This is a genomic window from Pseudomonas sp. TE50-2, assembly GCF_040813665.1.
GTDB classification, from domain to species: domain Bacteria; phylum Pseudomonadota; class Gammaproteobacteria; order Pseudomonadales; family Pseudomonadaceae; genus Aquipseudomonas; species Aquipseudomonas soli.
Window position 1 is genome coordinate 3801995 of the sequence record NZ_JBFNXN010000001.1, and the last position, 90506, is coordinate 3892500.

The following is a 90506-nucleotide window of genomic DNA, read 5'->3' on the forward strand; positions in this document are numbered from 1 at the left end:
CGCCACGCGCTGGCAGGCGGTCACCGTCAGCGGCGAGGCAATCACGCCGTTCAAGGACGCGACCCACTACAACAACTTCTATGAGTTCGGGCCCGACAAGGGCGACCCGGCGGCCAATGCCGGCAGCCTGAAGACCGAGCCGTGGAGCCTGGTGGTCGATGGCGAAGTGGCCAAGCCCGGGCGTTATGCGCTGGAAGACTTCGTCAAACCGTACCAGCTCGAGGAGCGCATCTATCGCCTGCGCTGCGTGGAAGCCTGGTCGATGGTGATTCCCTGGCTGGGCTTCCCCTTGGCTGAGGTGCTCAAGCAAGTCGAGCCAACCTCCAAGGCGCGCTATATCCGTTTCGAAACCCTGGAAGACCCCAAGCGCATGCCTGGGCAGCGCTCCGGCTTCGCCCTGATCGACTGGCCCTATGTGGAAGGCCTGCGTCTGGATGAGGCGATGAACCCGCTGGCGATCCTGGCGGTGGGCATGTATGGCCGTGAACTGCCCAACCAGAACGGCGCGCCGCTACGTCTGGTGGTGCCCTGGAAGTACGGCTTCAAGAGCATCAAGTCGATCGTGCGCATCAGCCTGGTGGCGGAGCAGCCTGCGACTACCTGGCAGGGGTTGGCGCCGGACGAGTACGGCTTCTACGCCAACGTCAACCCGACGGTCGACCATCCGCGCTGGACCCAGGCCCGGGAGCGGCGCCTGCCCAGCGGGCTGTTCAGCCCCAATGTGCGCGATACGCTGATGTTCAACGGCTATGCCGATGAAGTGGCGTCGCTGTATACCGGCCTCGACCTGCGGAAGAACTATTGATGCGCTATCCGTGGCTGCGTCTGGCGATCTTCGTGATCGGGTGCCTGTTTCCCGTGTGGTGGTTGTATGAGGCAGCCATGGGTTTGCTCGGCCCGGATCCTGGAAAGATCATGGTGGATCGCCTTGGCCTGGGGGCGCTGGTGTTCCTGTTGATCACCCTGAGCATGACACCGCTGCAGCGGTTGACGGGGTGGTCGGGGTGGATCGTGGTACGGCGCCAGCTGGGGCTGTGGTGCTTTGCTTATATAGTGCTGCACCTGACGGCGTACCTGGTGTTCATCCTGGGGCTGGACTGGGGGCAGTTTGGCGTCGAGCTGCGCAAGCGGCCCTACATCATTGTCGGTGCATTGGGTTTTCTTGGCTTGCTGGCGCTGGCGGTCACGTCCAACCGGTATAGCCAGCGCCGCCTTGGGGCGCGATGGAAGAAGCTGCACAGGCTGGTCTATGTGATTCTCGGGCTTGGGTTGCTGCACTTCCTGTGGATCGTGCGCTCAGACCTGAAGGAGTGGGCGGTGTATGCCGCTATCGGGGTGTTCCTGCTGGTGTTGCGTATACCCCCGGTGTGGCGGCGTGTTCCACGGCTGGTGGGGCGGGGGAGGGCGGCCTGAAATCTTTCTTTAATAAAAGGTTGACGCCCTCTCAGATCCCCTTATAATGCGCCCCACTTCCGACGTAGTCGAAACGCAAAACCTCTTGTTAATCAATAAGTTGAGTGTTTCAGGTAGTATCGGAAGTGCTTCGGTCGTCAGATCGGCAGCGGTGAAAAAAGGCAGTTGACAGCAGGTTGTAACGCTGTATGATTCGCCTCCCGCTACGAGAGATCGCAGCGAGTCAAGTGTTTGAAGTGAAACGAAAAACTTCAAAATAAACGCTTGACACGAAATGAGGAGGGCGTAGAATGCGCGCCTCGGTTGAGACGAAAAGCTCTTAACCAAACGCTCTTTAACAAATTGAATCAAGCAATTCGTGTGGGTGCTTGTGAGTATGGACTGATAGTCGCCAAGATTATCAGCATCACAAGTGGCCATGCGAGAAATCACATAGTCATTTGAGATTGCTGAGCCAAGTTTAGGGTTTCTTAAAAACCCAAGCAGTATTGAACTGAAGAGTTTGATCATGGCTCAGATTGAACGCTGGCGGCAGGCCTAACACATGCAAGTCGAGCGGATGACGGGAGCTTGCTCCTTGATTCAGCGGCGGACGGGTGAGTAATGCCTAGGAATCTGCCTGGTAGTGGGGGACAACGTTTCGAAAGGAACGCTAATACCGCATACGTCCTACGGGAGAAAGCAGGGGACCTTCGGGCCTTGCGCTATCAGATGAGCCTAGGTCGGATTAGCTAGTAGGTGAGGTAATGGCTCACCTAGGCGACGATCCGTAACTGGTCTGAGAGGATGATCAGTCACACTGGAACTGAGACACGGTCCAGACTCCTACGGGAGGCAGCAGTGGGGAATATTGGACAATGGGCGAAAGCCTGATCCAGCCATGCCGCGTGTGTGAAGAAGGTCTTCGGATTGTAAAGCACTTTAAGTTGGGAGGAAGGGCAGTAAGTTAATACCTTGCTGTTTTGACGTTACCGACAGAATAAGCACCGGCTAACTCTGTGCCAGCAGCCGCGGTAATACAGAGGGTGCAAGCGTTAATCGGAATTACTGGGCGTAAAGCGCGCGTAGGTGGTTCGTTAAGTTGGATGTGAAAGCCCCGGGCTCAACCTGGGAACTGCATCCAAAACTGGCGAGCTAGAGTATGGTAGAGGGTGGTGGAATTTCCTGTGTAGCGGTGAAATGCGTAGATATAGGAAGGAACACCAGTGGCGAAGGCGACCACCTGGACTGATACTGACACTGAGGTGCGAAAGCGTGGGGAGCAAACAGGATTAGATACCCTGGTAGTCCACGCCGTAAACGATGTCAACTAGCCGTTGGAATCCTTGAGATTTTAGTGGCGCAGCTAACGCATTAAGTTGACCGCCTGGGGAGTACGGCCGCAAGGTTAAAACTCAAATGAATTGACGGGGGCCCGCACAAGCGGTGGAGCATGTGGTTTAATTCGAAGCAACGCGAAGAACCTTACCAGGCCTTGACATGCAGAGAACTTTCCAGAGATGGATTGGTGCCTTCGGGAACTCTGACACAGGTGCTGCATGGCTGTCGTCAGCTCGTGTCGTGAGATGTTGGGTTAAGTCCCGTAACGAGCGCAACCCTTGTCCTTAGTTACCAGCACGTTATGGTGGGCACTCTAAGGAGACTGCCGGTGACAAACCGGAGGAAGGTGGGGATGACGTCAAGTCATCATGGCCCTTACGGCCTGGGCTACACACGTGCTACAATGGTCGGTACAGAGGGTTGCCAAGCCGCGAGGTGGAGCTAATCTCACAAAACCGATCGTAGTCCGGATCGCAGTCTGCAACTCGACTGCGTGAAGTCGGAATCGCTAGTAATCGCAAATCAGAATGTTGCGGTGAATACGTTCCCGGGCCTTGTACACACCGCCCGTCACACCATGGGAGTGGGTTGCACCAGAAGTAGCTAGTCTAACCTTCGGGAGGACGGTTACCACGGTGTGATTCATGACTGGGGTGAAGTCGTAACAAGGTAGCCGTAGGGGAACCTGCGGCTGGATCACCTCCTTAATCGAAGACATCAGCCTGCTGATGAGCTCCCACACGAATTGCTTGATTCATTGTGTAAAGACGATGCTGTAACGCGACCCTGTTATAGGTCTGTAGCTCAGTTGGTTAGAGCGCACCCCTGATAAGGGTGAGGTCGGCAGTTCAAATCTGCCCAGACCTACCAATTACTTGGTGCGGCCATGATGTAGGCTAGAGATACACGGGGCCATAGCTCAGCTGGGAGAGCGCCTGCCTTGCACGCAGGAGGTCAGCGGTTCGATCCCGCTTGGCTCCACCACTCTTTCAGGTTTCGCAGCACTGCTCAGAACTTAGAAATGAACATTCGGTGATGAATGTTGATTTCTGACTTTTGTCAGATCGTTCTTTAAAAATTCGGATATGTGATAGAAATAGACTGAATGCCAGTTTCACTGCTGGTTATTCAGGCTAAGGTAAAATTTGTGAGTTCTGCTCAGTAATGAGCGAAATGCGAATTTTCGGCGAATGTCGTCTTCACAGTATAACCAGATTGCTTGGGGTTATATGGTCAAGTGAAGAAGCGCATACGGTGGATGCCTTGGCAGTCAGAGGCGATGAAAGACGTGGTAGCCTGCGATAAGCTTTGGGGAGTCGGCAAACAGACTGTGATCCAGAGATCTCTGAATGGGGGAACCCAGCCAGCACAAGCTGGTTATCTTGTACTGAATACATAGGTGCAAGAGGCGAACCAGGGGAACTGAAACATCTAAGTACCCTGAGGAAAAGAAATCAACCGAGATTCCCTTAGTAGTGGCGAGCGAACGGGGACCAGCCCTTAAGCTGGTTTGAGATTAGTGGAACGCTCTGGAAAGTGCGGCCATAGTGGGTGATAGCCCCGTACACGAAAATCTCTTGCCAGTGAAATCGAGTAGGACGGAGCACGAGAAACTTTGTCTGAACATGGGGGGACCATCCTCCAAGGCTAAATACTACTGACTGACCGATAGTGAACCAGTACCGTGAGGGAAAGGCGAAAAGAACCCCGGAGAGGGGAGTGAAATAGAACCTGAAACCGTATGCGTACAAGCAGTGGGAGCCTACTTTGTTAGGTGACTGCGTACCTTTTGTATAATGGGTCAGCGACTTATATTCAGTGGCGAGCTTAACCGAATAGGGGAGGCGTAGCGAAAGCGAGTCTTAATAGGGCGCTTTAGTCGCTGGGTATAGACCCGAAACCGGGCGATCTATCCATGGGCAGGTTGAAGGTTAGGTAACACTGACTGGAGGACCGAACCGACTACCGTTGAAAAGTTAGCGGATGACCTGTGGATCGGAGTGAAAGGCTAATCAAGCTCGGAGATAGCTGGTTCTCCTCGAAAGCTATTTAGGTAGCGCCTCATGTATCACTGTAGGGGGTAGAGCACTGTTTCGGCTAGGGGGTCATCCCGACTTACCAAACCGATGCAAACTCCGAATACCTACAAGTGCCGAGCATGGGAGACACACGGCGGGTGCTAACGTCCGTCGTGAAAAGGGAAACAACCCAGACCGTCAGCTAAGGTCCCAAAGTCATGGTTAAGTGGGAAACGATGTGGGAAGGCTTAGACAGCTAGGAGGTTGGCTTAGAAGCAGCCACCCTTTAAAGAAAGCGTAATAGCTCACTAGTCGAGTCGGCCTGCGCGGAAGATGTAACGGGGCTCAAACCATGCACCGAAGCTACGGGTATCATCTTATGATGATGCGGTAGAGGAGCGTTCTGTAAGCCTGTGAAGGTGAGTTGAGAAGCTTGCTGGAGGTATCAGAAGTGCGAATGCTGACATGAGTAACGACAATGCGAGTGAAAAACTCGCACGCCGAAAGACCAAGGTTTCCTGCGCAACGTTAATCGACGCAGGGTTAGTCGGTCCCTAAGGCGAGGCTGAAAAGCGTAGTCGATGGAAAACAGGTTAATATTCCTGTACTTCCAGTTATTGCGATGGAGGGACGGAGAAGGCTAGGCCAGCTTGGCGTTGGTTGTCCAAGTTTAAGGTGGTAGGCTGAGATCTTAGGCAAATCCGGGATCTTAAGGCCGAGAGCTGATGACGAGTGCTCACTAGAGCGCGAAGTGGTTGATGCCATGCTTCCAAGAAAAGCTCCTAAGCTTCAGATAACTGGGAACCGTACCCCAAACCGACACAGGTGGTTAGGTAGAGAATACCAAGGCGCTTGAGAGAACTCGGGTGAAGGAACTAGGCAAAATGGCACCGTAACTTCGGGAGAAGGTGCGCCGGTGAGGGTGAAGCACTTGCTGCGTAAGCCCACGCCGGTCGAAGATACCAGGCCGCTGCGACTGTTTATTAAAAACACAGCACTCTGCAAACACGAAAGTGGACGTATAGGGTGTGACGCCTGCCCGGTGCCGGAAGGTTAATTGATGGGGTTAGCGCAAGCGAAGCTCTTGATCGAAGCCCCGGTAAACGGCGGCCGTAACTATAACGGTCCTAAGGTAGCGAAATTCCTTGTCGGGTAAGTTCCGACCTGCACGAATGGCGTAACGATGGCGGCGCTGTCTCCACCCGAGACTCAGTGAAATTGAAATCGCTGTGAAGATGCAGTGTATCCGCGGCTAGACGGAAAGACCCCGTGAACCTTTACTATAGCTTTGCACTGGACTTTGAGCTTGCTTGTGTAGGATAGGTGGGAGGCTTTGAAGTGGGGACGCCAGTTCTCATGGAGCCATCCTTGAAATACCACCCTGGCAACCTTGAGGTTCTAACTCAGGTCCGTTATCCGGATCGAGGACAGTGTATGGTGGGTAGTTTGACTGGGGCGGTCTCCTCCCAAAGAGTAACGGAGGAGTACGAAGGTGCGCTCAGACCGGTCGGAAATCGGTCGTAGAGTATAAAGGCAAAAGCGCGCTTGACTGCGAGACACACACGTCGAGCAGGTACGAAAGTAGGTCTTAGTGATCCGGTGGTTCTGTATGGAAGGGCCATCGCTCAACGGATAAAAGGTACTCCGGGGATAACAGGCTGATACCGCCCAAGAGTTCATATCGACGGCGGTGTTTGGCACCTCGATGTCGGCTCATCACATCCTGGGGCTGAAGCCGGTCCCAAGGGTATGGCTGTTCGCCATTTAAAGTGGTACGCGAGCTGGGTTTAGAACGTCGTGAGACAGTTCGGTCCCTATCTGCCGTGGACGTTTGAGATTTGAGAGGGGCTGCTCCTAGTACGAGAGGACCGGAGTGGACGAACCTCTGGTGTTCCGGTTGTCACGCCAGTGGCATTGCCGGGTAGCTATGTTCGGAAGAGATAACCGCTGAAAGCATCTAAGCGGGAAACTTGCCTCAAGATGAGATCTCACTGGAGCCTTGAGCTCCCTGAAGGGCCGTCGAAGACTACGACGTTGATAGGTTGGGTGTGTAAGCGCTGTGAGGCGTTGAGCTAACCAATACTAATTGCCCGTGAGGCTTGACCATATAACACCCAAGCAATTTGCGCTGAGGCCAAATTGCGGTGGTGAAGACGAAACGAACCGAAAGTTCGCGACGAACCACAAATATCGCATATCCGAATTGGCTGGCATGTCTGCAAGGACGTACTGGCAACCGAATTTCTTGACGACCATAGAGCATTGGAACCACCTGATCCCATCCCGAACTCAGCAGTGAAACGATGCATCGCCGATGGTAGTGTGGGGTTTCCCCATGTGAGAGTAGGTCATCGTCAAGATTCATTTCGCAAAACCCCTATCTGCGCGAGCAGGTAGGGGTTTTGTCTTTGTGCCCGGGAAATCGGCCAGGCCATATCGACAGCAAGCCAGTTCTCACAGCTACTGCGCGGTCGGTGTGGGAGCCGGCTTGCCGGCGATGCGCCGCGTAAGCGGCGCCCTGAGGCCTACAGCCGCGCAAGCCCGCACCCACACGATTTATACTGCCCCCCATGCAAACGTTACCCTGGACGATCAAATGAATTCCTTTGACGATCTGCTAGCTGAAGCCAGTGCGGCAGATGTAACCGGCTGGGGCTTCGACTGGCTGGCAGGGCGCGCCTCCGAGCAGCGCCCACCTTGGGGCTACGCCCAGCTCCTTGCACAGCGTCTGGACGGCGTACGCGCCGCGCTGGATCTCGATACCGGCGGCGGGGAGGTGCTAGGCGAGGCCCCACGCTTCCCGCCCCTCATGTGCGCAACTGAAGCCTGGCCACCCAACGCCCGCAAGGCGCAAGAGCGCCTGGGGCCACGCGGCGTTGAAGTCATCGAGGTAGCCCCCGGTGCAGCGCTCCCATTTGCCGACGCCTCGTTCGAGCTGGTCACCTCACGCCACCCGGTGAATCCCGACTGGCACGAGATCCATCGCGTCCTCCGGCCTGGTGGCCACTACTTCGCCCAGCACGTAGGCCCTGCCTCGGCTTTCGAGCTGATCGAGCATTTCCTGGGGCCGTTGCCACGTGAACGGCAAATGCGCGATCCGCGGGATGAGGTGGCAGCAGCACAGGCAGCCGGGCTGACGGTGACAGACCTGCGGACAGCCCGCTGCCGCATGCTGTTCCACGATGTGGGCGCAATCGTATGGATTCTTCGCAAATGTGTATGGTGGGTGCCGGACTTCTCTGTGCACAAGTACCGCGCTGAGTTGCTGGCCCTGGATAACCAGATGCGGCAGGGGGAGCCTTTTGTCGCGCATTCAACCCGTCATCTCATTGAAGCGAGGCGTTAAGCGGACGCAGGCCGAGGCAGCCGCTATCGTTCGATAGCGGCCATCAACCCTCACATCCCGTTGGCGAACTCCGGATCCTCCATTTCGACGCGCTCATTCATCCCCCTGAGCGCCCTGGCATATTCGCCCAGTACCTGAAGCGCCCAGTCGGCTCGGCGTCGAATGCGTAGGTCTTGCGTGCTGACGCTTTCCGGGCGATTCATCACGTCCTGCGGATAGCGGAGTCAGAGAGTGCCTGGAGTTCGCGCCAAGCTGGAGCAGTACCTGGAGATGCAGGGTGACAGTCGAACGCAGATCGCTGCACAGCTCGGCTACAGTGACCTGGCGGGCTATGCCCATGCCCGCAAGCGCTGGCGATCACTCTAGGAAATAGCCCAGCCTTGCTCCGCTTCTACAGTGACCGCGTCGGCTAGTGCTCCATGGAAACTGGGGGAGCATCCAGTCGATAAACACCTGGGGCTCGCTCACCGCTTCTTGTGCTCCCCATAGTAATGACTCGCGGAGCTCGCGCGAATCAGCAAGCATCACCACCGATCAGTCATACAGCCACGGCTTCAATTCATTCAGGTTGCCAATGACAACCTGCTGCGCCTCTGGCTTTGGATCGAGGTTCTTTGCGTCTATCTGGTAACGCTGCAGCACATACTTGACCAACGCCTGGCGAGTCGGGATCTCGAGCCGGCCGTCGAGCATGCCGTAGTCACCCTCGATGATGGCCCGCTGCGCCACATCCAGGCGCGGGTCGGGCTGCAGGATCACCACAACCTCGGTGTTCCATGCACCGTCTCCCTCGATGCCATTGCCGTTGCCGTCCAGAAGCTCCGGTTCGCCGCGCATGCGGCTGAGCACGAAATCGCGGTAGGCCGCGTTTTTCTCGCAGTAGGCCCGCACGTGCCAGCGCATCCCGGTGTGCACCAGGGTGTGCGGCTCGATCAGGCGTATCTCGGGCTCGGGATTGGCCAGCGACACGTACTCCACCTCAAGGCGCAGCCCTTCACGGCACGCCCGCAGCAGCGGCCTGAGAATCTCCGGGCGGATGCTGCGATCCGGTACCTGCAGCATCAGGGTATGCGCATAGGCGAGCTTCAACCCCTCGATATGCGGCGCCCGCTCGTTGTTCTGCGCCAACAGATCGAGATAGGCGGTGGCGCTCAGGTCGATGAAGCGCGGCGTGAAATGGCGGGTTGGCACATAGCCCTTGATCCGCTTGTCATATGTCAAGTTTCTTGACGCATGCTCACTGATATAGGTGTTGATGTCTTTCGATGCCTGCTGACGGCTGATGCCAAAGCTCTGCATCAGGTGGCCCGTGGTCAGGCGGCCCTCCCACCAGGCCACGGTTTCGATCAGTCGATAGCGAAGTGCCAGGTCCCAGCGAACCTGAGCGATGGATTGCTTGCGTTTCATAGCCCCTCCATGTGTGCCGATACTTTACCTGTATAGGTCAACACTATAGATCTGTCGTCTAACTATACATATCGTCTGTCTTGCATTGGTCTCACGTGGCCATGATCAGGGAGAGGCAAGATGAGTGTGTATGACTGGTTAACCACAGGAGCTCTGGGGTTGATTGGGGTGATCCTGTTGGTACTGCTGGTGCAGTACATGCGCCTGCGGGAGATCTGGATTGGGCTGAGTCGGTGTCGTGAAATGCTGCGCTGGGCAAAGATCTTCGAAAGCGAGAATCGCGAACTCAAGCGCAGCCTGCGGGCGCAGCAGCGGCTTACCGCGAACCTCAAGGCGCAGATGGACAGGCTGAACATCAGCCCGAATCTCGAGGAGAAACACTGATGCCGATTCGCCCGATGCCCTGCACGTTGAAATGCCAGGCTTGTGGCTGGTGCAAAACCGTGGCCCCTGGCAGCGACGCCTTGTTGCCGGGCGAGTGGTACGCCTGCTGCCCGCGCTGTGGCGGGACCTTGCGCTGCAAGGTCTGGGGCGGGCCGATAGCGCGAACGCTGGCGAAATGGTGGGTGTCGATACGACCCAAGTGAGCTTGACAGGGATAGTGGCAAAATGCGACTTAACAGATCGAATTGGATCCAGCCGATTAGGGAACGATATGAGTAAGGCTCAAGATTTCTCCAAGCTGTACGCTCGCGTAGCCAGCGACATCGCCACTGCGCTGGACGATGTCTCCAAGTTGGATGTGAGCAACGACAAGGGCAATGCTCACCTGGCTAGCGTCAAAGGCAAACTTGGTGAAATGAAGTCGCGCTTCGACGGGGAGATCGCCTACCTGGAAAAGCACGCCGAATGGGAAAACTTCACCATTGCCTTCTTCGGTGAAACCAACGCGGGCAAGAGCACCATCATCGAAAGCCTGCGCATTCTTTTCGAAGAGCAGAAACGCCAGGCACTGATCCAGCGCAATCAGGCGACGGTCAGCGACATCCAGGCGGTGTTCTCGAGCAAGAGTGATGAGCTGATCGAAGAGCTCAGCACCCGGTATGTCAGTTTCTGCGAAGACATTGCCGCGCTCGGCGACGACATCGGTGCGTTGGTCAATCAGACCCAGCGTGATCTGCAGAGCACCCGTCAGCGGCTCGAGGATAGCCAGCAGGACTACAACTACTGCAAAGAGCGGCTGAGCCTGGCCATTAACGACCTCGACGCCACCCGGCATACCTTGCAGGGCACCGAGGGGCGTCTGTCACAAGCTCAACAGAACCTCGCACAGACCCAGGGTGAACTGCAGCAAGTCGGTGTGCAACTGCAAGGCGTGCGCGACGACTTCCAGCGCAGCCAGCAGCAACTAGCCGAGCAGGGCAAACAGTTGCAGGCCACCCAGATGCAATTGAGCGAGTGCCAGCGTCAGGCCGAGGTCGCCCGTGTCTCGCTGGAGCAGCGGGCAAAAATCAAGCTGCTGCTTGGATTGGCAGCCGGCGCGCTGGTGGGGGTCATTGCCGGCGCGCTGGGTTATGCGCAGTTGTTGTAAGCCAGGGGCGTTTGCTCTCACTTCCATACACCGAATGCGGACACACCCATGCGCGAACAACATTCGTTGAGCGAGTTGGTCAGCGACCGGCTGCCCACCCTGCTGAAGCAACAGAAGCAACTCGAACAGATGCAACGCTGCGCCAGTCAGGTCGACGGCGAGATCGTCGGCACCGGTCAGGCCGATTTCACCCAGGACAATGTGATCTACCAGTTCAGCCATCAGGGCAAGCGATTCCAACTGATCGACGTGCCGGGCATCGAAGGTAACGAGTCCAAGTATGAGGCCATGGTGCAGGCCGCCATCGCCAAGGCTCACCTGGTGTTCTATGTGAACGGCACCAACAAGAAGCCCGAAGAAAAGACCGCCCAGAAGATCAAGCATTACCTCAACCGCGATGCGAAGGTGTATGCCATCTGCAACCTGCGCGGCAAGGCCGACTCCTATGAGTTCGACCACGACCGCGAGTCGCTGGAGCGGACGCACAAGGATGCGTTGGCGACCCGCGAACAGACCCGAGAAGTGCTTGAAGGCATTCTTGGCGCCGAACTGGTCAGCGGCTGCCAGAGCCTGCAGGGCTTGCTCGGGTTTACCTCGGTGGCCTTCGACGAGCGCGGCTTGACCAGTATTCACCCCAGCCGTGCCGACCTGCTCAAGTCACAGCGCGCCTACAAGCAGGACTTCATCAGCCAGCAGGCAATGCGCAGCTTCAGCCAGCTGGACAAGCTGCACAAGGTCATCGGCGATGGCTGCGCCAACTTCGAGGTGGACATCGTCGAAAGCAACAAGCGCAAGGTCGTGCGTTTGTTGCAGGACACCGTGAGTGATCTGCGCAAGCAACGCGACGAGCATAAAGTCTTTGCCGAGAAGATCGGGGCTGAGATCAACGAGTGCCAGGGAGTCATTCGTAAGGATTTCAAGGATCTCAAGAACAGTTTCAGCTCCAAGCGCAGTAGCGCAGTGGAACGCTTTTTCAATGATCTGAGTGCGGCGGCGCGCAACGCTGTCGAAGTAAATTTCAAAGACAAGGATGACGTTGAGCGCGCGATTCAACGGCATGCCGCGGATGGGCAGAAGCGCCTGGCACAGGCGCTTGAGCAAATTCAAGAGCAGGCCCTCGAGGAGCTGTCTCAGGCCATAGAGCGGGCGCTCAAGCGCTTGCAGGAAAACGCGGAGCGAGTGAGCTTCGAGCGTCGGCTAAGCGAGGTGGCTGGTAGTTCATTCTCACTTTCCAGTGCAATGGACACTATCAGCTTCAATTTCTCTGATGTGGGCAGCTTCCTGTTCAACATCGGTACTTATGCCTTGAGCGGATTTGGTATCGGTACTGTGTTCCCCGGGATCGGCAATATTCTTGGGGCGATAGTAGGGGGAGCAGTGGGTGTCATCGTCGGCTTCATTAAATATTTCACGGTAGGCCGCGACAAGAAAATCGCCGAAGCACAGGAACAAGTTGCCAAGGCGATCAAAGCCGAGCGTGAAAAGGTGACCAAGACCTTCAACCATGACACTGAAGAAATGCTCGCAAAGATCAAGGAACAGATCGAAGGCTCCGTGCTCAGCCAACTGTCGAGCGAGCGCGACAAGATGGACGAAGTCACCGCCTTGTTCGACGAAAAGATCGCCTCTATCCAGGCGCTGAAAAACCAAGTGGAAGCCAAACCCCATGGAACAATTTAAGCAGTTCAACGCCAGCAAGGCCGAGGTCATCAAGTCGCTCGACAACCTCCAGGCACTGGTGGGGGCGCTTGAGACGCTGGGTCTGGATGTGTCCCAGGACATCGAGAAGATCCGCAAGGCCATCGGTGACGTGCAGTCGGACGCCTTGCGCATAGCACTGCTGGGCGCGTTTTCTGACGGCAAGACCAGCGTCGTGGCCGGCTGGCTCGGCCAGGTCATGAAGGACATGAAGATCGACACCAACGAGTCCTCGGACGCGTTGGCGATCTATCGCCCGGACAACCTGCAGGACCGCTGCGAGATCGTCGACACCCCCGGCTTGTTTGGCGACAAGGAGAAGACCACCGAAAGTGGCGCCCTGGTGCAGTACGGTGATATCACCAAGAACTACATCTCCGAAGCCCATCTGATCTTCTACGTGGTCGACGCCACCAACCCGCTCAAGGAAAGCCACCAGGACATCGTGCGCTGGGTGCTGCGCGACCTCAACAAGTTGAGCTCGACTATCTTCGTCATCAACAAGATGGACGAAGTAGCCGACCTGCGCGACGCCGAAGAGTTCGAGCAGCAAAGCACGATCAAGAAGCACAACCTGCTGGACAAGCTGCAGCGCTTTGTCGATCTCAGCGCGGCTGAGCGCGAGGCGATCAACGTGGTGTGCGTGGCTTCCAATCCCAACAGCCGGGGCCTGGATTTCTGGCTGGCGCAGAAGGATCTGTACGACCAGCGCTCGCGGATCGGTGAACTCAAGCAGGTCACCCAGCATGTGCTCGATCGCAGCGGCCGCGAGACCCTGATCCGCAAGACCGGCATCGACGTAGTGCGCGACGTGCTGGGCAAGAAGATCGCCATGGCGCAGGACGAACTGATCCGCTTCAAGCTGCTGGCCGACAACCAGCGCCGCGATTCGGCGCGCATCCAGGAAGACATCGCCGAGGGCAAGCGCAAGGTACTGGCGACGGTCGGCAACCTCTACGAGGAACTGAACAACCTCGAGACCGACCTGCTCAACAGCATCCGCACCCTGCCGCGCGACCAGGTGCGGCCCTTCCTCGAAGCGCAGATCGGCTTCACCAACGACGATATTGGCGAAAAACTGCGTTTTCGCATCGACCACCTGTTCAGCACCGCGTTCAACCAGTCCTCGAGCATCATGAGCGGCATCAGTGCCAAGATCGAACATCAACTCGACAGCTCTTCGGACTTTGCCGACAGCATCACTGCCTCAGCACTGTCGGCCTCAAGCCGGGCGCTGAGCGCGGTGTCGAAGATCCCCGTCGAGAGCATCAAGAACGGTGTGTTCCTGGCCCGCGAGACCCTCAAGAACCTCACAGGCTATGTCTACAAGTTCAAGCCCTGGGAGGCGACCAAGCTGGCCGCCAACATCAGCCGCTGGGCCGGGCCGATTGGTGCCGGCATCCAGGTGCTGACCGACGTCATCAGCGTCGCCCAGCAGCAGCGGGCGGAGAATGAGCTCAAGCAGTTGCAGGGCGACCTGGCCGAGGTGGTCAAGAGCCACTTTGCCGAGCCGATGAGGTTGCTCAAGGACCCGGAAAAGGTGATGGAGATCTTCGCGCCGCAGATCAAGGCGTTCGAGACCATCCTGGCCGAGCAGGAGGCGAACCTCGAGAACCTGCGCAAGCGCCAGGAACAACTGGCGGAGCTGGAGACGCACCTGAACCAGGCGTTCGACGCGCAGGGCGTGATCGAGGGCGAGTATCGGGTGGTATAACGGTACAGGCCTGGCCGGCCTCAGGGCTGGCCAGGCTGTGCGATGGCGTCAGAGCAAGCCTTCGTTGTTCAGCTTCAGACGCGCATAGAACAGGATCGCGACAGCGGGTATCAGCGCCGAATAGCCCGGTTTTACCGCGCTCTTCAGATTGGTCACCGCGGCCTTGATACGCTCGGTCGGGATCAGGTCGCTTAACGCTGACAGCGCCGAGGCCGAAGCGAGCGCGATTTCCGTGCTGCCGCTCGGCAAGGTCGAATCGCCTTTGCGATACGCAGGCGCGGGTGCCTCGGGCGTCGAGAAGTAAGAAGTCACGGTAAGGCTCGCAGCCAGCGCGTCGACCTGTTCGAAATAGCCTTGCTCGGTCATCGCCTCTAGGTGCTGGACGATATCCTGCCGCGATGCGAGCAGATGCTTTTCGCCGAATGAAGAGTGGAAGCACTTGCTGATCAGCAGCGCCTCCATTTCCACCACCTGGGCACAGTCGCGCAGCTCGTTAACCAGGCCATAGTGCTGCGCCAGCATGAGCAGGATCTGCACGTACTTGAGGCCCCGGCCCCGTGCCAGGTTGACCAGGCAGTGCCCTCCCAGCAGTTGGAGTTCCTGGGCCAACGGGTACAGCGCGGGCTCGGCTTCCAGCTTCGTCCAGCTGCTGCTGCGCAGGTGCTTGGCGACTTGACCGCGAATACGGTCGCTGGTCAGTTCGAGCAGGTCGTAGAGCAGGTGGTCGGTGACGACGGGGTCGGGGTCCTTGATGACCGGCTCAGGCTGATTCGAACGCGGCAGGCCGCCGGTGTAGCCGTGGAAGCGCGATTTGCGCAGTACCTTCTCCAAGTTTTCCCAGTAGTCGGTATGCCCGAAAGACTTCATGTGCACGTTCATGACGTCTTCGAAGTTGTCGATGGGCCGGCGGCCAATGCTGTCTTCCCCGAGATTCAACTGCAGGATGCGATCCTCCTCGGAGTAGGCGTTGTACAGCTTGCACTTGGTGCGTTGCCGGATGGCCTGCGCCTGCTCCGCGGACAGCTCGGCCGCGGCCGCCATCAACAGCACCTCGCCCACTTCGAGCCCTTCGTAATCAGGCTTGTCCAGCAAGTCGAGCAATGCACTGACCACGACCCTGCCGCCAAGCGAATGCCCGACCAGATTGACCTTCGACACGTACGGGTGATGCTTGATCAGATAGCGCTCCAGTTGCCCGAGCAGCTGTTTGCCCATATCGGTGGCGCGGTTGCGGCTCGAGTTGAAGTGCATGGCGCGATCAATCGCCGCGGCCCCAGCGCCGGCCAGCGCGTTGATCCGGGCGAGCGCCGCCACGCCACCGCTGGAGGCACTGTCGAACTGCGCCCAATGGCCGGAGGGCCAGAAGGCGAAGATGTTGATGCAATTGTGCAGGGACGTTGGAATGTACTTGCGCAGTTTGCAGCGGTCTTCCATGTCGTGGCCGGCCGAGTAACCGTGGATGAAGACGTTCGCGACCTCGCCGGAGCGGTGGGGGAGGGTGAGGAATTTGAAGTTGTGTTCCACGCGGTTGGCTCAGTCAATAATTAAATCAGCGAGTTTGTGGTGCTGTTGTGTCGATGTAAACTGCATTGCAGGTGATATGTAGGATTGTCCAGTGTTACTTGAATGGAAAATGCTTTAAGGGTGTTCGCCGTGCTGAGTGCTTTAGGGTGGATGTTTTATTTGTCCAGCGTTAGGGCATGGCATTACTGTCTAGTAGTTTTTTGAACTCAATTTGCAAATCTGCTAAGTTGGCCTCCAGCTCTAATTGTCTCCTGGTTAATTCCTCTAATGGTTCTCTCTGAACGTTCTGCGTGGTGAGATATCTTGCTGAGTTTAAATTGTAGTCATTCTTCTCGATTTCTTCCAGCGTAACAATCTTTGAGATACCTTCTAGATTTTCCCGGGAGTGATAAATATCTATGGCTGGTTTCAGGGCTGAGGTTATTGAGTCGGAAGGGCTGAGGTTATTATGCTTTCTTGCTTCGGTAACATCAATTAGTAGAATAGAGTTGCGCGAAGTGGCTGATTTTCTAAGTACAAGAATGGCTGTCGGAATCGCAGTGTTTTTTAGCAGTCCAGGAGGTAAATAAATGATTGAGTCGATGATGCCAGCTCGAACGATATTTTCTCGAATATCACCCTCTGCTCCCCCCCGAAAAAGCACACCATGAGAGACCAGTACAGCAGCTCTTCCTCCCGGTTTAAGCGATTTAATAATCATCTGTATAAATGCATAATCAGCATTGTTTACAGGGGGGGAGCCAAAGTCAAAATAGCTGAAGGAGTCTTTAGGTGTGTAAGTTCCTACAGTCATGGAGAATGGAGGGTTGGCGAGTACGATGTCGTAAGTAGAGTCCTCGACCGTGCGGAGTGAGTCAGACAGACTAATATCACTGTCGAGAATGCCATGTACAATGCAGTTGATTTTTGCAATTCTTGTGGCGGATATATTTATATCTCGTCCGTAAATTTTGACAGGCTCGCTGTTGTTGTTTTCAAGAGCTTTAGTGTGCGCGGATATTAGGAAGCCACCGGACCCGCAAGTAGGATCATATACGCTCTCTCCGGCGTTTGGCTCGACGATCCCTACCATCATATCGACTACTTCACGAGGTGTGTAGGCTTCGTCGGCCCTCTTTCCTAGTACCTCAGAAAAATTTTGAATAATTTGCTCGAAATGTTGCCCGCCGGAATCAGCTGTTTCAATACTCGACACTAGGTAGTGCAGCTTTAAGCATGCATCTACTAGCGGCTGTGTGAAGTTCTTCTCAAGTCGTGAGAGTAGTGGTTTTATGCTATCTAGGAGACCTAGTTCATTATTGTATGCATGATCAATGGTCTCTGCTGCATGCAATAAATTACCAGCCATGCTAGCTTCGCCATGAATAAGTATAGGCCGTACTAAGTCTGCCCGGCTATCGTGATTGTGCGGTCGAAGGGCGACGAAATAAACGAAAAATACGCTTATGACGAAATCCCGAAGCTCTAGAGTATCTAGCCCAGTGTTGGCTCGAAGTTCTGATATGATGGAGTTTATGTAAGGGCGGTCAGAGTTATTCATGAGTCTTCCCTCAATAGTTTGCTGCAAAAAGCGTCAAGGATTTTTTCGCCATTGTTAGTCAGCGATTGGAGAACTAACTTCTGGGCTTGCCAGTTGTTATAAGATTTTCCTATCCTATCCTGAACTTTCAGGCTGGGCATGGGGATCTGGAGGTTGGCTAGATCTCTTAAGCCAATGTTGGATATTGCAGTGCCAGCTTTTAGGCGTGATATTTGAGTGCGTCCCTCACTCGAGTTGAGGTACCAGCAAATGAACGCAGGATCAACACCGCCGCTAGGTGAACTAAGTATGGCGACTTGGTTCGTTGTGATAACGAGGGTATCATCAGGTAGTGTGATCAGAGCTGCTTCAATTCTATTCCCGCGCAGAGGAATAAGTATGTCACCGGACTCTAAAATATTTTTTGCTTTGCCTGGCTCCAGATCAGCGAAGGGGAGAGTTGAAAAGTCTACGCCTCCCTCACGGATATCCTTGATCTGGACTACTTTGTAGCCGTCGATACGACCAGTGTCCTCTGCCTTACCTCTGAAGGTATGACCTGCACGGACATCCATCAAATCGGATAGTTTTTGGATATTCACTGAAATATTCCCGCTTTTATAGGCTGCCGCAAATGAGATTTTACCTCAATTGAGACGCTGGAGCCTGTGTTAGGTGTGGTGTGCTGGTAGGAGAGACTAAAATCCTGAAATAGCCACAGCCAAGGTAAAATCAGGCAGAGCTTCGCTTTTTTCATGTGTCCCTCCTAGGTGTTAGGTTAGCAGTACCGCCAGTACTGCTTTGTTGTCGCAACTATAGGCACCTCCTTGTGCAGTGTCAACAGTACTAGTGGTACTGCACTCGTGCAGTCGCAGGCTTTAGCTTCATGATGAAAACCCTTGAAACCTGACCGAAGCCTCTGGAGGCCTGATTTTTCGTAGAGTTCTCGCCTTTTAGGTGAAGGATTCTGCCATGTCCAAGCGGTACGAATTTTCCGGCGCAGCATGGGAGATTGATCGCTGATCTTTTCGCCGTACGTCGGCGTACTGGGCGTCCAAGAGTTGACGATCGCCTGCTGCTCAACGGCGTGTTGTGGGTGCTGTGCTCCGGTGCAGCCTGGCGGGACATGCCTGAACGGCTCGGGCCTTGATCGACGGTCTACCGGGGATTTCGAGACTGGTGAAACCAAGGAGCCTTCAACAAGATGCTCAAGCGGTTACACCTCAAGATCAATGCACAGGGCCTGATTGGCTTGAACACCTAGCGCACCGATTCAACAGCGATAAGGGCTAGCCGGGCCTTTGCCGGTGCAGGCAAAAAGGGGCTGAAGAACCAACGGAGCACGCACTTGGACAAAGCAGGGTGCAAGGCAACTTTGACGCATCCTTGATTCAGGATTTCTTGGTCAGCGGGTTTTTATACCCAGCGATATGTCAATTATGTGTACGGATTGTTCATCGCAGCATTTGCAAATGCGGGCGTTCTCGCTAGCTGAGGCGTGCCTAGCGCAGTATCGCCAGCGGGGTATGCCTGGATTGTTTACCTGTGAGCTTGTCCAGTCTTGGCGCTGGAAGCTCAACGGCCTACTGTGCCCGGAAGTTTGTGCAGTAGGTTACATATGACGAAGCAGCTGTTGTGTCTCTGATGCCAAGGCGGTTGAGCGAAGAGCGATCCGCCCCGGTATCATGCAGCCAACTTCGGCCTGCCCTCTGTGGTCGGGCTTTCATTTTTTACCGCGCAACTCATCTGCGTCGAAGCTAGGGAATAGTCCATGTCGGATCAAAAAGGTACCGAACAGGCCGCCAGCAGTCTCGCTGAACAGGCACTCAAGCAGGCTCGCACCCGCTTGGCGCCGAGCGAAGCCGGGGCCGAGCCAGAAGCGGAACCGGTGAAAAAGAAGCGCGGGCGCAAGGCTGCTGTCAGCGCCACCAGCAACACCCTGCAGGATCTGGAAAAGACCCTATGGGCCACCGCCGACAAGCTGCGCGCCAACATGGACGCTGCCGAGTACAAGCACATCGTTCTTGGCCTGATCTTCCTCAAGTACATCTCCGACAGCTTCGCCGGCCGCCGCGCCGAGCTGGAGCGCCGCTTTGCCGATGCTGCCGATGATTACTACCTGGGCAGCGACGATCCCGAATACCTGGCTGGGGAACTGGAAGAGCGCGACTACTATAGAGAAGTCAACGTGTTCTGGGTGCCGGAAGCGGCTCGTTGGGAATCGCTCCGGGCCGCCGCCAAGCAGGTCGACATTGGCAAGCTTATCGATGAGGCGCTAGCCTCCATCGAAGCGGAAAACCCGTCGCTGAAGAACATCCTGGACAAGCGCTATGCCCGCGTCCAGTTGCCGGATGGCAAGCTCGGCGAGTTGGTCGACCTTGTCTCGACCATTGGTTTCGGCGGCGACGCCAACGTCGCCCGCGATCTGCTCGGTCAGGTCTATGAATACTTCCTCGGCCAGTTCGCCAGCGCCGAAGGCAAAAAAGGTGGCCAGTTCTACACCCCGGCGAGCATCGTCAAGACCCTGGTAGCCGTGCTCAACCCGCACCACGGTAAGGTCTACGACCCGTGCTGTGGCTCGGGCGGCATGTTCGTGCAGTCGGAAAAGTTCATCGAGGCCCACGGCGGCAAGCTGGGGGACGTGTCGATCTACGGCCAGGAATCCAACCCGACCACCTGGCGCCTAGCGGCCATGAACCTGGCCATCCGCGGCATCGATTTCAATCTTGGCAAAGAGCCGGGTGATACCTTCGTGCGCAACCAGCACAGCGACCTGCGTGCCGACTTCGTCCTGGCCAACCCGCCGTTCAATGTCAGCGACTGGTGGCATAAGAGCCTCGATGGCGATCCGCGCTGGGTATATGGCACACCGCCCGCCGGCAACGCCAACTACGCCTGGCTGCAGCACATGCTGTTCCACCTCAAGCCCAGCGGCCGCGCCGGTATCGTCCTGGCCAACGGTTCGATGAGCTCCAGCCAGAACACGGAGGGCGACATCCGCAAAGCCATGGTTGAGGCCGATGTGGTCGAGGTGATGGTCGCGCTGCCCGGCCAGTTGTTCTTCAACACGCAGATCCCGGCCTGCCTGTGGTTCCTGGCCAAGCAGAAGAGCAAACGCCCGGGCGAAGTGCTGTTTATCGATGCGCGTAAGCTCGGTACCAATATCAGCCGAGTGCAGATCGAGCTGCTGGACAGCGATATCGAACGCATCGCGCAGACAGTGGCCAACTGGCGTGGCGAGCCGCTGGACGTCGGTGGTGAGATCGCGGAATACGCTGATATTGCTGGATTCTGCCGCAGCGTGACGCTGGCGGAAATCGCCGAACATAGCCATGTGCTGACCCCGGGCCGCTATGTCGGGGCCGAGGCGGTCGAGGACGACGATGAGGCCTTTGCCGAGAAAATGCAGCGCCTGACCGCGCTGCTGGGTGGGCAGATGGCCAAAGGGGCCGAGCTTGACCAGTTGATCCGGCAGCAACTCGGAGGGCTGGGCTATGACTTTTGAGCACAACCGCTTTGGTGATTTATTCTCTGAACCGCAGCGAAATGGACTAACGCGCCCCAAGAAGGTTCGCGGCCAGGGTTTCCCCATGGTCAATATGGGAGAGTTGTTTGCGCACAGTCGAATCAAAGATCTCGAAATGGATCTCGTCCCAGTAAACGAAGAGAAGGAACAGCAGTTTTTCCTAAAAGACGGCGACCTCCTTTTTGCACGGCAATCTTTGGTGGTAGCCGGTGCAGGTCAATGCTCAATTTTTCTTGGAAATAATACTCCAACAGTTTTTGAGTCCCACCTTATTCGCTGTCGTCTAGATCTTAATAAATTCAATCCTAATTTTTATTTTTACTTTTTTCGCTCTCCTAATGGGCGAATGGCGATGGAGACTATAGTCGAACAAGGCGCAGGAGCTTCTGGAATTCGTGGAAGTGATTTGGTCAACCTTCAGGTGCCGACGCCATCGAAAAACTACCAGGATGAGGCATCTAGTTTATTAGTCAAAATAGATGACCGAATCGCTCTGCTACGCGAAACCAACGCGACTCTAGAAGCCATTGCCCAGGCGCTGTTCAAATCCTGGTTTGTCGATTTCGACCCGGTACGGGCCAAGGCCGAAGGGCTTGAGCCAGAAATCATGGACACAGCCACCGCGGCGCTGTTTCCCGACAGTTTCGAAGAGTCAGCGCTGGGACTGGTGCCAAGGGGGTGGCAGATCGGCTCAATACTCGATATCGCAAACCTGTTAAGCGGTGGCACTCCCAAGACAGATCGTGCTGAATTCTGGGGAGGGGCTATTCCATGGGCTAGCGCGAAAGACGTCTCTCAGTCGTCTAATTCGATTCTGACTGGGACTGAGCGCACTATTACGACTCTCGGGGTTCAAAAAAGTGCTACCAAGATGATTCCAGCATTTAGCACGGTGGTTGTGGCGCGAGGCGCCACAACGGGTCGCATGGTTATGTTTGGTACATCAATGGCTATGAACCAGACTTGCTATGCATTGGAATCTAAGGCCGGCACACCAATTTCCCTCTATTTAATCTTAAAGAAAGAGATTGATGCGCTTACACAGAAAGCGCATGGGTCTGTATTCGATACGATTACAACGAGTACTTTTTCCGCGTCAAAAACATTGCTGATCCCGGATGCATTACTGGCTTGTTTTGAGCATGTTGCAGAACCGTTATTTTACCGCATGCTCGCTGGTACTCAACAAGCCCAAACCCTCACCCAGCTCCGCGACACCCTGCTGCCGCGCCTGATCTCCGGCCAGCTGCGCCTGCCGGAAGCCGAGGCGCAGATCGAAGCGGTGTGCGCATGAGCCGTCAGGGACTCCGGCGCTCCCTGAAGGCTATACCGACTGGCTGACTTAGCTGTAAGACGACAAGCCCACCATTGGCCTGCTGCTGTGCAAGCAGCAGAATCGCCTGGTGGCCGAATACGCGCTCACCGGTATCGACAAACCCATCGGCGTCGCCGAATACCAACTCTTGCGCGATTTGCCCGAAACCTTGGGCCGCAACCTCCCTAGCATTGCCGAAATCGAGGCGGAGCTGGCCGGAGAAGGACACAGGAAGTGAAGTGGAATGACCGAAGACCAATTGGAACAGGAAACCCTCGGTTGGCTGGAAGAGGTGGGCTACCGTCATGTGTATGGCCCAACTATAGCCTATGACGGTGAGAACCCGGAGCGTGACAACTACCGTCAGGTGCTCCTAATAGAGCGCTTGCGCAGCGCGATTGCCAAGCTCAACCCCACGGTACCGCTGGCCGTGCGGGAGGATGCTCTCAAGCAGGTGCAAGAGCTGGGCCTGCCGGTTCAGCTGTCGGCCAACCGCTTATTCCACCGCCTGTTGGTCAGTGGCGTGCCGGTGCAGTATCAGAAAGACGGTGAAACCCGTGGCGACTTCGTGCGCCTGATCGACTGGGTCGAGGTGAAGGCCAACGATTGGCTGGCCGTCAACCAGTTCAGTATCCAGGGGCCGAAACATACCCGGCGCCCGGACATCATCCTGTTCGTCAACGGCCTGCCATTGGTGCTGCTGGAACTCAAGAATCCGGTGGATGTGAAGGCCGACCTGGGCAAAGCCTTCGATCAGATCCAGACTTACAAGGAGCAGATCCCGGATCTGTTCCAGTACAACGAAATCCTGGTGATTTCTGACGGTAGCGAAGCGCGGATGGGCTCCCTGTCCGCCGACGCCGAGCGGTTCATGAACTGGCGCACCATTGACGGTCAGGCTCTTGATCCGTTGGGCCAGTTCAACGAACTGGAGACCCTGGTGCGCGGTGCCTTGGCCCCGCCGATGCTGCTTGATTACCTGCGCTACTTCGTACTGTTCGAGGATGACGGCCGGCTGGTGAAGAAGATTGCTGGCTACCACCAGTTTCACGCCGTGCGCGCCGCCATTGGCCAGGTAGTTAGCGCCTCGCGCCCCGGCGGCAGCCACAAAGGCGGAGTGGTCTGGCACACCCAGGGTTCGGGCAAGAGCATCACCATGACCTGCTTCGCCGCCCGGGTGATGCAGGAAGCAGGAATGGAAAACCCAACCATCGTGGTGATTACCGACCGCAACGACCTGGACGGCCAGTTGTTCGGAGTGTTCTCTCTGTCTCAGGATCTACTGCGCGAACAGCCCGTCCAAGTGGAGTCACGCGGTGACTTACGCCGCAAGCTGGCCAATCGGCCGAGCGGCGGTATTGTCTTCGCCACCATCCAGAAATTCATGCCTGGTGTGGACGAAGACACCTTCCCGGTGCTGTCCGAGCGCCCGAACATCGTGGTCATCGCCGACGAGGCGCACCGCACTCAGTACGGATTTGGTGCCGAGCTGAAAACCTCGGAGGTACTGCAGGCCGCCGAGAGCCGAACCCGTTACCAAGTGGGCTATGCCCAGCACCTGCGCGATGCGCTACCGAACGCCACCTTCGTGGCCTTTACTGGCACCCCGGTATCCAGCGAAGACCGCGACACCCGCTCGGTTTTCGGTGAATACATCCACATCTACGATATGCAGCAGGCGACTGAAGACGGTGCGACCGTTGCCATCTACTACGAGTCGCGTCTGGCCAAGCTGTCCTTGAAAGAGAGTGAGCTGCCAGCGATTGACGAGCAGGTCGATGAACTGGCCGAAGATGAGGAGGACGACCAGCAGGCCAAACTGAGAAGTCGTTGGGCCGCCCTGGAGCGAGTGGTTGGTGCAGAACCACGTGTTCGTAGCGTGGCCGCTGACCTGGTCAAGCATTTCGAGGAACGTAATCAGGGCATGGTGAGTGTGGGGCAGATGCCCGGCAAAGCGATGGTGGTGGCCATGAGCCGCGATATCTGTGTGCACCTGTACAACGAAATTGTCGCCTTGCGTCCTGAGTGGCACGACGACGATCCAGAGAAAGGCGCGATCAAGATCATCATGACCGGCAGCGCCTCGGACAAGGCCTTGCTACGGCCGCACATCTATTCCGGCCAGGTCAAAAAACGCTTGGAAAAACGCTTCAAGGATCCCCTAGACCCGCTCAAGTTGGTGATCGTTCGTGATATGTGGCTGACTGGCTTCGATGCGCCGTGCGTTCACACCCTTTACGTGGACAAACCGATGAAGGGTCACAACCTGATGCAGGCCATAGCCCGGGTAAACCGCGTATTCAAGGACAAGCAGGGCGGTTTGGTGGTGGATTACATCGGCATCGCCAATGAGCTGAAAGCTGCACTTAAGGAATACACCGGCAGTAAGGGCAAGGGCCGACCTACCGTGGATGCCCATGAGGCCTATGCAGTGCTGGAGGAGAAGCTCGACGTCCTGCGTAGCCTGCTGCATGGCTTCGACTACAGCGATTTTCTCTCCGGCGGGCACAAGCTGCTGGCTGGCGCCGCCAACCATGTGTTGGGCCTGAAAGACGGCAAGAAGCGGTTTGCCGACAACGCACTGGCCATGAGCAAAGCTTTCACCCTGTGCTGCACCTTGGATGAAGCCAAGGCCGTTCGCGAGGAAGTGGCGTTCTTCCAGGCGATCAAGGTGATCCTAATCAAGCGTGAAGTCAGTCAGCAGAAAAAGACAGACGAAGAACGTGAATTGGCCATCCGCCAGATTATCGGCAATGCGGTGGCCTCCGGTGAGGTGGTAGATATCTTCGAGGCAGTGGGCCTGGACAAGCCCAATATCGGCCTGCTCGATGATGCGTTTCTTGCCGAGGTGCGCAACCTGCCGGAGAAGAACCTAGCGGTCGAACTATTGGAGCGCTTGCTTGAAGGTGAAATCAAAAGTCGTTACAGCACTAACCTGACGCAGGAGAAAAAATTCTCTGAACTGTTGGCCAATGTGATCAAACGTTACCAAAACCGCTCAATTGAAACCGCTCAGGTCATTGAAGAATTAATCGAGATGGCCAAGAAGTTCGCTGCCGCTAGTCTGCGTGGCAATGCCTTGGGGCTCAACGATGACGAACTGGCGTTCTACGATGCCTTGGCCAAGAACGAGGCCTCGGTACGCGAGCTGGGCGATGAGATCCTGGCCAAAATCGCCCTCGAGCTGACCGCCAGCCTGCGGGCTAACGTCAGCGTTGATTGGAACAGCCGCGAAAGCGTACGGGCCAAACTACGCATTCTGGTGCGGCGGATCCTGCGTAAGTACAAATATCCGCCTGATCAGGAGGAAGGGGCTACGCAGCTGATCCTAAATCAAGCCGAAACGCTCTGTGAGGCGTGGTTTTAGTTCAGGACCCATTAGTGCCACATCGGTCGCCTCAGGGTGCTTAGTGGTCTTTTAGGAAATTTCCTTCCACGCTAGCGGTTGCGAACAGATCCGCCTTAAGGCTACAGTCCCCAAGTCGCAGCAAAATCCGCGACCAGGTGTAGGAACCTGCTGGTAAACTTGGCGCACGCACTAGGCGCCCCATTGCAACGGCTGGCGCCTTTTTTGCGCTCGCTGTGATGTCATGGCGGCTGTGTGTGGGCAGGCTTCGGCCTGGCCGGGTTCCAAGTTTCCCGGTATTCCTACCCCATGCACAGCTGCCACCCAATCCCGTAGGAAGGACCGTGGTAGCTCCAAATCGCAAACTTGGAGTCTCATGCATGCTTACTCGCATTCTGAGCAGGATCCCCGCATCCGCTCTCCGCCGCCCAACCCCTGCGGCCACCCCATCCCCAATGTTTTACCCGATCGACAGCCAATCCCTCGCCGAACGCGCCAAGCGGGAGGTGTCCCATGGCTGACCGTGAACGCCTGTCTACCCTCCAAAGCTACGTCTGGACGCTCGAGCTGCTAGGCGAGGCGCTGGTCCAGCATGACGAGGTGCTGGAGTGCGAGCACAACCCGCAACTGAGCTTCCGCAACACAGCGGGCATTCACCAGGCGATCCGAATCATCAGCCGGCTGGCCAGCGAGCAGTTCGCCAAGCTGGAGGCGATGAAGGAGGAGGGGAAAGGTGATGGCGTGCTGCCGCCGAGGCACTGAATCCCAGGCATAAAAAAAGACGCCCTAGGGCGTCTTCTTCTTCGGATTTGGTGGAGCCGGGGGGATTTGAACCCCCGTCCGCCAGTACTCCGCTGTCGGTACTACATGCTTAGCCGTGTCTACTGATTTAATCCGCAGCCGCCCGACGGGCAGGGTGCTTTGGATGAGTTGGGTAAGTTTTAGTCGCTTCGCCCCCAACGTGCTGCACGACGATCCTGTTCTGTATGACAATCATTTCGGGTTTACAGGCATCCCCTGATGATTGCTGGAGCCGAAGCTACCAGGAGAGCGGGCTCAGCTGCTTACGCAGCGAGAGCGTAGCCCTCGTAGTTTTCGTCATTGGCAACTATAGAAAGTTGCAACAGTGGATTTACGAGTTCTGTTACCAACTCGGCATGCACCTAGAGTTTCGCTACCGGCGTCGAATCCTAATCGGCCCCACACTCAGCTCTAGCTGAACGTGCCTTTCAGCACGCAAGGGCGAGTATACGCGCTTACGCGGGCGACGTCGACAGAAGGTTCGGCCGCCCGCGTGCGCGCAGGGCCTAGGTGCCGCTGCCACCGGCCGAGCCGCTGCCTTTCTCAGTCTTTTCCAGACGCTCGAGCACTTTGCTGGTGATGGCGATGCATTCCTTGGTATCGCCTTTCGCCTGGGCGGCCTTGGCCTCGTCCACGTGCTCGGTGATGGCCTTGTCCAGGCCTTCGGAGGTGGCGCCGGCGGTAGCCATGCTGTCGTCGATCTTCTGCAGGTTCATGGCGCACAAATCGTCGGCGGCGAATACAGGCGAGGCCAGCAGGGTGGCGGCCGCGAACAGGGCGGATAGCGCAGTACCTTTCATGGGAGTCTCCTCGTGAGGCCTCGGGAAGGTGGGCCTGATTGGTGGACTGCGTGGGTTTGGGCGGGGTTCCATTGGGTTGTCGCCCCCTGCATCGCGGGGCAAGCCCGCTCCCACGTGTACGGATCACCCACGCCTTGCGCTTGCGGGGTTTTGGCACGCGCAAATAAAAAGCCCCGGCACGGGGCCGGGGCTCTTTCATCACGCTAACGCGATCACTCCTGGTTGGCCAGTTTGTGCTCGAGGTAGTGGATGTTGACGCCGCCTTTGCAGAAACCTTCATCACGCACCAGGTCGCGGTGCAGCGGGATGTTGGTCTTGATGCCGTCGACGACGATCTCGTCCAGGGCATTGCGCATGCGCGCCATGGCTTCGTCGCGGTCCTTGCCGTAGGTGATCAGCTTGCCGATCAACGAATCGTAGTTCGGCGGAACCGAGTAGCCGCTGTACAGGTGCGAATCGACGCGTACGCCGTTGCCGCCCGGGGCGTGGAAGTGCTTCACCTTGCCTGGGCTCGGGATGAACTTCTTCGGGTCTTCGGCGTTGATCCGGCACTCCAGCGAGTGGCCGCGGATCACTACGTCTTCCTGGCGGAACGACAGCTTGTTGCCAGCGGCGATGCTGAGCATCTCCTTGACGATGTCGATACCGGTGACCATTTCCGAAACCGGGTGCTCCACCTGAACACGGGTGTTCATTTCGATGAAGTAGAAACGGCCGTTCTCGTACAGGAACTCGAAGGTACCGGCACCGCGGTAGCCGATCTCGATGCACGCGTCGACGCAACGCTTGAAGACTTCCTGGCGGGCCTTCTCGTCGATGCCCGGGGCCGGGGCTTCTTCCAGCACCTTCTGGTGACGGCGCTGCAGCGAGCAGTCACGGTCGCCCAGGTGCACGGCATTGCCCTGGCCGTCGGACAGGACCTGCACTTCCACGTGGCGTGGGTTGGTCAGGAACTTCTCCAGGTAGACCATCGGGTTGCCGAACGCGGCACCGGCTTCGGTGCGGGTCAGCTTGGCCGATTCGATCAGGTCTTCTTCCTTGTGCACCACACGCATGCCGCGACCACCACCGCCACCGGCGGCCTTGATGATCACCGGGTAACCCACCTCGCGGGCGATCGCCAGCGCGGTTTCCGGGTCTTCCGGCAGCGGGCCGTCGGAGCCCGGTACGGTCGGCACGCCCGACTTGATCATCGCGTCCTTGGCCGACACCTTGTCGCCCATCAGGCGGATGGTGTCGGCTTTCGGGCCGATGAAGATGTAGCCGGAGTTTTCCACCTGCTCGGCGAAATCGGCGTTTTCCGCAAGGAAGCCGTAGCCCGGGTGGATGGCGGTAGCGCCTGTCACTTCGGCGGCGGCGATGATCGCCGGGATGTGCAGGTAGGATTCCTTGGACGATGCAGGGCCGATGCAGACCGATTCGTCTGCCAGGCCCAGGTGCATCAGTTCACGGTCGGCCGTGGAGTGCACGGCGACGGTCTTGATGCCCAGCTCTTTGCAGGCACGCAGGATCCGCAGGGCAATTTCCCCGCGGTTGGCGATCAGAACTTTTTCGAGCTTCCCAGACATCGTTGGCTCTCCGCGAATCAAACGATGGTGAACAGCGGCTGGTCGAACTCAACCGGCTGGCCGTCTTCTACCAGGATGGCGTCGATCACACCGCCGATATCGGATTCGATGTGGTTCATCATCTTCATGGCTTCGACGATGCACAGGGTGTCGCCTTTCTTCACGGCCTGGCCGACTTCTGCGTAGTTCGGCGAAGTTGGCGAAGGCTTGCGGTAGAAGGTGCCGACCATCGGCGAACGCACCACGGTGCCTTTCAGGGCAGGTGCGGCGGCAGCGGTTTCAGCGGCCGGGGCGGCAGCGGCGGCAACCGGGGCAGCGGCAGGCGCGGCAGCCATTGGCGCGGGTGCGTAGAACTGCTGGGCGGCCGGGGTCTTGCTGTGACGGCTGATGCGAACGGACTCTTCGCCTTCCTTGATCTCCAGTTCGTCGATGCCGGACTCTTCCAGCAGTTCGATCAGCTTTTTGACTTTACGGATATCCATTAATCAGCAACTCCCAAGGTTCGGTCGGGGACGTATTTTTAAAACGTGTCGAAAACGTTTCTTCATGAGCCTCGGCCCGAAGGGGCCAAGGCCTTGTGTCATCAGGGCTGTGCGTTGGCAGCCAGGTGTTCCAGCGCGGATTCCAGGGCCAACCGGTAACCGGTGGCTCCGAGGCCGCAGATCACCCCTACGGCAACATCCGAAAAGTAGGAGTGGTGACGGAACGGCTCGCGTTTGTGCACGTTGGAAAGGTGCACTTCGATGAATGGGATGCTCACCGCGAGCAATGCGTCACGTAATGCGACGCTGGTGTGGGTGAAAGCGGCCGGATTGATCAGGATGAAGTCCACGCCTTCGTTGCGCGCGGCATGGATGCGGTCGATCAATTCGTACTCGGCATTGCTCTGCAGGTATTGCAGATGGTGGCCGGCGGCGCGGGCGCGCTGCTCCAGGTCCTGATTGATCTGGGCCAGGGTGGCGGCGCCGTAGTGCCCCGGTTCGCGGGTCCCGAGCAGGTTCAGGTTGGGGCCGTGCAGCACCAATAGGGTTGCCATCTGCGATTCCTTGGTTTTGTAGGGCAATTCGACATAGCGCGGCGACTATGCCGCAACAGGCGCTGAGTGTCCAGTTCCCGGCAATAGCCAGCACGATGTCCGAGATTCACGCAAAGTATGTGACCGGATGATTAACTTTGGTCACTCGCCAGCGGATTTTTCAGAGGCTGCGGGAAGTTATAGACCGAGTTGGCCGCGCACGCGCGCCACAACCTGGGCAAAATCGCCGGCGTTTATCTCGCCAATCACCCGATCGCTGGTCATTTCGCTGCCGTTCGCCGCAAAGAACATCAACGCGGGCGGGCCGAACAGGCGGTAGCGGTCGAGCAGGGCGCGTTGTTCGGCATTGCTTTCGGTGATGTCGAAGCGCAGCAGGCGGAAGGCGCCGAGTTGCGCCTCGACCTGCGGCGCGTTGAGCACCTCGTGCTCGATTACTTTGCAGCTGATGCACCAGTCGGCGTACCAGTCGAGCAGCACTGGCTGGCCGGCAGCCTTTGCCTCGGCCAGGGCCGCATCGAGGGCGGCGGGGCTGGTGAGGGTTTGCCAAGCGTCGGCCTTGGCCGCTGCGGGGCTGCCGGCCACGGTAGGTGGCGGCAGCGGGCGCAGTGGGTCGCCCTGGCCGCTCAGGGCGCCATACCAGCAGGCCAGGGCGTAGACCAGCAGCGCCAGGCCGAGCAATTGCGCCAGGCGCTGGCGCGCGGTTTTCACCACGAATTCCAGGGCGCCGAGGAACAGCGCCACGCCGGCGGCCAGCAGGCCGATCAGCAGCAGGGTGACGGGCCCCGGCAGCACACGGCTGAGCAGGCCGATGGCCAGGCCCAGCAGCAGTACGCCAATGGCGTTTTTCACCGTGTTCATCCACGGGCCGCTCTTCGGCAGCCAAGCTGCGCCACCGGTGGCCACCAGCAGCAGCGGGGCACCCATGCCCAGGCCCAGGGCGAACAGTTTCAGCGCGCCACCCACCGCATCGCCGCTGGCGCTGATGTACAGCAGCGCACCGGCCAACGGCGCCGATACGCAAGGTGAAACCAGCAAGCTCGACAGCACGCCCAGCACCGCCGCACCCAGCAGCGAACCGCCGCGAGTGTGGTTGGCGACCTTCTCCAGGCGGTTGCCCAGGGCCTGGGGCAGCTTGATTTCGAACAGCCCGAACATGGCCAGGGCGAACAGCACGAAGAACGCGGCGAACGGCACCAGCACCCAGGCCGACTGCAGGCGCGCCTGCAGGTTCAGGCCGGCGCCGAACAGGCCCATCAGGGCGCCGAGCACGGCGAAGCTCGCCGCCATCGGCAGCACGTAGGCCAGCGACAGCGACAGCCCGCGCAGGCCGCCGACCTGGCCGCGCAGCACCACTCCGGAGAGGATCGGCAGCATCGGCAGCACGCACGGGGTGAAGGTCAGGCCGACACCGGCGAGGAAGAACAGCAGCAGCGACTTCCAGGTCCAGCCCTGCTCGGCGCTTGCCAGCAGCGGGGCGCCTTCGCCTTCGATGCTCAGCCGTTCGGTTTCCGGCGGATAGCACAGGCCCTTGTCGGCGCAGCCCTGGTAACCCACCAGCAGGGTGAAGGCACGCGGGTCGTTGCGCGGCAGTTCGATGTGGAGCACGCCGTGGTACACCTCGACATCGCCGAAGAACTCGTCGTGCTTGGCCTCGCCCTGGGGGATGTTCGGTGCGCCGAGCTTGATGTCCGCAGGCTCGGTGCGGAACTGGAAGCGGTGGCGGTAGAGGTAGTAGCCGTCGGTGGCGATGAAGCGCAGCTTGACGGTCTGGGCGTCGGCCTCGATCAGGCTGAGCTTGAAGGCTTCGTGCACCGGTAGGAAGTCGGCGCTGTTGGACGCGGCGCCGAGGGTGGCGCTGGGGCGGTTGTCGAGCAGGCCGCTGGCGAACGCAGGGCTGGCCAGCAGCAGGAACAACAGGAAAAACAGGCGGCGCATGGCGGACTCGCGAGGTGGAACGTGGCGGGCATGATAGCGGACTTGGCGAGGCTATGGGCCATCGCGGGGCAAGCCCCGCGATGCTTTCAGAGCCGGAACGCCCGCACCGCCGTGTTCAACTCACCGCCCAGCTTGAGCAACTGCTCGCCCTGCTCACGCCCTTCGCCAATACGCTGCAGGTTGTCCTCGCCCAGCTCGTGGATCCTCTCGCTGTGATCACGAATCTCGCTCACCGCCCCGGTCTGCTGCGCGGTCACATCGGCGATGCGCACCGCCGTGTCGGAAATGGTGCGGATGGCGCTGACGATCGCGTCCAGCGCGCCATCGGCCGACTGTGCCTGGTTGGCCGTGGCCTCGGCGTGCTCCAGCTGGGTGCGCATGCCGTCCACCGAATCGCGGGCGGCTTGCTGCAGGCGGTCGATCAGCGCCTGGATCTCGCCGGTGGCGCCAGTGGTGCGCTGCGCCAGCGAGCGCACTTCGTCGGCCACCACGGCGAAGCCACGGCCCATCTCGCCGGCCCGGGCCGCTTCGATGGCGGCGTTGAGCGCCAGCAGGTTGGTCTGCTCGGCAATCGCGCGGATCACCGTGAGCACGCCACCGATGGTCGCCGACTCTTCCGCCAGTTGCTCGATCATCCGGGCGTTGCCCTGCACCTCGTCGACCAGCGCGCGCAGGCCGGACAGGCTCTGGCCGATCACCGTCTGGCCCTGCTCCACGGCACGGCCGGCATCGCGGCTGGCCTCGGCGGCGGAGCTGGCATCGCCGGCCACCTGCTGGATGGTCGCCTCCAGCTCGCCCAGGGCGTCGCGGATCTGCGCGGTGTCGCCGGCCTGGCGTTCGGCGCCGTCGTGCAGGGCGCTGCTCATGCCGGCCAGGGCATGGCTGCTGCCGGCCACCTGTTCGGCGTTGTGACGGATAGTACCGACCAGCTCCACCAGGTACTGGCGCAGGCGGTTCAGCGATTCCTGGATATCGTGCAGCTCGCGGTTGGTGCGGCCCAGGGCGATGGGTTGGGCGAAGTCGCCCTCGGCCCAGCGCGACAGTGCCGGCGCCAGGCTGGTGAGGGTGCGTGCCAGGCGGCGCTGCAGGGTATCGATGAGCAGGGCGATCAGCAGGATCAGGCCGATCATCAGGCCCTGGATCAGCCGTACCTCGCCAGCGATGGTGGCGTGCAGGCCGCGTACCTCGGGCTCGAGGCCGGCGATGGCCTGCTGCACCGCCTCCAGGCGCTCACCGGTGCTGGCGGCCAGGGTGGCGCGGCGCTCGATCTGCTCGCGGGTACGTTGCAGTTCGGCAGGGTAGCGGCCGAGCAGGCTGTGCAGCTCGCGCTTCAGGCCCACGGCGACGTCTTCCTGCTCGGCGCTGGCTTGCGACTCCAGGCCCATCATCGCGGCGAAGTCATCGGCATTGGATTCGGCGGCGCGGGTCACCCCCAGCAGTGGCAGGCCATCGATGGCCTGGGCCTGGGCGGCGATCTGTTGCAGTTCGCGGTCCACTTCGTCGGCCAGTTCGGCGCGGCCGCTGCTGACCAGCTTGTCGCGGGCCAGGGACAGGCGGCCCAGGTGCAGCGAGGCTTCCAGCAGCGGCGTCAGGTAACGACTGGCGTCGGCACTGCCGCTGTCACGGGCATAGCCGGCCAGTTGCTCGAGGTTCGCCCCCAGCTCCCGTTCGGCTTGCAGCAGCAAGGCCTGGGGATCGCCGGCCAGCTTGCCGGCGGCGAGCAGCTCGTTGGCGGTGAAGCCCTGCAGGCTGTCGAGGCTCGGGCGCAGCTTGGCCGACAGGGGCTCAGGCCAGTCGGCCAGGGCTGCCTGCAATTGCGTGTTGGCCTCCATGGCCGCCGCGTGACGCAGGGCGTCGCCGCTGCCCAGGTAGGCCTGGATGTTGCGCGCGGCATCGTTCTGGAACTGCTGGGACAGGCCCAGGTAGCGCTCCATCAGTTGATAGGGACGTTCCAGGGCGCGTTGCGACCACCACAGGGTCGCGCCCAGGGCAATACACACGGTCACCAGCAACAGGGTGTTGAAATTGGTCAGCCACTTCAGGCGCATAGCCGCGAACTTCCTGCGGAGGGGGAGTGGAGAAGTCGGGCCTGAAGTTATTGCGATTTTGTGACGAGGTGATGACGACGGCGGGTTGGCGCCATAAAAAAGTGGCACAGTGCCGGTATTGGTGCCTGGTCCATCGCGGGCTTGCCTAAGGCTCGACCCGCACCACGCAGTTGCGCCCGGCGTGCTTGGCGCGGTACAGCGCCTCGTCCGCGGCGCTGGCCATGGTCAGCGCGTCGAGCTGCTCGTCCAGCTGCACCACCCCGGCGCTGAAGGTGCATTGCAGGTCGTGGGGCTGGGCCGGGTAATGGATCTCGGCAAAGCGTCGACGGATTTCATCGAGCACCTTGTGCGCCGCTTCCAGTCCGGTATTGGGCATGACGATGGCGAACTCTTCGCCACCGTAGCGGCCGATGAAGTCGGTCTTGCGCAGGCGTTGCTTGAGGAACAGCGCCAGGCTCTTGATCACCCGGTCGCCCATGGGGTGGCCGTGGCGGTCGTTGATCTTCTTGAAGTGATCGATGTCGAGCATGGCGAAGCTCAGGGGCTGCACCTCGCGGCGGGCGCGGAAGCTGCAATCCTCGAGCAGTTGCAGGATGTGGGTGTGGTTGTACAGCCCGGTGAGGCTGTCGCGCACCATCCGCGCCTTGAGGTGGCGGGCGCGCGCGGCGCGGTTGCGCACGGTGGTCACCAGGTGCCGCGAGCGGATCGGCTTGGTCAGGAAGTCGTCGCCGCCCTCGCTCATGGCGTCGAGCTGCTTGTCCAGGTCGTCCTCGGCCGACAGGTAGATGATCGGCACGCTGACGTAGCGGTCGTTGTGGCGGATCACCTTGGCCAGCTCCGGGCCGGTGCACGCGGGCATGTACATGTCGAGGATGATCAGGTCGGGCTGGAAGTCGGCCAGCTCGCTCATGGTGCGGATCGGCTCGGTGAGGGTGCGGGTGATGATCCCGGCGCTGTTGAGCGTTCGCTCGGTGTGCAGGGCCTGGGCCCGGGAGTCGTCGATCACCAGCACGCGGAACGGGTCGTACTGGGTGGCGCTGGTCAGCAGCTCGAGCTTTTCCAGCAGGCTGGAGGCGTCCAGGGTGCCGGTGAGGAACTCCTGGCCGCCGGCGCGTACCGCGGCCAGGCGGGTCGGGGTGTCGGTTTCATGCAGGCTGAAGAACAGCAGCGGCACCGGTTGTTCCAGGCCTTGCTGGGCCTGGGCCGCCAGTTGCAGGCCGATGCCGGCGCCGGTGAAGTCGACGTCCATGACGATCGCCGACGGCAGGCGCTCGCTCATCGACGCCTGGAACGCCTCGGCGCTGCACAGCGCCTGCACGCTGAGGCCGAAGAACTCCAGTTGCTGGGCCAGGCGTTCGGCACGGTCGTGGTCCTGCAGCACGATGTACACCGGTTTGCGCAGCGGCGGCAGGGGCACGTTGTCGAGCTGGTCGCCCTTGCGCAGGCCGGTGCGCGACAGGCGCTGCATCAGGCGATTGAGTTCGCTGATCAGTTCCGAGTTCAGGCGCGCGCTGTTGGCTTCGATGGCGCGCAGGGTCTGGCCGATGGCCGTGGACAGGCTGCCATGCTCGGGCTGCTCGAAGCGTTCGGCATAGCGCTGCAGGCGCAGGTTGGCCTCGCACAGTTCGCCCAGGTCGCCGCTGGACCACTCGCCACGCTGCAGGCGCTGCCAGATCTCGAGGATCTGCCGGGCCTGGTGGATCACCCGCTGGGCAAAATGCTGCTTGAGGCGTTCGTGGCTCGGCTCGGCTGGCTGGGTCATGTCCTGACTACTTATGAGTGGGAGGGCGCAGGTTCAATGATGGCTCTATGCTAGCACTGCTTTTCCGACAAGCGAGTGCCTCGGGTCAACAAAGTGTTAAGGGACGGTAATTCAGTTGCTGACCTGTTGGTCGCTTATACGAATGGCGGCGTCTGCTTTATAGTGCTGCCACCTGGGTTTGTCGTGGCACCCTGGCCGAGGCCTGTGGTCCAAACCCTGAACCGTTCGTGACTGATTAAGGACAATGCCATGCTGGATTGGAAAAACCGCGAGGCCAAGGCCGAGCCCCGCGAGCGGGTCGAAACCCGCGGCGCCGCTACCCGTAGCTATGTTGGCGGCCTGTGGAGCCGTGCCCTGGGCACCCTGATCGGCCTCTACCTGCTGGTGTGCATCGGCCTGGGCTGGTACTGGAGCCAGGAGCCCGAGCTGTTCCCGGTGCAGCAGAACGCCCAGGCCGCCGCCGAGCGCAACGGCCAGCAGATGGTGGTCGGCTACACCACCATCGAAACCCTCAAGACCGTCGCCGGCACCCTGCTCGACAAGCCGGGTGGCTACATCTCCAACGACCGTTTCCCGCCAGGGCTGTGGATGGACAACATGCCGAGCTGGGAATACGGCGTGCTGGTCCAGGTGCGTGACCTGTCCCGCGCCCTGCGCAAGGACTTCGCCCGCTCGCAGTCGCAATCGACCGAGGACGCCGACCTGGCCAAGGCCGAGCCGCGCTTCAACTTCGACAACAAGAGCTGGATCTTGCCGTCCAGCGAGTCGGAGTTCGAAGAGGGCATCAAGTCGCTGAACCGCTACCAGGTGCGCCTGGCCAAGGGCGACCAGGGCGCGATCTTCTACACCCGCGCCGACAACCTGAACAACTGGCTGGGCGACGTCGCCACCCGCCTGGGCTCGCTGTCGCAGCGCCTGTCGGCCAGCGTTGGCCGGGTCAAGCTCAACAACACCCTGAAGACCGAGTCCGTGGCCCCGGGCCAGGCGCCACAGGTCGACGAGGAAGTGGTCGAGACCCCTTGGCTGCAGATCGACAACGTGTTCTATGAAGCCCGTGGCCAGGCCTGGGCGCTGTCGCACCTGCTGCGCGCCATCGAGGTCGACTTCGCCGACGTGCTGGCGAAGAAGAACGCCACGGTCAGCGTGCGGCAGATCATCCGCGAGCTGGAAGCCTCGCAGGAAGCGCTGTGGAGCCCGATGGTGCTCAACGGCAGCGGCTTCGGCATGTGGGCCAACCACTCGCTGGTGATGGCCAACTACATCTCCCGGGCCAACGCCGCGGTCATCGACCTGCGCCAACTGCTGTCTCAGGGCTGAGATGCCGGTCAATCCTGCCGAGGTCGCGCACCGCGCGGCCTCCGACGCCGAGCTGGTGGCCTGGGTCGATGAGCATGACCAACTGCTCGGCGCCCTGCCACGGGCCGAACTGCGCGAGCGCGGCCTGATCGGGCGCTGCACCTTCATCCTGCTGTTCAACAGCGCGGGCGACTTGTGCGTGCACCGGCGAACCCTGAGCAAGGCGCTGTATCCCGGTTACTGGGATGTGGCGGCGGGGGGGATGGTCGGGGTGCAGGAGTCCTATGCCGAATCGGCGGCCCGGGAGTTGGCGGAGGAACTGGGGGTGAGCGGCGTCGAGCTGCGCTTCCACGAGACGTTCTACTTCGAGCAGCCGGGCAACCGCCTGTGGGGCGCGGTGTTTTCCGCGGTGTGGGACGGGGCGTTGCGCCTGCAGCCCGAGGAAGTCAGCGAGGCGCGGTTCATCAGTGTCGAGCAGGCCCTGGCGGAAAGTGCAACACTGCCGTATTGCCCGGACTCGCTGGTGGCGTTGCAGCGCTATCAGGCCGCCCTGCGATGAAGTCGCAAAACTTTCGTAAAATGGCGCAATCCTGTACTTAGCAACAGGCGGATTTATCGTTACACTGCGCGCCCTTTTCGGGCTGCCGCACAACCTTGCGGCAGTAGCGCCGCCCCTGCCAGAGTGGGGCATCGCGGTCGGCTCCCGCCGACCAGTTTTTTGTCCTCGGCACAGAGGAACAAAAGTGGCCAAGAAAGCTTCTTCCTTTTCCGCCCTGGGCGGTCTCGTCTTTTCCACCGATGCCGGTCGGCACTGTCCCGACTGCAGCAAACCGGTGGACGACTGTATCTGCAAGCAGCAGGTCATCCCCGAGGGGGATGGCATCGCCCGCGTGCGCCGTGAAAGCAAAGGCCGTGGTGGCAAGACCGTGACCACCATCACGGGCGTCCCCCTGGCCCTGGAACCGCTCAAGGAGCTGGCCAGCACGCTCAAGCGTCGCTGCGGCACCGGCGGCGCGCTCAAGGACGGGGTCATTGAAATCCAGGGCGATCACGTCGAGCTGTTGCTCGCCGAACTGATCAAGCAGGGTTTCAAGGCGAAGAAATCCGGCGGCTGAGTGCAGCCGCGCGATTTTTTGCCCAGCGCTTTCTAAACTCGTTCCCGTGGGCAGGGTCTATGCCTGACACGGAAGAATCGTCATTTTCAGTATTTACACTGCCAGCGCCCCGAGGTGGGGCAGTGTTTCGACTTTTCATACAGGGGACTTGAATGTCCGTACGACGCACACGCAAAGACGATGGTAGCCAGTGGACCGTGGCCGACAGCCGCAGTGTTTATGGCATCCGCCATTGGGGCGCAGGTTATTTCGCCATCAATGACGCCGGGCGCGTCGAAGTGCGCCCCAACGGCCCGGACAGCGCGCCGATCGACCTCTTCGAACAGGTCCAGGAACTGCGCCAGAGCGGCCTGTCGCTGCCGCTGCTGGTGCGTTTCCCCGACATCCTGCAAGACCGCGTGCGCCAGCTGACCGGCGCCTTCGACGCCAACATCGCGCGCCTTGAGTACCAGAGCCAGTACACCGCCCTGTACCCGATCAAGGTCAACCAGCAGGAAGCGGTGGTCGAGAACATCATCGCCACCCAGAACGTCTCCATCGGCCTGGAAGCCGGCTCCAAGCCCGAGCTGCTGGCGGTGCTGGCGCTGGCGCCGAAGGGCGGCACCATCGTCTGCAACGGCTACAAGGACCGCGAGTTCATCCGCCTGGCGCTGATGGGCCAGAAGCTCGGCCACAACGTGTTCATCGTGATCGAGAAAGAGTCCGAGGTCGCCCTGGTGATCGAGGAGGCCGCGGAGCTTAAGGTCAAGCCACAGGTCGGCCTGCGCGTGCGCCTGTCGTCGCTGGCGTCGAGCAAGTGGGCCGACACCGGTGGCGAGAAATCCAAGTTCGGCCTGTCCGCCGCGCAGCTGATCTCGGTGGTGCAGCGTTTCCGTGACGCCGGGCTCGACCAGGGCATCCGCCTGCTGCACTTCCACATGGGCTCGCAGATTGCCAACCTGGCCGACTACCAGCACGGTTTCAAGGAAGCCATCCGCTACTACGGCGAATTGCGCGCCCTGGGCCTGCCGGTCGATCACATCGATGTCGGTGGCGGCCTGGGCGTCGACTACGACGGCACCCACTCGCGCAATGCCAGTTCGATCAACTACGACATGGACGACTACGCCGGCGTGGTGGTCGGGATGCTCAAGGAGTTCTGCGACGCGCAGGGCCTGCCGCACCCGCACATCTTCTCCGAGAGCGGCCGCTCGCTCACCGCGCACCACGCCATGCTGGTGATCCAGGTGACCGACGTCGAGAGCCACAACGACGAAGTGCCGACCATCGAAAACAAGGAAAGCCTGCCCGAGACCGTGCAGTGGCTGGCCGACCTGCTCGGCCCGACCGATATCGAGATGGTTACCGAGACCTACTGGCGCGCCACCCACTACATGGGCGACGTGGCCGCGCAGTACGCCGACGGCAAGCTGACCCTGGCCGAGAAAGCCCTGGCCGAGCAGTGCTACTTCGCCGTGTGCCGTCGCCTGCACAACTCGCTCAAGGCCCGTCAGCGCTCGCACCGCCAGGTGCTGGACGAACTCAACGACAAGCTCGCCGACAAGTACATCTGCAACTTCTCGGTGTTCCAGAGCCTGCCCGACACCTGGGCCATCGGCCAGGTACTGCCGATCATCCCGCTGCACCGCCTGGACGAAGAGCCGCTGCGCCGCGCCGTGCTGCAGGACCTGACCTGCGACTCCGACGGCAAGATCAACCAGTACGTCGACGAGCAGAGCATCGAGACCAGCATGCCGGTGCACGCGGTCAAGGAAGGCGAGGACTACCTGCTCGGCGTGTTCCTGGTCGGCGCCTACCAGGAGATCCTCGGCGACATGCACAACCTGTTCGGTGACACCGACTCGGTGAACATCTACCAGAACGCCGATGGCAGCGTGTACCACGCCGGTATCGAGACCCACGACACCATCGAGGACATGCTGCGCTACGTGCACCTGTCGCCGGAGGAGTTGATGACCCACTACCGCGACAAGGTCGCCAGCGCCAGGATCACCGCCCGCGAGCGTACCCAGTACCTCGACGCGCTGCGCCTGGGGCTGACCCGCTCCTCGTACTTGTCGTCCTGATCGTGCCCGGGTCGCCATGCGGCCCTTTGGCACAGGTGCCGCCACGGGTGATCACCTGTGGCGGCAGCCTTCAGGCGCTGCTGCCCAAGCGCTCGACAAGCAAAGCGGCGTAGCCAGGCAACGCACTGAAATCCCGCGAGCACAGCAACAAGCTGCGTTTCGCCCAGGCCTCCTGCAAGGCGACCCAGCGCAGCGGCAAGCTGTGCTCCCAGCGGCGCACCGAGGTCAACGGGACCACCGCCACCCCCGCGCCACCTCCGACCATCCTGATCACCCCATCGAATCCTTCGGCGCGAACACGCACCTGCATCCGTTTGCCGAGGCGCAGGGCCTGTTCCTCCAGATGCAGCGCCAGGGCGCTATCGGCACCCAGCCCCACATACCCATGGCCAAGGCTGGTGTTGAAGTCTGCCCGGTCGCTGGCCGCTAGCGGGTGCTCACGCGGCATCACCAGCACCAGCGGATCGTCGCGAAACGGTCGTGTCTGCAGGGTTGCGCAGGGCGCGGCATTCGAGACGATGCCCAGGTCCGCCATGCCCTGGCTGATCGCCTGGACGATATGCAGGCTGGGCAGCTCCTGGATATCCACGCTCACCCCCGGATGATCGGCCAGGTAGCTGGCCAGCAGCTCTGGCAGGTACTCGGTCAGCGCCGCGGTGTTGCACAGCAGGCGCACCTGGCCTTGCAGGCCGTGGGCGTATTGCCCGAGGTCGAACTGCAGGCGCTCGACCTGCTGCGCGATCAGCCGCGCATGCTGCAGCAAGGCCTGGCCGGCGGGCGTGGGCAGCACGCCGCGGCGGTTGCGTTCGAGCAGGGGAATGCCCAGCGAGGCTTCCATGGCGCGAATGCGCGCACTGGCGGCCGGTAGCGAGAGGTGGCTGCGCCGGGCGCCGGCGGTGATGTTGCCGCTTTCAAGGGTGTGCTGGAACAGCTTGAGGTCGATCAGGTCGAAATGCATCTGCCTCTGTCCTGGCAAGAGTCTGCCTGAGTATATGGCAGATTTTCAGCGCGCTTGCCGCACGGCAGGATGGTGGCCATGAATACCTTCCTGGCGTTTTATCAGAACATTGGCCCGGCGCTGTCATTGCTGGTGATCCTGACCTTCTTCCTGGCCGGCGCGGTGAAGGGGGTCATCGGCCTCGGGTTGCCGACCGTGGCCATGGGCCTGCTTGGCCTGGCTATGGCGCCGGCGCAGGCAGCGGCGCTGCTGATCGTGCCATCGACCTTGACCAACCTCTGGCAGCTGGCGGCCGGCGGCCACCTGCTCGCGCTGCTGCGCCGCCTGGGCGGGATGTTGGCGATGATCTTCATCGGCACCCTGCTGGGCAGCGTCTGGCTGGGGATCGACAGCGGTCCGTGGGCGGCCCATGGCCTGGGCGCCGCGTTGCTGGTCTATGCCCTCTATGGGCTGGTGGGCCCAGGGCTGCGCGTGGCGCCGGCCAGGGAGCCCTGGCTGGGGCCGCTCTGCGGGTTGCTGACGGGCGTGGTGACGGCCGCCACCGGCGTGTTCGTCATGCCCGCGGTGCCGTACCTTCAGGGCCTGGGCCTGAGCCGCGACGAGCTGGTCCAGGCGCTGGGCCTGTCGTTCACCGTCTCGACCCTGGCCCTGGCGGTCGGCCTGGCCGGGCAGGACGCCCTTGGTGGCCAGGCCCTGGGGGCTTCACTGCTGGTGCTGGCCCCGGCGTTGCTGGGCATGTTCGCCGGTCAGTGGCTGCGCGGACGGATCAGCGCAGCGCTGTTCAAGCGCTGCTTCTTCATCGGCCTTGCGCTGCTGGGCGGGCACCTGCTGGTCAACGGCTAGCGGACGAAGCACTGAGCATGTCGATCATCTGGATATCGAAATCGCGCTCCAGGTAATCCATGCGTTTTTCGAAGAACGCACGCATATGCGGCAGTGCCGAATGCACGTCCAGCGCGTCCTTGCTGGCCCAGACTTCGAAGAACACGAACAGGCTCGGGTCTGCCTTGTCGCGCAGCATGTGGTACTCGATGCAGCCCGGTTCCTGGCGGCTCGGCTCCACGTAAGGACGGAACAGCTGTTCGAAGGCCTCGGCCTGCTCCGGGCGGGTCTTGGCTTTGAGGATGAAGGCGTATTGCTCGGTCATGGGGAAACGCTCTGTAAGGGGAGTGAGCAAATTCTAAATCAACAATATGTTTGCCATTCGTGATTTGCAGGCAAAAGAATTTTGCCTGGCCCTGGCTGTTTCCCCGGCGCGCGGTTGCCTAACCTGCCGGCAACTTCACTTACAGGGCTGACCCTCCCATGAAAAAGATTCTCCTGCTCAACGGCGGTAAACGCTTCGCCCATTCCGACGGCCGTCTCAACCAGACCCTGCACGATGCCGCACTGGCCCATCTGGACCGCGCCGGTTTCGATGTGCAGGAAACCTTCATCGACGGCGGCTACGACGTCCAGGCCGAGGTGGAGAAATTCCTCTGGGCGGATGTGGTGATCTACCAGATGCCCGGTTGGTGGATGGGCGCGCCATGGACCGTGAAGAAGTACATCGACGATGTGTTCACCGCCGGCCACGGCAGCCTGTACGCCAACGATGGCCGTACCCGCTCCGACGCCTCGCAGAAGTACGGCAGCGGCGGCCTGGTGCAGGGCAAGCAATACATGCTGTCGCTGACCTGGAACGCGCCGCAGCAGGCGTTCGACGACCCCAGCGATTTCTTCGAGGGCAAGGGCGTGGACGCGGTGTACTTCCCGTTCCACAAGGCCAACCAGTTCCTCGGCATGAGCGGGTTGCCGACCTTCCTCGCCGTCGATGTGATGAAGCGGCCGGATGTGCCAGCGGCGCTGGCGGCTTATGAGCAGCATCTGGACCAGGTGTTTGGCAAGGCTCAATGACAGTGCGGCTCCAACTGTCTTGGTGTTCCTGCACGGGCCTCTCGCCGGCAAGCCGGCTCCCACAAAATGGCGCATGGCTCAAGGCTGAGGCGCACGGTGTGGGAGCCGGCTTGCCGGCGAAAGGGACGCGTAGCGGCCCCTTGCGCGGTTGCTGCCCAACCGCTATGAATCACGGCATCCACCTGCCAAGGCCATCCGCGTGAAAACCCGATCCGAAGAACTCCAGGTATTTGTCGCCGTCATCGACAGCGGCTCGATCTCCGCCGCCGCGGAGCAGATCGGCCAGACGCCCTCCGCAGTCAGCCGCACCCTGTCGCGCCTGGAGGGCAAGCTCGGCACCACGCTGGTCAACCGCACCACGCGGCGCATGGACCTGACCGAGGAAGGGCGCTTCTTCCTGGAGCGCGCCCGGGCGATCCTCGAGCAGATGGACGACATGGAAGAGCGCCTGTCGCTGAACCGCCAGACCCCGACCGGGCGCCTGCGCATCAACGCCGCCGCGCCGTTCATGCTGCACGCGATCCTGCCGTGGATCGGCGAGTTCCGTCAGCAGTACCCCGGCATCGAGCTGGAGCTGAACACCGACGACCTGATCATCGACCTGCTGGAGCAGAGCACCGACGTGGCCATCCGCATCGGCGAACTGGCCGACTCCAGCCTGCATGCCCGTTCGCTCGGCTGCAGCCCGGTGCAGGTGCTTGCCAGCCCCGACTACCTGGCCCGGCACGGCACGCCGCAGCGGGTCGAGGACCTCGAGGCCCATTGCCTGCTCGGCTTCAGCTCCCTCGAGTCGCTCAACCAGTGGCCACTGCGCCATGCCCAGGGCGACCGCTGGGCGATCCGCCCGCAGCTGGTCGCCTCGAGCGGCGAGACCCTGCGCCAGCTGGCCATCGCCGGCGAGGGCATCGTCAGCCTGTCGCACTTCATGACCCACGAGGACATCCGCGCCGGCCGGCTGAACGTGATCCTCGCCGAGCACAACAATGGCTATCGCCAGCCGATCCACGCGGTCTACTACCGCAACACCCAGCTGGCCCTGCGCATCCAGTGCTTCCTCGATTTCATCCAGAAAAAGCTGGCGGTCTACGCCTGCTGAGTTGCCTGAACGCGACAGGGTCTGCCCGTCGGCGGCGCGAAACGACCGGGGTGTTTGCTTAGTTACAGGGCTTCGGCCTTAATGACTGATCAACAAAAACAACACCAAGGAAGTGCGCATGCGTATTGTCATGTTCCAGCCCCTGGCCCTCGGGGCCGCGATCCTGAGCTGCTCCTCCGCCTTTGCCGTGACGATGGAAGGCGGCGCGGTGGCCGCGCCTGATCAATATGGCGCACAGGTGGCCGCCGACATCCTCAAGAAGGGCGGCAACGCGGTGGACGCCGCCGTCGCCACCGCCTTCACCCTGGCCGTGACCTACCCCGAGGCCGGCAATATCGGCGGCGGTGGCTTCATGACCCTGTTCGTCGACGGCAAGCCCTATTTCCTCGACTACCGCGAAGTGGCGCCCAAGGCCGCGACCAAGACCATGTACCTGGACGACAAGGGCGAGGTGATCGAGAACCTCAGCCTGGTCGGCGTGCGCGCCGCTGGTGTGCCGGGCACGGTGATGGGGCTGTGGGAGGCGCACCAGAAGTTCGGCAAGCTCAAGTGGAGCGAGCTGCTGACCCCGGCCATCGGCTACGCGCAGAACGGTTTCAAGATTGCCCAGAAGCAGTACCAGTACCGCGATGACGCCCAGGGCCTGTTCAAGACCGCGACCAACTTCAACGACTACTTCGGCAGCATGAAGGTCGGCGAGCTGTTCAAGCAGCCGGAGCTGGCGCAGACCCTCGAGCGCATTGCCGACAAGGGCGTCAGCGAGTTCTACCAGGGCAAGACCGCCGACTTGCTGGTGGCGCAGATGCAGGCCGACAAGGGCCTGATCAGCAAGGACGACCTCAAGGACTACAAGGCCGTGTGGCGTGACCCGATCGCCATCAACTGGCGCGGCAACGTGGTCTACACCGCGCCGCCGCCGAGCTCCGGTGGCGTCGCCCTGGCCCAGCTGCTGGGCATCAAGGAAGACCGCGCGGCGGACTTCAAGGGCGTCGAGCACAACTCTGCCAAGTACATCCACCTGCTGGCCGAAATCGAGAAGCGCGTGTTCGCCGACCGCGCCGACTATCTCGGCGATCCGGCCTTCACCAAGGTCCCGGTCGACCAACTGGTGGCCAAGGATTACCTGGCCAAGCGTGCCGCCCAGGTCAATCCGAACGCGATTTCCGCAACCGACCAGGTCAAGCCGGGGCTGGAGCCGCACCAGACCACGCACTTCTCCATCGTCGACAAGCAGGGCAACGCGGTGAGCAACACCTACACCCTCAACCTCGACTACGGCAGCGGCGTGGTGGTCAAGGGCGCGGGCTTCCTGCTCAACGACGAGATGGACGACTTCAGCGCCAAGCCGGGCGCGGCCAACGCCTTTGGCGTGGTCGGCGGCGACGCCAATGCCATCGCGCCGGGCAAGCGCATGCTCTCGTCGATGAGCCCGAGCCTGGTGGCGCGTGACGGCAAGGTGGTGCTGGTGCTGGGCACCCCGGGCGGTTCGCGGATCTTCACCTCGATCTTCCAGGTGATGAACAACCTGTACGACTTCGGCATGCCGCTGGAGAAAGCCGTGGCGGCGCAGCGCGTGCATCACCAGTTGCTGCCCAAGGACACCATCTACTTCGACAGCTATGCGCCGCTCAAGGGGCAGGTGGCTGACGACCTGAAGAAGATGGGCTACGTGCTGGAGGACCAGGGCTGGGAGATGGGCGACATCCAGGCGATCCGGGTGACCGGCGAGAAGCTGGAGACGGCGTCTGATCCGCGTGGGCGCGGGGTGGGGATGATCGTCAAGTAACCCGAGGCGCAAATGAACGCGGGGCAAGCCCGCTCCCACGAATCAGTGGGAGCGGGCTTGCCCCGCGATGCTTTACAGGATCAGACGCGGAACTGGCTGACCAGGGTCTGCAGGTGACCACCCAGGCGCGCCAGCTCGACGCTGGAAGCGGCAGTCTCGTCGCTGGCCGCGGCGGTCTGCTCCGACACGTCGCGCACGTTGAGGATGCTGCGGCTGATCTCTTCGGCCACGGCGCTCTGCTGCTCGGCGGCGGCGGCGATCTGCTGGTTCATCGACTGGATGTTCGACACCGTGCGGGTGATGCTTTCCAGCGAACCACCGGCCTTGCGCGCCAGCTCGACGCTGCTGTCGGTCAGGTTACGGCTGCCGTTCATCACCTCGGCGACCTGCTGGGTGCCGTGCTGCAGGCTGGCGATCAGGCCTTCGATTTCCTCGGTGGACTGCTGGGTACGCTGGGCCAGGCCACGCACCTCGTCGGCGACCACGGCGAAACCACGCCCGGCCTCACCGGCACGGGCGGCCTCGATGGCGGCGTTGAGCGCCAGCAGGTTGGTCTGCTCGGCCACCGACTTGATCACGTCCATGACGCTGCCGATCTTCTGGCTTTCCTGCTGCAGCAGGGTCATGGCCTCGGTGGAGCGGTGCACTTCGTGGGCCAGGCGCTCGATCTGGCTGATGGCTTCACCCACTACCTTGTCGCCGACACGGGCTTCGTCGTCGGCGTTGGTCGCGGCGTGGGAGGCTTGTTCAGCGTTGCGCGCGACTTCCTGCACGGTGGCGGCCATCTCGTGCATGGCGGTGGCCACCTGGTCGGTCTCGACCTTCTGGCTATTGGCGCCGGCGCTGGTCTGTTCGGTCACCGCCGACAGCTCTTCGGCAGCGCTGGCGATCTGGGTCACGCCGTCGCGGATGCCGGTGATCAGGTCACGCAGGGTGGTGCCCATGCGTGCGATGCCTTGTTGCAGGGCGCCCAGTTCGTCGCGGCGGGTGACGCGCAGTTGCTGGGTGAGGTCGCCGCTGGCGATGCGGTTGACCACGTCCATGGTCTCGCGCAGCGGGCGGGTGATCTGGCGGGTGATGATGAACGCGGCGAGCACGCCGACCAGCAGCGCCAGGAGGGTGGCGGAAGTCTGCAGGCTGCGGGCCTGGACGCTTTCGTCGTCACGGCGCTCGATCTGGATCTTGTACAGCTCGTCGCTGCGCTTGACGATGTCGGCGCCCTGCACGGTCATTTCGGCACGGGCCACGCCAATGGCGGCAGTGGCGTCGCGGAACTGGCGCACGGCATCACGGTAGGCCAGCACGGCGCTTTCGAACTGCTGGATGCGCGAGGCTTCGGCCGGCAGCTGGCGCTTGAGGCTGTCGATTTCGTTGAGGGCGTTTTCCAGCTGGCGCACGGCGGCCTGCTCGGCTTCGCTGGTCAGGTCGGCGATGTAGCTGCGCACGTCCAGGCGGACCTGCACCAGCTGCTGCTTGGCCTTGCTGATCAGCAGGTACTGGGCCAGGCGGCTGGCATCGCTTTCGCTGCTGGACAGCACGGCGCCGCTGATCGCCTCGATGGCGTCATTGGCGCGGGCCGCGGCCTGGTTCATCGATTCGCGGGCGGCGAGGGTGGTCTTGTAGCCCTGGCGCATCTTCTCCAGCGAAATCCGGTACTCGCTGATGCTCTGGCCCTGCTCGCGCAGCAGCTTGAGGTTCTCGGGGCTCTTGAAGGTGTTGACCAGGTGCTGCTGCTGGCTGCCGAAGGCGTCGAGCTTGGCCTGGACGTTGGCTGCCGAGGCGTCGTCGCCGTTGGTCAGCATCCACTGCAGGCGGGCCACGCGCAGGTTGGTCAGGTCACTGTTGAGCTGGGTGATGTCGCTCATCCAGTTGCTGCGGTCGATAAGACTGCCCAGGCTGTTCCAGCCGGTCAGGGCCAGCAGGCCGGTCAGGACCAGGACCAGGCCGAAGCCCAAGCCGAGTTTGAGGTTGACGCTGATATTGGCGAACCAACTGTTCATGCACGCTCTCCCAGAGAATGATTTCGCTCACTTGATCTCAAAAGCTGGGCGTTGTTGTTGTCAGATAGCCCGCAGATTTGTGTAGGACTTATCGGCAACGGAGGGAGAAGCTGAAACGCTTTTTCAGCAAATTTGTAACTTGTTGAATACGTTTATGTTTTTGATGTTGCCATTTGCGGGTAAGCCGGCTCCGCAGCAGGAACCGGCTCGCCGGCGATGGCGATTCTCAGAGGCTACGCGCGCTGAACGTGTCGCACTGGTTCAGGTCGCCGCTGGAAAACCCGGCCTTGAACCAGCGCACGCGCTGCTGCGAGGTGCCATGGGTGAACGAGTCGGGCACCACGCGGCCCTGGCCCTGCTGCTGCAGCCGATCGTCACCGATGGCGTTGGCGGCATTCAATGCCTCCTCGACGTCCCCCGGCTCCAGCCAGTTCAGGCGTTTCTGCGCCTGGTAGGCCCAGACCCCGGCCAGGCAGTCGGCCTGCAGCTCCTGGCGCACCAGCAGGCCATTGTCGCCTTCCATGCGCTGGCCATTGCGCCGTGCGGCGTCGACCTTGGCCGAAACGCCGAGCAGGGTCTGCACGTGGTGGCCGATCTCGTGGGCGATCACATAGGCCTGGGCGAAGTCGCCGGCGGCCTTGAAGCGGGTTTCCATTTCGCGGAAGAAGGTCATGTCCAGGTACACGCGCTGGTCGCCGGGGCAATAGAACGGCCCGACCGCCGAGGAGGCAAAGCCGCAGGCGGAGTTGACCTGGCCGCTGAACAGCACCAGCTTGGGGTCGCCGTACTGTTTGCCGGCCTGGGCGAACAGTGCCTTCCAGGTGTCCTCGGTGTCGCCGAGGATCGAGGCGACGAACTCGGCCTGCTCGTCGTTGGCCGGCGGTGCCTTGCCGTCGACGTTGGCCGGGGTGGTCTGTTGCTGCTCCATCTGCCCGGCCAGCTGGCCGAGGATCTGCAGCGGGTCCTGCCCGGTAAGCCAGCCGATGCCGACGATCAGCAGGATGGCGCCGAGCCCCAGGCCCTTGCCGCCGCCGAAGCGCATGCCGCCGCCACCCCCTTCGCCGCGGGCATCGACCACGTTGTCGCTGCGTCGGCCTTTTCGCCATTCCATGTAGAGCTCTCCGGTTGCTGAAACATGAAGTCAAAGATTAGTTCAGTGCTGACCGAGGTGTATCCCCCGTCGCTTATACATAACCAAATGGTTATGCCTGGGACCGCTGAATTCAATATTCATCCCGACGCACCTGCCGGAAACTGCAAGTCCGCCTGCCACGCCCAGGCGTTCGATAATTCCAAGAGAGGAAACCGGCATGCCCGCCCAGGACACCAGCCGCTTCGTGATCCGTGATCGCAACTGGCACCCCAAGGCCTTCACCCCCGACTACAAGACCTCGGTGGCGCGCTCCCCGCGCCAGGCGCTGGTCAGCATCCCGCAGTCGATCAGCGAAAGCACCGGCCCGGACTTTTCCCACCTGCGCTTCGGCGCGCACGACCATGACCTGCTGCTCAACTTCAACCAGGGCGGCCTGCCCATCGGCGAGCGCATCATCGTTGCCGGGCGGGTGGTCGACCAGTATGGCAAGCCGGTGCCCAACACCCTGGTGGAAATGTGGCAGGCCAATGCCGGTGGCCGTTACCGGCACAAGAACGACCGCTACCTGGCACCACTGGACCCGAACTTCGGCGGTGTCGGCCGCTGCCTGACCGACCGCGACGGCTACTACAGCTTCCGCACCATCAAGCCCGGCCCGTACCCCTGGCGCAACGGCCCCAACGACTGGCGCCCGGCGCATATCCACTTCTCCATCAGCGGCCCGTCGATCGCCACCAAGCTGATCACCCAGTTGTACTTCGAGGGCGACCCGCTGATCCCGCTGTGCCCGATCGTCAAGTCGATCGCCAACCCGGATGCCGTCGAGCGGCTGATCGCCAGGCTCGACATGAGCCACGCCAACCCCATGGATTGCCTGGCCTACCGCTTCGACATCGTCCTGCGCGGCCAGCGCCAGACCCACTTCGAAAACCGCTGAGGAGGCCCGTCATGCCTATCGAACTGCTGCCGGAAACCCCTTCGCAGACCGCCGGCCCCTATGTGCACATCGGCCTTGCCCTGGAAGCGGCCGGCAACCCCACCCGTGACCAGGAAATCTGGAACCGCCTGGCCCGGCCCGATGCACCGGGCGAGCACATCCTGTTGATCGGCCAGGTGTACGACGGCAATGGCCACCTGGTGCGCGACTCGTTCCTGGAGGTGTGGCAGGCCGACGCCGAGGGCCGCTACCAGGACGAGTACCACCTCGAGAACGCCTTCAACAGCTTCGGCCGCACCGCGACCACCTTCGATGCCGGCGAGTGGACCCTGCACACGGTCAAGCCGGGGGTGGTGAACAACGCCGCGGGCGTGCCGATGGCCCCGCACATCAACCTCAGCCTGTTTGCCCGGGGCATCAACATCCACCTGCATACCCGGCTGTATTTCGATGACGAAGCCGAGGCGAACGCCAGGTGTCCGGTGCTGAACCTGATCGAGCAGCCGCAGCGGCGCGAGACCCTGATTGCCCGGCGCTGTGAAGTGGATGGCAAGACCGCGTACCGCTTCGACATTCGTATCCAGGGCGACGGGGAGACGGTGTTCTTCGACTTCTGACGCCCCCGGTCGGCAAGCCCGGCAACACTGGCAGGGCTTGCCGCTTGTACTAATGAGTTGCGACTAATCCTTTCGTGGCGCATCCCTGCGCACGTCGTCAAACCACTGAAATTCTGCTTGTTTTCCCGCCCTCATTGCCCCTGCCACAGGTACTAACACCAAGTTGTGAGCTACCCGATTCGGCGCCATGCGCTTTCACTGCTGTTGTGAGCAAAACAATCAGCAGCAGCGGGAGTCCTTCCATGAACACTCAAGCGTGGATCAAGGCGGCAACGGCGCTGACGATGGCCGTGAGTCTGGGCCTTGCCGGTTGCAGCAGCGGCGGCGGCGGGCATCACAGCGAGGTCGATGGTTCGTCGTCCGATGGCGGCGCGGGTGCCGGAGCCGGTGGCGACGGGGGCGATGGCACGGGCGGCAGTGGCGGCGGCGGTAGCGGTGGCACCACGTCCCCGGGTGATGGCAGCGCCGGTACCGGTGGCGGCGGTGGTGGTGGCGGCACTGGCGGCGGCAGCACGCCTGGTGGCGGTGACGGCGGCACGGGCGGTGGCACCACACCCACTGCGCTGGTCACCGGCCAGGTGGTCGACCAGTTGGGCAACACCGTGTCCGGGGTCGGTGACGGCGTGAGCAATCTCGGCCAGGTGATCGGTGCGCTGCCCATTGCCGGCAATACCTCGTTGAGCGGTGGCGTGGGCACGCTGGTGTCCTCCGCCGGCAACGCAGTGAACAGCGTCGGCGGTGGCCTGAGCGAGGGCCTGGGGCAATTGGGTACCGGCAACAATGCCGTGGGCACCACCGTCGGCGTGGTCGGTGCGGCCACCGCCGACCTGGGCGGCGGTGTCTCCGGCCTTGGCCAGGGCGTGGCCGGGCTGGCCAGTAGCGGGCCGGTCGAGCAGGTGCCGGTGGTCAACCAGCTGGTTGCCGGGGCCGGTCAAGGCGTCGACCGGGTTGGCCAGGCGGTGACCATGCTCGGCGACACCCTGTCGCCGGTCGGCACCAGCGGCCCGCTCGCCGGGGCGACCCAAGGCGTGAGCGATGCCTTGGTGCCGGTGGTCTCGCTGGTGGAAAACACGGCGGCCAATGCCACGCGGCAGACCGGGCTCGCCGGGCCGCTGAACCAGGCGCTGAACCAGACCGGTGGTGCCCTGAACCAGGCCGGCCAGCAACTGGCGGGGGCGGGCAACGGCAACCCCTTGAGCAACACGCTCGGGCAGGCGGTGGCCAATACCGGCACCACAGTCAGCACGGCGAGCGGCCTGGCCCCTGTTACCGGCGGCCCACGCAGCGGCCTGCTGGAAACCGTCGGCGGCGTGGTGGCCGGTGCCGGCAATGGGCTGACGGCGAGCACCGCTAGCCCGACCGTGAGCGGTATCGGCGGCACTTCGGTGCAGACGGGCAATACCGTCGCCAGCCTGGGCACTGTGCTCGGTGGCAACGGCGTGGCCAACAGCGCTGCCGGGGCACCGGTCGCGGCGCTGACCCAGCAGGTGGGCAGCGGCCTCAACCCGGTGGTCGCCGGTGTCTCCAGCGTGACCCAGCAAGTCGGCGCCAGTACCGGCGTCGGCGCCCCCGTGGCGGGGTTGCTGAACCAGGTCGGTGGCGCGGTGGGCTCTGCCGGCACGCAACTGGCCGGTACCACAGGCAACCCGGTTGTCAGCCAGGTTGGCGCGACGGTGACCGCGGTCGGTACAACGCTCGGCCAGGCGGGTACCTTGGTCAACGGCGGCGCGCCGGCCGGTGGTCTTGGTGGTGCGCTCAATGGCGTGTCAGGGGCTCTGGCAGGCGGGCAGCGCTGACGCCACGGGCTACGCTCAAGGTGAGTGAGACCGACCGGCGCGCCGTTCGCCGGTCGGTCACCCCGCCATCCGTGGATCATGGAGTGTCCGAATGCGCCGATTGCTGCTGACGATGCTGGGGCTGTCCGCAGCCTGCCTGGCCCGGGGCGAACCCCTGCCGAGTTTCCTCAACAGCAACGAGACCGAACGCCGCCTGCCCACGCCCAACCTGCCGGTGGATGCCTACCGGCCCGACCAGCCCGGCTTGCGCGTGCCCAGCGTGGACACCGCGCGGCAACCACCGTTGCTGATGAACACTCGGGTGGCGGTGCGCAAGGTGCGTTTCGAAGGCGGCACCGTCTACCCCCTGAGCGATCTGCGCGAGCATTTCCAGCCGGTGATCGGGCGCGAGGTCACGCTCGCCGAGCTGATCGAGATCACCCGCCGCCTGACCCAACGCTACCAGCAGGACGGTTACCTGCTGTCATACGCCTACCTGCCGCCCCAGGACTTCGCCGATGGCCGGGTGCGGGTGGTGCTGGTGGAAGGCTACATCCACGACTATCAGGTCGAGGGCGACATTGGCGCGGCGCGGGCTTATCTGGTGCAACTGCTGGACCGGCTCAAGGCCGAGCGTCCGCTGACCCGCGAAAGCTTCGAGCGCTATACCAGCCTGGCCGGGCGCATCCCCGGGGTGACGTTCCAGGCCCAGGTGCCGCCACCGGCGACCACCGACGGCGCGACCCGCCTGCTCGCCCAGGTGTCGCGCAAGCCGGTCACCACCACCTTGAGCCTCAACGACGGCAGCCGCGACGACCTGCAGGCACTGCTGGGCGCAAGCAGCAACGCGCAGACCCGCTTTGCCGAACAGTTGAGCGCCAGCGTGCTGGTACCGCCTGGCGAGGACAAGGAGCATTACTACCGCCTCGACTACAGCCAGTTCCTCGATGCCGAAGGCTCGAAGCTGTTGTTGTCGGCTTCGCGCTACCGCAGCGACCCCAAGGCGCGCATTCGTCTGGACAACGGCATCGACCTGACCCAGCACCGCGAAAACGAACGCTACTCGGTGGGCATCAGCCAATCGCTGATCGCCTCGCCCAGTGAATGGCTGGAGGTGGTCGGGCGCTTCTACGTGGTCAACGACCGCATCGATTACCAGGTGGTGGGGTTCCCCCTGCGCCTGGACAGCGAGACCGATATCCGCGCGCTGTCCTTCGAAGGCGACTGGCGCAAGGCCGAGGCGCGCCGCCTGCGGATTATCAGTGCCGGTGTCTACCAGGGGCTGGATCGCCTTGGCGCCAACACCAATGCCGACTACGACCTGGACTTCCTGCGCCTGCGGGTCTCGGGTGTGCAGAGCGACAACTTCAGCGACAACTGGCAGGGCGTGGCATCGGCGGCGGCCTACTGGAGCAACGACAGCCTGCCCGACAGCGAGCGGGCGGTGTTCGGCGGGCAGAACTTCGGGCGCGGCTACCCCAGCGACCAGGGCTCCGGTGACAAGGGCTGGGGGCTGGCCTACGAGCTCAACTACAGCTTCCGGCGCGACGCTGGCTGGCTCAAGGTCGTGCAACCGTACGTGGCGCTCGACACCGCGCGGGCCTGGTTCAACGCGCTGGACGTGCGCGATTCGAAGATGTCGTCGGCGGCGCTGGGGCTGCGCTTTGGCGATATGCGCTACTACAACATCGCGGTGGAGGTGGCCAAGCCGATGTCGGACATGGCGCTGGACAGCTTCAACCGGCGGCCACGGCTGAACCTGAGTTTCAGTTATCAATTGTAAGGGGGGCTGTGCCCCCATCGCCGGCAAGCCGGCTCCCACACTGACCGCGCACTCGAGCGCTTTCCTTGTGGGAGCCGGCTTGCCGGCGATGTGCCGCGTCAGCGGCGCCTTCTGTAAGGGCGTTGTACGGTGCCGAGTCCGGCGTTACTTCACCGCCTGCATCAACGGCTTGGGAAACAGGTTCTCCAGCGTCTCGAGCAGGCGGGCGTGATAGATCGGCTTGCGGAACAGGTCGAGCACCTGCAGCCGCAGCAGGTCGCTGACATCGTCCATGTCGGCATGCCCGGACATGACGATCACCGGCAAATGCTGGCGCGCGGTATGTTCGCGCAGGCGCTGGACCAGGCCCAGGCCGCTTTCCTCGGGCATGCGCAAGTCGGTGATCACCAGGGCGACATCGGGGTGGCGGGTCAGCTGTTGCAGGGCTGACCTGACCGAAGTGGCGGTGTGACAACAGAAACCTTCGTTTTCCAGCAGCTCGGCCAGCTCCAGCAAGGCCTCCTCCTCGTCGTCCACCAGCAGGATCTGTTGACGCAAGGAAGAGGTCGGCATGCTTGGCTCCGGGCGGTTGGACTACACGTCTCGCTGGCGCGGTGCGGTCACTGGGTGATCGCGGTCTGGATCTTGGTCATGATCTCCGACACTTCGCCCGAAATGGGGGTGACGAAGCCAGCCAGCACCACCGCGACCATGGCCGCGATCACCGCGTATTCGATACCGGAGGCGCCATCCTTGCGCTGGAGGAAGGTCTTCACGTGGAGGAGGATCTGTTGCAGCAGCATGGCACGTCTCCTTGCGCTCGATGGGCGCCGGTCGGAGGGGCTTGATAAGTGATACCCCTTTGCCATCAGAGCATCGCCAAGCCGTGGCGGCCTGCAAATGTAAAAAAGCATTAATCCCAAAGTATTGGTTGGAATTGGCGGCGCTAAGTTTTTGTTTTGTCGGTGCGTCAATTTCGTGGCTCGAAAAAACCAGCACAGGTAATGGCGAAAGATTGCGCCTCAGCTACCGTCCAATAGCGAAATAGTTACTTTTTGCCATCATTGGTCCCGGGCGTAAGGGAGAGCGCAGATGAGCAGTCGCCTGACCATGATCCTCGCCGGCCTGTTCCTGCTCGCGGCCTTGCTCGCGGGGTACTGGGGCCTGCGCCTCAGCCGTCCGCCCGAGCCTGCGCCGGCCCCTCTCACCCCACCCAGCGAGGCCGCCATCCCGGCCGCAGCCGTACCCGCCGCGCCCCCGGAACCCCCACGCTCGCCCATCGTGGTCCTGCGCAGGGCGGTCGCGGCCAACACCCCCTTGAGTGAGGAGGATGTGCTCCTCGAGCGCCTGCAGGTGGTGCCGGCCGGTGCTTTCCAGCAACTTGACCAGGTGCTCGGGCGCAGCAGTGCCCGCCCCCTTGCGGCGGGCAGTTGGCTGGACGAGTCGAGCTTCCAGGCCGGCGGCCCCCTGGCGCGGATGATTCGCGCCCACGAACGGGCGGTCGCGGTGGCCATCGATGATGTGATCGGTGCCGCCGGGCAGCTGCGCCCAGGCGATTATGTCGACGTGCTGCTGTTCCTGCGTGAAGAAAACAACAACCCGCAATCCTCCGCCCAGGTGGTGTTGCCGGCCTTGCGCGTGCTGAGTGTCGACCAGCAGACGGGCCTGGCCAACGATGGGCGCCCGGCCCAGAGCGCCGAAGAGCAGAAGGCCCGCCGCGACCAGCAGTCCATCGCCAGCAACCCTGTGCGCACCGTGGGCCTGGCCGTGCCCGAGGCCCTGGCCAGCCGGCTGATGCTGGCGGCCCAGGCCGGGACCCTGCGCCTGGCGGTGCGCAGTGCCGACGAGCCGCTGCTGGCCGGGTATTGGTCCGGCCAGGATGCCAGCCCGCAGCTGGAAACGGCCAACCGCAACCTCTACCGCTTCAGCCAGCTGTCCCAGGTGCCCCTGGCCAGCCAGGCGGCGGCAGCGGCGGCTGGCGTGCCGACCATGCAGATCATCCGCGGCGCGCAGAACGGCGACAACAACAAGACTCCCTGAACCGGCAAGGATGCGATCCATGCGTAGTTCTTTGCGTGTTACTCCACGAGGCAACTGGCTGGCCCCGGCGCTGCTGGCCCTGGCCTTGCTCGCACCGACGGCGCAGGCGGCCGCGAAGGGTTGCGCGGCCTTCGGCCAACTGCCCTCGGTCATCGAGATGGACCAGGGCCTGCAGCAGGAACTGCGCCTGCCGGTGGCCATCACCCGGGCGGCGGTCGGCGAGCCCAAGGTGGCCGATGTGCAGCCCAGCGGCGAGCGGGCCGTGCTGCTCACGGGAGTGGGGCAGGGCACCACCAGCCTGATGCTGTGGACCGACTGCGCCGCCCAGCCGCACCGCGCCATGCTGTTCGTCAAGGGCCGGGCCAGCGCCGACATGGCAGAGGCCGCGCAACTGCCCACGGCCCAGGAGGACCTGCCCGTGCAGGTGCAGGCCGATATCCGCTTCGTCGAGGTGCGCCGCCTGAAATACAAGGAGGCCGGCGCGCGGTTGTTCTTCAAGGGCTCGAACAACAGCCTGATCGGCTCGCCCAATACCGTGCCCAACACCGTGGTGCGCCCCGGCTACGTGCCGGGCATCGCCACCGGCACCAACCCGGTGACCTACGCCGATGTGCGGCCCGGCATCCCGCTCGACAACGACGTCTTCAACATTGTCTGGGGCGGCGGCAGCAGCCGCTTCCTGGCGATGATCAACGCCCTGGAGAACAGCGGCTTCGCCTACACCCTGGCCCGCCCCAGCCTGACCGTGCTCAGCGGCTTGACCGCGAGCTTCCTGGCCGGTGGCGAGATCCCCATCCCGGTGCCCAGCAGCGGCAGCGACAACGTGTCGATCGAGTACAAGGAGTTCGGCGTGCGCCTGGCGCTGACCCCGACCGTGGTCAGCCGCAACCGCATCACCCTCAAGGTGGCGCCCGAGGTCAGCGAGCTCGACTACAACAACGCGGTGGTCATCGCCGGTACCCAGGTGCCGGGCCTGAGCGTGCGCCGCACCGACACCAGCATTTCGCTGGCCGATGGCGAGAGCTTCATCATCAGCGGGCTGATCAGCAGCAACGTGCGCTCGGCCGTGGACAAGATGCCGGGCCTGGGCAATCTGCCGATCATCGGCGCGTTCTTCCGCCAGTCGGCGCTCAACCGCGAAGAGACCGAGCTGCTGATGATCGTCACCCCGCACCTGGTCCAGCCGTTGGCCGCCAATGCGCGCCTGCCGGAGCTGCCGGGCGAGGCGCTGCGCACCTACGACCCCAGCTGGGGCCGCCTGTTCTTCATGGAAAACGGCAATTTCGAAGGCCGTGGCGGGTTGTCCCAATGAGCGAAAGCCTGAACCAGACCTACCTGGCCCTGACCCGCAACGACGAAGACCTGCACTGGCTGCAGGGCGCGTTGGCGCCGCTGGGGCAGGTGATCGGCGCCAGCAGTCCGAACCTCGACGAGTTGCTGGCGCTGGTCGACATGACCTTCAGCAACCTGGTGTTCATCGGCCTGGACCGCGAACAGCTGATCGGCCAGTGCGCGTTGATCGAGGGCCTGCTGGAAGCCAAGCCCATGCTGGCCATCGTCGCCCTCGGCGACGGCATGGACAACCAGCTGGTGCTGCATGCCATGCGCGCCGGCGCCCGCGACTTCGTCGCCTACGGCTCGCGGGCGAGCGAGGTGGCGGGGCTGGTGCGGCGCCTGGGCAAGCGCTTGCCGACGGCCACCAGCAACCCCAGCCTGGGCGGCCTCACCGTGCTCTACGGCACCCAGCGCGGCGCCGACGGCGCGCTGCTCACCACCCACCTGGCGCGGGTGGTACAGGAGAGCGGGCAGCAGACCTTGCTGCTCGACCTTGGCCTGCCCCGCGGCGACAGCCTGGCCTTGCTGGGCCTTGAGGCGTCGTTCCATTTCGGCGATGCCCTGCGCCACCTGCGCCGGCTTGACGCCACCCTGATCGACAGCGCATTCACCCGCGACAAGGGCGGCCTGCGCATCCTCGCCTATGCCGACAACGACGAGGCCCTGCAACAGTCCAGCGCCGCCGAGCTGCACATGCTCCTCGGCGCCCTGCGCCAGCACTTCCAGCACATCGTCGTGAACCTCACCGGGCAGGCCGACAGCGAGGCGCTGCGGACCCTGGTCAGCCACTGCGACAAGTTGATCGTCTACACCGACCAGAACATCCTCGACTGCCGGCGCAACCTCGACGTGCTCGAGCAGTGGCGCGACCGTGGCATCAAGCTCGAACACGCCAGCCTGCTGGTGGACCGCTACCTGCGCCAGGTGGCGCCGGATGCCGAGGCCCTGGCCAAGCGCTACGGGCTGCCCTTGCTCAAGGTCATGCCGTACAGCCCGGAAGTGCGCCTGAACGCCAAGAACCAGGGCCTGAGCCTGTTCGAACTGGCCCCGCGTGAAAGCCTTACCCAGGCCCTGCGCGGGCTTGGCGAGCGCCTGGCGCGGCGCTCGGAAAACCTCGCGCCGCCGGGCCAGACCTGGCTGCGCCGGCTGTGGGGCAACCGATGATCAGCGAAGAACCCTTTGGCGGGCCCCGTCACGCGGCCAGCGACCCGCAGGCGCTCAAGCGCGCCCTGCACCGGCACGTGATCGATGCCATCGAGGATAGCGGCCGCAACCTGCTGGAGGGCGCGCGGCCGGTGCTGGCGCAGTTCGTCCTCGAGCAGGTGGGCGACTACGTGGCGCGCCTGCGCCTGGCCCTGTCGCGCTACGAGATGGAGCGCCTGGCCGAGGAGATCGTCGACGAGCTCACCGGTTATGGTCCGCTGGAGGTGCTGCTGCGTGACCCGAGCGTGACCGAGATCCTGGTCAACGGCCCGTACCGGGTGTTCGTCGAGCGCTCCGGCCTGCTGCAGCAGACCGACCTGCGCTTCATCGACGCGCACCATGTCGAGCGGGTCATGCAGCGCATCCTCGCGCCCCTGGGCCGGCGCCTGGACGAGTCGTCGCCGATGGTCGATGCGCGCATGCCCGACGGCAGCCGGGTCAACGCGATCATCCCGCCGGTGGCCCTGGACGGCCCGTGCCTGTCGATCCGCAAGTTCCGCCAGGACATGCTCAAGAGCGCCGACCTGCTGGCCACCCGGGCCATCGACCAGCCCATCTACGACTTTCTTGAACGCGCCGTGGGCCGGCGCTGCAACATCCTGGTCAGTGGCGGCACCGGCACCGGCAAGACCACCCTGCTCAATATCCTCAGCCAGATGATCGCGCCCCAGGAGCGCCTGGTGACCATCGAGGACGTGGCCGAACTGCAGCTGCACCACCCGCACGTGGTGCGCCTGGAAACCCGCCCGCCGAATGCCGAGGGCCACGGCGAGATCAAGGCCAGCGAGCTGATCCGCAATGCCCTGCGCATGCGCCCCGACCGCATCATCCTCGGTGAGATCCGTGGCGCCGAGGTGCTCGACGTGATGACCGCGATGAACACCGGCCACGACGGTTCGATGAGCACGGTGCACGCCAACACCGCCCAGGACGCCCTGCTGCGCCTGGAGACCCTGGTCGGCCTGACCGGCCGGCAGATTGCCGAGAAGACCCTGCGGCAGATGATTTGCGCCGCGCTGGACGTAGTGATCCAGCTGACCCGCCTGGCCGATGGCCGGCGCTGCGTCAGCGAGGTGCTGGAAGTGGTCGGGGTGCGTGACGATGTGTATGTCACCAACACCTTGTTCCGCCTGGACCGGCGCAGTGGCGAAGGCTTTCTGCGCGAGGCGCCGAACCCCGCTGGCGGCAAGCTGCGCCACGAAGGGGTGCTGTGATGGGCCCGCTGCTGCTGGCGCTGTCGCCCCTGTGCCTGGGCATGGCCTTGCTGCTGTGGCGCCTGGGCCTGTACAAGCGCGGCGAGGAGCGCATCCTCGAACGCCTGGGCCGGGCCTACCGTGCCGTGCGCAGCGGTACGGCACGGCGTGACTGGCTCGACCCGTTGCTGCAGCGTGCAGGCCTTGCCCATGCCGATTTTTCCCCGCGCCCCTGGCTGCTGGGCTGGCTGGCGCTGACCTTGCTCGCCGGCCTGCTGGCCGGCTGGGTGGCGGCGCTGATGGTGCTGGCGGGCCTGCCGCTGCTCGGCCACCTGTACCTGGGTTGGCGCTGTCGGCGCCGCCTGCAGCAGATCGTCCAGCAATTGCCCGGCCTGCTCGACTACAGCGTGCGCAGCCTCAAGGCCGGGCGCACTCTCAACGAGGCGGTGCTCGGCGGCGTCGACAGCACCCGCGAGCCGTTGCGCTCGGCAATGCTGCGGGTGCGGCGCAACGTGCAGCTCGGTGTGCCGCTGGAGGATGCCGTCAGCGAGTTCGCCGAACTCTACGGCCAGGCCGAGCTGCGCATGTTCGCCCTGGGATTGCGCATCAACCAGCGCCACGGCGGCAACGCCAGCGAACTGATGGAGAACCTGATCAAGCTGATCCGCGAACACGAGCAGGGCGACCGGCAACTGCGCGCCATGACCGGCGAGACCCGCATCACCGCGTGGATCCTCGGCGCGCTGCCGCTGGTGATGGTCGGCTACTTCCTGTTCGCCAACCCCACCTACCTGCTGGCCATGTGGCGTGATGCCAGCGGCCAGATGATGCTGCTGTTCGCCTTTGTCATGCAGGCGGTCGGCTGCCTGGTGCTGTGGCGCATGATGAGGAGCCTGTGACCATGGCCCTGATGCTCAGTGCCCTGTGCCTGTTCGCCGCGTTCGCCCTGCTGGCCGCGCAGGCCATCGGCCAGTGGCGCGCTCGCCAGCGCGTGGCGCGGCGCCTGCAGGGGCGGCTGGACCGTGACGAGCGCCTCGGCGACTGGTTGCAGTGGCTGGGCAGCAGCCCGTGGGGGCGGCGCCTGCAACGGCTGGACGGCGAGACCCAGGCGCTGCTTGACCGCCTGGGCTGGCGGCGCAGCCGGCAACGCGCACTGTTCGCCGCCGTGCAATTGGGCTTGCCGGTGCTGGCAGTGGGCATGGCGCTGCTGTTGGCCCATGGCCTGCCCGGGGAAAACCGCGGGCACTGGGGCGTGTTATTGCTCTGTGCGCTGGGCGCGGGCTACCTGTTGCCCAAACGCCTGCTGGTCGTGGCGGCGGCCCGGCGCCAGCGGCGGATCGCCGAGGAGGTGAGCCTGCTCATCCCGTTGCTGCGCATCCTCTTCGAAACCGGGCTGGCGGTGGAGCAGGCCCTGCGCGTGCTGGCCCAGGAAGGGCGCAGCCTGGTGCCGAACATCAGCGACGAGTTGCGCCTGGTGTTGCAGCGGGTCGATTCCGGCCTGGCCCTGGGCCCGGAGCTGGAAAAGACTGCGCGCCTGCTGGCGGTGGACGAGTTCATCGACACCTGCGTCATCCTCCAGCAACTGCTGGTGCAGGGCAGTGGCTCGATGAAGTCGTTGCTGGCGCTCAAGGAACTGCTCGACGACCGCCGCCTGACCGGCCTGCAGGAGCGAGTGTCGAAAATGTCGGCGAAGATGTCGGCGGTGATGATGGTGTTTCTGTTCCCGGCCCTGCTCATCGTCCTGGCCGGGCCGGGGTTTTCCGCCCTGGCGCGGGCCTTGGGCTCATGAGCTCCGGAACATTCGGGCATTGATAGGGGAGACGCGCAATGAAAGCCATCCTGACGTTCATCAGCCTGCTGCTGCTCGGCGGTTGTGCCGGGCAGCCTCCCGAAGGCCTGGCGCGCCTGCTGGGCGGCGGCACCTGTGGCAAGCCCGACGCCGACCAGCAGTTGAGCCTGGACATGGCCGACCAGATGATCAGCGAAGGCCGCCCACACGCCGGGCTGGCCCACCTGGAGCAGTTGCCCGAGCAGCTCGACCAGGTGCGTCTGCGCAAGGCCAAGGTGCTGCGCCTGCTTGGGCGCCCCGAGGCCGAACCGCTTTACCGCAGCCTGCTCGGCGGCTGCCTGGCCGCCGAAGGCGAGCACGGCCTGGGGCAACTTGCCTCGGCCCGTGGCGACGACACCCAGGCCCTGCGCAATCTGCAACGGGCGGCGCGGCTGGCGCCCACCGACGAGAAGGTGCGCAACGACCTGGGCGTGGTGCAGATGAACCTGGGCAATCACGAACAGGCGCGTTTCGAGTTTCTCACCGCCATCGAGCTCAAGGACGACAACCCGCTGCCGGCCGTCAACCTGGTGACCTTGTCGCTGGTGCAGGACAACTGGCGCCAGGCGGAGGACCTGGTCAATCGCCTGCACCTGAAGCCCGAGCAGTTCGCCGAGGCCCAGGCCCGGGCGCAGCGCATTCTTGCCAACGGGCGTGGCCCGCTGGCCGCCACCGAATCCCCGGCCGCGGCCATCAACTGAGCGGAGGTGAACATGTTCAAGCCCTGGATCGTCCTCGCCTGCCTGGCCGCGCCACTGTCGGCGCTGGCCGAGGACCCGCCGCGCCAGCCGCGCCCGCAGACCGCCACCGAAGCCCTGTTGCAGGTGCAGGCGAGCAATCGCCAGGCCTCCAGTGTGCGCCAGGTGCAGACCGACAAGGAACGCGACCAGGCCATGCAGCGCTGGCTGGACAGCTACAAGTATCCGATCCCGGATTTCTACCGCTGGACCAAGATCAGCTCGTCGAACAATTGAGTGCCTGATCGCGGCCTGGCCCCGCGATCAGAATCAAGGCATTCAATGGGTGGTAAAGCGCTGATGCACCGGCGACGAGCGTGGAGTCAGCGCCAGCGCCAACTGCGTGCGGTTGTGCATGTGGGTCAGACGCAGCACCTGAGACACGTACAGCTTCACCGTGTTTTCGGTGATGCCCAGTTCGCAGGCGATCTGGTAGTTGGTCTTGCCCTTGCTCACCAGCCGGGCGACTTCCAGTTGCCGCGGTGACAGCTTCTCGAACGCCGCCGGCAGCTCCGGCTCGCCTTCCTCGCTATCGCCGGCGCGCCGATGGGCGCCCTGGCCCCGGGCTTTTTCCAGGTCCTGGTATAGGTCGTCGATGGACTCGGCCAGCTCCTGCAGGCGCTGGTTGAGGCTGCCCAGTTCGCGGAAGTTGCGCCGCCGCTCCAGCAGCGCGGCTTCCTGCCGGCGCACGCCTTCGAGCAACTCTTCCAGGTCCATGGGTTTCTGGTAGTAGTCGGCGAAGCCCTCGCGCAGGGCGCGGATCACGTCCTGCTTGTCGGCGCGGCCGGTCAACATGATCGCCTCGAACATGCGCTGCGGCCCGGCGATCTGCTTCAACGTGCGCACCAGTTCGATGCCATCGCGCTCGGGCATGTGCAGGTCGCACAGGATCAGGCCGATGGTCTCGTCCGCCTTGAAGCAGTCGATGCCCTGGCCGGTGGAGTGGGCGGGGACACAACGGTAGCCCTCGCTTTCGAGGAATTCGCACAACTCTTCGACGATCACTGGCTGGTCGTCGACCACCAGCACTTTCACCTCACTGACGGGTTTGTTCACGATCAACTCCCTGTTGTATCGGCCCTGCTCCCGGGCCAGACGCTCTGGCAGTTAGAAAAGTAGTCGCACTTTGCCGTTATGTACATCGGTCCTACTCCAGAATCCGACCCTTCGGTCGCTTATTGGATCCACACGGCTGTCAGCAGGAAGCCAGCGAGCACATAGGGGGCAAAGGGCTGCTTGTCGCCGACCTGTTCGGCCAGCGCCTGCAGGCGCTTCTTCACCTTGGGGTTGAGCAGGGTCCACAGGCGCCGGCGGCCGAACATCCAGGCCAAAACGGTGACCCCGGCGCCGATGAAGGTGCCGAGCACGTACTGCGGGCTGGTGGCCAGGGCCAGGGCGCCCATCAGTTTCACGTCGCCGGCGCCGAAGCGGCCGAGCATGTAGCCGGGCAGGGTGAGCAGCATGACGATGGCCAGGCCCCAGCCGGCCTCGCTGGCGTCGGCGCCGATCCAGCTGCGTCCGGTGGCGAACAGCCAGGCCAGGGCGCACGCCGCGACGCCCAGGGTCAGGGCGTTGGAGATTTGTCGTTCACGGACATCTTGTTCGGTGCACAAGGCAAGCCACAGCAGGAGAACAATGCTTTGCATTGGCAAAATGCCATCCCTATTCGTTGAACGGTTCTATGCTTTCAGACAGGTCTCACAGTCAGGGTAGACGCGAACATGAAAGCAGGCCCGGCGGGACAACAAAAAGGCGCGGCTGCCATCGAGTTTGTCGCGGTATTCATGGTGTTTTTCGCGGTGTTCTACGGCCTGGTCAGCTACGCCCTGCCAATGCTCATGCTGCAGTCGTTCAACCAGGCCAGCAGCGAGGCGGTGCGCCGTTGCGTGGCCGTGGACCCGAGCAGCCAGACCTACGAGCTGGACGTGCAGGGGCTGGCTCGCCAGGTAATCGGCCAGCAATTGGCGTGGATGCCCAATGCGCTGGGCTTCAATGTGAACACTGATACCCGGGTCACCGTGGGCACGGACAAGGTGCTGACGGTGGTGATCGACTATCCCCGCGAACGCCTCAACCGGGTCTTGCCAACCTTGTTGCTGCCCGTGATCGGTGATGTGCCCAAGCTGCCCGCGCGGCTGCAGGCCCAGGCGAGCCTGCAACTGTGAGTGGTGGTCTGTTCGACCGCTGGTTCGCCGCGCCGGCCCCCGCCCAGGCGCCCGAGGCGACACCCGCCGTCGGCCTGCAACTGTGGCTCGACGACCAGGCGCGGGTGCTGCGCCTGGCCGGCCCGCTGCGCAGCTTGCTGGCATTGCCCGGCCAGGCTGGCGCACGGGTGCACGACTACCTGGAGCGACACAGCTGGCTGGTGCTCGAAGGCCACCCCGCGGACTGGCAGGGGCAACCACTGGACCTGGATTTCCATACGGTCATGGGCCACGCCCTGCACACCCGCGGTTGGCTGCAACGCCACGAGCAGGGCTGGATGCTGCAACTGTTCGATATCGGCGACCTGCTCCGCGAGCAGCGCTGGGATCGCCAGCGGCCACTGCTCGGGGAGATTGGCCATGCCCTGCGCGAATGCGGCGCCGAGCGCCTGGCGCAGACGGTGCGCGAACAGTTGCGTAGCCTCGCTGAACACTGGCAGGCCGCCGCATTGCGCCTGGTGCTGCGCGAGCCGGGCGGCTGGCGCCACTTCGCCAGCAGCGACGATGCCTGGCCCTGGCCCGATGACCGTCGGTTGCGGGACAGGCTGGACCAGTGGCCGGCGCAGACCCTGATCGAGGTGCGCGACGACCCTGATCTGCTCGCCCTGTGCGGAGGCGCCTCGCTGTTCCTGGTGCCCTATCGGCAAGGGCTGGAGGCCGAGGCCTGGATGTTGTGCGCCGGGGCGCACCAGGTGCCTGCGGTCGACATGGCCATGGCCCTGGTGCGCAGCCTGACCGAGCCGCTGCTGGTACGGCATCGCCGCCTGCAACTGCAGCATCAGGCCCATCACCTCGACGACCTGCAGCAGCAGTTGGGCGCGGGGTGGTGGGAGTGGCCGGCGCACGGCGACCTGCAGTTGGACCCGGCCCTGGCCGCAGCCCTTGGTTTCGACAACCGGGTCGGCCAGGCCCAGTGGCTTGCCCGCCTGCACCCGGCCGACCGCGAGCCGGCGCAGCTGGCCTTGGACCAGGCCCGTGCCGGGCAGGCGTTGAGCCTGGGCGTGCGTCTGCTGGACCGTGACCCGCTCGCGGCGCCGCGCTGGTTCCATTGGGCTGGCCAGGGCCGGGGCGGCCAGTTGCGCGGTTTCCTGCTCGATATCAGTGCCCTCAAGGCCCAGGAGCAACAGGCCGGCGCGGCCCGTGCGCGGCTGGAGAACCTGATTGCCCGCTCACCTGCGGTGATCTACGTGCAACGCTATGCCGAGGGTGCGCTGCACAGCGATTTCTACAGCGCCAGCCTGGCGCCGTTGCTGGGTTGGGAGGCCGACGGCGAATTCGCCCGCCAGCCGGGCCTGGCGGTACATCCCGACGACCGTCCGCTGTGGCTGGAGCGTACCCGCAGCCTGCTGCGCGATGGCCTGGTGCGTTGCCGCTATCGCCTGCGCGACCATCTCGGTGGTTACCACTGGATGCTCGACGAGGCCCGCCTGCTGCGTGACGACCTCGGCCAGCCGCTGGAAGTGGTCGGCCTGTGGCTGGACGTCAGCGAAGCCACCGAGGCCGCCGAGCGCATGCGCCAGAGCGAGGAACGCTACCGGGTGCTGGTGGAGGACTCGCCGGCAATGATCTGCCGCTATCGCCCGGACCTCACCGTGCTGTTCGGCAATCGCCCGCTGGCTGATTACCTGGGCTGCACGCCCGAGCAGTTGCAGGGCGCGGACCTGGGGCAATGGCTGTCCGCCGAGCAGCGTGATGCGTTTCTCCATCGCCTGCGGGGACTGACGCCCGAGCAACCGATGAGCAGCGCGGAGATCTGCCTGCAGTTGCCTGGCCGTGAGCATGCCTGGTGGGTCTGGGCCGACCGCGGCCTGTTCGACGGCGAAGGCCGCCTGCTCGAGGTCCAGGCCGTGGGCCGTGACAACACCGAGGTGCGGCGCAGCCAGCAACAGTTGTTGCAGGGGGCCAAGATGGCCACCCTCGGCGAGTTGGCCACCGGCTTGCTGCACGAGATCAACCAGCCGCTCAACGTGATGCGCATGGCGGTGGTCAATGCGCTCAAACGTCTGGAGAACGGCGCCGCCGATCCGGCCTACCTGGAGGACAAGTTGCGTCGCATCGAGGCGCAGGTAGAGCGAGCGGCCCGGCTGGTCGAGCACATGCGCGTGTATGGCCGGCGTTCGACGGTCGAGCGCGAGCGCTTCGCCGCCTGGGGCGCGGTACAGGGCGCCCATGCATTGCTGGAGGAGGGCCTGCGCGGCAAGGGCGTGGCGCTGCAGCTGGAATCGCCCGAGGCGATGCCACAGGTGCTCGGGCATCAGGACCAGCTGGAGCAGGTGCTGATCAACCTGATGGTCAACGCCCGCGATGCCTTGCTGGAGCAGCAGGTGGCGCAGCCCTGGATCCGCGTGCGCCAGGCGCTGCATGGCGAGCGCCTGTGGCTGCTGGTGGAGGACAATGCCGGCGGCATCGATGCGCGGCTGCACGAGCGGATCTTCGAACCCTTCTTCACCACCAAGCCGGCTGGTGTCGGCACCGGCCTGGGGCTATCGGTCAGCCATGGCATCGTCAGCCAGATGGGCGGCGAGCTGAGGGTGAGCAACACGCCCGGGGGCGCGTGCTTCTGCATCGAGCTGCCGGTTCACTGCACCAGCTGAGCGTGGCCGCTGGAGCAACTGAGGTTGGCGCCGACCTCGGCGCTGGCCAGGTCGATGCCCAGCACCTTGAGCAAGCCGTTGACCAGTGGATCGAGCAAGGGGCTGAGCAGATTCCTGATGATCGGCTCGAGGATGTTCTTCACCCCGTCCAGCAGGCCGGCGGTGAGCACCAGCACCTGGCCGAGGCCACTATTGGCGGTGGGCCTGTAGGCTTCCAGATGAACACCGGCCAGGGTGCCGGACAGGCTGCCCACCACCTGGGCCTGGTCGCTATCCATAGGCTTAAACATCGGGTCCTGGCCGATAGTGCGTGGGGCATAGTCGCCGTCGAAGACCAGCGGTTTTTCCGTCGGGCCGCTGCCGAGCAGCTTGGTGTCCACCCGCAGGCCGATACCGCCGCCGGCATAGGGCACGCGTGTACCGCAGGACGGCGGCAGGATCAGCAGGCGGCTGCAGACATTGGTGCCGATATCGATGACCGGCAGGGCCTGCACTTTCACCAGGTCAGGCCCCTTGCTGAGGAAGTCAGCCGGTGAGTCGAACTTGCCGATCGCGATCCTCGCCGCCGAGCGCTGGGTGAGGGTGGTCAGGCTCTTGGGCGCGCAGCTGTAGTTGTCAGGCGGGGCTGGGCGCAGGCGGCTGGTGCCTTCGGCCACTTCGATGCCGATATCGATATGCATCTGGCTGTCCAATAGCTTGATGTCGCTGACCTTGCACGGGATGCCCAGGGCGCAGGTCAGCGACTGTACGGTGCCCAGCAGGTTCAGGCTGAGCAGGTTGTTGAGCACGTTGGTCAAGGGCGCCGCCAGGTCCAGCACGGCGTTGAGCAACCCGGCGATACCGCTCAGCAGGGGCAGGTCCAGTGATACCAGCGCGCGGATCTGCGCGGTATGGACGCGCAACTCATCGCTGCGCGGGTCGCCCACGGCGGAGTTCTGTGGAGGCTGGATCACCTTCAGGTACACGCGGCCGTTGATCAGGCCCAGCACGTTGATGGGGATCTCGGCATTCACCGCTTGTCGATTAGCCGCCAGTTGAATCATGGCCTGGACCAGTTGCAGCACTTGCACGTTCGCGTCCAGGCCGGCCTGGACGGTGCCGGTCTGCAGGTTGAGCAATTGTCCAACGGTGATCGGCCCTTTCAGGTCCGCGGCGAGTTTGAGCAGATTGCCGGTCACCTCCACGGCGGCACCGCTTTGCTGCAGTACCTTGACGGCGACGTCCAGCAGCTTGTCGGCGGTGGTCTGGAGGTTCAGCAGTTGCTGGTAGTCGCCCAGGTTCAGGTGCAGGTCGGTGGACAGTGCGTCGAGGTAATCGAGCAGGTTGAGCTGGGTATCGGCGATGCCTTGCCAGCCCAGCACTGTGAGCTGCGTGCTGGCGCCGATGGCCTTCAACAGGGCGTTGAGAATGGCCGACTGCATCGAACTGACCTGCAGCAGTGTGCTGCGTATGCTCAGCATTGCCTGGGGCGGCCCTGGGTTGGCAGCCACCGCGCTGGCGCGCAGGGTGGTGGTGCGGGCGATGGCACCGCCCTGCACCAGCGCGTAGATGCCACCGGCGAAGCTGGTGACCACCACATTGCTGACCTCGACCTTGATCGCCTCGTTGCGCTGATTGTCGGCAGTGAAGGTGCGCAGGTTGTCATTGCCGGTGCGCAAGTAGCCGCAGCTGGCGATCAGCGGGTTGAGTGGCGAATGGCCGTTGCGGGTGGCGGCGGTGCGGGCCAGGGTGGATGCCTGCGGGCCGCTGCCGGTGCAGGCGCCGTCATGCTCGGCGGCTTCCAGCGCGGCCATGTCGGCGATGCGTTGCAGCTTGCGTTGTTCGAGGTAGAGGCGGCCGCTGTCGACGGTCAGGAGCATGAACACCAGGGCCAGGCCCATGGTCAGCGCGGCCATCAGGCCGATCGCGCCGCGTTGGCGCACAACGGAACGGGGAACCACGGGCACTCCTTTGCCGGCCTGGGGCCCGGCAGCGCGGCGGCGGTGCAAGGAGTGTAGTCAAGGTGATGGCAAGTTGCCTTGATCGAAGTGCCCCGCCCCTGCGGCGCATCGCGGGGGCGGGGCAGCGGGTTTGCCCGGCGATCACAGGCTCAATGTGGCGGATAGTTGCTCAGCACCTGGGTCACGGTCTTCTGGATCGCCGCGTTGCGCTCCTGCGGGCTGGGTGGGTAGTTGTTCATGATCTGTTCGGCGCTGCCACGCCACACCAGCTTGCCGTCACGCCCGTCGAACAGGTCGACCTGGATGGTCGCCACCTTGTAGTCGACGCTGCGGGTCTCGTTGTACATCGGCCCGCCCCAGTAGCCGCCCCAATAACCGCCCCAGGCGCCGCCGTAGTTGGTGGTGATCTGCTGCTGGCGGTCTTCGACGATCAGGTACGCGCGCACCTTCACATCGGCCCGGGCACTGCCCTGGACCGGGCGCAGACCACGCTGGTCGAGCTGGCCGGCGACCGCCTGGCGGATGCGCTGCTCGGTCAGGTCGCTCTTGATCCGCGGATCGTCCGGACGGTATTGCAGGGCCGGCTCCTGCCAGGCCCAACTGCGGTAGGCGGCGAAGTCGCGGCTGGCATCGAAGTCCTGCTGCACGTTGTTACTCGAACAGGCCGCCAGCAGCAGGGCGAAGGACAGAAGTACGAGACGGCGCAACATGATGGTTCTCCGTAAAGGGTCAGCTGGGAGGATAGCCGCTCATCGCCTTGCTCACCGACTCGCGCAGGGCGCTTTCGCGTTCACGTGGCGAGTCCTTGTCGCTGCCGCTTTCGGCGCTGGCGCTCCACACCGGCTGGCCGTTGCGGGCATCGAACAGGTCGATGCGCACCACCATCACCTCGACCTGGTAGGTGCGCACGATCGGCACGCTGCCGTAGGCGCCATAACCATTGCGGTAGCCGCCGTAGCCGACGCTGCCATAGGGGTAGGGGCCGTAATAGGGATCGTAGTCATAGTCGCGCACCTGGCGCAGGCGCCGCTCCAGGCGCACGTCGGCGCTGACCAGCAGGTCGGCAGGGGCATTGTGGGCCGGGCGCAGGCCGTGCTGGTCGAGGGCGCTGCTTACCGCGTCGGCCAGCTGGCCCGGCGTGGCGTTCGCCAGGCCGCCGGGGGGCTGGCTGTTGCGCCAGCTCCAGCTGCGGTAACGGCCATAGTCGCGCGGTGGCGTGGGGTAGGCGCTGGCGTCGAAGGTACCGGCGGCTTGCGGCGGTGCCGGTGGCAGCGGCTTGCCGCTGGCGACATAGGGGTTGCTGCCCTGGCAGGCGGCCAGGGCGAGGGGGAGCAGGGCCAGGCAGAGCAGACGGTACGGCATGTATCCTCCTGGCGGGCGGGTCAATGGGGCCGGCAGATCCAGTGCAGGTAACGACCCAGGCCGGCGAAGCTGGGGTGGCGCCGGTGCGCCAGCTCCATCTCCAGCAGGTCGAGCAGCTCGGCCTTGGCCTGGAACTCCTTGGGCATGTAGTCGTGGAACACCCGCACGCCGCTTTCGCTTTCGACCTGCCACATGGGATCAAGTTGCGCCTTGAGCTCGCGTGGATCAAGTGGTTTCTGTGGCGTCAGGCTCTGCTTCTCGCCGGCCAGGCGGTTGTGCCGCAGCTTGCGGAAATGCCCCTTGAGCAGGTTGCGGTAGACCAGCGCGTCGCGGTTGTAGAAGGCCAGCGACAGCCAGCCGCCCGGCGCGGTCAGCTGGTGCAGCACCGGCAGGATGCTTTCGGGTTCGGCCAGCCATTCGAGCACCGCGTGGCACAGCACCAGGTCGTATGGCTCGGTGAGCTGGCCAAGCAGGTCCTGCCAGGGCGCCTGGATGAACGTGGCCTGCTGGCCGGCCTCGGCGAAGCGCGCACGGGCACCGTCGAGCATCGGCGCGGCGGGCTCGGCGAGGGTCAGTTGGTGGCCACGCTGGGCCAGCCACAGGGCCATGTGGCCCAAGCCGGCGCCGATATCGAGTACCCGCAAGGGCCGGTCGGGCAAGGTTTCGGCCAGGTCGGCCTGGAGCACCGCCAGGCGGATCGCCCCTTTGGCGCCGCCATAGATCTTCTCGGCGAAGCGGCTGGCCAGCTCATCGAAATGACGGTCGTTCATTTGGCGAAGCGCCTCTCGCTGTCGGCGAGCTTGGCCCGCACCACCTCGTTCATGTCCAGGCCAAGCTCGCTGCACAACAGCAGCAGGTAGAGGACGATATCGCCCACTTCCTGGCCGGCGTGGGCAAGCTGGTCGGCAGGCAGCTGGCGCGACTGGTCTTCGCTCAGCCACTGGAAGATCTCCACCAGCTCGGCCATTTCGACGCTGGCGGCCATGGCCAGGTTCTTCGGGCTGTGGAAACCCCGCCAGTCGTTGGTGTCGCGGATGCGGTGCAGGCGTTCGGTCAGTTCTTGCAGGTTCATCGGGATCTCCTCGTGGCGCATAGCTTCCGGCGAGGTTCCTTGCAAAGCAAGCCCGATCAGAGCGCGCGCCAGTTGCCGAGCATGTGCACCAGCCCACCGTGGCCATCCAGGCGCAGCGCGCCGGCCGGACCCGCCTCGCTGGCGCTCAGCACTACTTCCGAAGGCAGTCGCACCGGCTTGTGGAAATCCACCGCGAATTCATAACCGGCTTTTGGCAGGTGCCCCTGCAGCGCGGCCAGCGCCATGGCCTTGCTCCACATGCCGTGGGCGATGGCCCTGGGGAAACCGAACAGCCGTGCGCTGAGGCTGCTCAGGTGGATCGGGTTGTAGTCGCCGCAGACCCTGGCATAGCGCCGGCCGATGTCGCTGTCGGCGTACCAGCGGGTGGCCTCGGGCAATGCAGCGGGTGCCTGCGCGGTGGCGCTGGCGGCCTGTTGCTCGAGCTTGAGGCCGCGCACCAGCATGCGGCTGGTCTCGCGCCAGAGCAGCCCGAGCCCGTCCTCGGCCTCGGTCACCAGGTCGAAGGTGCCGCCCTTTTCGTGGGGCTGCAGGTTGTCGGCGTACACCGCGAAGCGCAGCCCATCGATGCCGCCCAGCGGGCGCAGCACCTGCAGGCTGTTGTGCAGGTGCACCAGCCCGAGCAGGGGGAAGGGGAAGTCGTCGGCGGTAAGCAACTGCAATTGCAGGCTGAAGGCCATGACGTGCGGATAGGTGCCCGGCAGGCGGCCGTCATCGGCGAAGTGGCAGAGCCGGCGATAGGCCGCCAGGTTGGCGCCATCGACCCGCAGGTAGCAGCGCAGGCCAGGCTCCGGCAACTGGCTGCCACGGATCTTGCGTCTGCCGAGTGCGCGCAGGTAGAGGTTCAGGCGTGAGTCGGGGCTGTGCAGGTCGTGCCAGGGTCGGGTCATGGTCAGGCTCCCATCAAGGCCTGGCCACAGACCCGCAGGGCCTGGCCGTTGACTGCGCCGGAACCTGGCTGGCTGAGCCAGGCGATGGCCTCGGCGACATCCTGCGGCAAGCCGCCCTGGCCGAGTGAGCTCAGGCGCCGGCCGGCCTCGCGCAGGCCCATGGGCATGGCCGCGGTCATGTGCGTCTCGATAAAGCCCGGCGCCACCGCGTTGATGCTGGCGCCCTGTTCGGCCAGGCGCGGCGCCCAGGCCTGGGCGAAACCGATCAGCCCGGCCTTGCTGGCCGCGTAGTTGGACTGGCCGCGGTTGCCGGCGATACCGCTGACCGAGGCGAGCAGGGTGATACGGGCGTCGCGCTGCAGTTTGCCACCTTCGAACAGCGCCTGGGTCAGCACCTGCGGGGCCTTGAGGTTGACGGCCAGCACCGCGTCCCAGTATTCCGGGGTCATGTTGGCAAGAGTCTTGTCGCGGGTGATGCCGGCGTTGTGCACCACGATGTCCAGGCCTTGCGGCAAGGCTTCGAGCAACTGCGCGGCGGCATCGGCGGCGCAGATGTCCAGGGCCAGGGCGCGGCCGCCCAGGCGTGCGGCGAGGGCGTCGAGGTCGCGCTGCGCCTGGGGCACGTCGAGCAAGGTCACCTCGGCGCCATCGCGGGCCAGTGTTTCGGCGATGGCCGCGCCGATACCCCGCGCGGCACCGGTGACCAGGGCGTGACGGCCGGCCAGCGGGCGGGTCCAGTCTTCGACCTGTGCAGTGCACGCCGACAGGCGCAGGACCTGCCCGGAAACGAACGCACTCTTGGGCGAGAGGAAGAAGCGCAGCGCACCTTCGAGCTGCTCTTCGGCGCCGTCACCGACATACAAGAGGTTGGCCGTCGCGCCGTTGCGCAACTCCTTGGCCAGCGAACGGCTGAAACCCTCCAGGGCGCGTTGGGCGACACTGGCTTGCGCATCGTCCAGGCTTTCCGGGGCGCGCCCCAGAATCACCACATGGGCGCTGGGGGCCAGGCTGCGCAGCAAGGGCTGGAAGAATTCGCGCAACTGCTTGAGCGCATCGCTGTCGGACAAATGACTGGCATCGAACACCACGGCCTTGATTTTCGGTCCCAGGCCCGCGACCCAGGCGGGGGCGTCGAGCGCTTCGGCGTCGAAGCCGTAGCAATCGGCGGTCAGGCGTGGGGCGATTGCCGCGACCTGGCTGGCCAGCGGGCCGCCACCGAGCACCAGCGCGCCCTCGATGGGGCGCAGGCGCCCGGCCTGCCAGCGCTCCAGCGGCACCGGGCGCGGCAGGCCGAGGGCATCGACCAGTTTGCGGCCAAGGGTGGAGTTGGCAAAGCCCAGATAGCGGTCGCTCATGTACGGTTCTCCCTGAAGGCAAGCATGCAAGTGTGGACCAACTTTGTGGAAGGATCGTTCGAATAGCCGAAAAGAACCTAGGCTTTGTACGAAAAGTGCCTGCGCGACGATCATGCTGCGTTGAAAACAGGCTCGGAATGCTCATTGACACTCGTCAAGTCGGGCGCGACCCCGGCCGTTCCTCGCCTGTTTTCGCCTTGCCTGATCGCCGCTCGGCGACTTTTCGTACAAACCCTAGTCTTAAGGCTCAAATTGTTTCAGGAGGAACAGGCATGCAGTCAATTCGCCGGGTCGCGATCCTGGGGGGCAACCGGATTCCCTTCGCCCGCTCCAATGGCGCCTACGCCAAGGCCAGCAACCAGGCGATGCTCACCGCCGCCCTCGAAGGCCTGGTGGAGCGCTACCGCCTGCATGGGCTGCGCCTGGGCGAGGTCGCGGCGGGGGCGGTGCTCAAGCACTCGCGTGACATGAACCTGACCCGCGAGTGCGTGCTCGGCTCGCGCTTGTCGCCGCAGACACCGGCCTACGATATCCAGCAGGCCTGCGGCACCGGGCTGGAGGCGGCGTTGCTGGTGGCCAACAAGATCGCCCTGGGGCAGATCGACAGTGGCATCGCCGGCGGTGTCGACACCACCTCGGATGCCCCCATCGCGGTGAGCGAAGGGTTGCGCCAGATCCTGCTGCAGGCCAACCGTGGCAAGAGCCTTGGCGAGCGCCTCAAGCCTTTCCTCAAGTTGCGTCCGGGCCTGCTCAAGCCCGAGCTGCCGCGCAACGGCGAGCCGCGCACGGGGCTGTCGATGGGCGAGCATTGCGAGCGCATGGCGCAGACCTGGCAGATCGAGCGCGGCGACCAGGATGCGCTGGCGCTGCTCAGCCATCAGCACCTGGCGGCGTCCTATCGTGAGGGATGGCACGACGACCTGCTCACGCCTTACCTGGGCCTGACCCGCGACAACAACCTGCGCGCCGACCTCACCCTGGAACAGCTGGCCAAGCTCAAGCCGGTGTTCGAGCGCAGCGGCCTCGGCACGCTCACCCCGGGCAACTCCACGCCGCTGACCGATGGTGCCTCGCTGGTGCTGCTCGGCAGCGAGGCCTGGGCCGAGGAACATGGCCTCAAGGTGCAGGCCTACTTGGTCGACGGCGAGGCGGCGGCGGTGGATTTCGTCCATGGCCAGGAGGGCCTGCTGATGGCGCCGGTGTACGCGGTGCCACGGCTGCTGGCACGCAACGGCCTGACCTTGCAGGACTTCGATTTCTACGAAATTCACGAAGCCTTTGCCGCCCAGGTGCTGTGCACCCTCAAGGCCTGGGAAGATGCCGACTACTGCCGCACACGGCTGGGGCTCGATGCGCCACTCGGTGCGATTGACCGTACCAAGCTGAATGTGAAGGGCAGTTCGCTGGCCGCGGGGCACCCGTTCGCAGCGACGGGCGGGCGGATTCTGGCGAACATGGCCAAGCTGCTCAGCGAGCGGGGCAAGGGGCGCGGCCTGATCTCCATCTGCGCGGCGGGCGGGCAGGGGGTGACGGCGATCATCGAGCGATAGGTTCGGCGTTGACTGCGATGGCTGATACCCTTGTCCGTCCCGAGACACCAGGCCCCATCATGTCGACTATCGGCCCGCGCCCCATCCCCACGCTGGACCATTTGCCCAGGCCGCTCTACGCCCGTGCCGAGAGCCTCGGCGCCGGCTCCTGGACCACCCGCCACCGCCACGACTGGGTGCAGTTCTCCTACGCCATCAGCGGGGTGCTTGGCGTGTACACCAGCGACGGCAGCTACTTCGCCCCGCCGCAATGGGGCGTGTGGATCCCGGCCGGCACCGAGCACGATGTGGTGACCTCGATGCAGGCCGAGATGCGCAGCCTGTATGTGCGCAGCGATGCCTGCCCATGGTCGCCCAGCGAATGCCGGGTGCTGGAGGTCACGCCGCTGGCGCGCGAACTGATCAAGCAGTTCTGCACCTTCGCGGTGGCCTATCCGGAGGGCGACAGTGCCGAGGCGCGGCTGGTGGCGGTATTGCTGGACCAACTGCGCACTCTGCCGCAGGTGGGCTTCTCGCTGCCGTTGCCGCGTCACCCCGGTTTGCTGGCGCTGTGCAATGGGCTGATCGCCGCGCCCGACCAGGTGCAGACCTTGCAGCAGTGGGCCGTGCAACTGGGGGTGTCGGAAAAAACCCTGATGCGCCTGTTCCAGCGCGAGACGGGACTGAGCTTTCGCAACTGGCGCCAGCGCATGCGTCTGCTGACGTCGCTGGCGCTGCTGGAAGCGGGGGAGAGCGTCACCCAGGCGGCGCTGGGTTGCGGTTATGACTCGACCTCGGCCTACATTGCCGCGTTCAAGCAATTGTTCGGGGCGACGCCGGGAGAGCTTCGCCTGTAGCAGGTAAAAGGCCGGTCGGTGGGCAACCGCGCCTCTACAAGAGCGCGGGTGCCCACCGACGGCGACTCAGGTCCTGAACCTGCGCACCAGCGCATCCAGCTCGTTGGACAACCCGGCCAGGCTCTCGGAGTCCTGACGCGCCGCCTGGGCCAGTTCCGCCACCAGTTGGGCATCGCCATGGATCTGGCTGATGTGGCGGTTGATGTCCTCGGCCACCTGGTGCTGCTCCTCGGCGGCGGTGGCGATCTGGGTGTTCATGTCGCGGATGACGTCCACCGATTCGCGGATCTGGCCGAAGCTGTCGCGGGCCAGGCCGATACGGCTGACCGACTGCTGCGACACCTCGATGCTGGCGTGCATCTGCTCGGCGACCTGGGCCGTGCGGCTGGCCAGGTTGCCCAGCAGGCCGTCGATCTCGGCGGTGGAGTCGGCGGTGCGCTTGGCCAGGGCGCGGACTTCGTCGGCGACCACGGCAAAGCCGCGGCCCTGCTCACCGGCGCGGGCGGCCTCGATGGCGGCGTTGAGCGCCAGCAGGTTGGTCTGCTCGGCAATCGAGCGGATGGTGCCGAGGATCGACTGGATGGCATTGCTGTCGCGTTCCAGTTGCTGGATCGACTGCGCCGACTGCTCGATTTCCTGGCTCAGGCGATCGACGCTCTGTACCGCCGCGTCGATCTGCTGCTGCCCTTCGCGGGCCTGCTGCTGGCCGCTGTCGGCCGATTGCGCGGCCTGGCTGCAGGAGCGGGCCACTTCGTTGGCGGTGGCGACCATCTCATGGAAAGCCGTGGAAACCATGTCCACCGCCTCGCGCTGGCGCCCGGCGGCTTCGGCCATGTCGCCGGAGACGCGGGTCGAGCTGTTGGAGGTGCTGAGGATCTTGCTCGCCGCACCGCCGATGTGCTGGATCAGGCTGCGGATGGCGCCGAGGAACTGGTTGAACCAGCTGGCCAGCTGGGCGGTTTCGTCGCGGCCGCGGATCTCCAGGTTGCGAGTCAGGTCGCCTTCGCCCTGGGCGATGTCCTCCAGGCCGCTGGTGACGCTGTTGATCGGGCGCACGATGAGCTTGGCGAACGCCGCGCCCACCACGGCGAACACGGCGGCCAGGATCAGCGCGACGACGCCGATCAGCCAGGTAAGGCGGGTGGTGGTCTGCATCACTTCGTCTTGCTGGATCAAGCCGATGAAGGTCCAGCCGAGTTTCTCGTCGGGGTAGACGTTGGCCATGTAGCGCTCGCCGTTCAACTGCACTTCGGCCAGGCCCTTGCCGGCCTTGGCCAGCTCGGCGTAGCCGTCGCCCAGGCTGGCGAGCTGCTTGAAGTTGTGGCTGGCGTCGCGCGGGTCGACCATCACGTTGCCGTTGTTTTCCATGAGGATCAGGTAGCCGCTCTCGCCCAGCTTGATCTGCTTGACGATCTCGGTCAGGCCCTTGAGCGAGACATCGATGTTGACCACGCCGCCCGGGTTGCCCAGCGTGTTGGCCACGGCGCGCACGGTGCTGACCAGCACGGCGTCGTCGCCGGCCCAGTAGTAGGGCGCGGTGCGCAGGGTCTTGCCGGGGTTGGCCATGGCCGCCTGGTACCAGGGGCGGGTGCGTGGGTCGTAGTTGGCCATTTTCGGATCGCCCGGCCAGAACGCGTAGCCGCCGTCCTTCAAGCCGTAAGACACATAGGCGTAGTCCGGGTGGCTCTGCGCCAGGCGGCTGAACAGGTCGAACAGCGCCTTGTCCTGCTCGCCGGGGGCGATGCTGGCGGCATCGGCGCTGATGTGCTTCTTGACGTTGTCAGCGCTGGCCGCCACCAGGGGCTGCGCGGCCAGGTAGTCGACGTTCTGGGTGATGCCCTGGAAGAAGATGTCCATGGCATTGCCGACCTGGCGAATCTCCCGGCTGCTGTTGTCGAGAAAATCATCGCGGGCTTCGCCGCGCAGGTTGAGCACCACCAGGGTGGCGACCAGGACGATGGGCAGGCCGGCGATGATGGCGAAGGCCCAGGTGAGTTTCTGCTTGATGTTCATCCACGCTCCCAGAGTTGTTCTTGTCGTTGCACGAGGCTGTAACAGTGCATCGGCAAAGCCTGGGTTTTATGTAGGCGAACTCCCGTATTTATTGGGTGAGAAGGCTATTCAAGGGGATATCGGTCGAGGCTGGCTAATATGGCATACCAAAAGGTGTCCGCAGGAACGGCATACTGCCGCTCCCGCAGACGATGCCCTCAGTGACAGCAGCCGCTGCCATTGGCCAGGTCCTTGAGGATCGGGCAGTCCGGGCGGTCATCACCCTGGCAGTGGGCCACCAGCTCACCGAGGGTGTCGCGCAGGCTCACCAGCTCTTCGATGCGCTGGTTCAGCGCGTCGATATGCTGCATGGCCAGGGCCTTCACGTCGGCGCTGGCGCGCTGGCGGTCCTGCCACAGGGTCAGCAGCTTGGCGACTTCGTCCAGGGAGAAGCCCAGGTCCCGCGAGCGCTTGATGAACGCGAGGCTGTGCAGGTCTTCCTGCTGGTACAGGCGATAGCCGCTTTCGCTGCGCGTGGCGGGGCGCAACAGGCCGATGGACTCGTAGTAGCGGATCATCTTGGCGCTGAGCCCGCTGCGGCGGGCGGCCTGGCCGATGTTCATGGCGCCTCCTTGTCGATGGCGGTGGGTTTCCAGGTTTTCAGCCACAGGGCGTTGCTGACCACGCTGACGCTGGACAGGGCCATGGCGGCGCCGGCCAGTACCGGGTTGAGGTAGCCGAGGGCGGCCAGGGGGATGCCGACCAGGTTGTAGATGAAGGCCCAGAACAGGTTCTGGCGGATCTTCGCATAGGTCTTGCGGCTGATGTCCAATGCCGCAGGCACCAGGCGCGGATCGCCGCGCATCAGGGTGATGCCGGCGGCCTGCATGGCCACGTCGGTGCCGCCGCCCATGGCGATGCCGATATCGGCGGCGGCCAGTGCCGGGGCGTCGTTGATGCCGTCGCCGACCATGGCCACCACGCCTTGTTGCTTGAGCGCGGCGACTGTAGCCGCCTTGTCCGCCGGCAGCACTTCGGCATGCACGTCATCGATGCCCAGGGCGTCGGCCACCACCTTGGCGCTGCCACGGTTGTCGCCCGTCAGCAGGTGGCTGCTGATGCCACGCGCATGCAGCGCGTCGATGGCCGCACCGGCGCCGGGCTTGAGGCTGTCGCCGAAGGCGAACAGGCCGAGCACGCGAGGGTGCTGGCCGCGTTCGATCAACCAGGACAGCGTGCGGCCCTCGGCTTCCCAGGCCTGCGCACTGTCGGCCAGGTCGCCCGGCGGCAGGCTGTTTTCGTCGAGCAGGCGGCGGTTGCCCAAGGCCAGTTCACGGCCATCCACCTGGCCGGCGATGCCGCGACCGGTGAGGGACTGGCTGTCAGCAACCTGTGGCACGTGCAGGCCTTGTTCGGCGCAGGCGTCGAGTACCGCCCTGGCCAATGGGTGCTCGCTGCCGCGTTGCAGGGCGCCGGCCAGGCGCAGCAACTCGCCGTTGTCGCCGCTGCTGGCCCGGCTATGGACGATGCGCGGGCTGCCCGAGGTGAGCGTGCCGGTCTTGTCGAACACCACGCTGTTCACCGCATGGGCACGCTCCAGTGCTTCGGCGTCCTTGATCAGGATGCCGTGGCGGGCGGCGACGCCGGTGCCGGCCATGATCGCGGCGGGCGTGGCCAGGCCGAGGGCGCATGGACAGGCGATCACCAGCACGGCGACGGCATTGATCAGGGCGGTTTCCAGCGGCGCGCCGGCCAGCCACCAGCCGACCAGGGTGATCAGCGCCAGCACCAATACTGCCGGTACGAACACCTGGCTGACCCGGTCGACCAGCTTCTGGATGGGCGCCTTGGCCGCCTGGGCGTCCTCGACCAGGCGGATGATGCGCGCGAGCACGGTCTCGGTGCCCAGGGCCAGGGTTTTTACCAGCAGCCGGCCTTCGCCGTTGATGGCCCCACCGGTTACCGAGTCGCCAGGCGCCTTGGGCACGGGCAGGCTTTCGCCGCTGATCAACGCCTCGTCGGCATGGCTGCTGCCTTCGAGCACTTCACCATCGACCGGGAAGCGCTCGCCGGGTTTGACCAATACCAGGTCGCCCAGGCGCAGCTGACTGATCGCCACCTCTTCCTCGCGCCCTTCGATGACCCGCACCGCCCGTTCCGGGCGCAGCGCCTCCAGCGCCCGGATGGCACTGGCGGTCTGGCGCTTGGCGCGGCTTTCCAGGTACTTGCCCAGCAGCACCAGGGCGATGACCACCGCCGAAGCTTCGAAATACAGATGCGGTTCCATGCCGTCGTGGGCGTTGGCCCATTGGTACAGGCTCAGGCCGTAGCCGGCGCTGGTGCCCAGGGCGACCAGCAGGTCCATGTTGCCGGCACCGGCGCGTACGGCCTTCCAGGCGGCGACGTAGAAGCGTGCGCCGAGGATGAACTGCACCGGCGTGGCCAGCAGGAACTGCGCCCAGGCCGGCAGCATCCAGTGCACACCGAAGGGTTGCGCCAGCATCGGCAATACCAATGGCAGGGCCAGCAGCAGGGCGGCGCCGACCGCCAGGCGTTCGTTGCGCAGGCGGCGTTGGGCTTGGGCCTGGTCATCGTCGGCGGTGCGCGGCAGGCTGGCGCTGTAGCCGGCCTTTTCCACCGCGGCGATCAACACGCCGTCATCGACAGCCTGCAAAACTTCGAGGTGGGCGCGTTCGCTGGCCAGGTTGACGCTGACCTGCTCGACCCCCGGCAGCTTGCCGAGGGCGCGTTCGACACGGCCGGCGCAGCTGGCGCAGGTCATGCCGCCGATCTGCAGTTCGAGGGTGCGGGTGGGGACGCTGTAACCGGCGTCGCGCACCGCGCCGACCAATGCCGGCAGGCTGTCGGCCGGCGCCTCGACGCGGGCCTGCTCGGTGGCCAGGTTGACGCTGACATGTTCGGTGCCGGTGACCTTGCGCAGGGCGCGTTCGACCCGACCTGCGCAACTGGCGCAGGTCATGCCGCTGATCGGCAGGTCGAAGGTGGTGGATGCGGGCATGGCTCTCTCCTCCGTGGATAGGCCTTCAGCATCAACCTTGCCATGCGGGCAAGGTCAATAGCCCAGGTTGGCTTGCCTCAATTCCAGGCCCTTGTGCCCTGTGGCGATGCGGTACTTCTTGATCTGCCCCGCCTGCAACGTCAGGCGCGTGCTGCGCTGGTCCTCGATACCCGGGGCGCAACCGGGCATCTGCCCGGGGAGCAGGCGCAAGCGTACATCGACCGGGCCCGGTGGCAGGTTGAACGAGGTCGATTGCTCCTGGAACAGCCGGCCGGCCAACTGATCGTTGAGGTAGATACCGATCTCGCAACTGCTGGCCACTTCCAGACGTTCCCGGGAAATCATCAGCACGCTGTAGTCCGAATTGCCTTCGGCGCTGGCCGGTGGCACCACGGCCAGCGCGCCCAGCAGTCCGACTAGGCTCATTGCTGCCCTGATCATGAAGAATCTCCTGCTTGCCAAAATCGTCAAAGGCGCAGCTTGGCCGAGCCGCGCAAGGATTTCCAGCCCGGCCGTTTGACGCGGAACTTGACCTTGCCCCGATGGCAAGGCTGAAAGTAGACAAAACCCACAAGGAGGCAACCCCTATGCAAGTGTTCAATGTACAAGGCATGACCTGTGGCCATTGCGTGAAAGGCGTGACCCGTGCGGTGCAGGAGCAGGACGCCGCGGCGCGGGTGGAAGTGGACCTGGCGGCAAAGCAGGTGCGTGTGGACAGTGCCCTGGCGGCGGATCAGATTCTGGCCGCGATTCGTGAAGAGGGGTATCAGGCCGAGGTGGCCTGAACGGCTGGATTGTCCAGCTGAAGCATTTCTGTAGAAGCGGGCTGCCCGGGCAAGTCCGCGTCTACAGAAATACAGGCCAATTATTACAAAGGTTTTCAACGCCCAATGATCCAGTGCAGGTAGACTACCTGACTTGCTTAGCCTGCTATGGATTCTCCATGAACCTGCGAACCTTGCTGATTCTCGGCGCCCTCAGTGCGTTCGGGCCTTTGGCGATCGACTTCTATCTGCCGGCCTTCCCGGCCATGGCGCATGCCTTCGCCACCGACGAAAAGCATGTGCAGGCGACCCTGGCCGCCTATTTCCTCGGCCTGTCCCTGGGCCAGCTTGCCTATGGGCCAGTGGCCGACCGATTCGGCCGGCGCATCCCGCTGTTGTTCGGGGTCGGCTTGTTCACCGTGGCCTCCCTGGCCTGCGCCTATGCCCCAAACCTCGACAGCCTGATCGTGGCGCGCTTCGTCCAGGCCCTGGGCGGCTGCGCCGGCATGGTGCTGTCGCGGGCGATCGTCAGCGACAAGTGCGACGCGGTGGCCTCGGCCAAGGTGTTCTCGCAATTGATGCTGGTGATGGGCCTGGCGCCGATCCTCGCGCCGATGCTCGGTGGCGTGCTGGTCAATGTATCCGGTTGGCAGTCGATCTTCCTCGCCCTGAGCCTGTTCAGCGCGGCCTGCCTGGTGGCCGTCGGCCTGGGGCTGCCGGAGAGCTTGCCGGCCCATGTGCCGCGCCAGCCTTTGTCGGGCGCGCTGCGCCAGTACCTGCGGCTGTTCGGTGACCGGGTGTTCGTCGGTCATGCGTTGACTGGCGGCATCGCCATCGCCGGGATGTTTGCCTACATCGCCGGTTCACCGTTCGTGTTCATCAAGTTGTACGGGGTGCCCGCCGAGCACTATGGCTGGTTGTTCGGCACCAACGCCGCAGGCTTCATCCTGATGGCCCAGGTCAATGCGCGCCTGCTGGCCAAGCGCGGCCCGGCGTTCCTGCTGGCGCGGGCAGTGTGGCTGTACCTGGTGGCGGCGCTGGCGCTGCTGCTGGTCGCGGCGCTGCGCCCTGCGCAGTTGTGGCCGTTGCTGGTGCCGTTGTTCGTATGCATCGCCAGCCTCGGCTGCATCATCCCCAACGCCTCGGCCTGCGCCATGAGCGGGCAGGGCGCGCGGGCCGGCAGCGCCTCGGCGCTGATGGGCTGCCTGCAGTTCAGCGTCGCCGCGGGCGCGGCAGCGCTGGTCGGGGTGCTGCACGATGGCAGCGCGGTGCCCATGGCGCTGGTGATCAGCCTGTGCGGTGCGCTGGTGGTCAGTGTCGCAATGCTGACCCGCCGACTGCAGGCCAACCGGCCTGCGTGAGGGGGTGGGGCGCGTTCAGGCGCGCCTCCAGCAGGGCGACAAACGAGCGTGCCTCGGCCTCGCTACGGAAACTCACCACATGCTGGTCGAGCTGGACCTGCCAGGGGCAAGCGGGATTTCGGTTCGACGCACTGACGACAATCTTCATCGCGATCCACCTCCAGTGAGCGGGAGCGGATCTAGTGTAGCGCCGCCCCCGGCGCTCGCCATGACCAGGATCAGTCCCCTGACTGACGGTCATGGCGGCCTGAAGTAGGGAGACCTTCTGTTTTGCAGGGCAGAAGTTTTTACCGTGGCTATCGGACTTTTCCAGCTTCTTGATCATCGCTACCAGCCACGTTCCTGGCGCAGCCACAGTAGAACGGGGGCATGAGCCGCGTCTGCGGCGTGGCGCACTGACTAACGCATCTTCCAGAGCGGTGCTCGGGGGGCAAGCGACGACCCATTTCGGGCCTGCCGCCCTCAAGGCGAGCCTCCTCCAGCGGCTTATACTGCCTCAGGCGCCCAATGCCAGCGTGAGATCCTTCCTGGCCTGGCGCTGACCATCCGGCACACGAACAATCCCGTGCTTGCCCGCACAGGCGGCAGGGCGTCGGCGCTTATCGCCGCCAGACGGTTTACATCAGGGAGCTTCAGTTTCATGACCGCAGTCCGCAGCATCAGTCAGGTTGCCAGCCTGATGGCCGAACCCAAGCGCAGCGCCATGTTGTGGGCGTTGATCGATGGCACCCCGCGTGCGGCGGACGAGCTTGCCGTGATCACCGGCCTGAGCACTTCCTCGGCCTGCGCGCACCTGTCGCTGCTGTCCAGTGCCGGCTTGCTCAGGCACGAGGCGCGTGGGCGCAAACGCTTCTTCCGCCTGGCAACGCCGGAGGTCGGCACCGCGGTGGAGGCCCTTGCCAGCGTCCAGTTGGCCAGCCGCTCAGCCGGGGGGCAGAGCACCTCGCTGCAAATCCCCCTGTCGATGCGCAAGGCGCGCCTGTGCGGCGACCATCTGGGTGGTGAGGTGGCTGCCGCGCTGCTGCATCGGCTGCATGCAGCCGGTTGGTTGGAGGGCAGCGAACAGCAACTGGCCGTGAGCCAGGAGGGCAAGGGGCAACTGGAGGCGCTGGGGGTATTCATCGACGCACTGGCCGCCGCCGACCGGCGTGGCTACGTGATCTGCCACTGCAGCAAGTGGGACGATCAGGGCCCGCACCTGGGCGGTTACCTGGGCAAGGCATTGCTCAGGTTGTTCACCCAGTCGGGCTGGGTGCGTGAGCAGGAGGGCAGCCGGGCGGTACACCTTACACCGCTCGGCCAGCAGCAGATCAACGCGATCGCCTGCCTGCCCTCGCGCCAGGCCGGTTAGCGCACCAGGCGTGCGTCCAGGCTGTTCTGCGCCAGGCGGCGTGCCTGGTCCTGGGTCATGCCCAGATGCTCGTGCAGGGCATGGAAGTTTTCGGTGACGTAGCCGCCGAAGTAGGCCGGGTCATCGGAGTTGACCGTGACCTTCACGCCTCGCTCGAGCATGTCGAGGATGTTGTGCTGGCTCATGTGGTCGAACACGCACAGCTTGGTGTTGGACAACGGGCAGACGGTCAACGGAATCTGCTCGTCGATGATGCGCTGCATCAGGCGTTCGTCCTCGATGGCGCGTACGCCGTGGTCGATACGCTGGATCTTGAGCAGGTCGAGCGCTTCCCAGATGTACTCGGGCGGGCCTTCCTCGCCGGCATGGGCCACGGTCAGGAAGCCTTCGCTGCGGGCGCGGTCGAAGACGCGCTGGAACTTGCTGGGCGGATGGCCTTTTTCCGAGCTGTCCAGGCCTACGGCGACGAATGCATCGCGGAAGGGCAGGGCCTGGTCGAGGGTCTGCTGCGCCTCGTCCTCGCTCAGGTGGCGCAGGAAGCTGAGGATCAAGCCACTGGAGATGCCAAGCTGTTCACGGCCATCCTTGAGTGCGCCGGTGATGCCATTGAGCACCACCTCGAACGGGATGCCCCGGTCGGTGTGGGTCTGGGGGTCGAAGAACGGCTCGGTGTGGATAACGTTCTGCGCCTTGCAGCGTTGCAGGTAGGCCCAGGTCAGGTCGTAGAAATCCTGCTCGGTACGCAGGACGCCGGCGCCCTGGTAGTACAGGTCGAGGAATTCCTGCAGGTTGTTGAAGGCATAGGCGCCGCGCAGGGTTTCGACATCGGCCCAGGGCAACGCGACCTTGTTGCGTTCGGCCAGGGCGAACAGCAGTTCGGGCTCCAGCGAGCCCTCCAGGTGCATGTGCAGTTCCGCCTTGGGCAAGGCGTTCAGCCAGTCATACATGTGTGCAATCTCGATCAGGTACGGTTGGCCGCCATTCTACAGGGCCTGGCCGGGCAATGCGCCCATCCAGGCCCGCAAAGCCCCGGATCACCAGGTGAGCGATTCGCCCTTGTAGTTGATGAAGCGCAGGCCACCGTTGCCGCGCTGCGCCTTGATCTGCTCGAGCATGCCACGGGTGCTGGTGAGCACGTCGATCTCGGCATTCTCGCCGCCCATGTCGGTCTTCACCCAGCCCGGATGCATGGCCAGTACGGCAAGGTCGGGGCGCTGGAGTTCGACCGCGAAGCTGTTGATCATCGAGTTGAGGGCGGCCTTGCTGGCCTTGTACAGGCAGATCTCGCCGCCGTCGGGGATGGTCACGCTACCCAGGATCGAGCTCATGAAGGCCAGCACGCCGCTGTCTTTGCGGATGAGTTCGGCCAGGCGTCGGGCCACGCGGATCGGCGCCACGGCGTTGGTCATGAACAGATCGCCGATCTGCTGCACCTGCACGCTTTCCAGGTCCTGTGGCAGCGGGCCCATGACTCCGGCGTTGACGAACACCAGGTCGAACACTTCACCTTGCAGGCGCTGCTTGAGCCCGTCGAGCTGGGCGGTGTCGTTCATCTCCAGGCGCTCGATACGCACACCGGAAACCTCGCGCAGAGCGCCTGGCTGTTGCGGGTCGCGCACGGTGGCGACGACATTCCAGCCGTCTTCGCGCAGGCGTTGCACCAGCCCGAGGCCAAGGCCTCGGGAGGCGCCGATGATCAGGGCGTTCTTGTTTGCGGTCATTGCGATACTCCATATCAAAGGCGGGGCGAGCGCTGTTGTGCATGGTTTCGCTCGCCGCGCGACAACGGGGTGATTGCCCTCCACCGGGAAAGGCCTGGGTGACGAGCATAAACCAGGTGCCTGACGCTTGCCTTGTGGAGGCTGGTCAAAAAACGATCGATTGCCTGGAAAGCCTGTGGGCGCTGGGCCTGGCGCTGTAGTTCACGGGTTATCCACAAGCCGCTCCACAGTAATTGTGTGCAAGCGCAGCGGGCCTGAAAATGGCGGTTTGGGGGCGGGCTTACATTGAAAGCTGGGGATAACTCACAGTCTTTCAGTCACTTGTGTCGGTGTCACACAAATGTGATCAAAATATGCTCAATGCTTCGCAGGCCTTGTCGCACAAGGCCTGTATCAGCTTGCCCCAAGCTTATCCACAGGCAGGCCCACAGTAGTTGTGGGCAACGCTCACTCTCTTTCCAGCAGGATGCGACCGCGGCTCAGGTCGGCGAGTTGCTGCTGCAGTACGTCGAGGTGGCTTTCACCCAGGGCGATGCGCAGGTCGACGCCGTTGGCGGTGAACTGCTCGTCCAGCACCACGCCGTCCACCTCAGCCAGGCGCAGCTTGAGCAGCGCCAGTTCGCTGAAGGTGCAACTGCAACTGAACGCGCTGCGCTGCACCAGCACACGCTTGGGTGCCTGCTGCAGGCATTTGTTGGCGCCGCCACCGTAGGCCCGGGCCAGGCCACCGGTGCCCAGCTGGATGCCGCCGTACCAGCGGATTACCAGCACCACCACCTGGTCGCAGTCCTGGGCTTCGATGGCGGCGAGGATCGGTCGCCCGGCCGTGCCGCCCGGTTCGCCATCATCGCTGCTGCGGTACTGGGCGCCGAGCTTCCAGGCCCAGCAGTTGTGGGTGGCCGCCAGGTCGCTGTGGCGTTCGATGAAGGCCATGGCCTCGGCGGGGCTGCCGATCGGGCCGGCGAGGGTGATGAAGCGGCTCTTGCGGATTTCTTCGCGCAATTCGCAGAGCTCGAGCAGGGTAGAAGGCATAAGTCCGGGTCAGGCGGGCGTGCTGATGCCGCAGCCTTTGAGAATGATGTGGATAAGATTGTTGCTGGCGTCTTCCATGTCCTGCTTGGTCAGGCGGCTGCGGCCGGTGACCTGGCAGATCTGGGTGGCGAAGTCGGCGTAGTGCTGGGTGCTGCCCCAAAGCAGGAAGATCAGGTGCACCGGATCTACCCGGTCCATCTTGCCGGCGTCCATCCAGGCCTGGAACACCGCGGCGCGGCCACGGAACCATTCCCGGTAGTCGGCGCTGAAGTACTCGCTCAGGCACTCGCCACCGCTGATCACTTCCATGGCAAAGATCCGCGAGGCCTGCGGGTTGCGCCGGGAGAACTCCATCTTGGTGCGGATGTACTGGCTGAGCGCCTCGGCCGGGTCGTCCTCCACGCTCAGGGCGTTGAAGGTGCTGTCCCACAGTTCGATGATGTTGCTCAGCACCGCGATGTACAGGCCCAGCTTGTTGGTGAAGTAATAATGCAGGTTGGCCTTGGGCAACCCGGCCTTGAGCGCGATGGTGTTCATGCTCGTGCCCTTGTAGCCGTGGCGGGCGAACTCGTCCTCGGCGGCCTGGATGATGGCCTGTTCGTTCTTCTGGCGGATGCGGCCGGCGGGCTTGCCCGAGGTGGGGGAGCGATGCGCAGGGACTTCTAGGGTCATGGACGATTCCGGGCGGGTCGTTACGGATGTCCGACAGATTACCTGCCTGTGGCGAAGTGACAAGCATTAGCGTCAGGGACAGGCATCAGCGTGTCGCAGCCAGGCTCTCGAGGAAGCTTTCCAGCACCAGGTTCGGCCGCCGCCCCTTGCGCGTCACCCAGCTCAGACCCAGGTCATAGAAGCGTTGGGCAGGCTTCAGCGCGCGCAGGCGCCCCTGCTGCACCCAGAAGCTGGCGTAGTGGTCGGGTAGGTAGCCGATGTAGCGGCCCGTCAGGATCAGGAAGGCCATGCCTTCGCGGTCCGAGGCGCTGGCAGTGCAGTGCAGGGCCTGGTAGTGCGCCTGGATGTCGGCGGGGAGGCGGAAGGTCGGGGCGATCGCGTCCTGGGCGTTGAGGCGATCGTCATCGATCTGCTGGTCGTCGGCGTAGAACAGCGGGTGGCCGACCGCGCAGTAGAGCAGCGAGCGCTCGCTGTACAGTGGCTGGTATTCGAGGCCCGACAGCGGGCTGGTCTGCGGAACCACACCCACGTGCAGGCTGCCGTCGAGCACACCTTGCTCGACCTGGCTGGGGGCGATCATGCGGATCTGGATGCGCACGTCGGGGCCGCGGTCCTTGAGTTCGGCCAGGGCGTGGGTGATGCGCATGTGCGGCAGGGTGACCAGGTTGTCGGTGAGGCCGATGTTCAGCTCGCCGCGCAGGTGCTGGTGCAGGCCATTGACCTCGGTGCGGAACGACTCCAGGGCGCTGAGCAGTTGCAGCGCCGAGTGGTAGACCTCGCGCCCCTCCTCGGTCAGCGAAAACCCCGCCCGGCCGCGCTGGCACAGGCGCAGGCCCAGGCGTTGCTCGAGGTCGTTCATCTGCTGGCTGATGGCCGAGCGGCCGATGCCCAGGACGTTTTCCGCCGCCGAAAAGCCGCCGCACTCGACCACGCTGCGGTAGATCTTCAATAGGCGAATGTCGAAATCGCTGACTTGGGCGAGGGGATCAGGGCGTCGGCTCATTAGTTTAGTTATCCGCTGACTGAAGGTTAGAAATGCTGGGTTTTTCGAACTTTATCGCCGTGACAACTTAGCTGCAACAACACCCATCGTTGCCTAATCGTCTTTCGAGGAACCGCCCGATGAACATGCCCGAATCCGCTCAAGCCGGTCTGGCCAGCCAGCTCAAGCTGGATGCCCACTGGATGCCGTACACCGCCAACCGCAACTTCCAGCGCGACCCGCGGCTGATCGTGGCGGCCGAAGGCAACTATCTGGTCGACGACAAGGGCCGCAAGGTGTTCGACGCCCTGTCGGGCCTGTGGACCTGCGGCGCCGGGCATACCCGCAAGGAGATCAGCGAGGCAGTGGCTCGCCAGGTCGCTACCCTCGACTACTCGCCGGCCTTCCAGTTCGGCCACCCGCTGTCGTTCCAGCTGGCCGAGAAGATCGCCAACCTGGTGCCGGGCGACCTGAACCACGTGTTCTTCACCAACTCCGGCTCCGAGTGCGCCGACACCGCGCTGAAAATGGTACGTGCCTACTGGCGCCTGAAAGGCCAGGCCACCAAGACCAAGATCATCGGCCGTGCCCGTGGCTATCACGGGGTGAACATCGCCGGCACCAGCCTGGGTGGCGTCAACGGCAACCGCAAGCTGTTCGGTCAGTTGCTGGACGTCGACCACCTGCCTCACACCGTGCTGCCGGCCAACGTGTTCAGCAAGGGCATGCCGGAAGAGGGCGGTATCGCCCTGGCCGACGAGATGCTCAAGCTGATCGAGCTGCATGACGCCTCGAACATCGCCGCGGTCATTGTCGAGCCGCTGGCTGGTTCCGCGGGTGTGCTGCCGCCGCCGAAGGGCTACCTCAAGCGCCTGCGCGAGATCTGCAGCCAGCACAACATCCTGCTGATCTTCGACGAAGTGATCACCGGCTTCGGCCGCATGGGCGCCATGACCGGTGCCGAAGCCTTCGGCGTGACCCCGGACCTGATGTGCATCGCCAAGCAGGTCACCAACGGCGCCATCCCGATGGGCGCGGTGATCGCCACCGGCGAGATCTACCAGACCTTCATGAACCAGCCGACCCCTGAGTACGCGGTGGAATTCCCCCACGGCTACACCTACTCGGCGCACCCGGTCGCCTGCGCCGCCGGCATCGCCGCACTGGACCTGCTGCAGAAGGAAAACCTGGTGCAGTCCGCCGCCGAGCTGGCGCCGCACTTCGAGAAGCTACTGCACGGCGTCAAGGGCACCAAGAACGTCGTCGACATCCGCAACTACGGCCTGGCCGGCGCGATCCAGATCGCCGCGCGCGACGGTGATGCCATCGTTCGTCCGTACGAGGCGGCCATGAAGCTGTGGCAAGCCGGCTTCTATGTACGCTTCGGTGGCGACACCCTGCAGTTCGGGCCGACCTTCAACACCCAGCCAC

General features: G+C 63.5%; 77 protein-coding genes, 2 tRNA genes, 3 rRNA genes, 1 other RNA gene and 2 pseudogenes (2 of these 85 running past the window's edge). 47 read left to right on the top strand and 38 right to left on the bottom strand.

Annotation, left to right across the window (positions count from 1 at the left end):
• The 9 genes and pseudogenes from msrP to AAHK21_RS17405 all read left to right on the top strand — a co-directional run.
• Positions 1–805, top strand: the 3' portion of a protein-coding gene (gene msrP, locus AAHK21_RS17365) for a protein-methionine-sulfoxide reductase catalytic subunit MsrP (RefSeq protein WP_094012266.1). It extends 209 nt beyond the left edge of the window; the window shows 805 of its 1014 coding nt (coding positions 210–1014); its start codon lies off the left edge, out of view; the stop codon is at positions 803–805.
• Entirely contained in the window at positions 805–1413 is a 609-nt protein-coding gene (gene msrQ / locus AAHK21_RS17370) for a protein-methionine-sulfoxide reductase heme-binding subunit MsrQ (RefSeq protein WP_139673655.1), read from the top strand. The genes msrP and msrQ overlap by 1 nt, the downstream gene beginning before the upstream one ends.
• A gap of 490 nt (positions 1414–1903) precedes the next feature.
• A 16S ribosomal RNA gene (locus AAHK21_RS17375) occupies positions 1904–3440 on the top strand.
• A gap of 86 nt (positions 3441–3526) precedes the next feature.
• Positions 3527–3603 (top strand) — tRNA-Ile (locus tag AAHK21_RS17380).
• Positions 3604–3641: 38 nt separating this feature from the next.
• Positions 3642–3717, top strand: a tRNA-Ala gene (locus AAHK21_RS17385).
• A 247-nt stretch (positions 3718–3964) separates the two neighbouring features.
• Positions 3965–6858: ribosomal RNA gene (locus AAHK21_RS17390) — 23S ribosomal RNA — on the top strand.
• A gap of 137 nt (positions 6859–6995) precedes the next feature.
• Positions 6996–7111 (top strand): 5S ribosomal RNA (gene rrf / locus AAHK21_RS17395).
• The 16S, 23S and 5S rRNA genes sit together here with 2 tRNA genes alongside, the layout of an rRNA operon.
• A 236-nt stretch (positions 7112–7347) precedes the next feature.
• A complete protein-coding gene (locus AAHK21_RS17400) occupies positions 7348–8097 on the top strand; it encodes a class I SAM-dependent methyltransferase (protein ID WP_367857877.1) in 750 nt (249 codons plus the stop codon).
• Between the two features lie 240 nt (positions 8098–8337).
• Positions 8338–8463, top strand: a pseudogene (locus tag AAHK21_RS17405) (AraC family transcriptional regulator); the annotation flags it as partial.
• Positions 8464–8631: 168 nt separating this feature from the next.
• Here the strand turns inward: AAHK21_RS17405 and AAHK21_RS17410 are convergent.
• Entirely contained in the window at positions 8632–9504 is an 873-nt protein-coding gene (locus AAHK21_RS17410) for a helix-turn-helix transcriptional regulator (RefSeq protein WP_367857878.1), read from the bottom strand.
• Positions 9505–9624: 120 nt separating this feature from the next.
• Here AAHK21_RS17410 and AAHK21_RS17415 point away from each other — a divergent pair, with 120 nt between their 5' ends.
• The 4 genes from AAHK21_RS17415 (at position 9625) to AAHK21_RS17430 (ending at position 14447) form a co-directional block, all read left to right on the top strand.
• Positions 9625–9888 carry a hypothetical protein gene (locus AAHK21_RS17415; protein WP_367857879.1) on the top strand — a complete coding sequence of 88 codons (264 nt, stop codon included), beginning with the start codon at positions 9625–9627 and terminating at the stop codon, positions 9886–9888.
• A gap of 271 nt (positions 9889–10159) precedes the next feature.
• On the top strand, positions 10160–11035 hold the full coding sequence (locus AAHK21_RS17420; protein ID WP_367857880.1) for a hypothetical protein: 876 nt from the start codon (positions 10160–10162) through the stop codon (positions 11033–11035).
• A 48-nt stretch (positions 11036–11083) separates the two neighbouring features.
• On the top strand, positions 11084–12715 hold the full coding sequence (locus tag AAHK21_RS17425) for a dynamin family protein (protein WP_367857881.1): 1632 nt from the start codon (positions 11084–11086) through the stop codon (positions 12713–12715).
• The gene (locus tag AAHK21_RS17430) at positions 12702–14447 is read left to right on the top strand and encodes a LeoA/HP0731 family dynamin-like GTPase (RefSeq protein WP_367857882.1); all 1746 of its coding nucleotides are present in this window, start codon (positions 12702–12704) and stop codon (positions 14445–14447) included. The genes AAHK21_RS17425 and AAHK21_RS17430 overlap by 14 nt, the downstream gene beginning before the upstream one ends.
• Before the next feature lie 48 nt (positions 14448–14495).
• Here the strand turns inward: AAHK21_RS17430 and AAHK21_RS17435 are convergent, their stop codons facing one another.
• The 4 genes from AAHK21_RS17435 to AAHK21_RS17450 form a co-directional block, all read right to left on the bottom strand.
• Positions 14496–15971 (bottom strand): DUF726 domain-containing protein, encoded by a 1476-nt coding sequence (locus AAHK21_RS17435; protein ID WP_367857883.1) that lies wholly within the window; start codon positions 15969–15971, stop codon positions 14496–14498.
• A 169-nt stretch (positions 15972–16140) separates the two neighbouring features.
• Positions 16141–17511 carry an N-6 DNA methylase gene (locus AAHK21_RS17440; protein WP_367857884.1) on the bottom strand — a complete coding sequence of 457 codons (1371 nt, stop codon included), beginning with the start codon at positions 17509–17511 and terminating at the stop codon, positions 16141–16143.
• Positions 17508–18092 (bottom strand): restriction endonuclease subunit S, encoded by a 585-nt coding sequence (locus AAHK21_RS17445; protein ID WP_367857885.1) that lies wholly within the window; start codon positions 18090–18092, stop codon positions 17508–17510. Before AAHK21_RS17445 ends, AAHK21_RS17440 begins: the two co-directional genes overlap by 4 nt.
• Positions 18089–18247: a hypothetical protein gene (locus AAHK21_RS17450; RefSeq protein WP_367857886.1), complete on the bottom strand. Its 159-nt coding sequence runs from the start codon at positions 18245–18247 to the stop codon at positions 18089–18091. The genes AAHK21_RS17445 and AAHK21_RS17450 overlap by 4 nt, the downstream gene beginning before the upstream one ends.
• A gap of 215 nt (positions 18248–18462) precedes the next feature.
• On the opposite strand from AAHK21_RS17450, the pseudogene AAHK21_RS17455 reads away from it, so the two are divergent.
• The 6 genes and pseudogenes from AAHK21_RS17455 to AAHK21_RS17480 form a co-directional block, all read left to right on the top strand.
• Positions 18463–18852 (top strand): annotated as a pseudogene (locus tag AAHK21_RS17455) (transposase); the annotation flags it as partial.
• A gap of 409 nt (positions 18853–19261) precedes the next feature.
• Positions 19262–20995, top strand: coding sequence for a type I restriction-modification system subunit M (locus tag AAHK21_RS17460; protein ID WP_367857887.1), 1734 nt, complete (start codon positions 19262–19264; stop codon positions 20993–20995).
• A complete protein-coding gene (locus AAHK21_RS17465; RefSeq protein WP_367857888.1) occupies positions 20985–22310 on the top strand; it encodes a restriction endonuclease subunit S in 1326 nt (441 codons plus the stop codon). Before AAHK21_RS17460 ends, AAHK21_RS17465 begins: the two co-directional genes overlap by 11 nt.
• A gap of 109 nt (positions 22311–22419) precedes the next feature.
• Complete coding sequence (locus tag AAHK21_RS17470; protein ID WP_367857889.1) at positions 22420–22569, top strand: hypothetical protein; 150 nt, start codon at positions 22420–22422, stop codon at positions 22567–22569.
• A gap of 6 nt (positions 22570–22575) precedes the next feature.
• Positions 22576–25698 carry a type I restriction endonuclease subunit R gene (locus AAHK21_RS17475; RefSeq protein ID WP_367857890.1) on the top strand — a complete coding sequence of 1041 codons (3123 nt, stop codon included), beginning with the start codon at positions 22576–22578 and terminating at the stop codon, positions 25696–25698.
• A gap of 492 nt (positions 25699–26190) precedes the next feature.
• Entirely contained in the window at positions 26191–26439 is a 249-nt protein-coding gene (locus AAHK21_RS17480) for a hypothetical protein (protein ID WP_367857891.1), read from the top strand.
• Between the two features lie 48 nt (positions 26440–26487).
• Here AAHK21_RS17480 and ssrA read toward each other — a convergent pair.
• From ssrA to AAHK21_RS17520, 8 genes are all read right to left on the bottom strand, one after another.
• Positions 26488–26879: a transfer-messenger RNA gene (ssrA, locus tag AAHK21_RS17485) on the bottom strand.
• Positions 26880–26984: 105 nt separating this feature from the next.
• Entirely contained in the window at positions 26985–27278 is a 294-nt protein-coding gene (locus tag AAHK21_RS17490; RefSeq protein WP_367857892.1) for a hypothetical protein, read from the bottom strand.
• A gap of 212 nt (positions 27279–27490) precedes the next feature.
• A complete protein-coding gene (gene accC, locus AAHK21_RS17495; protein WP_102684478.1) occupies positions 27491–28846 on the bottom strand; it encodes an acetyl-CoA carboxylase biotin carboxylase subunit in 1356 nt (451 codons plus the stop codon).
• A gap of 17 nt (positions 28847–28863) precedes the next feature.
• A complete protein-coding gene (accB, locus tag AAHK21_RS17500) occupies positions 28864–29328 on the bottom strand; it encodes an acetyl-CoA carboxylase biotin carboxyl carrier protein (protein ID WP_277502123.1) in 465 nt (154 codons plus the stop codon).
• A 101-nt stretch (positions 29329–29429) separates the two neighbouring features.
• The gene (aroQ, locus tag AAHK21_RS17505; RefSeq protein WP_011535870.1) at positions 29430–29882 is read right to left on the bottom strand and encodes a type II 3-dehydroquinate dehydratase; all 453 of its coding nucleotides are present in this window, start codon (positions 29880–29882) and stop codon (positions 29430–29432) included.
• A gap of 177 nt (positions 29883–30059) precedes the next feature.
• Entirely contained in the window at positions 30060–31817 is a 1758-nt protein-coding gene (locus AAHK21_RS17510; RefSeq protein WP_367857893.1) for a protein-disulfide reductase DsbD, read from the bottom strand.
• A gap of 86 nt (positions 31818–31903) precedes the next feature.
• Positions 31904–33865, bottom strand: a complete 1962-nt coding sequence (locus tag AAHK21_RS17515; RefSeq protein ID WP_367857894.1) for a methyl-accepting chemotaxis protein — start codon at positions 33863–33865, stop codon at positions 31904–31906.
• Positions 33866–34010: 145 nt separating this feature from the next.
• Positions 34011–35627, bottom strand: a complete 1617-nt coding sequence (locus tag AAHK21_RS17520; RefSeq protein WP_367857895.1) for a diguanylate cyclase — start codon at positions 35625–35627, stop codon at positions 34011–34013.
• A gap of 249 nt (positions 35628–35876) precedes the next feature.
• Between AAHK21_RS17520 and AAHK21_RS17525 the strand changes: the two genes are divergently transcribed.
• The 4 genes from AAHK21_RS17525 to speA all read left to right on the top strand — a co-directional run bounded on the left by AAHK21_RS17525 (position 35877) and on the right by speA (position 40104).
• A complete protein-coding gene (locus tag AAHK21_RS17525; protein WP_102684474.1) occupies positions 35877–36944 on the top strand; it encodes a DUF2333 family protein in 1068 nt (355 codons plus the stop codon).
• A 1-nt stretch (position 36945) separates the two neighbouring features.
• The gene (locus AAHK21_RS17530; protein ID WP_367857896.1) at positions 36946–37482 is read left to right on the top strand and encodes an NUDIX hydrolase; all 537 of its coding nucleotides are present in this window, start codon (positions 36946–36948) and stop codon (positions 37480–37482) included.
• Positions 37483–37666: 184 nt separating this feature from the next.
• Entirely contained in the window at positions 37667–38038 is a 372-nt protein-coding gene (locus tag AAHK21_RS17535) for a translation initiation factor Sui1 (RefSeq protein WP_023631654.1), read from the top strand.
• A gap of 152 nt (positions 38039–38190) precedes the next feature.
• Positions 38191–40104 carry an arginine decarboxylase gene (gene speA, locus AAHK21_RS17540; protein WP_023631655.1) on the top strand — a complete coding sequence of 638 codons (1914 nt, stop codon included), beginning with the start codon at positions 38191–38193 and terminating at the stop codon, positions 40102–40104.
• 70 nt (positions 40105–40174) lie between these two features.
• Here speA and AAHK21_RS17545 read toward each other — a convergent pair whose 3' ends face one another.
• Positions 40175–41062: a LysR substrate-binding domain-containing protein gene (locus AAHK21_RS17545; RefSeq protein ID WP_367857897.1), complete on the bottom strand. Its 888-nt coding sequence runs from the start codon at positions 41060–41062 to the stop codon at positions 40175–40177.
• Between the two features lie 78 nt (positions 41063–41140).
• Here AAHK21_RS17545 and AAHK21_RS17550 point away from each other — a divergent pair, with 78 nt between their 5' ends.
• Positions 41141–41905: a sulfite exporter TauE/SafE family protein gene (locus tag AAHK21_RS17550; RefSeq protein WP_046854122.1), complete on the top strand. Its 765-nt coding sequence runs from the start codon at positions 41141–41143 to the stop codon at positions 41903–41905.
• On the opposite strand, the gene AAHK21_RS17555 is transcribed toward AAHK21_RS17550, so the two are convergent.
• Positions 41895–42209: a putative quinol monooxygenase gene (locus AAHK21_RS17555; protein ID WP_046854123.1), complete on the bottom strand. Its 315-nt coding sequence runs from the start codon at positions 42207–42209 to the stop codon at positions 41895–41897. The two genes, AAHK21_RS17550 and AAHK21_RS17555, sit on opposite strands and share 11 nt — an antisense overlap.
• 158 nt (positions 42210–42367) lie before the next feature.
• Here AAHK21_RS17555 and AAHK21_RS17560 point away from each other — a divergent pair, with 158 nt between their 5' ends.
• The 3 genes from AAHK21_RS17560 (at position 42368) to ggt (ending at position 45840) form a co-directional block, all read left to right on the top strand.
• Entirely contained in the window at positions 42368–42958 is a 591-nt protein-coding gene (locus AAHK21_RS17560) for an NAD(P)H-dependent oxidoreductase (protein WP_367857898.1), read from the top strand.
• Positions 42959–43157: 199 nt separating this feature from the next.
• Complete coding sequence (locus AAHK21_RS17565) at positions 43158–44054, top strand: LysR family transcriptional regulator (RefSeq protein ID WP_046854125.1); 897 nt, start codon at positions 43158–43160, stop codon at positions 44052–44054.
• A 118-nt stretch (positions 44055–44172) separates the two neighbouring features.
• Positions 44173–45840 (top strand): gamma-glutamyltransferase, encoded by a 1668-nt coding sequence (gene ggt, locus AAHK21_RS17570; RefSeq protein WP_367857899.1) that lies wholly within the window; start codon positions 44173–44175, stop codon positions 45838–45840.
• A gap of 80 nt (positions 45841–45920) precedes the next feature.
• Here ggt and AAHK21_RS17575 read toward each other — a convergent pair whose 3' ends face one another.
• Positions 45921–47840, bottom strand: a complete 1920-nt coding sequence (locus tag AAHK21_RS17575; RefSeq protein ID WP_367857900.1) for a methyl-accepting chemotaxis protein — start codon at positions 47838–47840, stop codon at positions 45921–45923.
• Between the two features lie 226 nt (positions 47841–48066).
• Positions 48067–48951 carry a neutral zinc metallopeptidase gene (locus AAHK21_RS17580; RefSeq protein WP_367857901.1) on the bottom strand — a complete coding sequence of 295 codons (885 nt, stop codon included), beginning with the start codon at positions 48949–48951 and terminating at the stop codon, positions 48067–48069.
• 199 nt (positions 48952–49150) lie between these two features.
• On the opposite strand from AAHK21_RS17580, the gene pcaH reads away from it, so the two are divergent.
• The 4 genes from pcaH to AAHK21_RS17600 all read left to right on the top strand — a co-directional run bounded on the left by pcaH (position 49151) and on the right by AAHK21_RS17600 (position 54045).
• Positions 49151–49870 (top strand): protocatechuate 3,4-dioxygenase subunit beta, encoded by a 720-nt coding sequence (gene pcaH, locus AAHK21_RS17585; RefSeq protein WP_023631025.1) that lies wholly within the window; start codon positions 49151–49153, stop codon positions 49868–49870.
• A gap of 11 nt (positions 49871–49881) precedes the next feature.
• Positions 49882–50487 carry a protocatechuate 3,4-dioxygenase subunit alpha gene (pcaG, locus tag AAHK21_RS17590; RefSeq protein ID WP_263160118.1) on the top strand — a complete coding sequence of 202 codons (606 nt, stop codon included), beginning with the start codon at positions 49882–49884 and terminating at the stop codon, positions 50485–50487.
• A gap of 242 nt (positions 50488–50729) precedes the next feature.
• A complete protein-coding gene (locus AAHK21_RS17595; protein WP_367857902.1) occupies positions 50730–52283 on the top strand; it encodes a collagen-like triple helix repeat-containing protein in 1554 nt (517 codons plus the stop codon).
• Between the two features lie 91 nt (positions 52284–52374).
• Positions 52375–54045: a ShlB/FhaC/HecB family hemolysin secretion/activation protein gene (locus tag AAHK21_RS17600; protein ID WP_367857903.1), complete on the top strand. Its 1671-nt coding sequence runs from the start codon at positions 52375–52377 to the stop codon at positions 54043–54045.
• Positions 54046–54189: 144 nt separating this feature from the next.
• Here AAHK21_RS17600 and AAHK21_RS17605 read toward each other — a convergent pair whose 3' ends face one another.
• Both AAHK21_RS17605 and AAHK21_RS17610 read right to left on the bottom strand, forming a co-directional pair.
• Positions 54190–54597: a response regulator gene (locus tag AAHK21_RS17605; protein ID WP_046854132.1), complete on the bottom strand. Its 408-nt coding sequence runs from the start codon at positions 54595–54597 to the stop codon at positions 54190–54192.
• A gap of 47 nt (positions 54598–54644) precedes the next feature.
• A complete protein-coding gene (locus AAHK21_RS17610; protein WP_367857904.1) occupies positions 54645–54827 on the bottom strand; it encodes a Flp family type IVb pilin in 183 nt (60 codons plus the stop codon).
• Between the two features lie 289 nt (positions 54828–55116).
• Between AAHK21_RS17610 and cpaB the strand changes: the two genes are divergently transcribed.
• From cpaB to AAHK21_RS17650, 8 genes are read left to right on the top strand one after another with little or no spacing between them, the layout of a single operon-like run.
• Positions 55117–56064, top strand: a complete 948-nt coding sequence (gene cpaB / locus AAHK21_RS17615) for a Flp pilus assembly protein CpaB (RefSeq protein WP_367857905.1) — start codon at positions 55117–55119, stop codon at positions 56062–56064.
• 19 nt (positions 56065–56083) lie between these two features.
• Positions 56084–57376, top strand: coding sequence for a type II and III secretion system protein family protein (locus AAHK21_RS17620; RefSeq protein WP_367857906.1), 1293 nt, complete (start codon positions 56084–56086; stop codon positions 57374–57376).
• Positions 57373–58563, top strand: a complete 1191-nt coding sequence (locus AAHK21_RS17625; RefSeq protein WP_367857907.1) for a pilus assembly protein — start codon at positions 57373–57375, stop codon at positions 58561–58563. The genes AAHK21_RS17620 and AAHK21_RS17625 overlap by 4 nt, the downstream gene beginning before the upstream one ends.
• Positions 58560–59816 (top strand): CpaF family protein, encoded by a 1257-nt coding sequence (locus tag AAHK21_RS17630; RefSeq protein WP_038706838.1) that lies wholly within the window; start codon positions 58560–58562, stop codon positions 59814–59816. The genes AAHK21_RS17625 and AAHK21_RS17630 overlap by 4 nt, the downstream gene beginning before the upstream one ends.
• On the top strand, positions 59813–60694 hold the full coding sequence (locus tag AAHK21_RS17635; protein WP_367857908.1) for a type II secretion system F family protein: 882 nt from the start codon (positions 59813–59815) through the stop codon (positions 60692–60694). Before AAHK21_RS17630 ends, AAHK21_RS17635 begins: the two co-directional genes overlap by 4 nt.
• Positions 60695–60696: 2 nt before the next feature.
• A complete protein-coding gene (locus AAHK21_RS17640; RefSeq protein WP_038706836.1) occupies positions 60697–61584 on the top strand; it encodes a type II secretion system F family protein in 888 nt (295 codons plus the stop codon).
• Between the two features lie 38 nt (positions 61585–61622).
• Positions 61623–62324: a tetratricopeptide repeat protein gene (locus tag AAHK21_RS17645; protein ID WP_038706835.1), complete on the top strand. Its 702-nt coding sequence runs from the start codon at positions 61623–61625 to the stop codon at positions 62322–62324.
• Between the two features lie 12 nt (positions 62325–62336).
• On the top strand, positions 62337–62597 hold the full coding sequence (locus tag AAHK21_RS17650) for a DUF3613 domain-containing protein (protein ID WP_038706834.1): 261 nt from the start codon (positions 62337–62339) through the stop codon (positions 62595–62597).
• 42 nt (positions 62598–62639) lie between these two features.
• On the opposite strand, the gene AAHK21_RS17655 is transcribed toward AAHK21_RS17650, so the two are convergent.
• On the bottom strand, positions 62640–63416 hold the full coding sequence (locus AAHK21_RS17655; protein WP_367857909.1) for a response regulator: 777 nt from the start codon (positions 63414–63416) through the stop codon (positions 62640–62642).
• Positions 63417–63535: 119 nt separating this feature from the next.
• The gene (locus AAHK21_RS17660) at positions 63536–64006 is read right to left on the bottom strand and encodes a prepilin peptidase (protein ID WP_038706832.1); all 471 of its coding nucleotides are present in this window, start codon (positions 64004–64006) and stop codon (positions 63536–63538) included.
• Between the two features lie 75 nt (positions 64007–64081).
• Between AAHK21_RS17660 and AAHK21_RS17665 the strand changes: the two genes are divergently transcribed.
• Both AAHK21_RS17665 and AAHK21_RS17670 read left to right on the top strand, forming a co-directional pair.
• Positions 64082–64525, top strand: coding sequence for a TadE family protein (locus tag AAHK21_RS17665; protein WP_023632045.1), 444 nt, complete (start codon positions 64082–64084; stop codon positions 64523–64525).
• The gene (locus AAHK21_RS17670) at positions 64522–67158 is read left to right on the top strand and encodes an ATP-binding protein (protein ID WP_367857910.1); all 2637 of its coding nucleotides are present in this window, start codon (positions 64522–64524) and stop codon (positions 67156–67158) included. The genes AAHK21_RS17665 and AAHK21_RS17670 overlap by 4 nt, the downstream gene beginning before the upstream one ends.
• Here AAHK21_RS17670 and AAHK21_RS17675 read toward each other — a convergent pair.
• From AAHK21_RS17675 to AAHK21_RS17705, 7 genes are all read right to left on the bottom strand, one after another.
• Positions 67143–69098 carry a pilus assembly protein TadG-related protein gene (locus AAHK21_RS17675; RefSeq protein ID WP_367857911.1) on the bottom strand — a complete coding sequence of 652 codons (1956 nt, stop codon included), beginning with the start codon at positions 69096–69098 and terminating at the stop codon, positions 67143–67145. The genes AAHK21_RS17670 and AAHK21_RS17675 overlap by 16 nt on opposite strands.
• Before the next feature lie 149 nt (positions 69099–69247).
• Positions 69248–69808, bottom strand: coding sequence for a DUF4136 domain-containing protein (locus tag AAHK21_RS17680; RefSeq protein ID WP_023630953.1), 561 nt, complete (start codon positions 69806–69808; stop codon positions 69248–69250).
• Positions 69809–69827: 19 nt separating this feature from the next.
• The gene (locus AAHK21_RS17685; RefSeq protein ID WP_038706830.1) at positions 69828–70460 is read right to left on the bottom strand and encodes a DUF4136 domain-containing protein; all 633 of its coding nucleotides are present in this window, start codon (positions 70458–70460) and stop codon (positions 69828–69830) included.
• A gap of 20 nt (positions 70461–70480) precedes the next feature.
• On the bottom strand, positions 70481–71230 hold the full coding sequence (locus AAHK21_RS17690; RefSeq protein ID WP_046854140.1) for a methyltransferase domain-containing protein: 750 nt from the start codon (positions 71228–71230) through the stop codon (positions 70481–70483).
• A complete protein-coding gene (locus tag AAHK21_RS17695) occupies positions 71227–71532 on the bottom strand; it encodes a MazG-like family protein (RefSeq protein WP_046857688.1) in 306 nt (101 codons plus the stop codon). Before AAHK21_RS17695 ends, AAHK21_RS17690 begins: the two co-directional genes overlap by 4 nt.
• 56 nt (positions 71533–71588) lie before the next feature.
• Positions 71589–72440: a MaoC family dehydratase gene (locus AAHK21_RS17700; RefSeq protein ID WP_367857912.1), complete on the bottom strand. Its 852-nt coding sequence runs from the start codon at positions 72438–72440 to the stop codon at positions 71589–71591.
• A gap of 2 nt (positions 72441–72442) precedes the next feature.
• Positions 72443–73795 (bottom strand): 3-oxoacyl-ACP reductase, encoded by a 1353-nt coding sequence (locus AAHK21_RS17705; RefSeq protein WP_367857913.1) that lies wholly within the window; start codon positions 73793–73795, stop codon positions 72443–72445.
• Between the two features lie 272 nt (positions 73796–74067).
• Between AAHK21_RS17705 and AAHK21_RS17710 the strand changes: the two genes are divergently transcribed.
• Together AAHK21_RS17710 and AAHK21_RS17715 are read left to right on the top strand one after the other, a co-directional pair.
• Positions 74068–75345 (top strand): acetyl-CoA C-acetyltransferase, encoded by a 1278-nt coding sequence (locus tag AAHK21_RS17710; protein ID WP_367857914.1) that lies wholly within the window; start codon positions 74068–74070, stop codon positions 75343–75345.
• 59 nt (positions 75346–75404) lie between these two features.
• On the top strand, positions 75405–76181 hold the full coding sequence (locus tag AAHK21_RS17715) for a helix-turn-helix transcriptional regulator (RefSeq protein ID WP_038706826.1): 777 nt from the start codon (positions 75405–75407) through the stop codon (positions 76179–76181).
• Positions 76182–76247: 66 nt separating this feature from the next.
• On the opposite strand, the gene AAHK21_RS17720 is transcribed toward AAHK21_RS17715, so the two are convergent.
• The 4 genes from AAHK21_RS17720 to AAHK21_RS17735 form a co-directional block, all read right to left on the bottom strand.
• A complete protein-coding gene (locus AAHK21_RS17720; protein WP_367857915.1) occupies positions 76248–78194 on the bottom strand; it encodes a methyl-accepting chemotaxis protein in 1947 nt (648 codons plus the stop codon).
• Between the two features lie 197 nt (positions 78195–78391).
• The gene (gene cueR / locus AAHK21_RS17725; RefSeq protein WP_023631307.1) at positions 78392–78796 is read right to left on the bottom strand and encodes a Cu(I)-responsive transcriptional regulator; all 405 of its coding nucleotides are present in this window, start codon (positions 78794–78796) and stop codon (positions 78392–78394) included.
• Positions 78793–81192, bottom strand: coding sequence for a heavy metal translocating P-type ATPase (locus tag AAHK21_RS17730; RefSeq protein WP_367857916.1), 2400 nt, complete (start codon positions 81190–81192; stop codon positions 78793–78795). Before AAHK21_RS17730 ends, cueR begins: the two co-directional genes overlap by 4 nt.
• 54 nt (positions 81193–81246) lie before the next feature.
• Positions 81247–81633, bottom strand: a complete 387-nt coding sequence (locus AAHK21_RS17735; RefSeq protein WP_023632214.1) for a hypothetical protein — start codon at positions 81631–81633, stop codon at positions 81247–81249.
• Between the two features lie 146 nt (positions 81634–81779).
• On the opposite strand from AAHK21_RS17735, the gene AAHK21_RS17740 reads away from it, so the two are divergent.
• Together AAHK21_RS17740 and AAHK21_RS17745 are read left to right on the top strand one after the other, a co-directional pair.
• A complete protein-coding gene (locus tag AAHK21_RS17740; protein WP_023632213.1) occupies positions 81780–81977 on the top strand; it encodes a heavy-metal-associated domain-containing protein in 198 nt (65 codons plus the stop codon).
• A gap of 158 nt (positions 81978–82135) precedes the next feature.
• Positions 82136–83317 (top strand): multidrug effflux MFS transporter, encoded by a 1182-nt coding sequence (locus AAHK21_RS17745; RefSeq protein WP_046854146.1) that lies wholly within the window; start codon positions 82136–82138, stop codon positions 83315–83317.
• Here the strand turns inward: AAHK21_RS17745 and AAHK21_RS17750 are convergent.
• Entirely contained in the window at positions 83268–83465 is a 198-nt protein-coding gene (locus tag AAHK21_RS17750) for a hypothetical protein (protein WP_367859001.1), read from the bottom strand. The genes AAHK21_RS17745 and AAHK21_RS17750 overlap by 50 nt on opposite strands.
• Before the next feature lie 492 nt (positions 83466–83957).
• Here AAHK21_RS17750 and AAHK21_RS17755 point away from each other — a divergent pair, with 492 nt between their 5' ends.
• Positions 83958–84668 carry a transcriptional regulator gene (locus AAHK21_RS17755; protein WP_367857917.1) on the top strand — a complete coding sequence of 237 codons (711 nt, stop codon included), beginning with the start codon at positions 83958–83960 and terminating at the stop codon, positions 84666–84668.
• Here the strand turns inward: AAHK21_RS17755 and AAHK21_RS17760 are convergent.
• The 5 genes from AAHK21_RS17760 to AAHK21_RS17780 all read right to left on the bottom strand — a co-directional run bounded on the left by AAHK21_RS17760 (position 84665) and on the right by AAHK21_RS17780 (position 89096).
• Entirely contained in the window at positions 84665–85615 is a 951-nt protein-coding gene (locus AAHK21_RS17760; RefSeq protein WP_367857918.1) for an adenosine deaminase, read from the bottom strand. The genes AAHK21_RS17755 and AAHK21_RS17760 overlap by 4 nt on opposite strands.
• 87 nt (positions 85616–85702) lie before the next feature.
• Positions 85703–86389 (bottom strand): SDR family oxidoreductase, encoded by a 687-nt coding sequence (locus AAHK21_RS17765; RefSeq protein ID WP_367857919.1) that lies wholly within the window; start codon positions 86387–86389, stop codon positions 85703–85705.
• A 447-nt stretch (positions 86390–86836) separates the two neighbouring features.
• A complete protein-coding gene (locus AAHK21_RS17770; RefSeq protein ID WP_046854150.1) occupies positions 86837–87421 on the bottom strand; it encodes a YigZ family protein in 585 nt (194 codons plus the stop codon).
• 9 nt (positions 87422–87430) lie between these two features.
• A complete protein-coding gene (locus tag AAHK21_RS17775; protein WP_046854151.1) occupies positions 87431–88093 on the bottom strand; it encodes a TetR/AcrR family transcriptional regulator in 663 nt (220 codons plus the stop codon).
• An 85-nt stretch (positions 88094–88178) separates the two neighbouring features.
• Positions 88179–89096, bottom strand: coding sequence for a LysR family transcriptional regulator (locus tag AAHK21_RS17780; protein ID WP_046854152.1), 918 nt, complete (start codon positions 89094–89096; stop codon positions 88179–88181).
• 119 nt (positions 89097–89215) lie between these two features.
• Between AAHK21_RS17780 and AAHK21_RS17785 the strand changes: the two genes are divergently transcribed.
• On the top strand, positions 89216–90506 hold the 5' portion of the coding sequence (locus AAHK21_RS17785) for an aspartate aminotransferase family protein (protein WP_046854153.1). It continues 56 nt past the right edge of the window; only the first 1291 of its 1347 coding nucleotides appear in the window; the start codon lies at positions 89216–89218; its stop codon lies beyond the right edge, outside the window.

Excerpts from the sequence above, each read along its gene's own strand:
- AAHK21_RS17520 (WP_367857895.1), bottom strand. The coding sequence starts at position 35,627 with ATGACCCAGCCAGCCGAGCCGAGCCACGAACGCCTCAAGCAGCATTTT.
- AAHK21_RS17715 (WP_038706826.1), top strand. The coding sequence starts at position 75,405 with ATGTCGACTATCGGCCCGCGCCCCATCCCCACGCTGGACCATTTGCCC.
- AAHK21_RS17595 (WP_367857902.1), top strand. The coding sequence starts at position 50,730 with ATGAACACTCAAGCGTGGATCAAGGCGGCAACGGCGCTGACGATGGCC.
- AAHK21_RS17450 (WP_367857886.1), bottom strand. The coding sequence starts at position 18,247 with ATGAAAAAAGCGAAGCTCTGCCTGATTTTACCTTGGCTGTGGCTATTT.
- AAHK21_RS17680 (WP_023630953.1), bottom strand. The coding sequence starts at position 69,808 with ATGTTGCGCCGTCTCGTACTTCTGTCCTTCGCCCTGCTGCTGGCGGCC.
- AAHK21_RS17685 (WP_038706830.1), bottom strand. The coding sequence starts at position 70,460 with ATGCCGTACCGTCTGCTCTGCCTGGCCCTGCTCCCCCTCGCCCTGGCC.
- pcaH (WP_023631025.1), top strand. The coding sequence starts at position 49,151 with ATGCCCGCCCAGGACACCAGCCGCTTCGTGATCCGTGATCGCAACTGG.
- AAHK21_RS17760 (WP_367857918.1), bottom strand. The coding sequence starts at position 85,615 with ATGTATGACTGGCTGAACGCCTTGCCCAAGGCGGAACTGCACATGCAC.
- AAHK21_RS17665 (WP_023632045.1), top strand. The coding sequence starts at position 64,082 with ATGAAAGCAGGCCCGGCGGGACAACAAAAAGGCGCGGCTGCCATCGAG.
- AAHK21_RS17465 (WP_367857888.1), top strand. The coding sequence starts at position 20,985 with ATGACTTTTGAGCACAACCGCTTTGGTGATTTATTCTCTGAACCGCAG.
- cueR (WP_023631307.1), bottom strand. The coding sequence starts at position 78,796 with ATGAACATCGGCCAGGCCGCCCGCCGCAGCGGGCTCAGCGCCAAGATG.
- AAHK21_RS17775 (WP_046854151.1), bottom strand. The coding sequence starts at position 88,093 with ATGACCCTAGAAGTCCCTGCGCATCGCTCCCCCACCTCGGGCAAGCCC.
- AAHK21_RS17425 (WP_367857881.1), top strand. The coding sequence starts at position 11,084 with ATGCGCGAACAACATTCGTTGAGCGAGTTGGTCAGCGACCGGCTGCCC.
- AAHK21_RS17545 (WP_367857897.1), bottom strand. The coding sequence starts at position 41,062 with ATGCATTTCGACCTGATCGACCTCAAGCTGTTCCAGCACACCCTTGAA.
- AAHK21_RS17650 (WP_038706834.1), top strand. The coding sequence starts at position 62,337 with ATGTTCAAGCCCTGGATCGTCCTCGCCTGCCTGGCCGCGCCACTGTCG.
- AAHK21_RS17490 (WP_367857892.1), bottom strand. The coding sequence starts at position 27,278 with ATGAAAGGTACTGCGCTATCCGCCCTGTTCGCGGCCGCCACCCTGCTG.
- AAHK21_RS17605 (WP_046854132.1), bottom strand. The coding sequence starts at position 54,597 with ATGCCGACCTCTTCCTTGCGTCAACAGATCCTGCTGGTGGACGACGAG.
- aroQ (WP_011535870.1), bottom strand. The coding sequence starts at position 29,882 with ATGGCAACCCTATTGGTGCTGCACGGCCCCAACCTGAACCTGCTCGGG.
- AAHK21_RS17610 (WP_367857904.1), bottom strand. The coding sequence starts at position 54,827 with ATGCTGCTGCAACAGATCCTCCTCCACGTGAAGACCTTCCTCCAGCGC.
- AAHK21_RS17695 (WP_046857688.1), bottom strand. The coding sequence starts at position 71,532 with ATGAACCTGCAAGAACTGACCGAACGCCTGCACCGCATCCGCGACACC.
- ggt (WP_367857899.1), top strand. The coding sequence starts at position 44,173 with ATGCGTATTGTCATGTTCCAGCCCCTGGCCCTCGGGGCCGCGATCCTG.
- AAHK21_RS17630 (WP_038706838.1), top strand. The coding sequence starts at position 58,560 with ATGATCAGCGAAGAACCCTTTGGCGGGCCCCGTCACGCGGCCAGCGAC.
- AAHK21_RS17765 (WP_367857919.1), bottom strand. The coding sequence starts at position 86,389 with ATGACCGCAAACAAGAACGCCCTGATCATCGGCGCCTCCCGAGGCCTT.
- AAHK21_RS17690 (WP_046854140.1), bottom strand. The coding sequence starts at position 71,230 with ATGAACGACCGTCATTTCGATGAGCTGGCCAGCCGCTTCGCCGAGAAG.
- AAHK21_RS17735 (WP_023632214.1), bottom strand. The coding sequence starts at position 81,633 with ATGATCAGGGCAGCAATGAGCCTAGTCGGACTGCTGGGCGCGCTGGCC.
- AAHK21_RS17580 (WP_367857901.1), bottom strand. The coding sequence starts at position 48,951 with ATGGAATGGCGAAAAGGCCGACGCAGCGACAACGTGGTCGATGCCCGC.
- AAHK21_RS17640 (WP_038706836.1), top strand. The coding sequence starts at position 60,697 with ATGGCCCTGATGCTCAGTGCCCTGTGCCTGTTCGCCGCGTTCGCCCTG.
- AAHK21_RS17420 (WP_367857880.1), top strand. The coding sequence starts at position 10,160 with ATGAGTAAGGCTCAAGATTTCTCCAAGCTGTACGCTCGCGTAGCCAGC.
- accC (WP_102684478.1), bottom strand. The coding sequence starts at position 28,846 with ATGTCTGGGAAGCTCGAAAAAGTTCTGATCGCCAACCGCGGGGAAATT.
- AAHK21_RS17770 (WP_046854150.1), bottom strand. The coding sequence starts at position 87,421 with ATGCCTTCTACCCTGCTCGAGCTCTGCGAATTGCGCGAAGAAATCCGC.
- msrQ (WP_139673655.1), top strand. The coding sequence starts at position 805 with ATGCGCTATCCGTGGCTGCGTCTGGCGATCTTCGTGATCGGGTGCCTG.
- AAHK21_RS17575 (WP_367857900.1), bottom strand. The coding sequence starts at position 47,840 with ATGAACAGTTGGTTCGCCAATATCAGCGTCAACCTCAAACTCGGCTTG.
- AAHK21_RS17530 (WP_367857896.1), top strand. The coding sequence starts at position 36,946 with ATGCCGGTCAATCCTGCCGAGGTCGCGCACCGCGCGGCCTCCGACGCC.
- AAHK21_RS17410 (WP_367857878.1), bottom strand. The coding sequence starts at position 9,504 with ATGAAACGCAAGCAATCCATCGCTCAGGTTCGCTGGGACCTGGCACTT.
- AAHK21_RS17415 (WP_367857879.1), top strand. The coding sequence starts at position 9,625 with ATGAGTGTGTATGACTGGTTAACCACAGGAGCTCTGGGGTTGATTGGG.
- cpaB (WP_367857905.1), top strand. The coding sequence starts at position 55,117 with ATGAGCAGTCGCCTGACCATGATCCTCGCCGGCCTGTTCCTGCTCGCG.
- AAHK21_RS17740 (WP_023632213.1), top strand. The coding sequence starts at position 81,780 with ATGCAAGTGTTCAATGTACAAGGCATGACCTGTGGCCATTGCGTGAAA.
- AAHK21_RS17705 (WP_367857913.1), bottom strand. The coding sequence starts at position 73,795 with ATGAGCGACCGCTATCTGGGCTTTGCCAACTCCACCCTTGGCCGCAAA.
- AAHK21_RS17755 (WP_367857917.1), top strand. The coding sequence starts at position 83,958 with ATGACCGCAGTCCGCAGCATCAGTCAGGTTGCCAGCCTGATGGCCGAA.
- AAHK21_RS17525 (WP_102684474.1), top strand. The coding sequence starts at position 35,877 with ATGCTGGATTGGAAAAACCGCGAGGCCAAGGCCGAGCCCCGCGAGCGG.
- AAHK21_RS17645 (WP_038706835.1), top strand. The coding sequence starts at position 61,623 with ATGAAAGCCATCCTGACGTTCATCAGCCTGCTGCTGCTCGGCGGTTGT.
- speA (WP_023631655.1), top strand. The coding sequence starts at position 38,191 with ATGTCCGTACGACGCACACGCAAAGACGATGGTAGCCAGTGGACCGTG.
- AAHK21_RS17730 (WP_367857916.1), bottom strand. The coding sequence starts at position 81,192 with ATGCCCGCATCCACCACCTTCGACCTGCCGATCAGCGGCATGACCTGC.
- AAHK21_RS17400 (WP_367857877.1), top strand. The coding sequence starts at position 7,348 with ATGAATTCCTTTGACGATCTGCTAGCTGAAGCCAGTGCGGCAGATGTA.
- AAHK21_RS17515 (WP_367857894.1), bottom strand. The coding sequence starts at position 33,865 with ATGCGCCTGAAGTGGCTGACCAATTTCAACACCCTGTTGCTGGTGACC.
- AAHK21_RS17660 (WP_038706832.1), bottom strand. The coding sequence starts at position 64,006 with ATGCAAAGCATTGTTCTCCTGCTGTGGCTTGCCTTGTGCACCGAACAA.
- AAHK21_RS17625 (WP_367857907.1), top strand. The coding sequence starts at position 57,373 with ATGAGCGAAAGCCTGAACCAGACCTACCTGGCCCTGACCCGCAACGAC.
- AAHK21_RS17555 (WP_046854123.1), bottom strand. The coding sequence starts at position 42,209 with ATGACCGAGCAATACGCCTTCATCCTCAAAGCCAAGACCCGCCCGGAG.
- AAHK21_RS17440 (WP_367857884.1), bottom strand. The coding sequence starts at position 17,511 with ATGAATAACTCTGACCGCCCTTACATAAACTCCATCATATCAGAACTT.
- AAHK21_RS17510 (WP_367857893.1), bottom strand. The coding sequence starts at position 31,817 with ATGCGCCGCCTGTTTTTCCTGTTGTTCCTGCTGCTGGCCAGCCCTGCG.
- AAHK21_RS17620 (WP_367857906.1), top strand. The coding sequence starts at position 56,084 with ATGCGTAGTTCTTTGCGTGTTACTCCACGAGGCAACTGGCTGGCCCCG.
- AAHK21_RS17745 (WP_046854146.1), top strand. The coding sequence starts at position 82,136 with ATGAACCTGCGAACCTTGCTGATTCTCGGCGCCCTCAGTGCGTTCGGG.
- AAHK21_RS17600 (WP_367857903.1), top strand. The coding sequence starts at position 52,375 with ATGCGCCGATTGCTGCTGACGATGCTGGGGCTGTCCGCAGCCTGCCTG.
- AAHK21_RS17720 (WP_367857915.1), bottom strand. The coding sequence starts at position 78,194 with ATGAACATCAAGCAGAAACTCACCTGGGCCTTCGCCATCATCGCCGGC.
- AAHK21_RS17560 (WP_367857898.1), top strand. The coding sequence starts at position 42,368 with ATGAAAAAGATTCTCCTGCTCAACGGCGGTAAACGCTTCGCCCATTCC.
- AAHK21_RS17430 (WP_367857882.1), top strand. The coding sequence starts at position 12,702 with ATGGAACAATTTAAGCAGTTCAACGCCAGCAAGGCCGAGGTCATCAAG.
- AAHK21_RS17480 (WP_367857891.1), top strand. The coding sequence starts at position 26,191 with ATGGCTGACCGTGAACGCCTGTCTACCCTCCAAAGCTACGTCTGGACG.
- AAHK21_RS17710 (WP_367857914.1), top strand. The coding sequence starts at position 74,068 with ATGCAGTCAATTCGCCGGGTCGCGATCCTGGGGGGCAACCGGATTCCC.
- AAHK21_RS17750 (WP_367859001.1), bottom strand. The coding sequence starts at position 83,465 with ATGAAGATTGTCGTCAGTGCGTCGAACCGAAATCCCGCTTGCCCCTGG.
- AAHK21_RS17550 (WP_046854122.1), top strand. The coding sequence starts at position 41,141 with ATGAATACCTTCCTGGCGTTTTATCAGAACATTGGCCCGGCGCTGTCA.
- pcaG (WP_263160118.1), top strand. The coding sequence starts at position 49,882 with ATGCCTATCGAACTGCTGCCGGAAACCCCTTCGCAGACCGCCGGCCCC.
- accB (WP_277502123.1), bottom strand. The coding sequence starts at position 29,328 with ATGGATATCCGTAAAGTCAAAAAGCTGATCGAACTGCTGGAAGAGTCC.
- AAHK21_RS17700 (WP_367857912.1), bottom strand. The coding sequence starts at position 72,440 with ATGACCCGACCCTGGCACGACCTGCACAGCCCCGACTCACGCCTGAAC.
- AAHK21_RS17780 (WP_046854152.1), bottom strand. The coding sequence starts at position 89,096 with ATGAGCCGACGCCCTGATCCCCTCGCCCAAGTCAGCGATTTCGACATT.
- AAHK21_RS17460 (WP_367857887.1), top strand. The coding sequence starts at position 19,262 with ATGTCGGATCAAAAAGGTACCGAACAGGCCGCCAGCAGTCTCGCTGAA.
- AAHK21_RS17475 (WP_367857890.1), top strand. The coding sequence starts at position 22,576 with ATGACCGAAGACCAATTGGAACAGGAAACCCTCGGTTGGCTGGAAGAG.